Source organism: Enterococcus phoeniculicola ATCC BAA-412 (assembly GCF_000407505.1).
In the GTDB taxonomy this organism is placed as follows: domain Bacteria; phylum Bacillota; class Bacilli; order Lactobacillales; family Enterococcaceae; genus Enterococcus_K; species Enterococcus_K phoeniculicola.
The window spans coordinates 1,325,435-1,440,777 of the sequence record NZ_ASWE01000001.1; the positions used below are offsets into that span (position 1 = coordinate 1,325,435).

Annotated in this window: 97 protein-coding genes, 1 other RNA gene, 4 pseudogenes and 1 other annotated feature (2 of these 103 running past the window's edge); of the genes and pseudogenes, 72 read left to right on the plus strand and 30 right to left on the minus strand. The window is 36.8% G+C overall.

Going from position 1 to position 115,343, the window contains the following annotated elements; translation table 11 throughout:
* Positions 1 to 363 carry the start of an ABC transporter ATP-binding protein gene (locus I589_RS06190; RefSeq protein ID WP_010768967.1) on the minus strand. The gene continues 387 nt to the left of window position 1, outside the view, so only the first 363 of its 750 coding nucleotides appear in the window; the start codon lies at positions 361 to 363; the stop codon falls past the left edge of the window.
* A 10-nt stretch (positions 364 to 373) separates the two neighbouring features.
* Positions 374 to 1,588 (minus strand): PucR family transcriptional regulator, encoded by a 1,215-nt coding sequence (locus tag I589_RS06195; RefSeq protein ID WP_010768966.1) that lies wholly within the window; start codon positions 1,586 to 1,588, stop codon positions 374 to 376.
* Positions 1,589 to 1,906: 318 nt separating this feature from the next.
* Here I589_RS06195 and I589_RS06200 point away from each other — a divergent pair, with 318 nt between their 5' ends.
* The 10 genes from I589_RS06200 to pcp all read left to right on the plus strand — a co-directional run bounded on the left by I589_RS06200 (position 1,907) and on the right by pcp (position 15,383).
* Positions 1,907 to 3,112: an MFS transporter gene (locus I589_RS06200; RefSeq protein WP_010768965.1), complete on the plus strand. Its 1,206-nt coding sequence runs from the start codon at positions 1,907 to 1,909 to the stop codon at positions 3,110 to 3,112.
* A 2-nt stretch (positions 3,113 to 3,114) separates the two neighbouring features.
* Positions 3,115 to 3,861 carry a nucleoside phosphorylase gene (locus I589_RS06205; RefSeq protein WP_010768964.1) on the plus strand — a complete coding sequence of 249 codons (747 nt, stop codon included), beginning with the start codon at positions 3,115 to 3,117 and terminating at the stop codon, positions 3,859 to 3,861.
* Between the two features lie 91 nt (positions 3,862 to 3,952).
* On the plus strand, positions 3,953 to 5,119 hold the full coding sequence (deoB, locus tag I589_RS06210) for a phosphopentomutase (protein ID WP_010768963.1): 1,167 nt from the start codon (positions 3,953 to 3,955) through the stop codon (positions 5,117 to 5,119).
* Between the two features lie 618 nt (positions 5,120 to 5,737).
* Positions 5,738 to 5,942, plus strand: a binding site (T-box leader).
* 117 nt (positions 5,943 to 6,059) lie between these two features.
* Complete coding sequence (gene tyrS, locus I589_RS06215) at positions 6,060 to 7,316, plus strand: tyrosine--tRNA ligase (protein WP_010768962.1); 1,257 nt, start codon at positions 6,060 to 6,062, stop codon at positions 7,314 to 7,316.
* A 289-nt stretch (positions 7,317 to 7,605) separates the two neighbouring features.
* Positions 7,606 to 9,471 carry a tyrosine decarboxylase gene (tdc, locus tag I589_RS06220; RefSeq protein WP_010768961.1) on the plus strand — a complete coding sequence of 622 codons (1,866 nt, stop codon included), beginning with the start codon at positions 7,606 to 7,608 and terminating at the stop codon, positions 9,469 to 9,471.
* A gap of 333 nt (positions 9,472 to 9,804) precedes the next feature.
* Positions 9,805 to 11,223: a tyrosine-tyramine antiporter gene (gene tyrP / locus I589_RS06225; RefSeq protein WP_010768960.1), complete on the plus strand. Its 1,419-nt coding sequence runs from the start codon at positions 9,805 to 9,807 to the stop codon at positions 11,221 to 11,223.
* A gap of 113 nt (positions 11,224 to 11,336) precedes the next feature.
* Entirely contained in the window at positions 11,337 to 12,716 is a 1,380-nt protein-coding gene (nhaC, locus tag I589_RS06230) for a Na+/H+ antiporter NhaC (RefSeq protein WP_010768959.1), read from the plus strand.
* A 380-nt stretch (positions 12,717 to 13,096) separates the two neighbouring features.
* Entirely contained in the window at positions 13,097 to 13,783 is a 687-nt protein-coding gene (locus I589_RS06235; RefSeq protein ID WP_010768958.1) for a DUF969 domain-containing protein, read from the plus strand.
* Positions 13,783 to 14,703, plus strand: a complete 921-nt coding sequence (locus tag I589_RS06240; protein ID WP_010768957.1) for a DUF979 domain-containing protein — start codon at positions 13,783 to 13,785, stop codon at positions 14,701 to 14,703. Before I589_RS06235 ends, I589_RS06240 begins: the two co-directional genes overlap by 1 nt.
* A 32-nt stretch (positions 14,704 to 14,735) precedes the next feature.
* The gene (gene pcp, locus I589_RS06245; RefSeq protein WP_010768956.1) at positions 14,736 to 15,383 is read left to right on the plus strand and encodes a pyroglutamyl-peptidase I; all 648 of its coding nucleotides are present in this window, start codon (positions 14,736 to 14,738) and stop codon (positions 15,381 to 15,383) included.
* A gap of 375 nt (positions 15,384 to 15,758) precedes the next feature.
* Here pcp and I589_RS06250 read toward each other — a convergent pair whose 3' ends face one another.
* Positions 15,759 to 16,175, minus strand: a complete 417-nt coding sequence (locus tag I589_RS06250) for an Hsp20/alpha crystallin family protein (protein WP_010768955.1) — start codon at positions 16,173 to 16,175, stop codon at positions 15,759 to 15,761.
* A gap of 449 nt (positions 16,176 to 16,624) precedes the next feature.
* On the opposite strand from I589_RS06250, the gene I589_RS06255 reads away from it, so the two are divergent.
* From I589_RS06255 to iolG (I589_RS06305), 11 genes are all read left to right on the plus strand, one after another.
* Positions 16,625 to 17,956, plus strand: a complete 1,332-nt coding sequence (locus I589_RS06255) for a PTS sugar transporter subunit IIC (RefSeq protein WP_010768954.1) — start codon at positions 16,625 to 16,627, stop codon at positions 17,954 to 17,956.
* Positions 17,949 to 20,243: a glycoside hydrolase family 3 N-terminal domain-containing protein gene (locus I589_RS06260; protein WP_010768953.1), complete on the plus strand. Its 2,295-nt coding sequence runs from the start codon at positions 17,949 to 17,951 to the stop codon at positions 20,241 to 20,243. The genes I589_RS06255 and I589_RS06260 overlap by 8 nt, the downstream gene beginning before the upstream one ends.
* Positions 20,244 to 20,255: 12 nt before the next feature.
* A complete protein-coding gene (locus I589_RS06265; protein ID WP_010768952.1) occupies positions 20,256 to 21,236 on the plus strand; it encodes a LacI family DNA-binding transcriptional regulator in 981 nt (326 codons plus the stop codon).
* 436 nt (positions 21,237 to 21,672) lie between these two features.
* Positions 21,673 to 22,107, plus strand: a complete 435-nt coding sequence (locus I589_RS06270) for a MarR family transcriptional regulator (protein WP_010768951.1) — start codon at positions 21,673 to 21,675, stop codon at positions 22,105 to 22,107.
* Between the two features lie 17 nt (positions 22,108 to 22,124).
* Complete coding sequence (locus I589_RS06275; RefSeq protein ID WP_034684749.1) at positions 22,125 to 24,605, plus strand: HAD-IC family P-type ATPase; 2,481 nt, start codon at positions 22,125 to 22,127, stop codon at positions 24,603 to 24,605.
* A 598-nt stretch (positions 24,606 to 25,203) separates the two neighbouring features.
* Positions 25,204 to 26,160: a substrate-binding domain-containing protein gene (locus I589_RS06280; RefSeq protein ID WP_010768949.1), complete on the plus strand. Its 957-nt coding sequence runs from the start codon at positions 25,204 to 25,206 to the stop codon at positions 26,158 to 26,160.
* Positions 26,161 to 26,163: 3 nt separating this feature from the next.
* A complete protein-coding gene (locus I589_RS06285) occupies positions 26,164 to 27,696 on the plus strand; it encodes a sugar ABC transporter ATP-binding protein (RefSeq protein WP_211215210.1) in 1,533 nt (510 codons plus the stop codon).
* A 12-nt stretch (positions 27,697 to 27,708) separates the two neighbouring features.
* Entirely contained in the window at positions 27,709 to 28,722 is a 1,014-nt protein-coding gene (locus I589_RS06290; protein ID WP_010768947.1) for an ABC transporter permease, read from the plus strand.
* Between the two features lie 53 nt (positions 28,723 to 28,775).
* Positions 28,776 to 29,795: an inositol 2-dehydrogenase gene (gene iolG, locus I589_RS06295; RefSeq protein WP_010768946.1), complete on the plus strand. Its 1,020-nt coding sequence runs from the start codon at positions 28,776 to 28,778 to the stop codon at positions 29,793 to 29,795.
* Positions 29,796 to 29,814: 19 nt separating this feature from the next.
* Positions 29,815 to 30,702 (plus strand): myo-inosose-2 dehydratase, encoded by an 888-nt coding sequence (iolE, locus tag I589_RS06300; protein WP_010768945.1) that lies wholly within the window; start codon positions 29,815 to 29,817, stop codon positions 30,700 to 30,702.
* A gap of 23 nt (positions 30,703 to 30,725) precedes the next feature.
* Complete coding sequence (iolG, locus tag I589_RS06305; RefSeq protein ID WP_010768944.1) at positions 30,726 to 31,736, plus strand: inositol 2-dehydrogenase; 1,011 nt, start codon at positions 30,726 to 30,728, stop codon at positions 31,734 to 31,736.
* A gap of 204 nt (positions 31,737 to 31,940) precedes the next feature.
* On the opposite strand, the gene I589_RS06310 is transcribed toward iolG (I589_RS06305), so the two are convergent.
* A complete protein-coding gene (locus I589_RS06310; RefSeq protein WP_010768943.1) occupies positions 31,941 to 32,207 on the minus strand; it encodes a metal-sensitive transcriptional regulator in 267 nt (88 codons plus the stop codon).
* Positions 32,208 to 32,488: 281 nt separating this feature from the next.
* Here I589_RS06310 and I589_RS06315 point away from each other — a divergent pair, with 281 nt between their 5' ends.
* From I589_RS06315 to I589_RS06370, 12 genes are all read left to right on the plus strand, one after another.
* Positions 32,489 to 32,803: a rhodanese-like domain-containing protein gene (locus I589_RS06315; protein WP_010768942.1), complete on the plus strand. Its 315-nt coding sequence runs from the start codon at positions 32,489 to 32,491 to the stop codon at positions 32,801 to 32,803.
* Between the two features lies 1 nt (position 32,804).
* The gene (locus tag I589_RS06320) at positions 32,805 to 34,454 is read left to right on the plus strand and encodes an FAD-dependent oxidoreductase (RefSeq protein ID WP_010768941.1); all 1,650 of its coding nucleotides are present in this window, start codon (positions 32,805 to 32,807) and stop codon (positions 34,452 to 34,454) included.
* Positions 34,447 to 34,743, plus strand: coding sequence for a rhodanese-like domain-containing protein (locus I589_RS06325; protein ID WP_010768940.1), 297 nt, complete (start codon positions 34,447 to 34,449; stop codon positions 34,741 to 34,743). Before I589_RS06320 ends, I589_RS06325 begins: the two co-directional genes overlap by 8 nt.
* Before the next feature lie 769 nt (positions 34,744 to 35,512).
* Complete coding sequence (locus I589_RS06330; protein ID WP_010768939.1) at positions 35,513 to 36,424, plus strand: ABC transporter permease; 912 nt, start codon at positions 35,513 to 35,515, stop codon at positions 36,422 to 36,424.
* 12 nt (positions 36,425 to 36,436) lie between these two features.
* Positions 36,437 to 37,318, plus strand: a complete 882-nt coding sequence (locus I589_RS06335; protein ID WP_010768938.1) for a carbohydrate ABC transporter permease — start codon at positions 36,437 to 36,439, stop codon at positions 37,316 to 37,318.
* Positions 37,319 to 37,339: 21 nt separating this feature from the next.
* A complete protein-coding gene (locus tag I589_RS06340; RefSeq protein WP_010768937.1) occupies positions 37,340 to 38,938 on the plus strand; it encodes a type 2 periplasmic-binding domain-containing protein in 1,599 nt (532 codons plus the stop codon).
* A 63-nt stretch (positions 38,939 to 39,001) separates the two neighbouring features.
* The gene (locus tag I589_RS06345) at positions 39,002 to 39,601 is read left to right on the plus strand and encodes a DUF624 domain-containing protein (RefSeq protein WP_034684452.1); all 600 of its coding nucleotides are present in this window, start codon (positions 39,002 to 39,004) and stop codon (positions 39,599 to 39,601) included.
* A 16-nt stretch (positions 39,602 to 39,617) separates the two neighbouring features.
* Entirely contained in the window at positions 39,618 to 40,508 is an 891-nt protein-coding gene (locus I589_RS06350; RefSeq protein WP_051100940.1) for an acetylxylan esterase, read from the plus strand.
* Positions 40,489 to 41,253 (plus strand): endonuclease/exonuclease/phosphatase family protein, encoded by a 765-nt coding sequence (locus I589_RS06355; RefSeq protein WP_010768934.1) that lies wholly within the window; start codon positions 40,489 to 40,491, stop codon positions 41,251 to 41,253. Before I589_RS06350 ends, I589_RS06355 begins: the two co-directional genes overlap by 20 nt.
* Before the next feature lie 10 nt (positions 41,254 to 41,263).
* Positions 41,264 to 43,411 carry a glycoside hydrolase family 3 N-terminal domain-containing protein gene (locus I589_RS06360; RefSeq protein WP_010768933.1) on the plus strand — a complete coding sequence of 716 codons (2,148 nt, stop codon included), beginning with the start codon at positions 41,264 to 41,266 and terminating at the stop codon, positions 43,409 to 43,411.
* A 10-nt stretch (positions 43,412 to 43,421) separates the two neighbouring features.
* Positions 43,422 to 46,688 carry a GH36-type glycosyl hydrolase domain-containing protein gene (locus tag I589_RS06365; protein ID WP_010768932.1) on the plus strand — a complete coding sequence of 1,089 codons (3,267 nt, stop codon included), beginning with the start codon at positions 43,422 to 43,424 and terminating at the stop codon, positions 46,686 to 46,688.
* 13 nt (positions 46,689 to 46,701) lie between these two features.
* On the plus strand, positions 46,702 to 47,664 hold the full coding sequence (locus tag I589_RS06370; RefSeq protein WP_010768931.1) for a LacI family DNA-binding transcriptional regulator: 963 nt from the start codon (positions 46,702 to 46,704) through the stop codon (positions 47,662 to 47,664).
* A 235-nt stretch (positions 47,665 to 47,899) separates the two neighbouring features.
* On the opposite strand, the gene I589_RS06375 is transcribed toward I589_RS06370, so the two are convergent.
* On the minus strand, positions 47,900 to 48,769 hold the full coding sequence (locus tag I589_RS06375) for an aldo/keto reductase (protein ID WP_010768930.1): 870 nt from the start codon (positions 48,767 to 48,769) through the stop codon (positions 47,900 to 47,902).
* Between the two features lie 195 nt (positions 48,770 to 48,964).
* On the opposite strand from I589_RS06375, the gene I589_RS06380 reads away from it, so the two are divergent.
* The 8 genes from I589_RS06380 (at position 48,965) to I589_RS06415 (ending at position 58,103) form a co-directional block, all read left to right on the plus strand.
* Positions 48,965 to 49,831, plus strand: coding sequence for an AraC family transcriptional regulator (locus I589_RS06380; RefSeq protein ID WP_010768929.1), 867 nt, complete (start codon positions 48,965 to 48,967; stop codon positions 49,829 to 49,831).
* Positions 49,828 to 50,298 carry a hypothetical protein gene (locus I589_RS06385; protein ID WP_010768928.1) on the plus strand — a complete coding sequence of 157 codons (471 nt, stop codon included), beginning with the start codon at positions 49,828 to 49,830 and terminating at the stop codon, positions 50,296 to 50,298. Before I589_RS06380 ends, I589_RS06385 begins: the two co-directional genes overlap by 4 nt.
* A gap of 252 nt (positions 50,299 to 50,550) precedes the next feature.
* Positions 50,551 to 51,042, plus strand: coding sequence for a hypothetical protein (locus tag I589_RS06390; protein ID WP_035018125.1), 492 nt, complete (start codon positions 50,551 to 50,553; stop codon positions 51,040 to 51,042).
* A gap of 1,366 nt (positions 51,043 to 52,408) precedes the next feature.
* Complete coding sequence (locus I589_RS06395) at positions 52,409 to 53,908, plus strand: replication initiation protein (RefSeq protein ID WP_010768926.1); 1,500 nt, start codon at positions 52,409 to 52,411, stop codon at positions 53,906 to 53,908.
* 348 nt (positions 53,909 to 54,256) lie between these two features.
* Positions 54,257 to 55,921, plus strand: coding sequence for an acetolactate synthase AlsS (gene alsS / locus I589_RS06400; protein WP_010768925.1), 1,665 nt, complete (start codon positions 54,257 to 54,259; stop codon positions 55,919 to 55,921).
* Between the two features lie 17 nt (positions 55,922 to 55,938).
* A complete protein-coding gene (gene budA / locus I589_RS06405; RefSeq protein ID WP_010768924.1) occupies positions 55,939 to 56,658 on the plus strand; it encodes an acetolactate decarboxylase in 720 nt (239 codons plus the stop codon).
* Between the two features lie 252 nt (positions 56,659 to 56,910).
* Positions 56,911 to 57,576 (plus strand): winged helix-turn-helix domain-containing protein, encoded by a 666-nt coding sequence (locus I589_RS17775; protein WP_010768923.1) that lies wholly within the window; start codon positions 56,911 to 56,913, stop codon positions 57,574 to 57,576.
* Between the two features lie 50 nt (positions 57,577 to 57,626).
* Complete coding sequence (locus tag I589_RS06415) at positions 57,627 to 58,103, plus strand: GAF domain-containing protein (RefSeq protein WP_010768922.1); 477 nt, start codon at positions 57,627 to 57,629, stop codon at positions 58,101 to 58,103.
* A 364-nt stretch (positions 58,104 to 58,467) separates the two neighbouring features.
* Here the strand turns inward: I589_RS06415 and I589_RS06420 are convergent, their stop codons facing one another.
* From I589_RS06420 to I589_RS06435, 4 genes are all read right to left on the minus strand, one after another.
* Complete coding sequence (locus tag I589_RS06420) at positions 58,468 to 58,752, minus strand: hypothetical protein (protein WP_010768921.1); 285 nt, start codon at positions 58,750 to 58,752, stop codon at positions 58,468 to 58,470.
* Positions 58,753 to 58,856: 104 nt separating this feature from the next.
* On the minus strand, positions 58,857 to 59,504 hold the full coding sequence (locus I589_RS06425) for a DUF5105 domain-containing protein (protein ID WP_010768920.1): 648 nt from the start codon (positions 59,502 to 59,504) through the stop codon (positions 58,857 to 58,859).
* A gap of 2 nt (positions 59,505 to 59,506) precedes the next feature.
* Entirely contained in the window at positions 59,507 to 60,052 is a 546-nt protein-coding gene (locus tag I589_RS06430) for a hypothetical protein (protein WP_010768919.1), read from the minus strand.
* A 970-nt stretch (positions 60,053 to 61,022) separates the two neighbouring features.
* On the minus strand, positions 61,023 to 62,828 hold the full coding sequence (locus I589_RS06435; protein WP_010768918.1) for a sensor histidine kinase: 1,806 nt from the start codon (positions 62,826 to 62,828) through the stop codon (positions 61,023 to 61,025).
* Positions 62,829 to 62,876: 48 nt separating this feature from the next.
* Between I589_RS06435 and I589_RS06440 the strand changes: the two genes are divergently transcribed.
* Complete coding sequence (locus tag I589_RS06440; protein ID WP_010768917.1) at positions 62,877 to 63,587, plus strand: response regulator transcription factor; 711 nt, start codon at positions 62,877 to 62,879, stop codon at positions 63,585 to 63,587.
* Here the strand turns inward: I589_RS06440 and citG are convergent.
* The 3 genes from citG to I589_RS06455 form a co-directional block, all read right to left on the minus strand.
* Complete coding sequence (citG, locus tag I589_RS06445) at positions 63,584 to 64,453, minus strand: triphosphoribosyl-dephospho-CoA synthase CitG (RefSeq protein WP_010768916.1); 870 nt, start codon at positions 64,451 to 64,453, stop codon at positions 63,584 to 63,586. The two genes, I589_RS06440 and citG, sit on opposite strands and share 4 nt — an antisense overlap.
* Positions 64,446 to 65,141, minus strand: a complete 696-nt coding sequence (locus I589_RS06450) for a GntR family transcriptional regulator (RefSeq protein ID WP_010768915.1) — start codon at positions 65,139 to 65,141, stop codon at positions 64,446 to 64,448. Before I589_RS06450 ends, citG begins: the two co-directional genes overlap by 8 nt.
* 147 nt (positions 65,142 to 65,288) lie before the next feature.
* Positions 65,289 to 66,635 (minus strand): CitMHS family transporter, encoded by a 1,347-nt coding sequence (locus I589_RS06455; RefSeq protein WP_010768914.1) that lies wholly within the window; start codon positions 66,633 to 66,635, stop codon positions 65,289 to 65,291.
* Positions 66,636 to 67,053: 418 nt separating this feature from the next.
* On the opposite strand from I589_RS06455, the gene I589_RS06460 reads away from it, so the two are divergent.
* From I589_RS06460 to I589_RS06500, 10 genes are read left to right on the plus strand one after another with little or no spacing between them, the layout of a single operon-like run.
* A complete protein-coding gene (locus I589_RS06460; RefSeq protein WP_010768913.1) occupies positions 67,054 to 67,380 on the plus strand; it encodes a hypothetical protein in 327 nt (108 codons plus the stop codon).
* A gap of 18 nt (positions 67,381 to 67,398) precedes the next feature.
* Positions 67,399 to 67,797 (plus strand): acetyl-CoA carboxylase biotin carboxyl carrier protein subunit, encoded by a 399-nt coding sequence (locus I589_RS06465; RefSeq protein WP_010768912.1) that lies wholly within the window; start codon positions 67,399 to 67,401, stop codon positions 67,795 to 67,797.
* A 43-nt stretch (positions 67,798 to 67,840) separates the two neighbouring features.
* The gene (locus I589_RS06470; protein WP_010768911.1) at positions 67,841 to 68,956 is read left to right on the plus strand and encodes a sodium ion-translocating decarboxylase subunit beta; all 1,116 of its coding nucleotides are present in this window, start codon (positions 67,841 to 67,843) and stop codon (positions 68,954 to 68,956) included.
* A gap of 15 nt (positions 68,957 to 68,971) precedes the next feature.
* On the plus strand, positions 68,972 to 69,097 hold the full coding sequence (locus I589_RS18695; RefSeq protein ID WP_010768910.1) for an OadG-related small transporter subunit: 126 nt from the start codon (positions 68,972 to 68,974) through the stop codon (positions 69,095 to 69,097).
* A 17-nt stretch (positions 69,098 to 69,114) separates the two neighbouring features.
* Complete coding sequence (gene citC, locus I589_RS06475; RefSeq protein WP_010768909.1) at positions 69,115 to 70,110, plus strand: [citrate (pro-3S)-lyase] ligase; 996 nt, start codon at positions 69,115 to 69,117, stop codon at positions 70,108 to 70,110.
* A gap of 12 nt (positions 70,111 to 70,122) precedes the next feature.
* On the plus strand, positions 70,123 to 70,431 hold the full coding sequence (citD, locus tag I589_RS06480; RefSeq protein WP_010768908.1) for a citrate lyase acyl carrier protein: 309 nt from the start codon (positions 70,123 to 70,125) through the stop codon (positions 70,429 to 70,431).
* Entirely contained in the window at positions 70,419 to 71,306 is an 888-nt protein-coding gene (gene citE, locus I589_RS06485) for a citrate (pro-3S)-lyase subunit beta (protein ID WP_010768907.1), read from the plus strand. Before citD ends, citE begins: the two co-directional genes overlap by 13 nt.
* Positions 71,307 to 71,308: 2 nt before the next feature.
* Positions 71,309 to 72,841, plus strand: coding sequence for a citrate lyase subunit alpha (gene citF, locus I589_RS06490; protein WP_010768906.1), 1,533 nt, complete (start codon positions 71,309 to 71,311; stop codon positions 72,839 to 72,841).
* Positions 72,834 to 73,385 carry a citrate lyase holo-[acyl-carrier protein] synthase gene (gene citX / locus I589_RS06495; RefSeq protein ID WP_010768905.1) on the plus strand — a complete coding sequence of 184 codons (552 nt, stop codon included), beginning with the start codon at positions 72,834 to 72,836 and terminating at the stop codon, positions 73,383 to 73,385. Before citF ends, citX begins: the two co-directional genes overlap by 8 nt.
* Positions 73,378 to 74,772 carry an oxaloacetate decarboxylase subunit alpha gene (locus I589_RS06500; RefSeq protein WP_010768904.1) on the plus strand — a complete coding sequence of 465 codons (1,395 nt, stop codon included), beginning with the start codon at positions 73,378 to 73,380 and terminating at the stop codon, positions 74,770 to 74,772. Before citX ends, I589_RS06500 begins: the two co-directional genes overlap by 8 nt.
* Before the next feature lie 249 nt (positions 74,773 to 75,021).
* Here I589_RS06500 and I589_RS06505 read toward each other — a convergent pair whose 3' ends face one another.
* From I589_RS06505 to I589_RS06520, 4 genes and pseudogenes are all read right to left on the minus strand, one after another.
* The gene (locus I589_RS06505) at positions 75,022 to 75,309 is read right to left on the minus strand and encodes a hypothetical protein (protein WP_034684465.1); all 288 of its coding nucleotides are present in this window, start codon (positions 75,307 to 75,309) and stop codon (positions 75,022 to 75,024) included.
* 6 nt (positions 75,310 to 75,315) lie between these two features.
* Positions 75,316 to 75,774, minus strand: a complete 459-nt coding sequence (locus tag I589_RS06510) for a hypothetical protein (RefSeq protein WP_010768902.1) — start codon at positions 75,772 to 75,774, stop codon at positions 75,316 to 75,318.
* Complete coding sequence (locus I589_RS06515; RefSeq protein WP_010768901.1) at positions 75,740 to 77,125, minus strand: Y-family DNA polymerase; 1,386 nt, start codon at positions 77,123 to 77,125, stop codon at positions 75,740 to 75,742. Before I589_RS06515 ends, I589_RS06510 begins: the two co-directional genes overlap by 35 nt.
* 582 nt (positions 77,126 to 77,707) lie before the next feature.
* Positions 77,708 to 78,045 (minus strand): annotated as a pseudogene (locus I589_RS06520) (iron chaperone).
* A gap of 130 nt (positions 78,046 to 78,175) precedes the next feature.
* On the opposite strand from I589_RS06520, the pseudogene I589_RS06525 reads away from it, so the two are divergent.
* Positions 78,176 to 79,003, plus strand: a pseudogene (locus I589_RS06525) (iron-containing alcohol dehydrogenase); the annotation flags it as partial.
* Between the two features lie 191 nt (positions 79,004 to 79,194).
* Here I589_RS06525 and I589_RS06530 read toward each other — a convergent pair.
* Positions 79,195 to 79,707 (minus strand): hypothetical protein, encoded by a 513-nt coding sequence (locus I589_RS06530; RefSeq protein ID WP_010768897.1) that lies wholly within the window; start codon positions 79,705 to 79,707, stop codon positions 79,195 to 79,197.
* A 436-nt stretch (positions 79,708 to 80,143) separates the two neighbouring features.
* Here I589_RS06530 and I589_RS18320 point away from each other — a divergent pair, with 436 nt between their 5' ends.
* From I589_RS18320 to ssrA, 3 genes are all read left to right on the plus strand, one after another.
* Positions 80,144 to 80,299, plus strand: coding sequence for a hypothetical protein (locus I589_RS18320; protein ID WP_155854204.1), 156 nt, complete (start codon positions 80,144 to 80,146; stop codon positions 80,297 to 80,299).
* 63 nt (positions 80,300 to 80,362) lie between these two features.
* Positions 80,363 to 81,676 (plus strand): MFS transporter, encoded by a 1,314-nt coding sequence (locus I589_RS06535; protein ID WP_010768896.1) that lies wholly within the window; start codon positions 80,363 to 80,365, stop codon positions 81,674 to 81,676.
* A gap of 1,303 nt (positions 81,677 to 82,979) precedes the next feature.
* Positions 82,980 to 83,345: a transfer-messenger RNA gene (gene ssrA, locus I589_RS18045) on the plus strand.
* Positions 83,346 to 83,841: 496 nt separating this feature from the next.
* Here the strand turns inward: ssrA and I589_RS06540 are convergent.
* Complete coding sequence (locus I589_RS06540; protein ID WP_010768895.1) at positions 83,842 to 84,051, minus strand: DUF4177 domain-containing protein; 210 nt, start codon at positions 84,049 to 84,051, stop codon at positions 83,842 to 83,844.
* 429 nt (positions 84,052 to 84,480) lie between these two features.
* Between I589_RS06540 and I589_RS17780 the strand changes: the two genes are divergently transcribed.
* Complete coding sequence (locus tag I589_RS17780) at positions 84,481 to 85,179, plus strand: hypothetical protein (RefSeq protein ID WP_010768894.1); 699 nt, start codon at positions 84,481 to 84,483, stop codon at positions 85,177 to 85,179.
* Between the two features lie 292 nt (positions 85,180 to 85,471).
* Here the strand turns inward: I589_RS17780 and I589_RS06550 are convergent, their stop codons facing one another.
* Positions 85,472 to 86,245, minus strand: a complete 774-nt coding sequence (locus tag I589_RS06550) for a Cof-type HAD-IIB family hydrolase (RefSeq protein ID WP_010768893.1) — start codon at positions 86,243 to 86,245, stop codon at positions 85,472 to 85,474.
* A 143-nt stretch (positions 86,246 to 86,388) separates the two neighbouring features.
* Here I589_RS06550 and I589_RS06555 point away from each other — a divergent pair, with 143 nt between their 5' ends.
* The 4 genes and pseudogenes from I589_RS06555 to I589_RS06565 all read left to right on the plus strand — a co-directional run.
* Entirely contained in the window at positions 86,389 to 86,745 is a 357-nt protein-coding gene (locus I589_RS06555; RefSeq protein ID WP_010768892.1) for an SdpI family protein, read from the plus strand.
* Positions 86,726 to 87,448, plus strand: a complete 723-nt coding sequence (locus I589_RS06560; protein WP_010768891.1) for a response regulator transcription factor — start codon at positions 86,726 to 86,728, stop codon at positions 87,446 to 87,448. The genes I589_RS06555 and I589_RS06560 overlap by 20 nt, the downstream gene beginning before the upstream one ends.
* Positions 87,445 to 87,597 (plus strand): annotated as a pseudogene (locus I589_RS18755) (two-component sensor histidine kinase); the annotation flags it as partial. The gene I589_RS06560 and the pseudogene I589_RS18755, both read left to right, overlap by 4 nt.
* 192 nt (positions 87,598 to 87,789) lie before the next feature.
* Positions 87,790 to 88,902: pseudogene (locus tag I589_RS06565) on the plus strand (ATP-binding protein); the annotation flags it as partial.
* Positions 88,903 to 89,404: 502 nt separating this feature from the next.
* Here the strand turns inward: I589_RS06565 and I589_RS06570 are convergent.
* From I589_RS06570 to I589_RS06580, 3 genes are all read right to left on the minus strand, one after another.
* Positions 89,405 to 89,956, minus strand: coding sequence for a hypothetical protein (locus tag I589_RS06570; RefSeq protein WP_010768889.1), 552 nt, complete (start codon positions 89,954 to 89,956; stop codon positions 89,405 to 89,407).
* The gene (locus tag I589_RS06575) at positions 89,953 to 90,702 is read right to left on the minus strand and encodes a hypothetical protein (protein WP_010768888.1); all 750 of its coding nucleotides are present in this window, start codon (positions 90,700 to 90,702) and stop codon (positions 89,953 to 89,955) included. The genes I589_RS06570 and I589_RS06575 overlap by 4 nt, the downstream gene beginning before the upstream one ends.
* A gap of 121 nt (positions 90,703 to 90,823) precedes the next feature.
* Complete coding sequence (locus tag I589_RS06580) at positions 90,824 to 92,977, minus strand: LTA synthase family protein (protein WP_034684468.1); 2,154 nt, start codon at positions 92,975 to 92,977, stop codon at positions 90,824 to 90,826.
* 203 nt (positions 92,978 to 93,180) lie between these two features.
* Here I589_RS06580 and I589_RS06585 point away from each other — a divergent pair, with 203 nt between their 5' ends.
* Positions 93,181 to 94,353 carry a class I SAM-dependent rRNA methyltransferase gene (locus tag I589_RS06585; RefSeq protein WP_010768886.1) on the plus strand — a complete coding sequence of 391 codons (1,173 nt, stop codon included), beginning with the start codon at positions 93,181 to 93,183 and terminating at the stop codon, positions 94,351 to 94,353.
* A 68-nt stretch (positions 94,354 to 94,421) separates the two neighbouring features.
* Here the strand turns inward: I589_RS06585 and I589_RS06590 are convergent, their stop codons facing one another.
* The gene (locus I589_RS06590) at positions 94,422 to 95,306 is read right to left on the minus strand and encodes a LysR family transcriptional regulator (protein ID WP_010768885.1); all 885 of its coding nucleotides are present in this window, start codon (positions 95,304 to 95,306) and stop codon (positions 94,422 to 94,424) included.
* A gap of 201 nt (positions 95,307 to 95,507) precedes the next feature.
* On the opposite strand from I589_RS06590, the gene I589_RS06595 reads away from it, so the two are divergent.
* From I589_RS06595 to aroD, 6 genes are all read left to right on the plus strand, one after another.
* The gene (locus I589_RS06595) at positions 95,508 to 96,737 is read left to right on the plus strand and encodes an MFS transporter (protein ID WP_010768884.1); all 1,230 of its coding nucleotides are present in this window, start codon (positions 95,508 to 95,510) and stop codon (positions 96,735 to 96,737) included.
* Positions 96,738 to 96,952: 215 nt separating this feature from the next.
* Positions 96,953 to 98,173 (plus strand): MFS transporter, encoded by a 1,221-nt coding sequence (locus I589_RS06600; protein ID WP_010768883.1) that lies wholly within the window; start codon positions 96,953 to 96,955, stop codon positions 98,171 to 98,173.
* Positions 98,174 to 98,185: 12 nt separating this feature from the next.
* Positions 98,186 to 99,142 (plus strand): aldo/keto reductase, encoded by a 957-nt coding sequence (locus I589_RS06605; RefSeq protein ID WP_010768882.1) that lies wholly within the window; start codon positions 98,186 to 98,188, stop codon positions 99,140 to 99,142.
* A 223-nt stretch (positions 99,143 to 99,365) separates the two neighbouring features.
* Entirely contained in the window at positions 99,366 to 101,411 is a 2,046-nt protein-coding gene (locus tag I589_RS06610) for an oxidoreductase (protein WP_010768881.1), read from the plus strand.
* A gap of 70 nt (positions 101,412 to 101,481) precedes the next feature.
* Positions 101,482 to 102,363, plus strand: coding sequence for a shikimate dehydrogenase (locus I589_RS06615; RefSeq protein WP_010768880.1), 882 nt, complete (start codon positions 101,482 to 101,484; stop codon positions 102,361 to 102,363).
* Positions 102,364 to 102,445: 82 nt separating this feature from the next.
* On the plus strand, positions 102,446 to 103,201 hold the full coding sequence (gene aroD, locus I589_RS06620; protein ID WP_010768879.1) for a type I 3-dehydroquinate dehydratase: 756 nt from the start codon (positions 102,446 to 102,448) through the stop codon (positions 103,199 to 103,201).
* A gap of 62 nt (positions 103,202 to 103,263) precedes the next feature.
* Here the strand turns inward: aroD and I589_RS06625 are convergent, their stop codons facing one another.
* Entirely contained in the window at positions 103,264 to 104,304 is a 1,041-nt protein-coding gene (locus I589_RS06625; RefSeq protein ID WP_010768878.1) for a tagatose 1,6-diphosphate aldolase, read from the minus strand.
* A gap of 130 nt (positions 104,305 to 104,434) precedes the next feature.
* On the opposite strand from I589_RS06625, the gene ybaK reads away from it, so the two are divergent.
* Both ybaK and I589_RS06635 read left to right on the plus strand, forming a co-directional pair.
* Positions 104,435 to 104,923: a Cys-tRNA(Pro) deacylase gene (gene ybaK, locus I589_RS06630; protein WP_010768877.1), complete on the plus strand. Its 489-nt coding sequence runs from the start codon at positions 104,435 to 104,437 to the stop codon at positions 104,921 to 104,923.
* Positions 104,924 to 104,962: 39 nt separating this feature from the next.
* On the plus strand, positions 104,963 to 105,661 hold the full coding sequence (locus I589_RS06635) for a DUF1963 domain-containing protein (protein WP_010768876.1): 699 nt from the start codon (positions 104,963 to 104,965) through the stop codon (positions 105,659 to 105,661).
* 56 nt (positions 105,662 to 105,717) lie between these two features.
* Here I589_RS06635 and I589_RS06640 read toward each other — a convergent pair whose 3' ends face one another.
* A complete protein-coding gene (locus I589_RS06640; RefSeq protein ID WP_010768875.1) occupies positions 105,718 to 106,425 on the minus strand; it encodes a DUF1003 domain-containing protein in 708 nt (235 codons plus the stop codon).
* 566 nt (positions 106,426 to 106,991) lie between these two features.
* A complete protein-coding gene (locus I589_RS06645; RefSeq protein ID WP_010768874.1) occupies positions 106,992 to 108,269 on the minus strand; it encodes a BaiN/RdsA family NAD(P)/FAD-dependent oxidoreductase in 1,278 nt (425 codons plus the stop codon).
* Between the two features lie 127 nt (positions 108,270 to 108,396).
* Between I589_RS06645 and gdhA the strand changes: the two genes are divergently transcribed.
* The gene (gene gdhA, locus I589_RS06650; RefSeq protein WP_034684764.1) at positions 108,397 to 109,746 is read left to right on the plus strand and encodes an NADP-specific glutamate dehydrogenase; all 1,350 of its coding nucleotides are present in this window, start codon (positions 108,397 to 108,399) and stop codon (positions 109,744 to 109,746) included.
* Positions 109,747 to 109,869: 123 nt separating this feature from the next.
* On the plus strand, positions 109,870 to 111,216 hold the full coding sequence (locus tag I589_RS06655; protein WP_010768872.1) for a glucose-6-phosphate isomerase: 1,347 nt from the start codon (positions 109,870 to 109,872) through the stop codon (positions 111,214 to 111,216).
* Between the two features lie 787 nt (positions 111,217 to 112,003).
* On the opposite strand, the gene I589_RS06660 is transcribed toward I589_RS06655, so the two are convergent.
* From I589_RS06660 to I589_RS06670, 4 genes are all read right to left on the minus strand, one after another.
* Entirely contained in the window at positions 112,004 to 112,306 is a 303-nt protein-coding gene (locus tag I589_RS06660; RefSeq protein ID WP_010768870.1) for a DUF898 family protein, read from the minus strand.
* Positions 112,307 to 112,612: 306 nt separating this feature from the next.
* The gene (locus tag I589_RS18475) at positions 112,613 to 112,762 is read right to left on the minus strand and encodes a hypothetical protein (RefSeq protein WP_010768868.1); all 150 of its coding nucleotides are present in this window, start codon (positions 112,760 to 112,762) and stop codon (positions 112,613 to 112,615) included.
* 409 nt (positions 112,763 to 113,171) lie between these two features.
* Positions 113,172 to 114,968, minus strand: coding sequence for a glycerophosphoryl diester phosphodiesterase membrane domain-containing protein (locus tag I589_RS06665; protein WP_010768867.1), 1,797 nt, complete (start codon positions 114,966 to 114,968; stop codon positions 113,172 to 113,174).
* A 128-nt stretch (positions 114,969 to 115,096) separates the two neighbouring features.
* Positions 115,097 to 115,343 carry the final stretch of a TVP38/TMEM64 family protein gene (locus tag I589_RS06670; protein WP_010768866.1) on the minus strand. 350 nt of this gene lie beyond the right edge of the window, so only the last 247 of its 597 coding nucleotides appear in the window; its start codon lies off the right edge, out of view; the stop codon is at positions 115,097 to 115,099.

Sequence of the window (115,343 nt, forward strand, 5' to 3'; positions counted from 1 at the left end):
AACCATTTCAATGAGCTCATCAACTTTAGCTAATGTTTCCTTGGTCTTTTGCTTCTTTATTTCTAAAGGAAAGACAACATTCTGATAGACCGTTTTCCAAGGAAATAAAACGGAGTCCTGAAATACAAATCCATTGTTTTCATCTTCTGATGTAAAGGTCAAACTACCTGTATCATGTGATTCTAAACCACTGATAATTCGTAATAATGTTGATTTTCCGCAACCACTTGGACCAATTAAAGAAATAAAATCCCCTTCATTTACTGTTAAATTAACCTTATCCAAGGCTGTCATCTTTTCTTTTGTGTTAGAGATAAATGTTTTTCCTAAATCTTTAACAGCTACTACCACTTTTTCTTTCATTTTTTTCTCCTTACTTCGTCATTTTATTTAGCTCAAAATGGACAATCCCTAAAAACATTTTGAGTTTATCGCTTGTATTACCATAATTTAGCCCTGTTAGCTTCTCAATTTTTTCTAAACGATATCTCAGGGTATTGATATGAATGAACAGCTCTTCACTTGTTTGCTTTAGTTGTTCATTATTTCTAAAAAAAGTTTGTAGCGTTTCCATTAATTGACGATTATCAATAATCGGCTCTAGATGATTCATCAAATGATTAGCAATCTCTGTGTCAGCTAGTCGATTCATGACATCATAAAATTCGACTGTAGCATAAAGTAGAATAGGGGTTTCTGATCCAATAAATTGATTCATTTTATGAGTAAATGTCGCTTGACGATTTCCTTCGACAATATTATGAATAGGAACCGGATCACTTAATCCAAAATAGAGAATCAATGAATCCTTCTCAACATTTTTTATTAAAAGTGATTGGTCATTTACTTTTTTTAAAGCTGAATATAGATATTCGTCGTCTATTTTGTTTTCAGAAAAGAGAATCACGCTAATTGAATTAATATCATTGACATAAAGATAATCAGTTAATTGGTTGGTTTCAACCATCTGATTTAATTGCTGTATTAACAATAAAAGTAAGTTTTGCATAATCTGCCAATAATTTGAATTTTTAGCAGTCGTTTTTGATGTATGAAACCAGTCAATGTTCGGCCCAGCTTGCAGAACTGTTACTTTTGTATCTTCCGTTACGCCGCTTAGTTGCTTTAAATGTTGTAATGGAGCTGATTGTAGTCGTGTGGTTAATAAGTATTTTGCTAAATTTTCTCGTAAAAAAACAGATTCCCGTTCAACAAACAAAGAATGATTAATTCGATCCATGATAGTCAGATACGTAACATCTACTGGTATGGTAAAAATTGGAAGATTCGCTTCTCTAGCCATTTTCAAAGCGGTTTCAGAAAAACAAAAATTCTCTTCTTGTATTTTTATTGCCAAACCAATCGCATGTAGTTTAATTAAATCTTCTATTAATTGATTATGAACTTGGAAATCATTTGTGACTGTTTCAGAGCTAGTTAATAAAAATTCGCCTCCTTGAAGCCAAAATTTTACTTTTGGAGATTCCATAATTGTAACCGAATCAATAGCACTATTAAAATTGATTGGTCCATTTATCAACTTGATTGGTAATTCTACCCGGTTCATTAATTGCTTTAATGTAATCACGTTTATCACCTCATAAAGAATAATAGAAAAACTTAGGATATTCAAGCATAGATAAATGATGCTCTTTATTGATTACTTCAAAAATATGGATTTATCTCTATAGAAAACTTTTTTATTTCTTCAATATAATACCTATGTTAATAGTAATTTTCATGATGTCAATCAAGATTCTGAAAGAACTTATTTTTTGTATATTCCTACAAAAAAAGAAGATTTTTTTTAGATTCTTCTCCAATAGAAATGAAAAAAACCCTTTGCTATACTGTAAACGTTGATAGCGCTTCAGCAATACCAAGTTTTTATGGAGGAAAAATGACTATGGAATTATCTAATACTTCAAAAACAACAAAAGCTCAGAAAAATATTTTATTTACAGCCATGAGTGGATTAGGGCTTCAAAGTATGAGTACAATGTTGCTTTCTTTTGTCTTGGCTACTATGATTTCAGATTTTGGAATAAATGGAGCAGCAGGCGGATTTATTTCTACAATCACAAATATTGGCATGCTTGTAGGTGGAATCATCTTCGGAACACTGGCTGATCGAAAAGGTCGTGTAAAAATTTTTGTTATCACTGTTGCCATTTTTTCTATAGCTACAGGGGGAATGGCTTTTGCAAATAACATTTACCTTGTTTATCTATTCCGATTTTTAGTTGGAGTCGGTGGCGGTGGTGAATATGGCGTTGTTATGTCTATGGTTGCAGATAGCTTTTCAAGTGAAAAAAGAGGAAGAGTAAACTCATATGTGACTATTTCTGGACAGGTGGGCAGTATTGTAGCCGCACTCGCAGCAGCGCTTATCATCCCAATGTTTGGCTGGCGTGCATTATTTATATTCGGTGCTTTACCAATCTTTTTAGCTATCTATGCGCACTTTAAACTAGAAGAATCTGAAGAATGGCGTAAAGAAGTTTTAGAGACGCAAGTAAAACCTTCTATAAAGGATTTATTCACCGAGGGTAGGGCCTCCGTAACTATTCGATTAACCATTATGGCTATTGCCCAAGTCGCTGGCTACTTTGGATTAATGAACTGGTTACCATCTATTCTACAACAAAAGATTGGTCTGACCGTTTCGGGATCTTCTTACTGGATGATTGCTACAATTGTAGGTATGTCTATTGGAATGCTGTTTTTTGGTCAAATAATGGATAAAGTTGGTGCAAAATTTGCCTATGCTTTATTTTTAATTGCTTCAGCAATCGCTGTTTTTATTTATTCATTTGCTGACTCAGGCATGGCTATTCTACTTGGCGGGGCTGCTGTAGGTTTCTTTTGTAACGGTATGAATGCGGGGTATGGAGCAATTGTAGGAAATCTTTATCCCTCACATATTAGAGCAACTGCGAATAATATCATTTTCAACATTGGTCGTGCTGTTGGCGGATTTTCATCTGTTTTCATTGGTTTCTTTTTAGATAACTACTCGCTAACAATTGCTATGCTATTTTTATCAATTTTATATATTATTTCATTACTTTCTGTATTATCATTAAAAATGAAGAATAACAAAGGAGAATAACGATGAGTATACATTTAAAAGGGCTTAAACCAGGAGATCTTGGAGAAGCAACTATAATTGTTGGCGATCCGGGAAGAGTTGAATTAATTTCCCAAGACTGGACAGATAAAAAGAAATTAGTTGACAGCCGTGAGTTTATTGTCGTATCTGGTTTTTGGAATAATCATTTGGTATCAATTTGTTCTACTGGAATTGGTGTTGGTTCTACAGAAATTGCGGTAATCGAACTAATAGAAAATGGTGCAAAAAAAATTGTCCGCTGTGGCGGATGTGGGGCATGGGTGGATGGTATTGAACCAGGTGATTTAATCATTAATAGTGCTATGGCTAGGACACAAGGTATGCTAGGTGCCTACGTTTCTGATAACTATCCTGCAGTATCCAATCCGCTTTTAACTTCAGCAATTATTAAAAAAGCTGAAAAATCTGGATTTAAAACGCATACTGGCATTGGCTTAACTTCTGAGTCCTACTATTTTGGTCAAGGGAGAGTTCCAGATATTCAAACTTCACTAAATGTGGAAAGGGATTATATGAATTATTGGACAGATAGGAATATTCTGAATTGTGAAATGGAAACAGCTGTATTATTTCTTTTAGGTAGTTTATATAACATACCAGTAGCTAACTGCTTAGTTGTACATGTTAGTAGAAAAAATGAAAAATGGACAAATGATGAAGATTATCGTCGTATCCATAAAGCATCTTCAGAAATTGTTTTGTCTTGTCTTGTAGATGAAACCCTATAAGAAGATTGTTTAATCTATAATCTCTGCGTTTAGAAACCAGGGACAGATTACTTTTGAAGTAATGAGAGCTAATACAGTGGGAGGAATTGACATGTTTAAACGTGTACATTTGATAGTAATGGATTCAGTAGGGATTGGGGAAGCACCTGATGCAGAGAAGTTTGGTGATGTAGGCTCTGATACCCTCGGACATATTGCTGATAAAGCTGGATTGAAAATTCCTCATTTAGAAAATTTAGGTCTAGGAACTATTCGCCCGTTAAAAGGGGTAAAATCAGTCGCAGATCATAAAGGATATGCAACAAAGCTGGAAGAAGTTTCAGTAGGAAAAGATACGATGACGGGGCATTGGGAAATTATGGGCTTAAATATTAAAAAACCATTCCGCGTATTTCCTGACGGCTTCCCAGAAGAATTATTAAAACAAATTTCTGATTTTTCAGGACGTGGAATTGTCTGCAACAAGCCTTATAGTGGAACCGCTGTGATTGATGATTACGGCGAACATCAGATGAAAACAGGGGATTTAATTGTCTACACCTCCGCAGACCCTGTGCTGCAGATTGCGGCACATGAGGACATTATTCCTTTAGATGAGCTCTATCGTATTTGCCAATACGTTCGCGATATCACAAAAGATGAGCCGTATATGATTGGACGCATTATTGCCAGACCGTATGTAGGAGAGCCAGGAAACTTCACTCGTACAAGCAACCGTCATGACTATGCACTTGATCCCTTCGGGCATACCGTTTTAGATTCTTTGAAAGAAGCAGACAAAGACGTGATTGCGGTTGGGAAAATTAATGACATTTTTAATGGTCAAGGGATCACAGAATTTGTCCGCACAAAGAGTAACATGGATGGAGTGGACCAACTATTAGACGTGATGAAAAAAGGGTTTACAGGACTAAGTTTTACCAATTTAGTGGATTTTGATGCTCTCTTTGGTCACCGACGAGATGTTGTGGGCTATGGCAAAGCAATTGAAGAATTTGATGCCCGCATCCCAGAGATAATAGAAGCTATGGGTGAAGAGGATTTATTGATGATTACCGCAGATCATGGAAATGATCCAACGTTCCCGGGAACCGACCATACACGTGAATATGTGCCATTACTTGTTTATAGCAAGAAGATGAAGGGGCAAGGGGCATTAAGCCAAGGATACTATGCAGATATTTCTGCAACAATTGCTGAAAACTTTGAAGTAGCTGCCACTGAAAATGGTACAAGCTTCTTAAAATTATTAAATTAATTAAAAACGACTATCTGGACTGAAAGACACAATCTGCATTTCTCAATGCCTCTTGTATCTTTCAGTCCAAACTTTTTTAATAAGAGAATACTTCCTCAGTCCCAAATAAAATACGGAAACTCTACAATGTAATTACCCAGTTAAATTTCGCATAAACATACATTTCTTGTACAATCCTATTCCTCTCAACAATTCACTAAAGTTTCATAAAAAAAAAAGAAAATTTTTATGGATAAAAGATGCACTTAAAAGAACATCTGCTTCTTTTGTTATAAAAAAAAGAGAAGGCTCTTATTTTTTTCTTTCAAATAAAAAAATCGCAATTAAATGATAATGAAAACGTCACTCATTTTTCAAAAAAAACAAAATAATTTGAAAAATTCGGTTTTTTGACACAATTTCAAAATCATTCAGAATTGTCAGAAGCTTTCGACTGCTATTTTACCGTTATTTTAAATGAGCAATTTTATGTTATTTAATTTTCTTCTGAAAATTAGAAAAATCTCATAATGCTGTAATTTGTGCATTCTTTCGCATGAATAAATAAAAAAAAGAAAAAAAGAGAAATTTACCTGTTGACAAAAAAAACGAAACGTACTATGCTACGGATAAGTTAATAAACAAGCAACGAAAGAAAAGCAGTAAAGAGATAACCTCTATCTTAGAGAGCTAGTGGTGGTGAGAACTAGTATACGTTATTGATTGAATTACATTCTGGAGCTTATGCCTTTAAGGCACGTGTAACGGCGATAATCGTTTGGAGGTATATAGAATTTTTCTATATATAAATTTGGGTGGTACCACGATGAATTTCGTCCCTAAGTCTAACGACTTAGGGACTTTTTTTATTTTCTATCGTGTAAAAATGATCTTGTGTATAAGCCTGATTGATATGTAATCAACAGGTTTTCTATAAAAAAATTATTCGGAGGGTGAGAACATGAACATTATTGATGAGCTAACATGGCGCGATGCAATCAATCAACAAACAAACGAAGAAGGTCTTCGTGAACTAACAGAAAGCACGAGTATTTCTCTCTATTGTGGTGTTGATCCAACAGGAGATAGCATGCACATCGGACACTTAATCCCATTCATGATGATGAAGAGATTTCAATTGGCAGGTCATCACCCATATATCTTAATCGGCGGGGGAACTGGAACAATTGGAGACCCAAGTGGGCGCACAACAGAACGTGTTTTACAAACAATGGAAACTGTTCAGCATAATGTAGACAGTCTTTCAAACCAAATGAAAAAATTATTTGGGAAAGATGCCAACGTAACAATGGTCAACAATTACGAATGGTTATCAAAACTTTCACTTTTAGATTTCTTGAGAGACTTTGGGAAAAACTTTAATGTGAATACAATGCTTGCAAAAGACATCGTTGCAAGTCGTTTAGAAGTGGGTATTTCATTTACAGAGTTTACTTACCAAATTCTGCAATCTATCGACTTTTTACAATTATACAAAGATCACAACGTTCAATTACAAATTGGCGGTGCCGATCAATGGGGAAATATTACTGCTGGACTAGACTTGATTCGTAAGAAAGAAGGACCAGAAGCTAAAGCCTTTGGGTTAACGATTCCATTAATGCTTAAAGCAGATGGAACAAAATTTGGGAAGACTGCGGGCGGTGCCATTTGGTTAGATCCAAATAAAACATCTCCGTTTGAATTCTACCAATTCTGGTTAAATCAAGATGACCGTGATGTTGTAAGATACTTGAAATTCTTTACTTTCTTAGATAAAGAAGAAATTGATGCATTAGCGAAAAAGGTTGAAACTGATCCTGGAAAACGCGAAGCACAACGCCGCTTAGCTGAAGAAGTAACAAAATTTGTTCACAGCGAAGAAGCATTAAAAGAAGCGCAAAAGATTACAGAAGCTCTTTTCTCAGGAAACATCAAAGAACTATCTATTGAGGAAATTGAGCAAGGGTTCGAGCACATGCCTACGGTTGAGGTTTCTAGTGAAACAAAAAACATCGTGGAATGGCTAGTGGATAATAAAATCGAACCATCTAAACGTCAAGCTCGCGAAGATGTGAGCAATGGAGCTATAAGTATTAACGGTGACCGTGTTACCGATTTAGATTTTGCAATCGTGCCGTCACAACATTTCGATGGAAAATTCGTTGTTGTACGCAAAGGGAAGAAAAATTACTTTTTGGCAAAAGTAGTGAATTAAAAGTTACTAATAATCTCATGAAGAGAAGGCGTGTGATTATTTGAACGAAGTTAAAATTCAAATCTCCTTATAGGTGACACGCAAACCGTTAATGCCTAAGAGAAGAGGGAATCTGTCTTTACAGATTTCCTCTTCTTTTTTTCTGACAAGACAGCACCGGTTAAATGAGAAAATGAGAAAAAGATGAGCAAACTTGTTATATATATCACTTTACAGATTGTTTTTTTAGGTGTACCTTTTGGTAGCAAAATCTAAATCAATAAAAAATTTGTAAGGAGGAATTTTTCGTATGAATAACGAAAAAATGTCAAAAGGCGAAATGAACCTTAATGCTCTATTTATTGGGGACAAAGCTGAGAATGGTCAATTATACAAGGATTTGTTAATTGATTTGGTAGATGAACATCTTGGATGGCGCCAAAATTACATGCCACAAGATATGCCAGTCATCTCTTCTCAAGAAAAAACATCTGAAAGCTACAAAAACACTGTGAACCACATGAAGGATGTTTTAAATGAAATTTCTTCTCGTATGCGTACACACTCAGTACCATGGCACACAGCAGGTAGATATTGGGGTCATATGAACTCTGAAACGTTAATGCCTTCTCTATTAGCGTACAATTTTGCCATGTTATGGAACGGAAACAACGTTGCCTATGAATCTTCTCCAGCAACTTCTCAAATGGAAGAAGAAGTAGGTCATGAATTTGCTCACTTAATGAGCTATAAAAATGGATGGGGACATATCGTTGCCGATGGTTCTTTAGCAAACTTAGAAGGACTATGGTATGCCCGCAACATTAAATCACTACCATTTGCAATGAAAGAAGTAAAACCTGAATTAGTAGCTGGTAAATCCGATTGGGAATTACTAAATATGCCAACAAAAGAAATTATGGACTTATTAGAAAGTGCAGAAGATGACATTGATGAAATCAAAGCTCATTCAGCACGTAGTGGAAAACATTTACAAGAAATTGGTAAATGGCTTGTTCCACAAACAAAACATTATTCTTGGTTAAAAGCTGCTGATATCATTGGTATTGGTTTGGATCAAGTAATCCCTGTTCCTGTTGATCACAACTATCGTATGGATATCAACGAATTAGAAAAAATCGTTCGCGGATTAGCTGCTGAAAAAACACCTATTTTAGGCGTTGTCGGCGTAGTTGGTTCAACTGAAGAAGGAGCAATCGATAGTATCGATAAAATTATCGCCCTTAGAGATGTATTGATGAAAGATGGTATTTACTACTATGTACACGTGGATGCAGCTTACGGTGGTTACGGACGTTCAATCTTCTTAGACGAAGACAATAACTTCATCCCTTATGAAAAATTACAAGAAGTACACAATGAATATGGTGTATTTACTGAACAAAAAGAACACATCTCAAGAGATGTTTATAATGCATACAAAGCAATTGAATTAGCAGAATCAGTAACGATTGACCCACATAAAATGGGCTATATTCCTTACTCTGCTGGTGGAATTGTTATTCAAGATATCCGTATGCGCGACGTAATCTCATACTTCGCTACTTACGTGTTTGAAAAAGGAGCAGATATCCCTGCACTACTAGGTGCCTATATTTTAGAAGGTTCAAAAGCTGGTGCAACTGCTGCATCTGTATGGGCTGCTCATCACGTATTACCTTTAAATGTAGCTGGCTACGGAAAATTAATTGGCGCTTCAATTGAAGGCTCTCATAACTTCTATCATTTCTTGAATGACTTATCATTCAAAGTAGGGGACAAAGAAATTGAAGTACACACATTAACTAACCCTGACTTCAACATGGTTGACTACGTATTCAAAGAAAAAGGAAACGATGATTTAGTTGCAATGAACAAATTAAATCACGATGTCTACGATTATGCTTCATATGTGAAAGGCAATATTTACAACAATGAATTCATTACTTCACATACTGACTTTGCCATTCCAGATTATGGCAACAGCCCACTACAATTTGTAAATAACTTAGGATTTAGTGACGCAGAATGGGAACGTGCAGGTAAAGTAACTGTCTTACGTGCCGCTGTAATGACTCCATACATGAATAAAAAAGAAGAATTCGACGTATACGCTCCGAAAATTAAAGCTGCGTTACAAGAAAAATTAGAACAAATTTACAACGTAAGCAAATAATTTTGTCGAAAATGGTAAGGTCGGGACAGTAGTGTTACGCTCCGAAAAGTAAGAAGGAATTCACAAAAATTGCTCCTCAAATTTTGTGAATTTCAGCTTATTTGCAAAGCCTTCAACTCTAGCAAGTTCCATGCGTAGAAGTTGTTGAGAGCGAAACGCAGTGGAGATGAGTTGCTACTGTTTCCAACCTTTAGTAAGAGTTTACGAGGGCGAGATATAACTTAAATAGTTGTCCCACTCTCATATTGGGTAAACGGCATGGTCTTGCCTTTGCTCACAAGTGAACAGCAGGTCCATGCCTCTTTATCTTACATTTGATAAGGAGTGTAAAAATTGGATAAAAAACAAGTAAAAAAAATTGAATTAGGTACTTTTATCGGTTTAACAATGGCGCTGTGTGCCACTGTTCGTAGTATTCCAACCTTGGCTTCTGTTGGCTGGACGTTGATTTCATACACTGTTTTTGCTGTTATTTTTTTCGCTGGTCCAATCGCCCTAATTTCTGGTGAACTATCAACAATGCTACCTCAAGAAGGCGGCCCACAGCTTTGGGTAAAAACAGCCTTGGGAAATAAATGGGGGTTTGTTGTTGCATGGTTGCTATGGGTTCAAATGTTCCCTGGAATGGTTATGGTTGCTTCAACTTTAGGCCCATTGCTAGGAAACACATTTGGAAATGTTGAGCTAGGAAATAACCACTGGTTTGTTTTAGGCTGTATCCTTGTTATTTATTGGATCATCACTATCTTGAACTTAAAATTTGATATGGCAAAAGTTGGTGGGAACATCGGCGTTTGGTTAGGTGTTTATATTCCTGTATTAGTTATGGTTGTCTTGGGAGTTATTTCATTTTTCAAAGTTGGACTTGTTTCTAATGGCTATCTAGGCGCTTTTTCTTGGTCAAAAGTGATTCCTAATTTAGAAAATATGGAATCATTTAAATACTTGGCTGGAATCTCATTTATCTTTGTTGGGATTGAAATGTCTTCTGTTTACATCCCTCGTTTGAAGGATGCAACAAAGAACTATACAAAAGGTGTCTTTATTTCTCTAATCGGTTTAGTGTTATTAAATGTCATTAATGCACTATTTGTAGCCGACGTGATTCCAAACGGAAAAATGGAACTTTCTAACATTACACAGCCAATCTTGATTTACTGCGACATTTTAGGACTACCTTCAATTATCGGAAATATCTTTAGTTTCATGGTATTTTTAGGGGTGCTTCTACAACTTTCCGCATGGGTAACTGGACCATCAAAAACAATCATCCAAGTTGCACGTGACGGATTATTACCTCCAAAATTTGGATTCCATCGCGAAAACCAATACGGAGTTTCTCGTAATGTTGTTCTTACACAAACAATTGTTATCTCTTTATTTGCTTTACTTTATGGTGTGATGGATGACGTGAATGCCGTTTTCTTAACACTTACAAATGCAACAACCATCATTTACAGTATTGTCTACGTCTTAATCGCTGTAGCAATTGTTAAACTACGTAAAGACCAACCAGATACTCTTCGTCCTTATCGAATTGGTAAATCTGGTAATGGGTTAGCTTACTTAGTTTCTGCAATGTTAATTTTTAGTATTATCATTGTCGCATTTGCTACTTTAGGGACAACCTCTGTAATGGATGCTGTACTCGTTGCTTTGATTGCCGTTGCAATGTTTGTTATTCCATTGATTATTTATCATTTTAAAAATGATGAATGGTTAATTGACGTAAAAAAAGACATTGATGAATAGTGTCAGTCAATTTGATAAGTAACTGATTTTGAACTGTTTCTTTTGAAGTTTTAGAAACTGAAGCGAATCACTAATTGCTTCAGTTTCTGTTTTGTGTAAAGGAGGTTTTTATCGTGAAGCCAGTAAAGCCAAAAGTTTCCTTTGCTGAAAGCCTAGGCATTCTGCTCATTCTTTTAGCAATTTTGGGTTTTTTGATTATTGGTCAAAAATTATCCCCACATATTCCAATATTGTTTGTCTTCATGCTGTTGTTGTTTTATGGAAAATGGAAAGGATTTTCTTGGGATGAGATACATGCAGGTATAACAGCCGGCATTACACCAGGAATAGTGCCTATCATTATTTTCTTATTGATAGGGGTTTTGGTAGCTACATGGATTTTGTCTGGAACGATTCCGACAATCATGGTCTATGGGTTTAAAATTATCTCTGTAAAATTCTTTTTGCCAACCGTTTTTGTTGTCTGCAGCTTAGTAGGTGTCACTGTTGGAAGCTCGTTTACTACCATTTCTACAATGGGCATCGCCTTTTTAGGTATTGGACATATTCTAGGCTTTAATAATGCCATGACTGCTGGGGCAGTTGTTTCAGGAGCCTTCTTGGGAAATAACATTTCTCCTCTCTCAGATACAACTAACTTGGCAGCAGGAATTGGTGAAGTCAATTTATTTGAGCATATCATGAATATGATGTGGACTGTCATACCTGCATTTGTTCTATCCATTATTGGCTATATATTCCTTGGACACCAATCAGTTTCAGCTGACTTAAACACGGTAGATGCCATGGTAAACACCCTCCAAAATGGATTTTGGATCTCTCCAGTAACGTTGATTCCAGTGGGTATTTTATTTCTATTCGCCTGGAAAAAAGTCCCTGCGATTCCAACCTTACTCGTTGGCTCTACCGCAGCAACTCTGCTAGCTTTTGTTCATAACCCATCATTAAATTTACAAAAAGTTTCTAGTACTTTAATGAGCGGCTATATCGCCACTACAGGGGATAAAAGTATTGATACACTCTTATCACGTGGCGGAATTGAAAGTATGCTCAGCTCTGCTTCCCTAATTATCTTAGCTTTAGCATTGGGTGGCTTATTGATTAAATTTGAAATCATTGCTACTTTAATTGATAAAATAAGAGATTATGTTGATAATCCAGCGAAACTGGTGGGCTTGACTGCTCTTAGTTCTATTATGGTGAACGTATTAGTTGGGGAGCAATACCTATCAATCATTCTCCCTGGTGAAACCTTTAAATCTTCCTTTGATCGATTAAAGATTGATAAAAAATATCTCACACGAACGATTGCTGATGCAGGTGCCGCAGTGAATTCCATCATTCCATGGGGTGTCAGCGGAACCTTCATCATGGGAACCCTAAAAGTGAGTGCACTTGCTTACTTGCCTTATGCATTTTTCCCATTACTATGTCCTATTATTACGATTATTTTAGGCTTACAATTAAAGCACAAACAAGTGCACCAAAAGTAACTAAATAACCCCCTTAGTTATAAATGATTGGTTGTGTGCCTACAGCTTAAACTGAAGGCTTCGTTAAAGATACGCGACTTTTCTTGATTTATTTTTTCTTTTAAATTAATTGAACGAAACACACTTTCCTATAAATAAAGAATCCCTGCACGAAGTAAGAAAAGTTGAGACTTTCCTTTCAGTGCAGGGATATTTTTATTAGTCTATTTAATAAATAACCATATGTAACATTTACATTATCAGGTAATCAACAGAAAATATCATCCATATTTCTTTATAATAAACGTTTTAAGAGAAACTTCAGAACCTGTGTGAGATTTCTTTACATAACGATATTTATTGTTTTATAATTGAACCATTACTTTAAGGAGATGAATAAGATGGAATGGATAAAATTAATCGGAATTCTGATTATTTTAGTTGGATTTATTTTTAAATTTGACACAATTGCAGTAGTTATTATTGCTGCTTTAGCAACAGCACTCGTTTCGGGAATTTCGATTGCAGACTTCTTCACTATGCTAGGAGAGGCCTTCGTAAATAATCGATTGGTTACTATTTTCTTGCTAACTTTACCAATGATTGGATTGTCCGAACGATTTGGTTTAAGACAACAAGCAGTCATTCTGATTCAAAAAATAAAAGGACTTACACCAGGGAAATTCTTAACACTTTATACAGCAATACGAGAAATCGCTGGATTATTTGGGATTCGAATTTCTGGACATCCTCAATTTGTTCGACCAATCGTAAATCCAATGGCTCAAGCGGCTGCAAAAACAAAATATGGAGAAATTTCTGAAGAGGATGAAGATAAAATCAAGGCGCGAGCAGCTGCAAATGAAAACTACGGAAACTTCTTCGCTCAAAATACCTTTGTAGCAGCTTCAGGTGTACTCTTAATTGCAGGTACTTTAAAAGATCTAAACTATGATGTTTCAACAGGAAGCATTGCACGGATGGCATTGCTGGTAGCTCTCATTGCTTTAGTACTTACAGCCATTTCAAATATGCTGTTTGATCGAAGATTAGCAAAAAAATATGGAAAGAAAGAGGGGGATAAGTAATGGAAAAATTGATTCCCAATATTCTAGAATTCTTTTACATTTTAATTGGTCTGTTTTCCATTATGACCTCTGTTCGTGCATTTAGAGATACAACAAACAAAGCAAGAATCGGAACGGGACTTTTCTGGCTGATTCTTGGCGTCATTTTTGCAGCAGGGAATTTCATGCCTTACATGGTTTCAGGAATTCTTTTAGCCGTTATTGGGGTATTGACACTCTTTAAGCAAGTAAAAATTGGAAAGCTTGCTGAATTAAGTGAGAAAGAAGGAGAGGAGTCAGCAAAACGAATCGGCAGCTGGGTCTTTTTCCCTTCAGTCTTACTTGCAGCCGTTGCGGTTGGAATGTCTTACACGCCACTTGGTGGACAGGTAGGAATTGGGATTGCATCCATCGTTGCATTGATCGTCGCAATGATTATTACACGTGCTACACCAAAAACAGCGTTAGATGATACGGATAGAATGTTTCAATCGGTTGGAACTACAGGAATTTTACCTCAGCTTTTAGCTGCACTGGGTGTGATTTTCAATGCTGCTGGCGTAGGTGATGTAATTTCTGGCGCTATTTCAGGGTTTGTTCCTGAAGGAAATCGTTTAGTGGGTGTCATTGCTTATTGTCTAGGCATGATGATTTTCACAATGGTGATGGGAAATGGGTTTGCTGCGTTCACAGTCATCACAGCTGGAATCGGCGTTCCTTTTGTTATGGCACAAGGAGGCGACCCAGTAGTTGCCGGAACACTGGCTATGACTGCTGGATTTTGTGGTACACTATTAACACCTATGGCGGCGAATTTTAATGCACTTCCTGCTGCATTATTGGAAATGAAAGATACAAATGGTGTGATAAAGGCACAAGCACCTATGGCATTTGTGATGATTGCCATTCATATCGTATTAATGTATTTTTTAGCTTTTTAGATTTACAATAGGTACGGAAAGGATGAGGATAAATGAAAATTTTAGTTACAGGCTTTGATCCATTTGGAGGAGAATCAACCAATCCTGCATTAGAAGCAGTGAAAGGTCTACCTGATGTTATTCACGGCGCAGAAATTATTAAATTAGAAATTCCTACCGTTTTTAACAAATCCGCTGAGGTAACAAAACAAGCGATTTTAGAACATCAACCAGATGTTGTATTGAACATCGGACAAGCAGGTGGACGTTTTACAGTCACACCTGAGCGAGTAGCAATTAACGTAGATGATGCGCGGATTGCAGATAATGAAGAAAACCAACCCATTGATTTACCAATCCATGAGGATGGTGCGCCTGCATACTTTACGCAGTTGCCTGTTAAAGCAATGGTAAAAGCAATCAAAGAGGCTGGATTGCCAGCAGCTTTATCCAACACTGCCGGAACGTTTGTCTGCAATCACATCATGTATCAAGTACAATATATGATTGATAAAGAATTTCCGAAAATGAAAGGCGGCTTCATTCATGTACCATTTATCGCCTCACAAGTAGTCGAAAAACCAGGAAGTCCTTTCATGAGTTTAACAGACATCATCACGTCTCTTGAAAAAGCCATCGAAGCAATTGTTGATTTTGATGGAAAAGAAGATATTAAAACAATTGAAGGAACCACTCATTAATTGACTCTTTTTTAACTCTTCTTGATACTCATGTTGCAAAAGAGTCATCTGTTCGAGATTGAGACAGAAGTGACCAGCTTATTTCTCAGAGCTGAACACTTCTGTCTTGATCTCCTCTTTTTTTGAACCTGTAATGCCTTGATACCAACGAATGCATTTGATTTTGACATCAAACAGAAAGCTCAAAAAAAAACATCCTCTAAGAGAATGTTTTCGCATGAATCGTAAATAGCCCTTTTGACAACAATAAGAAGGAACATCGAAGGCTTTGACTCTAGGTACAACTTCATACAAGTAATCTCGGGATGTTTTTCTTTGCGTGAATTAGTCAAACTCATCCCTCACGCAGGGGGGGGTCTTAACTCAAGATGCTTCCTAATTTAATTCAATTCGTTTGGCTTCTTTTTTATGGTTTTCAGATTTTGGCAAAGTTAATTTTAATACCCCGTTCTTGAATTCACCGGTAATTTTTTCTTCGTCTACATTAGGCAAATAAAATGAACGGTTATAAGACACTAGACTTCTTTCTTTACGAAGATAATTTTTGTCTTCATCTTTTTCTTCTGTGTGCGTTTCATGCTTTGCAGAAATGGTTAACGTATTATCTGCATACTCCACAACCGTATCTTCCTTATCACACCCTGGCATATCCGCTGTTAACTCATACTCATTTTCCAACTCTTTTAAATCAACCTTAGGAGAGGTAGAAACACCTAGGAAGTCATTAAACGTTGGACTAAACACATCACTAAAATCTGGAAACATATCACGAATACTTGGAACATTAGCCATAATAAATCATCCTTTCAAATTAGTTATCGTGTTTCTATAATTCTGTAATAATACTAATCGTAAAAAAATGCAAGCAAAAAGATTTGGGCTAAAAAAATACTATTCACTGGAGACACATTTCCCCTGTTACAGAGAATTAATTCATTTTTTTAATGGAAGAAGGGAAGTATTTTTCATTTATAAGAAAAATTTCTTCTTATTTCATCTCAATTTTCTTCAATTTATCTACTGAAAAATGAATTTTTCATCGCTGCTTCTCTATGAGAAACTAGAAGATGCTGATTGCACCGAGAACAGGCACAGAAGGGAGAAAACAGTCTATGAACAAGTCAGGAATACAGCAATTATTTTTTGTATCCGTATTCAAAAAAATAGTTGCAAAACAAAAAAGATGTGCTATAGTTAGAAAATGAACCGGTTCAATTTTAGTTAATTAGGAGATGAACACTATGAAATTTGTAGACAAACTGTCAGAAAAATTATTACCTGTTGTTTCAAAAATGAATAGCCAGCGCCATTTATTAGCCATCAGAGATAGCTTTATTTTCACAATGCCTCTAGTTATGGCTGCATCCGTAATGGTCTTATTAAATGCACTTATTTTTTCAAATGCGACCGTCCAAAAAGTGATTGATCTTAGTTTCTTATCTGATTTAGCAATGATTGTAAATAATGGAACGATGAGCATCTTAGCAATCGTTGTCTGTTACAATATCGGCTGGAATCTTGCGAATCATTATGTCCGCTCAGGTCAAATTAACGATCCCGCTTTTAATGCTGTCCATGCCGGAATTTTAAGTATTGCAGTCATGTTTATTCTTATGCCACTGAAAAGTGTCGTGACACTTGCTGATGGAAGTACGGCTGAAACGACAGGGGTCTTTTTACAAAGCTTAACTTCCTCCTCTGGACTTGCTACTGCAATGTTTGCTTCCTTACTTGGAACAGAATTATTTATTCGATTAGCAAAATTTAAAAAATTGAAAATTAAAATGCCTGACGGTGTACCACCAGCAGTTGCCACTTCTTTTAATTCACTAGTACCTGAAACGCTAGTCATTCTTACTTTTGCAATTTTTGTCTTTGTTTTAGACAAAACAACGGGTTTGAATTTCCCAGGCCTGATCGATTTAGTCATTCAAACACCTTTAAAATCATTTGTTTTATCTGTACCAGGAATTTTATTTCTTCAATTTTTCTCAGATTTTCTTTGGGTATTTGGGATGCACGGATCAAGTATCCTTGCGCCAATTCGTCAAGCGCCTTTATTACAATCAATTCAAGAAAACATGGACGCTTTTTCAGCTGGAAAAGAAATTCCAAATATCATCACAGAGCCTTTCACAAATGCGTTTGGTTTAATTGGTGGTGGAGGATGTATCTTGCCGTTAGTCATTGCCATTTTATGGGCATCAAAACGAAAAGAACAACGTCAAATTGCAAAATTTGGCTTAACCACTTCTTTATTTAATATCACAGAACCAATCATGTTTGGTCTTCCTGTAGTGATGAACCCAATTTTCATGATTCCATGTGCGATTATTCCATCGATTAACTTGATCATCGCTTATTTTGCAACAAGTACGGGATTAATTGGAAAAACGGTAGCCGCAGCTCCTTGGATTACACCTCCAGTTATCCAATCTTTTATCGCAACAGGTGGAGATATTATGGCGACAATTTTAACCGTCCTATTAATTATTTTGGATGTTTTCTTATTCTTACCATTCGTTCTAGCATCAAATAAAGCAACAGATGAAGGAGTGAGCGATTTTGCCTAAGTATCCTTATCAAAATCCTGAACTGCCTATTAGAAAACGGGTAGATGACTTACTAAGCAGAATGAATTTAACGGAAAAAGTTGGACAAGTAAATCAGCATTTATACGGCTGGGAATGTTATAAAAAAGAGGACGGTGAGCTATTATTAACCGATACCTTTAAAGAACATGTAGCATGGGGGGGCGGAATTGGTGCTTTATATGGGCTGTTTCGCTCAGATCCATGGTCCAAAGTCGATTATTCAAATGGAACGACGGCAAAAGAGAGCTGGAAAGTAACCAACAAGATACAAGAATATGTTATTAGTCATTCTCGTTGGGGTATTCCAGCCCTAATCGCAGAAGAATGTCCCCATGGTCATCAAGGATTAGATAGCATTTCTTACCCAACAAATATAGGTCGCGGGAATACCTTTAATACCGAACTGATTCAAAAAACAAGTGAATTAATGGCACAAGAGCTTGCTGCAAAGGGTGTTCACTTAGCCTTGGTTTCTACCTTAGATTTAATGAAGGACCCTCGTTGGGGACGAGCAGAAGAATGCTTTGGTGAAGATCCGATTGTCAGCGCCAAAATGACTGAAGCAATCGTTGCTGGCTTTCAAGGGGCGTTAATTGATGATGAATCTAACTTCCTTGATAAATCCGTTTTAGAGCTCAATAAATCCTCGAAACAAATTGGTGTTATCTTAAAACATTGTATTGCTCAAGGAGAAGCGCAAGGAGGGCATAATTCTGGCACTGTTCCTATTGGTCAGCGAGAATTTGCGGATGTCTATACGCCTTTATTAAACAGCGCACGAAATGCTGTGGGGGTCATGGCTGCCTATAATGATATTGATGGAGTTCCTTGCCATTCCAATCGGACACTTTTTGAAGAACAATTGCGAAATGAACAAGGTTTTCAAGGGATTGTTATGGCGGACGGTATTGCTTTAGACCGTCTACAGGATGTGTATGAACAACAAACCGAAGCTGCAGCTAACGCACTTGCAGCCGGCGTAGACTTAAGTTTATGGGACGAAACCTATACGAAGATTGAAGAGGGAATAAACGCAGGTATTATTGATGAAAAAGACTTAGACCGCTCTGTTAGAAGGGTTCTAGCCATCAAATTTTTATTAGGATTGTTTGAACAGCCCTATGTAGAAGATCCTAGCAAACAATGGGAAGCTCTATTCGCTGAGTCAGAGACGTTAAATGAAGAAACGGCAAAAGAAAGTCTAACCCTTCTTAAAAATAATGGTGTGCTTCCCCTTCAAACACAAAGCAAAAAAATAGCCGTCATTGGACCTAATGCAAATAATATTTATCATTTGCTAGGGGATTATTCTGCACCACAATCTGAAGAACAACAGAAAAAAACAATTTACCGAGAAATTCGTAAACAGTTTTCAACAGCAACTGTTTCTTATGCAGAGGGCTGTGAAGTTCGTAATGAAGAAGGCCAAGAAGAAAAAATAAACGAAGCTATTGCACTTGCAAAAGATTCTGATGTGCTCGTTGTGGTTTTAGGTGGCTCTAGTGCAAGAAATTTCGATATGGAATTTTTACGAAACGGTGCTGTTACTTCAAAAGGAATCAATATGGATTCAGGAGAAAATGTTGATGTCGCTTCATTAACATTAGGTGGAAAGCAAGAAGAATTGTTAGCCAAGCTTGCTCAATTAGGAAAGCCACTTGTCACAGTTCTCGTTCAAGGTCGTCCCCATGACTTAACAACGGTTGAAACCTTATCTGACGCAGTGTTACTTGCATGGTTCCCGGGTCAAGAAGGTGGCAGTGCGCTCGCCAAAACACTTGCAGGAGAAAATAATCCAAGTGGACGATTAAGTATAAGCTACCCTAGAAATAGTCAACAGCTTCCTGTCTACTACTATCAAAGAGATGCATCAAAACAAGAGGACTACTATGATTTAAGTGGTCGTCCACTACACGAATTTGGAGAAGGATTAAGCTACACAACCTTTAGTTATGACAACCTTCGAGTAAAAATGAATATTGACAATCTCGAAGTATCCGTTAAAGTTAAGAATACAGGAAGTGCTGCTGGAAAAGTAAGCTCACTTGTGTTTGTTAAACTTTACGGAGGCGCCGTCATTCAACGGAAAAAATTCTTAAAGGATTTTCGTAAAGATTTCCTTGAACCAAATGAAGAAGTAGAGCTTACATTCACATTAAAGCCAAACGATTTCCGTTACATGGACGTGGATAATCAATGGCACTTCGCGAAAAAAGCGAAAATCATGATTGGAGATTTATCTTGCGATATCCAATGTGATTGGTAGGAGTGTAGAACTATGGCATCGATAAGAGATGTTGCAAAGCTTGCAGGTGTTTCTTTAGGAAGTGTTTCAAGATACTTAAATGGACAGCAACTAAAACAGGCAAATATGGAAAAAATTGCTCAGGCTATTCAAGAGCTGGATTATAAAGAAAATATCATCGCAAAAGGCTTAAAAAATAATCGAAGCTTTTCTATTGGATTATTGATGAACAGTATCTCCAGCCGATTTGGTTCTGAAGTTGTTTCTGGAATTGAAAAAGTCGCTGAAGAAAATGGGTATAGCCTTTTACTGAGCGGATTTTCCTCAGGAACCCAAAAAGTAGATGAAAAAATTGATTATTTAATGAAACACTCAGTTGATGGGCTGATTGTCTTTTTATCCGGAGAAGAGTGGATTGACTTAACAAAGCTTGAAAAAATTCAAGTTCCGATTGTCTCGTTGAACTATCCGGGAACACAGCAGCATGCTGACGCCATCTTGATTAATGATCGTCAAAGTGTTCGAGAAGTGATTAGTCACTATATTCAAATAGGTCATAAAAAAATCGGCTACATTTCTGCACCTCAAGAAGACTACACAGCAAAGGAACGATTACTCGGTGCAAAAGAAGCCATAGAATCAACGACTCAGTCGGTCATTTTGGAAACTTATGAAGGAGACTATACGAGAAAAAGCGGCTACTTAGGAACCAAGCAACTCGTAGAGCAAGGGGTCACTGCTCTATTTGTAAGCAACTATAATATGGCAATTGGTGCACTGGAATGCTTTAATCAAAAAGGTCTCATCATTGGACAAGATATTGCCTTTGGTCATTATGACTACTTGGCACAAGGAGAACAAAGTATTCTTCCACAAATTACCATCAATCCGCCAACGGAAAAAATAGGAGAGACCGCTGCAGCTATTATGCTGGAACGTATTAAACAACCCAGTATGCATGAAAAAAAGGTTATCCTAATGAACAATGAAGTACTGGGAATGGTGCACGAATAACCCAAATAAGGAAGAAGCGCAAGATTTGGTTTTAAGAACCAAGTAGAAGACTGTATATCATCAGAAAGCATCGTGATTTCTACTCGATACTTGTTAAATTTTGGGAATACACTTCTAGTTCCATGTGTAGAAGTTGTCGAGCGACAAATGAAGGAGTGTTGTGTCACGTTTGTTTCCAACCTTTCTTAAAATTTTAGGAGATCTGAACTTAACGATAATCGTTAAGTTCAGGCTCTTTTTTTCGCTGTAAACCAAAATTGTCTCTGACCAACAGAGTGATTCATCGTTTTGTCTCCTTTTTACATATTTATAAAATCTTAACTTCTATTAAGTTACGTTAAAACTTCTGGTTATCAGTCGAAGATAGTACGAATTCGTACTAAACTGAAGAGGAAATGAATTCTTTCCTGTTATTTATCAAAGGAGTGGAGAGCAGATGAAAGAGTATCAAAATTCCGTTAGGCGAATTGCACTTGCTGTAAATAAAATTGATGGAATCTACTATCAAGCTGCCAAAAAAAGCGGCATAAAGGAAAATGTTTTGACCTTACTTTATGCGCTTTCTGATCATGTTCCGCGTTCTCAAAAACAAGTAAGCAAGGAATGGCTGATTCCTAAAACAACGATAAATACGATTGTTAAAGAATGTATCGAAGCCGGCTATGTCTTATTTTTAGAACAAACAACCAACAAGGAAAAAATGCTGATTATCACCGAAAAAGGAGTGGCGCAGTTTAAGCAGAGCATGCATGCTCTCACACAGGCAGAAGCATATGCGTTATCACAAACAGAAAAAAGAAATGCTACCGATTTTATTTCTGGTATCGAGACCTATGCAAATTATTTGGAAATTGGCTTAATGAAGGAGTGAAGACATTGGAAAAATTTATGAGGAGAGTCAAACAGACAAATGAAGAGTCGAAACAACGAATTTCTATGAATGAGGTGCCCCGTTTTCTTCCAGATTACAAAACAGGCTTAACTAAAAAACAAGTAGAGCAACGTCAAGAGGAAGGGCTCACAAACTTAGCAGTTGATACCTCCTTTAAGTCCGTAAAACAAATCATTTTTGAGAATACGTTTACCTACTTTAACTTAATTTTTCTCATCTTAGGTTTACTCCTTTGTCTTGTCCAATCGTATAAAAATCTAACCTTTCTTCCTATTGTCATTGCAAATACCGTTATTGGTATTGTACAGGAAATTCGTTCAAAAAAAGTCTTAGATGAGCTAAATGTCCTAAATGTCACTCATGCAGCGGTTGTTCGAGACGGGCAGGAGGAGTTAGTCAACACAGAAGATTTGGTATTAGATGACATTGTCATTTTTAAATCAGGCGATCAAATTAGCGCTGATGCAGTTGTCGTTGAAGGAGAAGTCCAGGTAAATGAATCTCTTTTAACGGGAGAATCTAATGAGATTGCAAAAACTTCAGATAGTCCATTGATGTCTGGCAGCTTCGTCGTTTCTGGTCAATGTCATGCCCGTTTAGAAAAAGTAGGCGCTGATTCTTACATTTCCAAATTAACACTTGAAGCCAAATCTATGGGAAAAGAAGAACAATCAGAAATGGTTCAATCCTTAAACAAATTAGTCAAATGGATAGGGATTCTTATCATCCCGATAGGACTTGCGTTGTTCTCTCAAAGTTTTTTCTTGAATGGCAATTCATTTGCAGAAAGTGTGGTTTCAATGGAAGCCGCCCTTATTGGGATGATTCCTGAAGGGCTTTATCTTTTAACCACTGTGGCGCTTGCGTTAAGTGCCGTTCGTTTGGCAAAGCAAAAAGTTCTTTTACACAATATGAAAAGTATCGAAACCCTTGCACGAGTGAACGTCCTTTGTGTTGATAAAACAGGTACTATTACCGAAAACACGATGGCCGTTCAAAAACTGATAGATGTCACGCAGAACCAGCCACTTTCTCCACAATCAGAAAGTGCAAAATTAATTAGTGATTTTTGCCAAAACATGTCCTCTGACAACGCAACAATGAATGCTCTGCAAGCATATTTTACAAAAGGAGAACAACGAAAAGCCATTAGCTTCACACCATTTTCTTCTGTAGAAAAATTTAGTAGTGTAACTTTTGAAGAAGGTACGTATATCTTAGGGGCACCTGAGATGGTTTTACGAGAAGATTTTGGCCAATTTTCAGAAGGAATTCAAGCCTATGCAGAAAAAGGCTATCGTGTACTTGTATTTGGACAATACGAGGGAGTTCTTACAGATAAAGTATTGATTGAAAAAGTGCGCCCTATTAGTTATATTCTGCTTTCAAATCCGATTCGAAAAGAAGCCTATGATACCTTCCGCTACTTTGCAGAGCAAGAGGTAGAAATAAAAGTTATCTCCGGTGACAATCCGTTAACTGTTTCAACAGTTGCACAAGAAGCTGGTGTAGCAGGCAGTGAAAACTACGTCGATGCAGCTACACTTATTGACAGAGAAATGGCACTTGAAGCATTGAAGACAAAAACAGTTTTTGGCCGAGTTACACCTGAACAAAAGAAATTATTTGTTGAGCTGCTGAAAGAGGCTGGAAATACCGTAGCCATGACAGGAGATGGAGTGAATGACATTTTAGCGATGAAGGAAGCTGATTGTAGCATTGCTATGGCCTCAGGAAATGAAGCCACAGTTCACGCTTCCCAAGTAGTCTTGCTGGAATCTGATTTTTCAAAAATGCCTTCCGTAGTTCTTGAAGGAAGACAAGTAGTCAATAATATTGAACGTTCCTCCAGCTTGTTCTTAGTGAAAAATATTTTCTCGTTTCTCATGTCACTCTTTGCCGTCATTTTTTCAATTACGTATCCATTACAGCCGTCTCAAATTACACTTATTAGCTTATTTACCATTGGGATTCCTTCATTTTTCTTAGCCCTAGAACCAAACAAGAAGCGAATTGAAGGAAGATTCCTACCAAATGTACTAAGTAAAGCCTTCCCTGGTGGATTTACAGATATGCTGGTTGTTGCAGCCTTGGTAGTCTGCGGAACGATTTTACAGCTGTCAAAAACAGATATTTCGACTACCGCTACTTTACTTTTAATTGTTGTCGGATTTATGGTTCTCTATAAAATTAGTCAACCTTTGAATCAATTTCGAAGAAAACTAATCGCTGGCTGTATGTTCGGGATGGTCTTTGCCAGTCTTTCCTTTAGTGGGCTATTCTCATTAAGTGGAATTTCACCAACCTCCTTGCTACTACTTGCTATGCTTTTCTTTACAGCAGAATCTATTTTCCGCTTACTAACTGAGCTAACTGAGAAGACTGGACTATTTATCCAAGAAAAAACGTATAAAACGTTAAGTTGGGAAAAAGTGAAAGCCCACTATTCAAGACTATTCTTTGATGAAAAAGAATAGCTGGTAACATCAATAAAGGGGATTACTCCAAAAATTTAATTAGGTGCTGTTCATCATCAAAAGCCACGCTTTGGGATGAACAGCACCTGTTTTATTTTCAGAGCTAGACTATGTTTTACTCTCAGCAACTGCTACACATGGGACTAGTGTTGAAGGAGGTACTTCTGCTATCAACCTTTATTATGATTTTACGGAGGTAGGTGACACCTTAGATAGTTCTGTCTCGCCCTCTATTTACAGCTACATTCATCAAAAAACAAAAAAATTAAAAAAAGATAATAATTAGATGAGAAAACAAGACAAAATTGTCACTATTTTGAGTAAGTCACAAAAAGATTATACTATTTAAAAATTGAATTGTGGAATAATTTCTTTTTTTAAAACTAGGTTATTTAGCACCTAGAAAAAAAAGGCTATACATTTTCACAATGATTGTGTAAAAAGACACAAACTAACTTATTTTCTACTTTTCAAACAATTCTAATAATAATGAAAGCGCTACAAAAACATAGTTGCCTTCATTCTCAAAAAACTATAGAATGTAACCAACAAATAATCAAAAGTTATTTGAAACTTCACAATTAAAGGAGGATGAATGATGCAACACATGAAAAAATTTTTCGTAACTGGTAGTCTTTTATTGATTTTATTATTGGTTTTTACAGGATGCTCACAAGGTAACAATGCGGAGAACAAGAAGGTTGGGTATGCAATTAACAATTTAAATGATACCTTCCAAACCTACATTTTAGATGCAGCAAAAAAAGAAGCGAAGGACAAGGGGTACGAATTGCGTGTTGAAAATGCAAAAGAAGACTTGATTTCTCAACAAGATCAGGTAAATACACTGATTCAAAATGGCGTCAGTGCACTAGTCGTTGTACCAGTGGATACAAGTGCCATGAATCCTATCACAAAGGCAGCTCAAGAGGCTGATATTCCTCTTGTATATGTAAATAGGAATCCTTATGCGGGAAAAGAGGACAGTATGCCAGATGGGGTGTATTACGTTGGTTCAGAAGAAATTACTGCCGGAATTATGCAAATGGACTTCTTGGGTGAAAAGATGAAAGGAAAAGGGGGCATTGCCATTGCCATGGGAATTCTTGGAAATGAGGGAACGGTAAAAAGGACAGAAGGAGTCATAAATACAGCAGAAGAAAAATATCCGGATATTAAAGTTTTAGCAAAAGAAACCGGTGAATGGCAAAGGGATAAAGCATTAAGTATTGCTGAAAATTGGATTTCCACTTACGGTGATGATTTGAACGCTATTCTAGCAAATAACGATGAGATGGCACTGGGAGCCGTTCAAGCAGCAAAAAATACAGGGAGAAGTGACCTGCTGATTGCTGGTGTGGACGCTATTCCAGATGCTATTGAAGCAATTGAAAACGATGAGTTAGCTGCCACTGTCTTTCAAGATGGTGTGGGCCAAGGAAAAGGAGCCATTGAAATTATTACAGCACTAAAGGATGAAAAATCTCCTGGTGAATCTGTAAAATATGTTCCATTCCAACTAGTAACAAAAGAAAATGTAAGCGATTTTAAATAAGGAGTGAACCTCTTGGAGAGTAATACACTGCTAGAAATTAAAGGACTCACAAAAGAATTTCCAGGTGTAAAAGCATTGGACAACATCCATTTAAAAATAGGTAGGGGAGAAATCCATTGTTTACTGGGAGAAAATGGCGCGGGAAAATCAACGCTAATGAAATGTATTATCGGAATGTATACACCTACAAGTGGAGAAATCTGGTTTGATCACCAGCTGTTAAAGAATAATTCCGTTACAAAGGCACTAGAAGCTGGCATTTCAATGATTCATCAGGAATTAAGTCCTGTTAGAGAAAAATCTGTTATGGAAAATATTTGGCTTGGCAGAGAGCCTAAGAATAAATTTGGGATTATTGACCATAAAAAAATGTATCAAATGACACAAAAAGTATTAAAACAAATTAATACGGATGTAAACCCTAAAATATTAATTAAACATTTAACTGTAGCAAAGATGCAAATGATTGAAATTGCTAAGGCGATTTCTTATAATGCCAAGCTAATTATCATGGATGAACCCACTTCTTCGTTAACTGATAAAGAAGTAGAACAGCTCTATTCCATTGTTCGCCAACTAAAACAAGAGGGGGTAAGTGTTATTTTCATTTCCCACAAGCTTGATGAAATCAAACAGATTTGCGACCGAATTACCATTTTTAGAGATGGGCAGTACGTAACTGACCGAGAAGTCGCTACAACCACGACACAACAAATGATTAATTTAATGGTGGGGCGGGATATTAAACAATTATTCCCTAAAAAAGAAGTCGAAATTGGCGACGTTCGTTTGAAAGTAGAGAACTTATCTGATGGAAAAACATTTCAGAATATCTCCTTTGACGTACGAGAAGGGGAAATACTGGGCTTTGCCGGATTAGTAGGAGCAGGACGGTCAGAAGTGATGGAGACGCTCTTTGGTTATCGCCATAAATCAGCTGGACATATCTCTATCGATGGACGAGAAGTTTCTATTTCTAAGCCTACAGATGCTATAAAAAATAAACTGGCATTCTTAACAGAGGACCGACGAAAAACAGGAATTTTTCCAATGCTATCGGTTAACTACAATATTCTTTCATCCAGTATGAAGCAATATGAGAATAAGTTTAAATTACTCAATCCAAAAAAAATGCGTGAAGATGCAGAAGCATTTGTCGATACGTTAAAAATAAAAACTGCTTCAGGTGAAACAGCCATTATGAATCTGAGCGGAGGGAATCAGCAAAAGGTGTTGATTGCAAAATGGTTGTCTACCAAGCCTGAGATTCTTATTTTAGATGAACCCACTCGTGGAATTGACGTGGGGGCAAAAGCTGAAATTCATCGAAACATTTCCACGATGGCCTATACGGGAAAAAGTATCATTATGGTTTCTTCAGAACTGCCAGAAGTTCTAGGAATGAGTGATCGAATTGTCGTGATGCATGAAGGAAAAATCACTGGAATATTAGAAAATAATGGGCTCACTCAAGAAGAGATTTTAACCTATGCATCTGGAGAAAAAGACGATTTCCCAATTAGGAATATAAATTAGGAGGACGAAGTAATGGAGGCTTCACAAACAAAAGAACCAACCGATAATAAAGTGAAAAAACTAAAGCAATTTCTATCAGAGTATCTAATTGTACTGGTTTTAGCACTTATGATTGCTGTCTTAACTGGACTAAACCCCAATTTTCTATCTATGAACAACATTTTAAATTTACTAACACAGACAGCTATTTACGGGATTTTAGCTCTAGGAATTTTTATCGTTTTAATTTCTCGCGGAATTGACCTGTCTGTTGGCTCTACACTTGCATTTGCAGGGATTGTCGCAGGAACAATCAGCCAGACACAAAATGCCATCGATAAAATTTTCCCTGGACTTGGGATGGCGCCTTTATATGTAACTATTCTTGTTACACTTTTAATCGGTGCAGGAATTGGTGCTGTGAATGGGGGATTAATTGCTTATACGAACATTCCGCCATTTATTGCTACATTAGGAACTCAAATTTCAGTACGCGGAGCTGCTTTAATGGTTTCTAGAGGGAAGCCTGTCAGCAATATAAATCCGGAAATCAACTGGTTTGGTTCACGAATATTTGGCGTAATTCCTGTCCCGGTACTCATCTATATTGTTCTGATATTTATTATATGGGGAATCATGAACTATACGAGTTTTGGCAAAAGTATCTATGCCATTGGAGGAAATACAGAAGCTGCAGAAATTTCTGGAATCAACGTCCGAAAAAATCTGGTTTGGGTATACGCAATTTCTGGTATCCTTGCTTCTATTGCAGCTTTAATCTATATCGGACGAACAGGAGGCTCTATTCAGCCTGCAGCCGGAACAATGTTTGAAACAACGGCTATCGCTGCTGCAACCATTGGTGGAACAAGTCATGGCGGAGGTGTCGGGAAAGTTTGGGGCGCGGTGGTTGGAGCTCTAATTTTAGGAACGCTTACGAATGGATTTACATTACTAGGTGTAGACGCCTATATTCAACAAATTATTCAGGGAGCTATTATAGTCGGGGCTGTAGTGATTGATATGCGGAAAAATAAAAAAGGCTGATGTATGTACTCTTGGTTACACCACAAAAAAATTGATAAGAATAGGGTGAAAAAATGACGGTGATAAACTTTGGAATTGTAGGGCTTGGACGTCTGGGAAAAATTCATGCGGAAAACTTAGCGAAAAATGTTCCCGGCAGCTGTCTGATTGCTGCATGTAGTTTAGTAGAAGAGGAACTAGCCTTTGCTAGAAATCAACTTGGTGTAGCAAAAACCTATACAACCTATGAAGAGATGCTTGACAATCCTTCTCTTGATGCAGTAGTAATTGCCTCGCCCTCGAGTTTTCATGTAACCCAAATTAGACAAGGGCTTGAAAAAGGACTCCACGTATTTTGTGAGAAACCTATTGGCCTAACTGTTAATGAAATTGAACAAATCATCCCCATAATTAATCTACATTCTAATCAGAAATTCATGCTTGGCTTTATGCGTCGCTATGATACTTCTTATCGCTATGCTAAAAAGATGGTTGAAGATGGAGAGATTGGTGAAATTACGCTTATTCGATGTTATGGAATTGATCCTAGCAGTGGAATGGACAGCTTCTTAAAGTTTGCAAAAAATGGGACAAGCGGAGGACTGTTTTCAGATATGTCAATTCACGATATTGACTTGGTACGCTGGTTCACAAATTCAGAAATAAAAAAAGTCTGGGCGTTGGGGAATAACAAGGCCTATCCGCAGCTAGATGCACTAGGCGAGTTAGAAACAGGTGCCGCCATGATGGCGCTTGACAATCAGGCTATTGCCTTTTTAGTGGCTGGTCGAAATGCAGTTCATGGTTATCATGTTGAAACTGAATTAATTGGAACTAAAGGAATGATTCGGGTTGCGACAATCCCGGAAAAAAATCTGGTGACTGTTTACAATGAACATGGAGCAAACCGCCCTGTCTCCAAAGATTTTCCCGAACGATTTAAAGAAGCATTTATAGATGAACTGACCGAATTCGTCTCTTGTATTTCTTCAAACCGTCAGCCCGAGATTACTGCCTTAGATGGACTTTATGCAACAGAGGTCGCAATCGCTTGTAAAAACTCTTGGCTGCAAAATGAATGTATAGATGTGTAAATAGAAAGGAATGAATGCAATGGGAACTATCCGTTTAGCAATGGCACCTATCGCTTGGACAAATGATGATTTGCCTGAACTAGGTGCAGAAAATACATTTGAGCAAACAATCAGTGAAATGGCACTTGCGGGATTTGTCGGAACAGAAATTGGAAATAAATATCCGAAAAATCCCTCAATTCTTGAAAATTATTTGTCTATTCGAGGTCTATCTGTTGCCAGTGCTTGGTTTAGCACTTTTTTGACAACAAAACCTTATGAGGTAACTGCCAAAGCGTTTATTCAACACCGAGACTTTTTACATGCCATGGGGGCAAAAGTAATTGTGGTCTCTGAACAAGGTCAGAGTATTCAGGGACAGATAGCTACTTCTGTCTTTGATAAAAAACCGAAATTCACAGTTGCTGACTGGGAAAAATTAACTACAGGTTTAGAAAAATTGGGAACATTAGCTGCAGAAAAAGAAATGGCTATCGTCTATCATCACCATATGGGTACCGGTGTACAAACCACAGAAGAAATTACTTATCTGATGGAGCACACGAATCCTGAAATGGTTTCTCTTTTATTTGACACCGGTCATCTTGTCTTTTCAGGTGAAGACCCTCTCGAAATTTTTCACTTATATAAAGAACGGATTAAACATATTCATTTTAAAGATGTTCGTAAAGAAGTGGCACAAAACGTAAAACAACAAAAAGAAAGCTTCTTAACAGGGGTTAAAAAGGGCGTATTTACGGTTCCCGGTGATGGAATGATTGATTTTGTTCCAATTATGAATAAAATTATCGAATCAAACTACAGCGGTTGGATTGTGGTTGAAGCGGAACAAGATCCGTCTCAGGCGAACCCTTTTGAATATGCTGTGAAAGCTAGAAAATATATTAAAGAAATTAGCGGACTATGACTATGATAAGAGGAGAAGGAAAAATGAAAAAAATAACTGTAGGTGTGATTGGCGCCGGTCGTATAGGAAAGCTTCATGTAGAAAACATGCTTCAGCTCCCAAATATTCTAGTAAAAACCATCTCTGATCCAATGCTGGAAAGTGCACAGGCGTGGGGACATGAGCGGGGAATTCAGCAAATTGTTCCAGATCCACAACTACTACTAGATGACCCGGAGATTGACGCTATTTTTATTTGTTCACCAACCGATACCCATGTAGATTTAATTAAGGCAGCTGCTAAACAAGGGAAACACATTTTCTGCGAAAAACCCATTAGTTTCTCCGACACAGAAACACTTGAAGCCTACGAAGCGATAAAAGAAGCCAACGTAAAAGTACAAATTGGGTTTAATCGTCGGTTTGATAAAAATTATGCACGCGTACAGCAATGTGTGACGAATCACTCGATTGGTCAGTTGCATATTTTAAAAATTACTTCTCGAGATCCAGAGCCGCCTTCATTAGATTACGTAAAACGCTCAGGTGGACTCTTTATGGATATGACTATCCACGATTTTGATATGGCTCGATTTGCTTCTGGCTCAGAAGTAACAGAGGTGTTCGTAACAGGGGGAGCTTTGGTAAATCCGAAAATCGCAGAGGTAAACGACATTGATACAGCTGTCATCTCATTAAAATTTGCAAATGGTGCGGTGGGCGTTATTGATAATTCACGAGAAGCTGTGTATGGATACGATCAGCGAATTGAAGCATTTGGCTCAAAAGGAGCTGCAGAAAGTAGAAATGAACAAGAGACAACCGTGAAATTATCAACCGCTGAATCAGTTAGTGAAGATCAACCCTTACATTTCTTTTTAGAACGTTACAACGACGCATATATCTGTGAAATTCGCGCATTTTTTGAAGCCATTCTTACTGATACAAAACCCCCTTGTACCTTTGAAGATGGAATTATGGCACAACGAATTGCTCAAGCTACAAAAGAGTCCTACGAAACAAAGAAACCTGTCTCAGTAAAATTCCTCTCTTAAAAAGCTACTTAGTGATTATTAGAAAGAGAGAGGATTGAGTTGATTCACTATTTATCCAAATTTCAGCAAAATAAGTAACAGTGAATGTCCGTCTATTTTTATCTACTCTTATGAATTAGCAGTAAAACCCTAGGATTATCTATATAGACCTTCAAAAGTAAAAACAAATAAACTTTTGAAGGTCTGCATACTAGAATCCCAAGGTTATTTTTTTATAATCATTTGAATAGCTTGTTCTAATTTTTTTGATTGTTCTTGAGGATCTTTTTCAGGAGATTCAAAACAATCTTTTAAATTTTCTGCCACAATCATTCCCATTACACGGTCAATACTTGAGCGAATAGCACTTAGCTGAGTAATGACATCCATACATTCTTTTTCTTCCTCAATCATCTTTTGTACTCCACGAATTTGACCTTCAGTTCGCTTTAGACGATTAATTACTTGTTTCTTTTGAGATGTTTTCTCCATGAGAATACCCACTTTCTATAAAAAATTGACTAGTTTGTACTAATAAATGATTATTAATTCATCTGAGTTACAGAAATTTTAGCAATAGAAATACTTTTCAGACTGCTCTGTTAAATAACTAGCTACTCATACTTACAAACACATAATACCTATACAGGGTATAATTGTCAAATATTTCCATCACAAGTCAAAAATCGAAAAACAAAGTGATTGACAAAGTTAGAAAGGAAGGGTTTAATATACCGTGTAGGGTATATCGAGAAACAGAAAGGAATGATTATTTGTTTTCATTTTTACAACCGGTTAAATCAATCTCAACAAAAGAATTAGCTGACTTATCCGAAAAAAACAGCCGCATCATAGATGTTCGTACACCACAGGAATACCGTGCTGGTCATATCAAGCAAGCACTAAATGTTCCCTTAGCAAAAATAGATACCTATAGGGGTAAAAAAGAAGAAGTAGTTTATGTTATTTGTCAATCAGGGATGCGCAGCAAACAAGCTGCAAAACAATTAAAGAAGAATGGTTATGAAGTCATCAACGTTCGTGGTGGAATGAACCAGTGGTCTGGAAAAAAAGTAGGAGGAAGATAACGTGAAAATAATAATTGTAGGAGGCGTTGCAGGTGGAATGTCTGCTGCCACACGCCTGCGTCGTTTAATGGAGGAAGCTGAAATCACTGTCTTTGAAAAAGGCCCGTATGTTTCGTTTGCAAATTGTGGACTGCCTTATTTTGTCTCAGGAGAAATTGACTCGCGCGAAAAATTAGTTGTACAGACCCCAGAAGACTTGGCAAATCGCTTTCGGTTAGATGTTCGTCCTCATCATGAAGTGCTTGACATTGACCCTGTACAACATCAAATCACTGTGCAATCAAACGGTCAGTCGTTTACAGAAACCTACGACAAACTGATTCTCTCACCTGGTGCAAAACCCTTCACGCCACCCATTAAGGGAATTGAGGAGGCAAAAAATGCGTTCAGTTTGAGGAGTATTCCTGATTTAGACAATATTATGCACACGCTAAACGAGCAAGCCAATCATGCTGTTGTCATCGGAGCCGGATTCATTGGATTAGAAATGGCAGAGAACTTAAAGAAGAGGGGACTTACCGTCACTCTAGTTGAAAAAGCCCCCCACGTTTTGCCGCCTCTTGATGAAGAAATGGCAGCGTTCGTAAAAAATGAACTAATAAATAATGGGATAGATGTGATTACAGGTCAGTCTGCAACAGAATTTAGAAAAGAAGGAAGAGAACTGGTTCTCGAAGACGGAACGATTCTTTCATCCGATGTAACGATTCTTTCTGTAGGGGTACAGCCTGAAAACAGTCTAGCGTTAAAAGCGGACATTAAAACAGGTCTTCGCGGAGGAATTTTAGTAGATGAACATTATCAAACCAGTCAACCAGATATCTATGCAGTAGGTGACGCTATCGTAGTAAGACAACAAATTACAGAAGAGGATGCGTTGATTTCTCTAGCCTCTCCTGCAAACCGTCAAGGAAGACAGGTAGCAGATGTAATCGCGGGGCTTCCCCGAAAAAATAAAGGAAGTATTGGTACTGCAATCGTCCGTACATTCAATCTTTCAGCTGCCTCAACAGGGATAAGCGAACGCACAGCACGTCTTGCAGAGCTTCCAATAGAAGTCGTTCATGTAACTGGAAAAGACCATGCAGGGTATTACCCGCAGGCGACAGAGATTGTATTAAAGCTTATCTTTGACAAATATTCAGGAAAAATTTACGGTGCACAGGGCATTGGTGAAAAAGGCGTCGATAAACGAATCGATATTCTAGCGACCGCAATCAAAGGGGACTTAACAGTATTTGATTTACCTGAATTAGAATTTACCTATGCACCACCGTTTGGTTCAGCAAAAGACCCCGTAAATATGCTTGGCTATGCAGCTATTAATTTGCTGGAGGGGATTAGTCATCACATTCAATGGCATGAATTAAAAGAGGCATTGACGAAAGGAAAAATCCTTTTAGATGTCCGAACACCCGATGAGCTTAAACAAGGAACGTTCCCTAATGCAATAAATATTCCTGTAAACGAACTTCGACAACGTTTAAATGAACTGGATAGGAGTCAAGAATATATTGTCAGCTGTCACAGTGGCTTACGTAGCTATATTGCTGAACGAATCTTGAAACAGTCAGGATTTTCTGCAACCAATTTAGATGGTGCCTTTATGCTTTATCATACAGTTAGACCGGAGGAGTTAAACTATGTATAGTTCAATTTTAATGCCTGAGTTTTATCAATTAACCAAACAAACTGAGTTGAATATTCTTGACGTTCGTGAAGTGGATGAATATGAAAATGGCCATGTTCCAGACTCAAAAAATTATCCGTTAAGCCAATTAAATCAACAGTTTATAGAGTTGGATTCTTCTCAATCCTATCACGTAATCTGTCAATCAGGAGGACGTTCAGCGATGGCTTGCGAATTTTTAGCAGAGCAGGGGTTTAACGTAACCAACGTAATGGGCGGTACTGCTGCTTGGATGGGCGAATTGGTATAAATAAATGTATCTGAACCCGTCTCACAACCTTTTCTAAATGAACCCCTTTAATTTGTCTTTTTGGTTGAGCAACTAATTATTGGGGGAGAACTGAGATCAGTAGTTTTATAACTACGTCTCAGTTTTTTTATCTAACAAGAGTAATCAGAAAATCTTTTTGCTGATAAATAGTGCTCATCATCGCTAGTAAACCTGATGAAAGTGGACTCCATCATCCTTTCCGTATTAGTCTGACTCTAGTCCGTCTTCTAATCGCCTACTTTTTGTGGTTCAATTACTTAAAGAAACAAAGCATGATTCAAGATTCCCTCTTTTTTTCTTCGTGTAATTTCACACAATTCATACCTATACAACTTTTTAAAATTATCGGAAAGAGTCACTGCTTATTTTTAAAAACTAACCCTCTATTTTAAAAGCTGATTTTTCACCGATTACCAATAAAAATGTTGGATATTTTAAACTAAAAACAATCCACTAAAAAAGAAAATCCTTTAATGCGTGTATAAAATAGGGGCGTCCGATAGTGAAACGTTTCACTCTTTTCTGGTATTTTATACAAAAAAAAGGAAAAATAGTGGGTGTTTTTATAACAAATCAATAATAAAAATATAAAACCCAATAAAACAGGCGTTTTTAGCATTCTTTCTTTTTTTAATTGAAAGGGCTTGCAATTTAAAAAAGAGGAGTTTATAATTCATTTTGTAGAAACGTTTCACCAAAATAAGAAAGGCGGAGAATTGTTGACGATAAAAGAAAGGAAAATCAATGTATGAATAAGCTGAAGAAACTTTACAGACAACGACAGCTACATTGGATGGTTTTGCCTGGTGTAGCATTTATGATTGTATTCAATTACATTCCCATTTACGGTATTATTATTGCATTTAAGAACTATACCATTATTGATACTATTTCGACAGCACAATGGGTAGGCTTGGAAAATTTCAAAATAATCCTAGAGGATACGTTCTTCTGGGAAGCCGTGAGAAACACGCTTGCAATCAGCTTAATGAAACTTTTTCTAGGGTTTGCCATTCCAATTATCCTAGCAATCATGATTTTTGAAATGCAGGATGGCAAATTAAAGAAATTTATTCAAACCGTTTCCTATATTCCTCATTTTTTCTCATGGATTGTTTTAGGCGGTATGCTGATTTCTTGGCTTTCCACTAGCGGATTTATCAACCAGCTAATGATGTCTGTTGGCTTAATGGATAAAGGAGTCAATCATTTACTTGATCCAGATAAATACTGGTGGATTGCGGTTTTATCTGATTTATGGAAAGAAGTTGGGTGGGGGACCATTCTATACTTGGCAGGAATGTCTCGAATTGATCCAACATTTTATGAAGCTGCCAGAATTGATGGGGCTTCAAAGCTAACTCAAATTCGAGCAATCACCTTACCACTTTTAACACCGATTATCTCGTTGAATTTAATTCTTAATGTCAGTGGGATTCTTGGATCAAATTTAGATCAAACATTAGTATTAATGAATGCCCAAAACCAAAATAAATCAGAGGTTATCAACTCGTTTGTTTATCGAATGGGGCTCACGCAAGGAGATTTCTCTTATGCGACTGCAGTCGGTTTAGGAATTTCCATCATCTCAGTAATCTTATTAATTATTACCGACCGGGTAACAAGAAAAATGAATAATGGCCGTTCAGTCATTTTATAAGGAGGTAGAGAAATGATCAAACGAGCATCAAAAGAAAATGGAAAATTTTACTTTTTTAATACATTAATCCTTATCCTGTTTTCACTTTTAATTATCGTCCCTGTATGGAATATTCTCGTTTCATCTGTTTCATCTAGCTCTGGATTAGCTGAAAACGGATTGGTTCTTTGGCCTAGAGGATTTACACTGGAAAACTATCGTCGCGTTTTATCAGATGCAAGTATTCCACGTGCGTTTGGTATCTCTGTTTTAAAAACAGTCATTGGTGCCGCCACACATACACTATTTTGTGCGGTTGTAGCCTATGGATTGAGTAAATCACGTCTGATGGGCAGAAGTATTTACACAACATTAGGTGTTATCACCATGTATTTTGGTGGTGGGATGATTCCTACGTATTTACTAATTAAGTCATTAGGACTACTGGATACTTTTTGGGTATACATTATCCCTGCTTTGTTCAGCTACTATGATGTCGTTATTTTGATGAACTTTTTCCGAGAAATACCGGCCTCCTTAGAAGAATCTGCAAAGATTGATGGGGCAAGCGAATTTCAAATTTTTTACAAAATCTTCCTGCCGCTGACAAAACCAGCATTAGCCACAATTGTTTTGTTCAACGGTGTGGGTCAATGGAATGATTTTATGACCACAAAATTATATATTACAAAAGAATATCTCTATCCCTTACAAATGAAGATTTATGAAATTATCGTCCAGTCAAACTTAAGTACAATGACTGAAAGTGGTAGTACAGACGTCATCTTTCAGGCAACCACTAGAGGCGTTCAATTAGCAACGATTGTCATTACCACCGTTCCAATTTTGATTATTTATCCACTACTTCAAAAACATTTCATCGGCGGTATGATGGCCGGTGCTGTGAAAGAATAAAATTAGAAAGAAGGAAAAGACATGAAAAAATTGTTTGGTAGCTTGTTGGCAGTAACAGTAATGTTTGGTTTAGCAGCGTGTGGAGGAAAAGAAGAAAAAGCAGCTGATGATTTTTCGATAAAAGATCGCTACACATTGGATAAAACGACTCCTGCGTGGAAACTTGATAAAAAAGAAGAGACCACAAAAATTAAGTGGTATATCAACTCTGATTGGACTTCTCTTCCATTTGGCGAGGACGTGACCACCGCTCAAATTAAAAAAGACTTGAATATTGATATTGAATTTATTTCTGGAGACGATACAAAATTAAATGCCATGATTTCAGGTGGAGATATGCCGGATATCGTTACCTTAACAAATATGACTGGACAAGCAGCTAAGAAAGCAGATGCGTGGGCAGTTTCTTTAAATGATTTAGCAGAAAAATATGACCCTTATTTAATGAGTGTCGTAAACAAAGATACGTTTAAATGGTATGAACTTGATAATGGAAAAACTTATGGATACCCTAACTATTCAAATACAAAAGCAGACTATGAAAGTGGCAATATTCCTGTGAACGACAATTTTGTAATTCGAGAAGATGTTTATAATGCGCTAGGAAAGCCTGACGTTTCAACACCTGAAAACTTCGTCAAAGTGATGAAAGAAATTCAAGAAAAATATCCTGAATATACACCAATGGGGTTCACAACTATTGGAGAAACATCTGGACCTTTCTTAGATAAACTGCAGGATTTCTTGGGTGTACCTCTTGAAAATGAAGATGGAAGCTACTACGATCGAAACCTAGATGAAGAGTACCTAGGCTGGTTAAAAACAATTAATCAAGTCTATCGTGATGGAAATATAAGCGATGATAGCTTCACTGATGACGGAGCAACATTTGATGAAAAAGTAAAACAAGGAAATTATGCAACCATGCTAGTTGCTGGAACTAGTGGACAAGGTGGGAATTTCACTGAATTCACAAAAAATTCAGGAACAAAATATATTGCAATTGATGGACCGACAAGTACTTCTGGAAGAAAACCAACATTAAATCAAACAGGAATTTCAGGTTGGTTAAGTAATTACATTACCAAAGATGCGAAAGATCCTGCAAAAGTTACACAGCTTTTCACTTATTTAATTGATGAACCTGGACAAATTTTAACCAAATATGGGGTTGAAGGCGTTACGTATGATTACAATAATGAAGGAAAAATTGACTATCTTGATGAAGTGAAAGAATTAGAAAAAACAGACAATGATGCATATAACAAAAAATATGGTATTAGCCGTTTCTTGTATTTTAATAACGACCGCGTAAATGCGTTAAAAGTGAAACAAGAAAGTGCTCTTACTCAAATTCAAGAATGGGGTAAAGGAAAGCTAGTTCCTCACTTTGTCATTGAAAATATTAATCCAGATGCAGGAACAGCAGAAGCACGTTCAAATGAAGCCATTGAAACAAAACTAAATACAACAATTATCTCACTGATTCGTTCAAAAGATGAAAAAACCTTTGATGCAACTGTTGATGAATTCAAAGACTTTTTGAAACAGAATAAATGGGAAGATATTAAAGAAGTAAAATCTGAAAAAATGAAAGAAAACAGAGAAAAACTAAACTAATATACAGAAGGGATGCAGGAGAGGAAGGGATGAATCGGATAAAATCCTTCCTCTCTGCTACTTATGAATAAACTTTTTTCCTATGAAGGACTCTATTATCGCGTCTTTTCATTCATCGCCAATCTACTATTAATTAATCTTTTATTCTGGTTGACAAGCATAACGATTTTTTTGATTGGACCTGCAGTGATGGCATTATACCAAACAATTTATCAAATGATAAAAGAACAGGAGTCGGCTGTCGTACAAGCCTATCTAAAGAATCTCAAACACTCATTTAAAAGAGGGCTTATTCTTACACTATTTATCGCGTTATTTATTGTTGGATTGGGAATAAGCACACTGGTTCTTTTTCAACTTTCAACGTATCTTGGTTTTTTTGTCATCATTTTATTTGGACTTTCCTTATTATTTTTGTGTACGTTCATGATTATTTACAGTATCTATCCTTGGCCTTTAAAAAAGAGTATTCACGAAACCGTTTATGTTGTCTTAAGTAGCAGTGCAAACAGTATTATTCTATTGGTGCTACCGATTCTCACCTGCTGGTTCATGACGCAATGGGTATTCTTCTTGTTTGTTGCCTTGGGCGTTGCAGTCAGTGCTTGTTTACAACTGTTTTTCTTCATAAAAGTTTTGGAGGTTGACGAGAGTGGACAGTAATCTATTTTGGCAAGAAATGAAATTAGAACTGGCAGATATACCGAGTCAGTTTAAGAAAAAGAAACACCCGTCAACAATAGCAGGAGCAGATTGCTTTGAACTTTCCTTTCAAAGTCTCCTCTATGAAACAATTTACGGGATGCTGCTCATTCCTAAAACGACGTTGCCTTGTCCGATAGTAATTGATTTTCTCGGCTATATGAATCATATAGAAACACCTAACCAATTCTCTCATTGGTTGAAAGCAGGATACGCCTGTCTAGTGATTGATAATCGTGGTCAAGGAGGGAAAACACAGGATACAGCTTCTTATAAAACGATCGATTTGGATGTTCCAATGGGAAAAGGATTTTTATCAAATGAAGATTTTTATATGAGAAGGCTTGTAGCAGATAATTTACGAGCGGTGACTCTTGCTGCACAACTTCCTGAAATTGATCAAAAGGCTATTTTTCTGCGTGGCGGTTCTCAAGGAGGCGGTGTTGCTCTTCTTGTCAATGCGTTAACAGAACAGCCAATAAAAGCGACCTTTGCTGATGTCCCTAGTCATTCAAATCTCTCTCGACGAATCGATGAAGGGACTGGTTCCTATGGGGTTATTCACGACTATATACAAAAGCATCCAGAGACAAAAACGCATATTAAACAACAGTTAGCTGTTTTTGATACCCAATACTTGGTATCCACTATTCAAAATCCAGTCTATGCGTCTGTAGGGAGTGCAGATCCGATTTGTCCGATGACTGATTTTTTCCCAACCTACCGTAAACTTCGTTCGTATAAACAGTTACTTATCTACTGGAAAAAAGGACATGGAGGTGGAGAACAGCGACAGTTACTGAAGGAAGTACAAAAAATAGCAGAAGAAATAAAGGGGGAACCTACCCGTGAAAATTGCAACCTATAATATTCGAGTTGATACTGATTACGATCAAAAATGGCAATGGTCCTATAGAGAAGACCATGTATTAGCATTGATTAATTATCATGATTGGGATATTTTTTGCCTTCAAGAATTACGTCCGAATCAACTACAATCATTCAATCGTTTAAACAATTATCATTCTTTTTCAGCAGAACGTGACGGAGATGGCACGGGAGAAGGATTGGCTATTTATTATAGAAAAGAAAGATATGAATTGATTGATTCCGGTTTCTTCTGGTTATCAAGCACACCTGAAATACCGAGTATTCATGAAGGTTCTGCCTATAAACGAATTTGCGTTTGGTGTACGTTGCAAGACAAAGTGACAAAAAAAGAGAGTCTCATCTTAAATACACATTTAGATAATATTTCTGAATCCGCTAGATATGAAGGTATGAAGATTATCCTTACCCGAATGAAAGAAAAAATCGAAAACTATCCAACCTTTTTGCTTGGAGATTTTAATGCTGAAAAAACAGAATCCGTTCATCAACTGATTCTTTCTCATAATTTTAGAAGTACAAAAACAGAATCTGAACAGCCTCACTACGGGCCTAACGGTTCTTTTCAAAATTTTGTTTATACGACCCCTTGGAGGGATTTGGAGGAAATAGATTACATCTATACCAATCATGGAATGATTAAAACAAGTGGAACCCTCACAGATTCCTGTGACTGCCGGTATCCTTCTGATCACTTTCCATTAGAAGCAACCATTGAATTTTAGGAGTGAGTTTATGACAAATGATAAAGTAATAGCATTGCTAGAGCAAATGACACTAGAAGAAAAAGTAGATCAGCTACTTCAACTGGCAGCAGCTTTCTACTCCGATAAAGCGGAAGAAAAGACAGGACCGATGTCTGATTTAGGGCTAACTCAAGAAACCATTAATCTAGCAGGTACAACACTTGGGGTTTCTGGTGCAAAAGAAGCCATTCGCGTACAAAAGGAATACATGGCAAATAATCGATTACACATTCCAACCATTTTAATGGCGGATATTATTCACGGATTTCGAACAATTTTCCCTATTCCGCTAGCTTTGGGCTGTACATGGGACGAAAAAGTAGTAGAAGAGATGGCTGCTATTTCTGCACACGAAGCCGCAGTTTCTGGACTTCATGTGACTTTCTCACCTATGGTTGATTTAGTGAGAGATCCTCGGTGGGGACGTGTGATGGAGTCTACAGGAGAAGATGCTTATTTAAATAGTCAATTGGCTCGTGCATTAGTCAAGGGCTACCAAGGTGATGATTTAAAAAATGACGTTTCCCGCGTAGCCGCATGTGTAAAACATTTTGCAGCTTATGGCGCAGCTATTGGAGGGCGAGATTACAATAGTGTAGATCTATCTGAGCAACAGTTAAGAGAACAGTATTTACCTGGCTACAAGGCGGCACTTGATGCCGGGGCAAAGCTTGTTATGACCTCTTTTAATGCTTTAAATGGTGTTCCTGCAACAGGAAATAAATGGCTGTTTCGTGACATTTTGAGAAGAGAATTCAACTTTGATGGTGTGGTCATCTCTGACTGGGGAGCTATTCAAGAGCTAATCGCTCATGGTGTAGCCAAGGATAAAAAACAAGCCGCAAAACTTGCAATTGAAGCAGGTGTGGATATTGAAATGATGACTACTTGTTATACGGATTCCTTAGAGGAGCTAATTAATGAAGGGGCAGTTGATGTCCGTCTTTTAGATGAGGCAGTTATGAGAATCCTTCAATTAAAAGACGACTTAGGTCTCTTCGAAAATCCGTATAGAGGAGCAGATGAAGAAAAAGAAGTAGCGATTGTTTTTTCACAAGAACATCAAGATGCCGCAAAGGACATCGCTAAAAAGGCCATCGTTTTATTGAAAAATGAAGAAATTCTTCCTATAAAAAAAGGAGAAACAGTTGCTATTGTCGGCCCGGGTGCAAACTCTCGTGATATTTTAGGGGCTTGGTCTTGGCAAGGAAAACAAAGTGAAACAGTCTCGCTAGCAGAAGGAGCGTCCGCACTTTCCTCCTCTGTTTTATTTGGCACAGAACCATTTGACTACTTTACTCCGTCTGATACAGCAATAGATGAAGCAATCTCATTGGCAAAAAAAGCAGACAAAGTCATCTTGTCTTTGGGGGAAACCTCTGAAATGAGTGGGGAGGCAGCTAGTCGTAGCTCGATTCGTCTTCCCAAAGAACAAATCAAGTTATTTCATACACTTCAAAAGTACAATTCAGAAATTATTGTGACTGTTTACAATGGACGTCCGTTAGACCTTTCTGATTTTGATGATGCAAAAGCGATTGTTGAAGCATGGTTCCCAGGTTCTCAGGGGGGCAATGCACTTGCAGAAATTCTTTGGGGGATTAGTAATCCAAGCGGTCGCTTGAGCATGTCCTTCCCAGAATCTGTTGGACAGGTGCCTGTTTACTATAATGTTGAAAACACAGGGCGTCCGTACGAAGTTGCTCCTGATGAAAAATATGTTTCTAAATATTTAGACTGTTCAAATTATGCAAAATATCCATTTGGTTTTGGTCTAAGCTACAGCCATGTCACTTATTCTGGATTAGTAACAAGCAGCAAGCTATCTATGGAAAAACCATTGGAAGCTTCTGTAACAATCAAAAATACCTCTTCACTACCTGTTGAAGAAACGGTTCAAGTTTATGTACGTGATCTCGTGGGTGAACGTGTCCGACCATTAAAAGAGTTGAAATCTTTTGAAAAAATTACCTTAGAACCTGGAGAAGAGAAGAAAATTCTTATCCATATCACTGAATCACAATTACGCTATGTCCACATAGATAATCAATGGAGAAGTGATGAAGGAGAGTTCCAGCTAATGGTGGGACCAAATAGTAGAGATTTGCTGACTTCAACATTTCAGCTTATTAGATAGGAAGGTCAATATGAAATTACAGATTAAAAAAGCAGACACACAGTTTTCTTTTCTGGAAACAGGAGATTTATATGAAATTGAAAGCTGTAACATGATGATTAATCAGCTTCAAGGAAACTCTTTAGATGGTAGCTTAAATCAGCTCTACTTACGAATCCATCATCAATCAGGAAAACAAATGATTCCTTTAATCGGTTCAAATGCAGAGAGTCATTTTTCTATCCATGACAATCAGCTAACTTGGAAAGGCTCTTTAGAATCCGTTCACTATCAAGTAGACTTTCTTTTATCAGAACATAATTGCTGGTTTTGGCGAGTAACTGTCTCGGGTGAAGGAACAATCGACATCATTTATGGACAAGATTTAGGTCTTGCAAAAAAAGGAGCCGTCCAATCAAACGAAGCCTACGTCTCCCAATATATTGATCATCATGTAACACAAGAAGGTGGACATACCGTTGTTTCCTCTAGACAAAATCAGCCACAGGATGGAAAATTCCCTGTAATTGAACAAGGAAGTCTACAAAAGATTCGATCCTTTTCTACAGATGGATACCAGTTCTTTAAACGGGCCTATAAGAAAACCAATCAACCGCAAGCACTTTTACGAGAAACATTGGACAATGAAGTCTATCAGTATGAATTTGCTTATATTGGTCTGCAATCTGAGCCAATCGTTTTATCAGATCAGCCAAAAGAAATTGTTTTCTATGGTGTCGTGAAGGATTCACAAGATGAAGCAATCACAAACCCACTAGTTTCACTAGAGACGATTACTGGTTGGTATGAAAAAGAAGAGATTTCAGTTTCTCATGAACAAGGAACAACTTTCCAAAAGCTCTTGGGTGAGCCACTTGTAGGTGAGCCATTTACGCAAGAGGAATTAGTTAACATCTATCCTGTTCAATTAGAAAAAGAGGAAGGAGCTTCTCTTTATTCCTTTTTTACAGAGGAATATCATCATGTTGTTCTACAAAACAAAGAAGAAGAGATGGAGCGAGCACACGGACATATCCTTTTAAGCGGGATGGATTTAGACGTTGAACAGCCACTTTTAAGTACTACGGTTTACATGACGGGAATCTTTAATTCGCAGATTGTTTTAGGCAACACATCTATGAATAAGCTCTTGGGAAATAGTCGGAATGCCCTGAATTTATTTAAACTTACTGGACAGAGAATTTATGTTTTAGAAGATGATGTCTGGCGTATTCTAACTATGCCAACTGCCTTTGAAATGGGCTTAAATTCGGCCACTTGGTATTATAAAACAGAGAATGACTTACTTATTATTCGTACATTTACCATAGCAGATACGAGAGAAATCCGTTTGGAGGTAGACAGTCAGTCTGGAAAATCCTATACTTGGGCTATATCGAATCAAGTAGTGATGGGCCCCGAAGATACGCCTCATCACCAAATAAAACAGGAACAAAATCTGTTGACTGTTAAAAGTACACATCCAAGTGTTACCGCCAAGTATCCAGATCTTACTTACTATTTGAATAGTAATCAACCTTTTAGGCTAACTGACGGATCACTCTTTACTCAACTGCCAGATGAACAGCTCGTTGTTCTACAGTTAGAGTCTGTTTCTAAATTTACGTTACGTATTCAAGGGACTTTGGAAAATCGTCCATTCCAAGAGGTAAAAACTAATTTTGCTGCAGAGGAAAAAACATATGTTGCGTTTATTGACCAATTGCTTCATCAGTTTTCATTAACGCATGAAGAAGTCAATGTTCAACGAATGAATCTCCTTACACGATGGTATACACATAATATGCTCGTTCATTATCTATCTCCCCACGGATTAGAACAGTATGGTGGTGCGGCATGGGGGACAAGAGATGTCTCACAAGGTCCAACTGAATTCTTTTTAGCTGTCAATCGACCGGAAATTGTTCGCTCTATCATAAAACAGGTATTTTCAAACCAATTTGAAGATGATGGAAACTGGCCGCAATGGTTTATGTTTGATCGCTATGAAGAACAAAAAGCAGATGAAAGTCATGGTGATATTATAGTCTGGCCAATGAAAATCGTGGCAGACTATTTGGAAAAAACAAAGGATTATTCAATTTTAGCGGAAGAAATCCCTTATACGTCTCGAGGGACGTTCCAAAAAACAAGTGAAACAGCTACTTTATATCAACACATTCAAAAAGAAGTTGCTTATATTGAAACTAATTTTTTAAAAGGAACTTACCTTTCTTGCTACGGCGATGGGGACTGGGATGACACACTCCAGCCTTATGACAGCCGATTGAAAAAACGCATGGCTAGCAGCTGGACGGTCGCATTGACTTATCAGGTTATAAAAAAACTAGGAGAACTCCTCTTATCAGTCGATTCTTCTTATAGTAAAAAACTATTGGAATTGAGCAACGGAATCCAACGTGATTTCGAAACGTATATTTTATCAAATGAAACAATTCCAGGATTTCTTTATCAAACCTCTGAAAAAACGTTTGAACAGATGGTCTATCCTAAAGATAATAAAACAAATATTCATTATCGACTATTGCCTATGACCAGAAGTATGATTGCTGAATTATTAACCCCTCAGCAAGTCAGTCATCATCTTAAGTTGATTCGAGAGCATCTTCAATTTCCAGATGGTGTACGCTTGATGAATCGCCCAGCATCTTACAACGGAGGCGTCAGTACTCATTTTAAGCGAGCTGAGCAAGCAGCGAATTTTGGTCGTGAAATTGGACTACAGTATGTTCATGCACATATCCGCTTTGCTGAAGCAATGGCAAAAATAGGGGAATCAGAAGAAGCTTGGCATGCATTGGAGATTATCAACCCAATCAGTATTTCAACTTATGTACCAAACGCAGAGCTTCGTCAGTCAAATGCTTATTTCAGCAGCTCTGATGGCGATTTCAAAACAAGGTATGAAGCACAGAAAAATTTTGGTAAACTGAAACAAGGAACAGTTGGTGTTAAAGGTGGCTGGCGTATCTATTCCAGCGGACCGGGAATTTATTTGAACCAACTGCTTACCTCTGTCTTAGGAATTCGCGAACAAACAGATCAGGTCATTTTTGATCCCGTGTTGCCAAACGAATTAGATGGATTATCCTTACACTATGAATTATTTAAAAATCCAGTAACGGTTAATTTCCATTTAACTGGAACAAATGATGTACAGATTGACGGAAAGAGCGTTGCGTTTGAACTCGAGCATAATCCTTACAGAACAGGGGGCTTGATTGTCCCTAAAGATACCTTCACCAAAAAAAATCAAATTATCGATATTTATCGATAGGAAAGGAGCACCCATGGTAGGAATAAAAGACATCGCAAAAAAGGCTGGCGTTTCAATTTCAACTGTTTCCTACGCTTTAAATGGCAGCCCAAAGATTACGGAAGAAACAAGGGCGCGCATACAAGCAATTGCCGATGAGCTGAACTATGTTCCGAACATGGCGGCTCGCACATTAAAACGTCGGCAAACAAATATCATCGGCGTCTATTTAGCAGACTATGGAGGGAGTTTTTATGGAGAGCTCTTAGATGGAATTAAGAAAGGGCTTGCCTATTTTGGCTACGAAATGATTGTCTGCAGCGGTGTAAAATCTCATCTCTTTATTCCTGAACGAATGATTGATGGCGCCGTTATCTTAGACTGGACGTTTGATACCGAAGAAATTGAACAATTTGCTGACCGCGGACATTCAATTGTTGTTCTTGATCGACTCATTACTCATGAAAACATTCGACAAGTCCTCTTAGATAATAAGGGGGGAGCCACTCTAGCTATTGAACAGTTCCTCTCCTCTGGTACACAAAAAATGTATTTAATTTCTGGTCCTAAACAAGGATATGATAGTATTGAACGGCTGAAAACAAGCACTCGAGAACTAGAGCGTTTTGGTATCCCTTATGAGATTATAGAAGGGGACTTCACCGAACCTTCAGGCTATCAAGCAGCAGAAAAAATCCTTATGAACACCCCTGAAAAACCCATTGATATCTTTGCTTTGAATGATGAGATGGCTATTGGTGTGTATAAATACATCAAGGAAACGAATTACCAAATCGGAAAAGATATCCGAATGATAGGATTTGATAACTCTGAATTAGGGGCATTTGTACAGCCTCGACTAGCAACCATTTCCTACTCCAAACATCGCTGGGGAATTGTAGCAGCAGAAACGATTATCCATCTTATTCAAGGAGAAACAGCCGAAAACGAGCATATTTATACAAGCTTTGTATCCGGTGGCTCATTTGAAGAATAGTAGGAAAGAGGGTGAGGGATAACTTAATTAGTTATCCCTCACCCTCTTAAACTATTAACAAAGGTTGTGAAGGAACTCATCTCCACGTTAAACAACACTCAGCGGTTATCCCTATTCCTAGAGTAGCTTATAGTCAATAGCCCAACGCTATAGTAACTATCTTTGCACTCATTTTTTGGTAACTACAGGTTGAATTCACCTTCCTCATTCAGCCGTTCTCACGATTTCATTCATTTTATCGCTTTTTTGCTACTTTTTTAAATACAGGTATTTCACTATTTACTCCATAATCCAGTGTACCGACTTTATTTAGCTGCGCCATATCCTCATCTGTAATCGTGAAGTTAACCTCTGCATTATTTTTCATATGGCTGGCCTTGGATGATTTAGGCAATGGAAGCAAGTCAAGTTGAAGCAAATAGCGAATCGCCAATTGCGGAATAGAAACCTGATATTTTTTTGCCATTTCAGTAATTTCTGGACTTTTCATCATTTCGCCATGTGCAATAGGAGAGTAGGCTTCTACAAGAATCTCATGCGCTTGAGAAAATTCGATTACTTTTGTTGGTATATGACCAATGTGGGCCAAAATCTGGTTAACCATAGGGGGCGTTTTGGCATGAGCTAAAAGATTTTCTAAATCAACCTGCTCAAAATTAGAAACACCAATTGCTCGAATCTTTCCTGCTTCATAAGCTTCTTCCAGTGCTTTCCAAGCCGCCAAATTCCCTTCAAAATAATGATCCTCATCACTTTGAAACTCTATCCATGGTTTTGGACTGTGAATAATCATCAAATCGATAAATTCTACGCCCAATTTTTCTAATGAGATGTCAATCGCACTTACTGCCTCTTCGTAATTTTTGATTTCTGCGGCTAATTTAGTTGTAAGAAACAGTTCTTCGCGAGCAACCCCTGAAGTACGAATCCCTTCACCCACGCCTCGTTCGTTTTCATAAGCTTGTGCTGTGTCAATGTGGCGATAACCTAGCTGAATTGCTTCTTTAACAGAATCAGCAGCCTGTGTATCAGGAATCATCCACGTGCCAAACCCAATTTTGGGAATAGTCACCCCATTTGAAAGTGTAAAGACTTCTGTTAACATGCGTATTCCTTCTTTCTTTTGTTCAATAAAAATAGTTCATTCTACTTCAGAATTATTTTCTAAATGTATCATACGTGTTAAAGTCCACTTTAAGTCAAGCGGTTTGTTTAGGCTATCCATCCAGTACGGAAAATAAGAGGAAGCGCTATACATTCCATGATAAAATAAACATAAATGAAGAAAGAGAGGGTATTTATGGAGTGGAATGAAAAAATGGATTTAATTATTGAGTACGTAGAAACACATTTACAGCGTACAGAGGAACCTCTCAATCCAGAAGAAGTTGCGGCTATTGCTGAATGCTCATTTGATTTTTTTCAAAAAGTGTTTGCTTATATGAATAAAATCAGTTTCTCCGACTATGTTCGTGCTAGAAAACTTACCCTCGCAGGGTACGATGTGAAAAGTACAAAGATGCGTGTAATTGACATTAGTTATAAGTATAACTATCATTCACCCACCTCATTTTCTAAAGCGTTTCATCAATTTCATGGTGTTTCACCAACAAAAGCTAGAGAGAAACAAGCGACTTTACGTATTGTTCCTAAAATGACATTTACTAAATCCATAACACCTACTTGGCGACTAAAAAAGCAACAAAGCTTTCGACTAATTGGCGTCAAAACAAAAATTTCTTGTGTGGACCACGCTCACTATAAAAAAATCCCCGAGTTTTGGAATGAATGCCAGAAAAATGGACTGTATTCTACCTTAATTTCTTTGGATGAAGGAACACCTAAAGGAGTTTTTGGCTTGTTTGGTTATTTCGATGAACAATCAATGGATATTGACTATTTCATTATGGTTGAGTCACAAGCAGCGTTATCGGAACAATTTTGTGAAATAATCATTCCTGAAGTAACCTGGGCGGTTTTTGATTGTATAGGCAGAGTCCCTGAATCGATACATAAGGGATGGAACTTCTTAAATGAAGAATGGTTGCTTGCCTATCCATTCAAACATGCTCCTTGTCCAGAACTTGAGTGGTACAGTGACGGAAATTCTTATTCTGAGAATTATCTAAGCCAAATATGGATTCCAATAGAGGAGGAAAAACAATGATTCATTTAGTATATTGTGATAACACAGGAAAAAAGGGGGAGAGGGTACTAGATAAAATTGTCAATGGTAAAAAAACAATGGTTGTAAGAGGAGCTGCTGGAAGAAAAATTCCCCATAGTCGTGTATTTAAAAATGAACGTCTTTACTTCATGGAAAAAGGATCTTCTAGAATTGCTGCCACAGCACTTGTCAAACAAGTAGAGAACTATGTAAAGCTGACTGAAGAAGAGATTACGAGTACATTAGAGAGTAACCAATCAAAACTAGCCCTTTCTGAAAAACAAAAAAAACGTTGGCACAAAAAATGTTTATGTTTGGTTGAGTTTGAACAAGTAGAAGAGATCACACCATTGGCATTTGATCATCAAGGCAATATGGATGATTGGCTAATCTTAGAGAAGATTGAAGACGTAGTTGTAGGAACAAGTATCCCTTATAACTATGATAAATCAAAATTCCCTAAATAGGAATCTCAGGAAAACTATCAGTATTCCCTCAAAAAAATGAAACTTATTTTGAGGGAAATACCTAATTATGGTTTTCGTGAGTTTTTTTAGGTATAGAAAAAAAGGTTCTTTCAACTGAATTAGTTAGATTATTCAAAATTAACCTTGTTTTTTATAGGTATGTAGGTGTTTTTTCTTTATCTTTGCTCAAAAATTCATTCAAAACTAAATATCGTATTTCTTTTCCTGCACTCTTTTTTTGTAGGATAATTGATGTATAGAAAAGAGGAGATGCCTGTGGAATTGAGTTTTGTTGAACTTATCCAATTAACAAACACCTCTCTAAAAACAATAGAAAACTATAAAAAGCGGGGATTCATTTCCGAAGAACCCTATTCTATGGAAGACATTCTACTAGTGAATAAGCTTTACCTTTTAGAGAGGCTTGTTTTACCTGTTGATGATGTACCGTCTGGTTTTTTACAAGAGCAAGAACAATTGCTGAAAGTATCAGCTTTTAAACGTACGCTAGAAAAAATGTATTTATACAAATTAAAGAAAAATACTACTATGACTTTCAAACAAAAAGAGAGACTCAAGCAATCAATAAATCATCTCTTGAATCAATTCACTTTAGAGCAGGTAAACGCTCTAGAAAAAAAGGATTCTGGGATTCTTTCTTATTTCGAAACGCTTTATGTTGAATCATTTACAAAATCAAAACGATGGCAGAAGCTGAGAAAGCAGAGCTATTTCATAGACTAACCATTGATTTATTCAACATTTTTTGCTTTTTGAAAAGCTGAAAGTAGAGTGAACAATTCTATAATATGACGAAGCTGCCAGAAGTAATGGTCAGGTAAATACAACTGATAGAGGGGAAATGTCCCAATAGGAGTAACGAAATCAAAAAAGAGAGCTTATTTAAGACCACTACTGGTTTTGAGTGAGTTCTTTTTTGATTCATAATTTTGAAGAGAGAATGTAAGAAAAAACAGGGAGTATGTTTCACAACCAGTGTAACATACCGAAAAATAGTTTTAGTAAAATTTTACTTAGTGGCTAGATTAAAGAAAATAAAAGAAGCAAAAGTGTAATAAAAGAACATGCCTTAAAAACTATTTAAAGACTTCAAAAAAACTATTCTATCAATTCTAATGGATAAGTCGAGAATATATATGTTTTCATTTTGTTTTCAGATAGTTATTTAAATTCGATGTTTTATAGAATAAATGAATTAAATAACGAATTTATAATCATTTATAGTTAAATACAAACAAATCATTTTTACAAAAAAATAGAGAAAAAACTTTTATTCCCCTGTTTAAAAATTTTTTCCTAATTTTTCTGTGGATAACTTATTTTTTCATTTTTTTGTGCGAATTGTTTAAAAAAAGAAAGGTACAAAAATTCCCATAATTTAATTTAGTTTATTTACTTTATCAATTCAGATAGTTCTTACTTACTACTTCACTCTATAGAAGGAAAAAGTGATAATTTTTTATCGAAAACGCGTGAAACACTTGATTTCATAAGGTTTATAATTGTCTTTGAGAATATGCTTTGTTTTTCCTAAAGTACAAAAAATTCCCTGTAAAGAACAAAAAAGTTCAACAAAGATACAAAAAATCCCAGCAAAAAATCAAAAATATCCATTTAAAATACAAAAATTCCCTGAAAGGTACAGAAATTCCCTAGGGTACAAAAATTCCCATAAGTGTGAGTGGGTGGCGCTTTTATAAGGTACAAGAATTCCCATCAATGATAAGGAGTTTGTTTTTATCAGAAATACAGAAATATCCCACGATTTTTCAACGAGTATTGCAAAAAAAGCTAATAAAATAGGATTTTTCCGCTATCTGTAATTTTAAAAGTACAAAAATTCCCCTAGATGAAACCCTAGAGCTGCTTGTTTTTCTATGAAAAGTACAAGAATTCCCATTGAAAAATACACTTATTCCCAGTAAAGGTACAAAAATTCCCATAAATCGTTTGGGATTTTTTGTACCTTTACTTAAATAATCAATAAGTACAGAAATTCCCATCAAAAGTACAAAAATATCCACCAAGTGAATCTATAGAAATTTTGAATGTAGTTAGGTACAATTGTATTTGTGTTTGGAGGGGCAATATGAATAAGTTAAGTTTTCCACATAAACAACATAATTTCCACATTGCTAAGTCGAATAAGCTTTTACGAGAAGGTCGAAACGATCTGAGTAAGAAAGCATTTATTATTAGCGAGTTCCTAATTTCAAATATTAAGCCTGAGGATACTGGTTTTAGTACGGTCGAGGTCAGCGTAAATGAGTTAAATGAAATTTTGGGCTTCCCTAATGAAGGCGGAAAAGCAATTCAAAACACCAAAGAGGCAATTTTAGAGCTAGGATCAAAAGCTTGGTGGTGGGTGGAATATGACGAAAAAAAGAATACAAAAGGAATCAAGCCTAAAAAGAAAGAATCTTTGATGAGATGGTTGGATAAAGCGGAATTAATTGACAACAACACTTATCACTTGAAGTTGTCAGAGGTCTTAACCCCTTATTTAATTCAGCTAAAAAATCAAGGGAATTACACGCAATATCAACTTTATGACGTGGTAAATTTAGGAACTGAAAGTAAAGCCGCCTTACAATTATATGGGTATTTACGCTCCTATGCATTCCAGGGTGAAGTTGAAATCACGGTGGAAATTTTGCGTGAGCTATTAGATAAACATGTAGATGCAGCGGGAAATGAAATTCGTTGGGCTACCGTCAACCGGGACATAAAAAAAGCGATTGAGGTTATTAACAAAAAAACTTTGTTGAAGGTCGATTATATCGCAAAGAAATCAGGTAGAAAAACTACAGCTTTAGTTTTCTTTTTAGAACTGAAAGAAACAAAAGTCATCAATGAAGATGTGCCAAATACGATTGAAAATAATAAAGGGATGGTCAAGGCTGAATTTGAAAAAATCTGGCGAAATTATCCGAAAAAGACAAATAAAGTTTCTGGAGAAAAATATTTTCTTCAAGCAATTGAAGAAGGAACAGATATTGAGGAGATCAAGACAGGAATTTTGAATTATTCTCAATATGTAGAAGAAAATGAAATTGATTTTAAATATGTGCTCTCTGGAGGGAATTTTTTCAAAAATAAGCGTTGGGAAGATGAGTGGCCAACAAATCATGCAGAGGTCGAAGAGACTGCTGTGTTTACTCCTGATTTTGAGGAGTTATGGACAATTTATCCAAAAAAAACGGATAAAGAAAAAGCTTTTTTTGCTTTTGATAAGTTGATGATTGAACACTTGGATGAATATAGCTTAATACGAAATGGTGTATTTCGTTATCGCCGTTTTGTTAATCAAGAAAAAAATAGACCAGGAACATTGTTGGATTTTAAATTATTTTTAGAGAAGAGAGAATATCTTAGTAAGTGGAAAGTTAAAGGACAAAAGGAGAATCTTCCTTCGTGGTTTTATGATGACTTACCTAGTCGTCCGCATGATTTGACTGAAGAAGAATGGAAAAATGAACAAATTCAACGGTTAAATCAAAAGCTTGCAACTGTGACATTTGAAGAAGCTTCTACTAAAAGAAAAGAAGAACAACAAGATTGGGAAGAAAAAATTCTTCGTAAACTCTAAATTATAAATAGTAATTGGTGACGGTTATTGTCTTATAATGATAAAAAAACTGTATTACCTAATGGGAAATAAAAACTCTAGCAGGATCGTTGCTGGAGTTTTTATTTCTTTTTTTGAAAAAAATTCTATTTTGAAAATAAATTGTAATTTCATAAATAAGTAATCTTACAAACGGAAATGATAATTATGCGGATACTAATTTTTTGAAAACATATCAGTAAACAAATAATAGAAAGTATGATACACTTTTTTTGTTACAGGTTTAAAAACTGTACTAATTAAAATGGGTTTATTTGTACTTTTATAAAAAAAGGCTGATATTTAGCCGTAAAGAAAGAAGTAATACAGATGGGTGAAAAGATAAAACACGGATCAGATCAAGTCGTTGAAAGCTTAAAAAATCATCAGGTTCCTTATATATTTGGTATTCCAGGTGCAAAAATTGATGGTGTATTTAATGCGTTAAAAGAGGATGGCCCTGAATTAATAGTTACGCGTCATGAACAAAATGCTGCTTTTATGGCACAAGCAGTTGGTCGAATTACAGGAGAGCCTGGTTTAGTCATTGCGACAAGCGGCCCAGGAGCAAGTAATTTAGCAACGGGATTAGTGACAGCGACTGCTGAAGGAGATCCTGTCGTGGCACTTGGTGGTCAGGTAAAACGTGGAGATTTGTCAAAACAAACACATCAAAGTATGAATAATGCAGCGTTGTTTGAACCTATCACTAAATATAGTGTAGAGGTCCAAGACCCTGAAACGATTTCTGAAATTATTGCTAATGCATACCGTATAGCAAAATCATCAAAAAAAGGAGCAAGCTTTATTAGTATTCCTCAAGATGTTGTGGATGCTCCTGTGAAAAGCCAGGCAATAAAACCGTTGAGTGATCCTGAGCTGGGCTCTGCTTCTCCAAAAGCAATTCAATCACTTGCTCAAAAAATAAAAGGAGCAAAACTACCCGTACTTTTGGTCGGAATGCGTGCTTCTAGCTTGAAAGAATCAGAAGCAATTCGTCAATTAGTTAGCAAAACGCACCTTCCTGTGGTAGAAACATTTCAAGCAGCAGGAGTGATATCAAGAAAATTAGAAGATCACTTTTTTGGTCGTGTAGGTTTATTTAGAAATCAACCCGGAGATATGCTGTTAAAGAGAAGTGATTTAGTGATTGCTGTGGGATATGATCCAATTGAATACGAAGCGCGTAACTGGAACGCAGAAAAAGATGCACGAATGATTGTGATTGATGAAACACCAGCTGAAATCGATCAATACTTACAGCCGGAATCAGAGCTGATTGGTAGTATTGCAGGAACCCTTCATGCATTAACTGAGGAAATTGGTTCGTATCAGCTAACGGAAGATTCACAAGCCTATTTAGCAACATTACAAGAAAGACTGACTGCAAGAGATAGTGTGAGTCCGCGAGAAGAGACTGGAGAGCTTCATCCATTAGAAGTGATTCGTATCTTACAAGAACACGTGACAGATGAAATGACAGTGACTGTTGATGTCGGAAGCCACTATATTTGGATGGCTCGTCATTTTAGAAGCTATGAACCTCGTCATCTGTTATTTAGTAACGGGATGCAGACGTTAGGGGTCGCGTTACCTTGGGCAATAGCTGCAGCACTTGTTCGTCCAAAGACGCAAATCGTTTCAGTATCAGGTGATGGTGGATTTTTATTTTCTGCACAGGATTTAGAGACAGCCGTTAGGAAAAATTTAAATATTGTTCATTTAATTTGGAATGATGGTCACTACAATATGGTAGAATTTCAAGAACAAATGAAATATAATCAAACGTCAGGTGTAGACTTTGGACCAGTAGATTTTGTGAAATATGCAGAGGCATTCGGGGCAAAAGGGCTTCGTGCAACGACAGCAGAGGAACTATCACAGGCTATTCAAGAAGGTTTTGATACACAAGGCCCTGTAATTATTGATATCCCTATTGATTATCGGGATAATGAAAAATTAGGAGAAACCATTTTGCCAGACCAATTTTATTAAGAATAGAGGAAAAAGAAATGGAGAAAACGATAGTACATCAGCATGGTACACTCGGTGCGCTTATGGCGGGACTAATGGATGGAACGGAACGTTTATCGAATTTATTGAAGCTTGGAAATCTTGGAATTGGGACATTGCATGGATTAGATGGTGAATTGATTATTCTAGGAAATCAAGGGTTTCAAGGAAAATCAGACGGTACACTTGTTCCACTGACGGGAGAAGAGCTAGTACCGTATGCAGCGGTTACGCAGTTTCATGCAGAAAAAGTTATTTCTATTGAAGAAACATGTACAAGCGAAGAAATAAAAAAAGAAATGATTCATCAAATGAAGAGTCAAAATTTGTTTAGCGGGATAAAAATTTCCGGAGAATTTTCCTTCATGCATATTCGGATTATGCCTAAACAAAACAAACCATATAAGCGACTGGTTGAAGTTTCAGAAAACCAGCCCGAGTTTACAAAACGGAAAATTAAAGGAACGATTGTGGGCTTTTATACCCCAGAACTTTTTCAAGGAGTGGCGGCTTCAGGATTTCATCTGCATTTTTTAGATGATGCGCATACGTTTGGCGGGCATATTTTAGATTTCACTTTGGAAAAGGGACAGCTAGAAATTTCTAGCATGGATGCATTGACCCAGTATTTTCCCACATCCGATGAGACATTTTTGACATCAGAAATTGATTACGCTAATTTAGCACAAGAAATAGAAACCGCAGAAGGTTCAAACTAAACATACTGGCTTCTTTTACTATTAATTGGTAAAGGAAGCCAGTATTTATTTTCTGATGAGAAACAGGGGAGAGAGTGGTCAACAATACGTGTATTTGCAAAAGAAAATATGGTGAATCTCTCTGTTGGATTGAGGACTCTGTATAGAGGAAAGGACTTGTGGTAGAATAGGCTATATTTATTTAAATGAAAGAAGAGATAACTAATTTTTAATGATAGATAGAGCATGCTGCTTTTTGAAATGGAGGGCACAATGAAAATTGCGATTAAAACAAATCAAGAGCATATGTATCAAGAACTAAAACAAAAAATTAATGAATCGATGTTAGGTGCTGACTGTTTTTTTTCTAATGAGCAACAGACCGCTCGTTGTGAAATATTACTTGTCATGCAGGATCTTCTTACGGAAAACTGGCTGCTACATTCTTGGATAGACCAAAGAAGCTATTTACAAATAGCCGTCATTGAGAAGGATGATTCAGCAAGCATTATTGACTATCTGGAGCAAGGCGCTGATTTGGTTTGGGTTCTACCTGCAAATTTAGATGAGCTAACGGCACGTTTAGTGGCTTTACAGAGGTGGAAAAATAAAGAGTCTTTTGATAAAAAACTTGTATTTCACGAAGAAGAACTAGTTATTTTAAGTGAGTCAAAACAAGTATTGTTTCAAGGGGAAGAATTATTACTCACGTCTTCAGAGTTTCAAATTCTTTTATTGTTGGCGGAACATCCTTTTCGAATTTATTCAAGAGAGGATTTACTCCTACTTATTGGTAATGATTCTGGAATGAGTCGTGTGGTGGATACACATATTAAGAATTTACGGAAGAAAATGGAAATTGATCCAAAGAATCCAAAATATATTCAAACAGTTCATGGACGAGGATATCGATTCGGAATAAAACGAGCGGAAGGATAATCGTCAGTTGACCATGAAAATTGAAAGTAAAGAAAGAGACGTGAATAGAGATGAGTTGGAAAAATAAAGAAGAAAAAAAGAAAGCATACGAGCTATTGTTAAAGCAACAAGAGGGACTTCTTGAAATTGAATCAAATTGGTTAGCTAATTTGAGTAATTCTTCTGCTTTACTAAATGAAACTTTACCAGACACAGTTTTTGCAGGATACTATCTTTTTGACGAGGGGGAGCTAATCTTAGGTCCGTTTCAAGGAAGAGTTTCCTGTACTCGAATTGCATTAGGCAAAGGTGTGTGTGGAGAAGCAGCAAGTACAAAAGAAACCTTAATCGTCCAAAATGTAAAGGAACATGAAAATTATATCTCTTGTGATTCTGCCGCGATGTCAGAAATTGTTGTACCTATGATACTGGATGACAAGTTAGTGGGCGTTCTAGATATTGATAGTGGCTTGATTGGAAGCTACGATGAGGTGGATAAAGAGTTTTTAGAGACCTATGTTGAATTATTACTAAAAACTAAAAAGTAAGTGATAAATTGAAGTCCGGACAGAAGTGTTCAGCTTATTTTCGAAGCCTTCAACTCTAGCATGTTTCATGCGTAGAAGTTGTTGAGAGACAAACGCAGTGGAGACCTTCAACTCTAGCATGTCTCATGCGTAGAAGTTGATGAGAGCGAAACGCAGTGGAGACCTTCAACTCAAGCATGTTCCATGCGTAGAAGTTGTTGAGAGCGAAACGAAGTGGAGACCTTCAACTCAAGCATGTTCCATGCATAGAAGTTGATGAGAGCGAAACGAAGTGGAGATGAGTTTCTTCTGTTTCCACCGTTTATTAAGATTTTACAAAGGTGTGGAATAACTTAATTAGTTATTCCACACCTTCTTTTTTTGTTTATAGAATTAATTTATTTTCCAGCTGATGAAAGCCATAGACTGGAGTAAGTACATCTTCATATAGATAAACGAGCTGAAAGGTTTTGTGGATCATGAGCTTCGTGTAAATTTCTTTCATAGGTAGTTGCTTGGCGTTTTTCTTGAATTGAAAAATCAGCTTGTGATCGCGTATATCAATTCTTGCTAAAGGAATATATGTTTCTTTTTCTTGTAGAAAAATCCCTTCGTATTCAGATGTGACGGTAGGAATAACAATTGCTGTTAAAAAATCATTTGCCCGCATAGGAACTTACTCCTCTCTGTACTATTGATATGAAAAATCCCCCTCAATGAAGTATATCAGAGAAGGGGAAAAACAACTATATTTGATGTTCGTCTGTAAAGATTTTAAAGACTGCCAAATGCTTCAATCAACTCCTGAACAAATTGATCTTGGTTCATAATCGTCCATTTTGAAGTATCCTCAGAATCAAGCATTAATTCTAAGTTGATGGTTTGTTTTTCTTTTGTCGTGAGTTTTGTGTTAATCAACTCAGAGAGGGTATCTATTGTAGCATCTGTAACTAACTGATTAATTTGTTCATCTGTTAGCTCTGCGGTGATTTTATCAGCCATACTATCAATCGATTTATCCAAACTTTCTTCTAGCTCTTTATCGTCTAAACTCTTAATCCCAGTAATCGTTAACGCAATAACGGCTTTTCCTTTTTTATTCTTTATTTCTTTTACGGAATAAGAAGTCAGTTCATTAAACTTTTTTATGTAAGTTTGATCGAGTGCGGAAAGTTTCTCTTGGCTCTCTTTAGAAAGCGTAACATCTGAAAATAGTTCAGTCAGTGTAGAGGTCTTTTCCTTTTTAAAAAGCGTATCTTTATCAATAGAAAAAGAGTCAGATAGTATGTCACTCTTTTTGTCATAGACTATCGCGTCTACAAGTTGTTTAGAGGCTTCACTAGGATCGGCGGCTTTTTTACAACCGGCTAGTAAAAAAAGAGAGAAAATACTGAATGCGATGGTCACTATTTTTTTCTTCATGTTTACCATCCACCGTGATTATTTTGGTTATAGTTTTTCTTTTCTTGAATAATTTGTTGACGTTCTTCCCAACTTAAATCTGGATTGCTTAACTGTTCACCATATTCACGATTTTTTTCACCAATTTCGCGACCGGATTGACTCGCACTAGTCGTTACATCAGGTTGTGAATTATCTGCAGCATAGGTTTCTTGAGCGGCTTCTTGTTGAGCAGCTTGTTCAACTGCTTGCTGTTCAGCTTTCGCTGTTTCTTGTGCCGCCAATTCAGCTGCCTGTTTATCCGCCTCTTCTTGTTTCTTTTTCGCTGCTGCTTGTTCGTCTGCTTTTTTCTTCGCAATAGCGGCTTCTTTTTCTTCGATTTTTACCTGTACGCGATTTTTTACTTCAACACCTGCTTTTTCCTGTAAAAAAGCCAGTTTTTTTGCGATTTTTTCTTGTCGTAGCTCCATGATCGAGCTTGGTGCTGCTGCATCTGCTGATAGAGCTGTTAGACTAAAAATCCCCATAGTTAAAAGAAAAGAAAACCCCAATACTATTCTTTTTTTCATAATATCCCTCCAAAAAATTTATATGAATATAGATTATAATCTATAATGTAAATTTATACTATCTTTTTGAATGATTTGTTAAATAGATTTCAGTCGCGGTATTATTTTTATAGGATGACAGGAGAGATTTAGGGACTGGAATGGTGGGAAAGTTAATGGATATTTTTGTATTTTTGATAAATAAACTGAATGAGCTTTTGAAAAGATAGTCAGTCTGATAAAAAGAAGAGGATGATTAGTGAATCATTTTAGAATCTATTAAAGAGGAATCAAATATGGAGTAGTCTCTGTTACGATTTTTTCTTCTATTATATTTGGACTCAGCCAAAGAAAATATACTCTTTGAAGATGACGGTTATCTACCACAAAAAAGGAGATCAGGACAGAAGTGAGAAGAGACAAAAGAAGAGGAGACCGTCAATTTTAGCCTGTCCCACGCGTAGAAGATGAGTTTCTTCTCTTCCCGACCTTTATTAAGAGTTTACGAGGTGGGGTATAACTTAATTAGTTATATCTCACCCTCGTTTCAATACTAAACAGATCCTTTTATAAGGAATGAATTTTTCTTTAATTTTTTTACCGATAATATCTGGTTTACCGTCAAGAATCAGCTGGTAAACAGTGGAATAGAATTAACTCACGAACCAATTTATATACCTTATCTTGTTACTAGATACATTTTCTAAGCGCTATTCATTAGACCGTTTCTCATTTCCTCTCTTTTTTTTATATTCTCAGTGAATCCAAAGTGATGATAGATGAAACCCCTTACGTTTTCTCTTGAAAGACTCACTGGTTTTTTATTGTGTTTTTAGTCAAACCTTTGTTTTTTTTGGTTATAATAAGAGAATAGTGAATAAACCAACAAAAGCGTTTTGTAAACAATGCAAGCGATTACTTTTTTATAAGAAGAGAACTCGTCTATTTTAATTAAGAGAATCAAAATAGACGAGTATACGTAGGTGGTGAATTATTTTTTTGTATCTACTGGGATACCAAGTATGAAGGTTGTTCCAGAGGTTGTGCTTTTTACATCAAGTATCCAGTCATTTTTTTTAATGATAGAAGAAACGATAAATAGCCCAAGTCCTGTCCCATCAGTATCTGTTTTTGTTGTAAAGAAGGGTGTGAACATTTTTTCTTCGATTTCTTTTGGTATACCAGGTCCATTATCTGTCACTGTAATTTGAGCAAATGCTTTGTTTTTATAGGCAAGTGAGTGACTTTGGAAATTTGCCAAATATTCACCAGCTGCTAATGAGAGGTTGACCTGTATCACAGGGGTTTCTGCCTGAGCCTGATAGGCGTTTGTAATCAAGTTATATAAAATTACCTGTAAATCATTTGGTTCAAACAATGCACTGCCAGAAGGAGAGGACTGATAAGTAAGAGAGACCTTTTTTGGAACCAGTATATTCATGGTTTCAATTGCTTCTGAGGTGATTTCTTCAATAGAGCAGTATTCTTTGTTTTTCGTTCCAGTTTTTGTAAAACGTAAGACGTTTGTTGATAGCTTTTGGCCTTTTTCAGCCGCCTTGTAGACTTCTTTTAAATCGGCAGTGAGCGCTTCATTCGACTGGTATTCTTCAAGGAGCAGCTGCAGGTTTCCTATCATGGGTGTCAAAAAGTTGTTCATATCATGAACGATAGTAGTTGTTAACAGGCCCACTGTTTCTAACTGTGATTTTTGCATCATTGTTTTTTCTAATGCGTGTTTTTCTTTTAGAAATTTTTGACGTTCGACAAGCCGGAGATTTTCCAAATAAGTTCGATTTCGACGATTGTAGTTACTAAAGCTGACACCTAAAAGAATAATAATAGCTAGTAAGATGGTTAGTAGACCTAAGATAACAAGATTTTCTTGGAGTGCTAATCCATTCCGTTCATAAAAATCAGAGGAGCTAGCAACAATCCATCGTGCGTCGCCGATTGTAATCCATTCATAGGCAGACATTTTTAAGACCTTTTTTGGTTGTTCTTCTGTCCACCAGTAAGAGCTATAATTTAATGTTCCTTTTGCATTTGCTTTTTGCACTTTTTCTAAATGGGCGAGGTCTGTGTAATCTAAATCAGGATATTTTTTCTGACGACCTTTTATGATGTCCAGTCCAACTTGTTCGTTAGAAGGATGCATGAGTACTTTCATTTCTTTGTTTTTGACCATTGTATATCCATTTTGATTTTCAGTGGTATCAATCTCTTGTTGGTACAGCTCTTCAAGATTGATGGGCAAAACAAGTATGGATTGCAGTATATTGCTTTTATCGTAGACAGGTCGGTATAAGTTGACGTACGAAATATTTCCAATAAAATAGGCTTCTCCATTTTGAAGAATCTCACCTTGTAAAGCTTCCTTGTAAAGAGGGTCTTGGTCAAAGTGAACCGCTGTTATTGGTTCTTCGGTAAATTGATCAGCGTGAATATCTTTGCCAGAAAGAAGAGTCCCTTGTGGAGATACAAGATATAATCCGGCGGCTGCCGACGTTTTAAACAGGAGACTTTTTTGCACTTGTTTATCTTCAACCAGCTCATGATAATTGTTTCCATTAAAGATATTTGAAGCATAATCTTCCAATGCCAACGTATAGGATTTAATTTCTAGACGTAGGATTTTAATCGCGGAGTCATTAATTTTGGCTAGTTGATTTTCCCCCATCTCTAGTGCATGTTTTTGTGTTTGCCGGTAACTGCTTGCCGTAATAATAATCCCTAATACAGTTAGGCAAATGACGGTGATGATTCCGAGACTGAGTAATTTGTTTGAAGGTTTTTTCATAAGCCATCTCCCTTAAAAAATTAGATAGAAAATTAGGAGGAAAAAAAAGTGAGAAACGAGAAAATTCTTGTCATTGATGATGATCCAGCGATTCGACGTTTAATATGGAAGTCATTACAATCAACAGGAATATTAATCTATCAAAGTGATTCTGTCGAAAAAACAATTGACATTATGACACGGGTAAAATTTGATTTGTACTTATTAGATATTAGTTTGGAACATGAAAATGATGGCTACCATCTTGCTCAAATTATACGCGAAGAAGACCCTATTGTGCCAATTATTTTTCTAAGTGGAAAGAAAAATGAGGAGGACATCATCGCTGGCTTGGAGATGGGTGCGGATTACTACATGACAAAACCTTTTTTACCCAACTTGTTAAAAGCGCAAGTCATTGCGACACTTGATCGAGGTCAAGTGTTAAAAGAACATCGGACACTTTCAAAAGAGAGTAAAATTATTGTAGGTGACTTTTGTTTTGACCGTTCCCGCTATCAGCTCTATAAAAAAGAAGAACAGATTAAGCTTTCTTCAAAGGAGATAAAGCTGATGCAATTTTTTATGGAAAATCCAGATCAGGTCTTTTCAAAAGAGCAAATCTATCAGAGTGTCTGGAATGAAAGTGAACTAGACGCAAATACAATTATGGTATTCATTAATCATTTGAGAAATAAAATTGAAGATGATCCTAAAAATGCTCGCTATATAAAAACCGTGTGGGGCTTGGGCTATACATTTTTACCACAGGGAGATTAAAGAATACCTTCAAGCTGAGCAAAGTAGATACCTAAGGCTAAAAGATCAGCAGACCCGCCAGGACTTAGATGTCTTTTGGTTAAAATAAGATCATATCTTTGCAGTTCATCAAGCAGTTCTTCTTTTGTAAGAGCGGCTTGATGAATTTTTTTACTTTCCAGTTTGACTTCTTCCCAAGCGTTGAATCCTCCGCGATGAAGTAAATTTCCATCTTCAATTTCACTCATTAAAAAAAGTAGTGCACGCAATAGTCGTTCCTGAACAGGTAGATTTTGAAGATTTCGCAAGAAGGGGAGAAGCTTGTGTGAAAGGCTAGGATACCCAGCAGCAGCTTCGCCTCGTATTCCTGCTACTCCATAGTCAAGATAGAGTTTCTCACCATAAGAAAGCGTCTGTTTTGTTTCTAAGTTTGCAAAATCTTTTAAAATTAAGTGTTCAGTCAATTGACTCGTACGTTCGAAAACTTGTTGACTGTCTTCTTTTGTCCATGGAGTGCTGAGCGTTCGCTTTTGAAGATGCCAGCCCGTAGCACCTAAAATGACTGCAAATGAAAAGTTTGCTCCTTTGTGCGTATTAACCCCATCGGTTGCCTGCAGCATTGCTTTTTCTGCCTGTACACCAATATTTCTTAATTTATCAAACAAGTCAATGGGTGTGCCCGTATGTGTAAGTCCAGCCTCTACATATTGGTGGAAAAAGGGACGCAGACTAACGGTGCTGTTTATAAAAGTAAAGACGTCCATATCATTATGGGCTCCTGCAGATAAGGGGTCTACAAGACCGGGTTTTGGACTAAGGGTTACCTCATAAAGTAAGGCTTTTTCAGCATAATCTGTCAGTAAGTGACAACAAGAAGAATTAATCAATTTGTCTGCGCTCCATTTCTGCCAAAATAAATTGTAGAGAACGATCTAAATGTTCATGAGTAATCAGTGTAATTTGCTCTACATTTTTTGTTTTCATTCCCCGATAAATCAACCAGTGTTCTTCTAATGCCTTATCTCTTCTTTTAGAGGAGCGAATCGCGATGTCCCGAAAATAGACAAGATAAGCCTGCAGTTCAAGGACAATAGATTTTAATCGAAGCATTTGGCTTTTTTCATAGATGAAGGCATTGAAATCTGAAAAGTTTTTCAAAACTAGTTCCGTTTCATCTGCTTTATTATAGGCTTCTCCACGTTCCAAAAGCTCTTTTAACTCCTGAAAATCTTGTTCGGTCATTTGATTCATTGCTTTTATCGTTGCTAAGGTGTCTAACGATTTACGAATATCATAGATTTCATAAGCGTCCTTCATCCGGATTCCTTTAACAACAATGCCGACTTTGGGCACGTGTTCAACTAACTTTTCATTGACCAGCTGCTTCATTGCCAGACGAATAGGGGTTCTGCTGATATTTAGTTCTTCTGCAAACACTTTTTCATTAATTCGTGTGTCTGCTGGAATATCTCCTAGAATGATGGTTTTCCGAAACGCTTCGTAGATAAGAACGTTTAAGGTTTTATTTTGTGTTAAATCTAAATTTTTTCTTACAGCTTCAACAATATTGCTCATTTTTTCTTCCTCATTTCTCCTGATGCATCTGAAAATATATCTCGATAGCAGAAGTTTTTCAATGGTTTTTTGATTATCCTCATCGGTTATTAATAAAAAGAGGGACGAGACCGTAATAACGACCCGTCCCAAAATGCACTTATTTTTTTATTGTGGAATATAAAGTGGCATATGACCAAGTAATACGATAGTTACGATAAAGATAACAAAGATACCTAGTGCATATTTTGCTGCTTCTTTTTGCCATTGACCCATATCTAACCCAGTTAGACGTAAAAGCAGGTAGATGAAGGCAACAAGTGGACTCAATAAGTGGAATGCTTGTCCCATAAGTGAAGCAAGAGCCATTTGCATATTTGTAAAGCCGTATGCACGTCCCGCTTCAGCTAGTACAGGAAGAACACCGAAGTAGAAGCCATCATTTGAGATAAAGAATGTTCCTGGTGCAGAAATAATCGCAATGACTAATCCCCAGAATCCAGCTAATTGTTTTGGAATAATGTGAGTGAAGCTGTTTGCTAAAGCTTCAGCCATTCCTGAGCCTTGGAATAAGCCCATAAATACGCCGGCTGCAAATACTAAAATAACAACTTGAACAGCGTCTCCGCCGTTTGCACCAATACGTGAAGATTGATCCTTTAATACTGGATAGTTCACCATTAAAGCAATACAAGTTCCTACTAAGAATAGTAGAAGTGGAGGAAGAGCAATTGAATCAACAAATGAGCTAGCAACTAGCCATGCAATTAATCCAATGGTCAACAATCCATTAAAGATAAAGTTTTTTGGACGACGAATTTGTAATGTTTCAGGATCTGTTACTGTGGTCATTTCTTCAATTTCTTCAATTGACAACTCAGTAATTCCTAAACGCGCACGCTCTTGTTTCCCCATACGGCGAGCAACGAAGAAAATAACATATAAAACAGAAAGAATCATTCCAGGAGCTAAGTACGTAAGAATATCTGCATCAACTTCTAACACAGCCATTGCACGTGCGGTTGGTCCGCCCCAAGGTAATAAGTTCATGATGGTGTTTTGTAAAATAATCAATACACCTAGATTCATCATTTTCATATTTAACTTCTTATAAATTGGAATAAAAGCTGAACAACAAATTAATGTAGTTGTCGTTCCATCACCATTTAAAGAAACAGTTGCAGCAACGACTGCCGTTGCCATCAAGACCTTCATCGGATCTCCTTTGGCAAAGTAAATCATTTTCTTTGTAATTGGATCAAATAACCCAGCATCCAACATAATAGAGAAGTATAAGATGGCAAAAAGCAACATAATCCCTGTATTAGAGGTTGTTTTGATTCCTTCTAATACAAAATCTCCAATATTTCCTTTATTTGATACTCCAGCTACCATTGCAACTAAGGTGAACACTAAAGGAATAACAACCAGAGAAGTGAATGGAGACATTTTCTTTTTCATGATTACAAACATGAAGACAATAATCATGGCATAAGATAAAACGGTCAGTAACATATTTTTCTTCCTTTCTACAAATCAATTAATAAGTTCTGTTTTTGTAAACGGTATCAATCCTATCCAATAAAAAAGCGGTGTGCTGTACGTACGAGATGGGGAGTACGCTTATTGGATTTATTTTTTCCCGTTTGACGAGTATAGAATAAGCAATATTTCATTGATAAGATAGGTCAATTCAGAAAAAAGAACAGGAAAAAAACAATTTGGTATAGTTAATCTTAGCGAATGCTTAACAAGATATTAATAAAATCTTAACGACCTGAAAAGCCTTATTTGTAGGGGTTTGTTTGCGTTTTATCATTTTTTTTGAAAATTAGGAACAGAAAAAAAACAATAATAGAAGATTTTGAACTACCGAATTGGTCTATTCTAACTATAATGTGAATGAGAGCAAAAAAAGGAAAGGAGCCACAGCATGGGCATATTTGCACGACTGTTCAAAAAAGAAGAAACACATCTGGAAATACCGCAGCCATCTTCTGAAACAATCGAGAAAATGAAAACAGAAGAAGAATGGAAAGCGGTCCCCGCATATATCGATGCAAATGCGGAGGATTATGAGTTGGTCAGTCTGATTGCGACAGCGATTGCCACAGGAAATCAGCCAGAAAGTCAGTTTGTCGTGAAAAAGATTTTGCAGCGTAATCCAGAAGCGGCACTTGTTTCTATTATAGCGACAAGTCTTGCAGCGGGTGTAAATGAAGAAAGTCAGTTTGTTGTTCAAAAGATTGTGAAAAAATAATATTTCGGAGGGAAAAGAATGTTACGAAAATTTAAAATTTCAATTGATGGAAAAGAATACTTAGTCGAGATGGAAGAAATTGGGGGCGCACCACAGCCGGTAGCTCCTGTCCAACCGGTTGTGCAAGAAGCAGCACCTCAACCAACCGCACCAGCTGTATCTGAGACACCAGCAACACCAGCAGCACCAGTAACACAAGCAGGCGCTGAGGCAATGCCTTCACCTATGCCAGGAACAATTTTGAAACTATTGGTTGCTGTAGGAGATACGGTTGAAGAAAATCAGCCGTTGATGATTTTAGAAGCAATGAAAATGGAAAATGAAATTGTTGCCGGAAAATCTGGAACAGTAACGGGTATCCATGTAACGCAAGGTGAGATGGTGAATCCGGGAGATCCATTAATTACGATTCAGTAATTTATAGAAAAAGAAATTTAATTGAAAAGAGGAAGTGACGTTAGTGGAGACACTTATTGAAGGGTTTTTAGGAATGGGACAAGAGCCAGGACGAATAGTCATGATGATAATTGGCGGCGTTTTGATGTATTTAGGAATTAAGAAAGAGTATGAACCAACACTGTTAGTTCCAATGGGATTAGGAACGATTTTAGTGAACTTCCCAAATTCTGGTGTGTTAAGTGCTGGAGGCGAAGCAGGACCTTTTCAAGTCTTGTTTGATATGGGGATTTCAACTGAATTATTCCCACTTCTATTATTTATCGGAATAGGAGCAATGATTGACTTTGGGCCATTATTACAAAATCCGTTCTTGCTTTTATTTGGAGCAGCAGCGCAGTTCGGGATTTTCTTTACAATTATTGTAGCGGTTTTATTAGGATTTGATTTAAATGATGCCGCATCAATTGGGATTATCGGAGCTGCAGATGGTCCAACGTCTATCTTTGTTGCGAACACCTTAAACTCCAAATATATGGGTGCAATTATGGTGGCGGCTTATTCTTACATGGCACTCGTTCCAATTATTCAGCCAGTCGCAATAAAAGCTGTGACAACGAAAAAAGAACGTCGTATTCGCATGACTTACCGTGCAGGTGAAGTTTCACAAACAGCAAAAATTTTATTCCCAATTGTTATTTCTGTGGTAGCGGGATTGATTGCACCAGTATCTCTTCCATTAGTAGGATTCTTAATGTTTGGAAATCTATTAAGAGAATGTGGTGTGTTGGATCGTTTATCAATTACAGCACAAAATGAACTAGTAAATATTATTAGTATTTTGTTGGGCTTATCTATTTCAGTAAAAATGCAATATGAAGAGTTCTTACAAGTGGATACACTTATGGTCATTGCTTTAGGACTTGTTGCTTTCATTATGGATTCTGTAGGTGGCGTATTATTTGCGAAGCTGCTAAATCTGTTTAGAAAAGAAAAAATCAATCCGATGATTGGTGCGGCAGGTATTTCTGCTTTCCCTATGTCTAGTCGAGTGATTCAGAAAATGGCAACAGATGAAGATCCGCAAAACTTTATTTTAATGCATGCTGCAGGTGCAAATGTTTCAGGACAGATTGCTTCAGTTATCGCAGGTGGATTACTGCTTGCTCTGATTGCGTAAGAAAGGAGAACGTGTATGTCAGCAGATTTAACAAAATCATTAGAGTTATTGGTACTAGGATGGGGTGGCGTTTTCGTAGTTATCTTGATCATCTACTTTGCGTCTGTACTATTAAGTAAGCTTTTTCCCGTTAAAAAATAAATGAAGAAGAGGATTCTATGCATTCAGTAAAAAGATTGTGGCTAACAAAAGATAAACACGCGTATGAACAATGGTCTTTCCTGATGGATAAGGCAAATTTGAATAAGAACGAGGAGCTTGACTATACAATAGGAATTTATCGTAATGAAACGCTTGTGGCAACAGGCTCCTATTATCGAAATATTCTAAAATGCTTAGTTGTCTGTAAAGACGTTCAATCAGAAAACCTGTTAACGGAGATTGTTCAGCATCTTATCAATCGTTTGAGAGAAGAAGGGATAGACCATTACTTTTTATATACGAAACCCCAAAATGCGGGGATCTTTCGTTCGCTTGGTTTTCAAACAATTATTGAAACGATAGACATTCTTTTTATGGAACAGGGTGTGCCTAACTTTCAGAGCTATCTTTCTCAGTTAAAAGAGGCAAAAAAAGAAGGTTCAGGTTGCGGGCTGGTCATGAATGCGAATCCTTTTACTAAAGGACATCAATACCTTGTTGAGGCAGCTTCAAAACAAAGTACACAAGTGTATGTGTTTGTCTTGTCAGAAGACCGCTCAGAATTTTCATCAGAGGATCGCTTAGAGATGGTGAGACAAGGGGTTGCACATTTATCTAATGTAACAGTGCTCAAAACAAATGATTATCTTATCTCTTCTGCTACGTTTCCTTCCTATTTTTTAAAAGATGATGCAGTGGAAAATGTAGCGAAAATACAAGCTAAATTGGATGCCCAGCTATTCAAAGAGAAAATTGCGCCTGTTTTAGATATAAAAACACGCTATGTTGGAGAAGAGCCTTACTCAAGAGTTACAAATCTTTACAATCAGTCCATGAAAGAAGTATTTGGTACAGATTTAGAGCTGGTTATCTTGCCTAGAGTAAGTGTTCATGGGGAAATCATTAGCGCAACAAAGGTTAGAGAAGCTTTGAGAATGCATGACGACAAGCGATTAATCGACTATTTGCCGTTAACAACCTATAACTATTTAAAGAAAAAAAAAAAACTATAGAGGTGAAACAACGTGGAAATTACACAAAGTGCGGTTGCGGGGACTGTTGAGTCTAGCGATATTATGGTAACTGTTGAGCCAATTCAAGAGAAAGAAATCCAAATTTCTTTAGAAAGTAGTGTAGAAAAACAGTTTGGAAAACAAATCAGACAAGTGATTGAAGATACGATGAAACATTTAGGTGTTCAAGCCGTTCGCGTAACAGCGGTTGATAAAGGAGCTTTAGATTGCACGATTCAAGCGCGTACCATTACAGCGGTTCATCGTGCAGCAAAAAAAGATACCTACGACTGGAAGGAGATTGGCTCATGGAACGCTTAAGAAGAACAATGATGTTTGTACCAGGTGCAAATGCTGCAATGTTGAGAGATGCTCCACTCTATGGTGCAGACTCTATTATGTTTGATTTAGAAGATGCTGTGTCTTTAAAAGAAAAAGATTCTGCGCGTTTATTGGTTCATTTTGCATTGAAAACGTTTGATTACAGTCAGGTGGAAACCGTAGTACGTATAAACAGCTTAGATGCAGGTGGTGCACAAGACGTAGAAGCGATGGTTTTAGCGGGTGTAAATGTGATTCGCTTACCTAAAACAGAAACGGCCCAAGATATTGTGGATGTAGATGCTGTGATTACATCTGTTGAAGAAGAGAACCAAATCCCAGTGGGAACAACAAAAATGATGGCTGCCATTGAGTCAGCAGAAGGGGTTTTAAATGCGCGAGAAATCGCAAAAGCTTCTACTCGCTTAATCGGGATTGCTCTAGGTGCAGAAGATTATGTAACCAATATGAAAACCAGACGCTATCCTGATGGCCAAGAGTTATCATTTGCACGTAATATGATTCTTCACTCAGCAAGAGCGGCAGGTATTGCGGCAATTGATACGGTCTATTCTGATGTTGACAACGTGGAAGGATTCCAAAATGAAGTGCAACGAATTAAGCAATTAGGGTTTGATGGAAAATCAGTGATTAATCCACGTCAAATTCCTTTAGTGAATGCTATCTACACACCAACAGAAAAAGAGATTCAAAATGCAAAAGAAGTGATTTGGGGTATTCGAGAAGCAGAGGCGAAGGGTTCAGGCGTTATTTCAGTTAATGGAAAAATGGTTGATAAACCAATTGTTGAGCGTGCACAAAGAGTTATTGCGTTAGCAAAAGCTGCTAAGTTGATTACTGAGGAGGATATTTAGTCATGGTCATGAACAAAGTAGGAAAAGAAATCCCTCAAGAATATGCAGAACAATATGGTGTATTTGAAGGAGAACTCGCACACATTGATACGTATAAAGAAGCAAGTCGAAAAATTAAACCTGTTTGTCCAAGAGACACAAAACTTTTAGGAAGTATTCGTGAAGCGATTGAAAAGACTGGCTTAAAAGATGGAATGACTATTTCATTTCACCACCATTTTCGTGAAGGCGATTTTGTTATGAACATGGTTCTGGAAGAAATTGCGAATATGGGTATTAAGAATCTTTCTATTGCACCGAGTTCTATTGCAAATGTTCACGAACCATTAATTGAGCATATCAAACAAGGTGTTGTAACGAATATCACCTCAAGTGGACTCAGAGATAAAGTGGGTGCAGCAATTTCTGAAGGAATTATGGATAATCCTGTCGTGATTCGTTCTCATGGGGGGCGTGCACGTGCGATTGCAACTGGAGATGTGCATATTGATGTGGCTTTCTTAGGTGCACCAAGCTCAGATGCTTATGGAAATGCCAATGGGACTGTTGGAAAAGCAACTTGCGGTTCTCTAGGCTATGCGATGATTGATGCAAAATATGCAGATCAGGTAGTCATTATTACAGATACACTTGTACCGTTTCCAAATACACCGATTAGTATTCCGCAAACAGATGTTGACTACGTGGTAGAAGTAGAAGCTATTGGAGATCCAAATGGAATTGCAAAAGGAGCAACTCGCTTCACAAAAAATCCTAAAGAATTATTGATTGCAGAATATGCAGCAAAAGTAATTACCAATTCCCCTTATTATAAGCAAGGATTTTCATTCCAAACTGGGACAGGTGGTGCAGCCTTAGCTGTTTCAAGATTCTTACGAGATGCAATGATTCAAGATGGCATTACTGCAAGTTTTGCACTAGGTGGAATCACAAATGCAATGGTTGAGCTGTTGGAAGAAGGTCTTGTTGAAAAAATTATTGATGTACAGGATTTTGATCATCCATCTGCTGTTTCTTTAGGGAAAAATGCCAATCATTATGAAATTGATGCAAATATGTATGCCTCTCCTCTAAGTAAAGGTGCTGTTATTAACCAGCTAGACACAGCTATTTTGTCAGCATTGGAAATCGACACAAATTATAATGTAAATGTAATGACGGGTTCAGATGGTGTTATACGTGGTGCTTCAGGTGGTCACTCTGACACAAGTATGGCATGTAAGATGAGTTTAGTTATTTCACCTCTTGTGAGAGGGCGTATCCCTACAATCGTAGACACTGTGAATACAGTTGTGACACCTGGAACAAGTATTGATGTAATTGTGACAGAGGTTGGAATTGCGATTAATCCAAATCGTCAAGACTTAATCGCTCATTTTAAAAAGCTTGATGTCCCACAGTATACAATTGAAGAATTGAAAGAAAAAGCGTACAGCATCGTAGGTACACCAGAAGCCATTCAATATGGTGAAAAAGTGGTAGCACTTGTTGAATATCGCGACGGCACATTGATTGATGTTGTGAAAAATGTCTAATTCGTTATTTGATGGACCGGCTATTTCTTTAACAGAAGCGTTGGATGCAAGAGAAAACCGTGTAAGTATGCAAAAAGAATTATTAGCAGCTGATCCTCGGTACACGTTGTTGTCTGCCACAATGAATATTCCTGGTTCTGTGAAAACATCAGAGGCGCTAGAAGTTATTTTTAAATGTGTGACAGATGAAGTTGAAGCAAATGTGTCAGAAGTTACTCCTTTGGTGAATGTCTATCGCAATGAAAAAACTGGATACGAATATTTTTTGTTACTACCTTTACAAAAAGAAGTGCTGAAACAGCGAATGGTAGAAATTGAAGAATCACATAGATACGGTCGATTAGTTGACCTAGATGTTCTTTGGATTGAAGAAGGAGAACTGAAAAGTATGAGCCGAGAAGTATTAGGTTACCCTAGACGAACCTGTTTTGTTTGTGAGAAGCAAGCAAAGGTTTGTGGACGTTCGAGAGCACATTCAATCGAAGAGATGCAAAAGAAAATTAGTACGCTGGTGGAAAAAGGAAGGATGCAAGCAAATGACTAAAAAAATTCATTTTATGGAAACCGTCTTGCGTGATGGGCAACAAAGCTTAATCGCTACACGAATGCCTACAGCAGATATGTTACCGATTATTAAAACAATGGATGAGGCGGGCTACCATTCATTAGAAATGTGGGGAGGCGCAACCTTTGATTCTTGCATTCGTTTCTTGAATGAAGACCCATGGGAAAGACTTCGCCAAATTCGCAAAGAAGTAAAACAGACGAAATTACAAATGCTTCTTCGCGGACAAAATCTACTGGGCTATAAAAATTATGCAGATGATGTTGTGCGAGAATTTGTTGAAAAATCAATCAAAAATGGGATTGATATCATTCGTGTTTTCGATGCACTAAATGATACGCGAAATTTAAAAACGTCTATAGTTACTGCAAAAGAAGCAGGCGGACACTGTCAGACAGCGATTTCTTACACCACCAGTGAAATCCACACAGTTGATTATTTTGTGAAGCTAGCAAAAGAAATGGCAGATACTGGAGCGGATTCTATCTGTATTAAAGATATGGCAGGGGTTCTTACTCCTCAAACTGGATTTGAATTGGTTAGCCGCATAAAAGAAGCCGTTGACTTGCCATTAGAAGTACACACACATGCAACAAGCGGGATTTCAGAAATGACGTACCTAAAAGTGGCAGAAGCAGGAGCAGATATTATTGATACAGCGATTTCCTCTTTTGCAGGGGGAACAAGTCAGCCCGCAACGGAATCTGTTGCGATTGCTTTAGAAGAAATGGGCTACGATACGGGATTAAATATGTCGAAAGTTGCTGAGATTGCAGAGTATTTCAATCCTATTCGAGATCGTTTCCGCGAAGAAGGAATTCTAAATCCTAAAGTCAAAGACGTTGAACCAAAAACATTGATTTATCAAGTGCCTGGGGGCATGTTATCCAACCTATTGAGTCAATTAACCGAACAAGGTCTACAAGATAAATATGACGAAGTCTTGGCAGAAGTGCCAAAAGTTCGTGCAGACCTCGGATTTCCTCCTTTAGTTACCCCTTTATCTCAAATGGTGGGAACTCAGGCCTTGATGAATGTGATTTCTGGCGAACGCTATAAGCTGGTACCTACGGAGATTAAAGATTATGTACGTGGACTGTATGGTCGCCCTCCTGCCCCGATTGCAGAAGAAATTCAAAAAATGATTATTGGGGAAGAAGAGGTAATTACAGAACGCCCTGCAGATTTAATTGCACCTCAATTACCGGAATTTGAAGCGGAGATAAGTGAGTACGCAAAATCAGAGGAAGATGTACTGATGTACGCACTATTCCCACAACAAGCAAAAGATTTTTTAGGTCGTCGGGAAGATCCGTTTTATGATGTGCCTGTTCAAACGGTAGATGTGACTATAAATATTCAATAAATTGAAAAACTGATTGAAAAGCAACTCAGTGCAAAGGAGTCCTTAGCACAACAGAGAGTACTGTTCAATCAGTTTTTTTGTACTAAATGGGGGGAAAGTACAGGTTCTACAAAAAAGTGCTGGTCAGAAAATCAACAGCAGAAAAGCAAACCTGATTTTCTAGATAAAAGATTCTAAAGGTTCATTGTATTCAAGAAGAGAGAATTCTATCTTCTTTTCTTATTTGGCAATACGGGCTTGATGAACTTGTTAAATGGTGCCTGCTTTTTTTGGATAGCGACTGTGCTCAAATTCATACATAATTTTTGTTTTTCCAAGTACAGTATAAGCGCGTACGACAAATTGGTTTCTCGCGTTGTATAGACCTGTAATGGACAGGCGCATCGTTTCCTCAACATCGGCTAAAAAGGTAAGTGAATGTAGGGAGATTAAACAGTTTACGATACTTTCATTTGTTTGTAAGGTAAAACGAACAAGTGGCTGTTGAGAATAATTAAGAATTTTAATTTTACTGACGGTGCCTGTTAAATGAATCATCATGAATCACTCCTCTAACCAATTTTGTGGAAATATCAGCTCTGAATCGTCTTTTGTTCCGTCCCCTTTAAAGATATCAAGGGAGGACCATTTTATTGTTTCAATCAACTGAACATGACGAATATCTTCCCAAAGAATAGCGTTATCATCAATCAGTAGTTCCTCCTCATGAAAATTGCCGGAAAAAAAACCATCAATTGATTCCATAGGACGTCCCAATGAATCTTTTTTATTTAACTGAACGCTTACTGCTTTGGTTTTTAAAAATGCATGTTTGAGCACATCACTAATTTCTTGCTGGCTCATTTGAGGAAGTAAGGAAATATTTTTTGTTGCTTCTGCATGATTTTTATCAATACCTGAAGTGAGCTCCTCCATAGCAAAAGCGGTTACCCATTTTAAAAATCCGCGATCATGATAGTCGTTATAATCAGAAAACTCTTTTTTTGTACGATTTGTTGTCATTTTTCTCACCTTCTATACCTGCCATGCCTCCAGCATGTCCACCAACAAGGCTACTTCGAGCAATTGCACGTCCGCCATCTAACAAGCTGTTTGCGTGGACAAGACTCTTAAATCCGTATCGACTTCTTATAATATCTACTGCTCGATCAGCGGTGATTTCTTTTACCTGTTGGTTAGGATCTGAAAATAAATCAAGCTGGATGCTATCTGTAAATAAGAGCTTGGAACAGCCGACAGAAATTGTTCGTACATCTTGATTTTTATAGTAGCGTCTAAAAATGAGAAGGAGTGTCTCCGCAATTTTTTTACTGCTGGCTGTAGCGGAGACCTTCATTTGATGGTGAAATCCTTTTTTTCCAGATAGATCTACATACCCCAAAGAAAAGCCAATCCAAAGAGATATTACTTGAGTTTGTGCATGGATTCTTCTCAGTCGAGTGCCGACTTGATCGGCCATTTCTTTGATAACTAATTCAATTTCATTTTTTCGCGTATAGTCTTTGGTCAGCACCTGCGAATTACCAATCGATTTTTCTTTTGGCTGTATTTTTTTTCCTAAAAAACTACGGTCAATTCCCCATGCATGTGCGTATAGCTGCGCGCCTAAGATACCTAATTTCGATTTTAAATCGTAATAATTTGCGTGGGCTAAATCGTTAATTGTTTGAATACCCATGCGATTTAGTGTTTTTGCAGTACGACGGCCAATTCCCCAAAAATCTGTGAGCTCTTGAATCTGCCAAAGTTTTTCAGGGACATCTTCATACCGCCATTCAGCTTTCATCTTTTTTGTATGCTTTGCCTCTGTGTCCAGTGCTAATTTTGCAAGCAGAGGATTGTCTCCTATGCCGATAGATGTGTAGAGTCCTGTTTTTCTGTACACATCGATTTGAATTTTTTTTGCTAATTCATAGGCAGAAGCACAATTAAATAGTCGAAGAGAATTGGTGACATCCAAAAAGGATTCATCCACCGAGTAAACATGATGGTTTTCTTCATCTGTGTAACTTTTGTAGATGGCATTAATCTCCATATTTTTTTGCATATAGAGTTTCATTCTGGGAGCGGCAATCACTAAATCGTTGGGATAAGGGAAAGGTAAATCGCGTGCACGGCTGACATTTGTAATATGATAGGCTTTTTTTGCCATCGGAGAAGAGGCCAAGATAAGCCCGCTTCCTCGTTCACTTGGACTGTCACTTGGATAAGACATGACCACTAGCTTTGTTTTAAGTGGATCTAAGTCACGTGCAGCACACTCTACAGATGCATAAAAACTTCTACAATCAATGCATAAAATATCTCTGCGGGGTTCTTTTGAATAATCAAAGAGCAGGTTGGTTTCATACATCTTTCAATCACCTCACCAAAATTATACGAACGTTTGTTCGTTTTGTAAAGCGAACAAACTTTTAAAAAAACATTTTTTTAAAATAATAGAAAAAGTGTTGGAAGGAAAGCTGAAGAAGAAACGATTTTTCTAGTTTAATAAAAAGAATTACAAAAAGAACCCTGTCTGAAAATCTAAACTTATCCCTTAAATGGAAAGGAATAAACGAACCAGTTGGCACTCGAAAACGATTTCTAACACCTTGCTACAAAGGCACCGGATGCCTGTATAATATATGAACTGGATTCATTGAATTGATAGAAAGCTACTAAAAAAAGGAATAAAAAATACGTTCTTTTTTAATCAATTCATAACAACAGGAACAAAGGAAAAGTTAAACAAAAAAGGATGAAGATCTGGAAATTTCATGAAGAGAGGAAAATGAAAAACACTAGCAAGTGAAATGTATAGAGGGTTTGGTACTTTTTAATCGTAAAAAGAAACAGATAAGTCTGCAATGGAACGAAACGACTAGACTTATCTGTTACCTAATTTCAATAAACGATTTCTTTCGACGCATCGATAGTTTAATGCAAGGTTATTTTACGAGAGGACACTTTTCTTTCTATAGTTAATCATCTCTTTAATTAATGTCTGGGGTAGAGGGGGGTGTAAGGGAATTGAACAGCACCTTTACTTGTTTTATAAGAAGAAAGCTGCGCTGAAAAAGCCTCTATTGCAGAAGGGGTAGGATAAAAGCCTAAATGTTTTTTCATCCCTGCAAAGTGCACAAGATTTTCCTTTTGAAAGAATGTAGGCATGCCGTAGCTGATTTTTTCCGTAGCATCAGGTAAGAGTTCCTTGGCTATCTGATAAATGGTTTGCAGATGCGCTTGTTGTTCAAGAGGTGCTGAGTGGATATAGTCTGTAATGGCTGTCAAAGAAATCCCTCCAATAAGAGTAGTTAAAAGTATAAAAAGCTGTCTTCGTAGAAAGCCAATGATTTCCTTTTTTTGAGTGTAACAAATGAATCATTAAAAATCGAATAATCAATCTACAATTATTCTATATATTTGTAGGAACCCTGAATTTTCTGATGTATTGAGCTTGGAGGGGGCTGCGGACACTAAAAATCCTTCGATACCTATATTCTATTCGCCATACCGACCACCTCTGGAACTGCAGCGGAAGTAACGATTAATTATGTAATCACAGATGAGAATACACATAGAAAATTTGTCTGTGCAGATCCTCATGATATTCCCCTTGTAGCATTTGTAGATAGTGATATGATGATGGGCATGCCTAAAACTTTAGCAGCAGCTACAGGAATGGACGCAATGACCCATGCAATTGAAGGGTTCATCACAAAAGGTGCTTGGGAATTAACAGATATGCTGCATATCAAAGCCATGGAGATTATTGGTCGCTCACTTAGAGATTCTGTCAATGGGGAAGGCAAGAGAAGAGATGGCGCTGGGGCAGTACATTGCGGGGATGGGATTTTTTAATGTTGGCTTGGGACTTGTTCACGGAATGGTACATCCGCTAAGTGCGTGGTATAACATTCCTCATGGCGTGGCATATGCGCCCTTACTGCCAACAATTATGAAATACAATAAAGAATTTACAAGAGAAAAATATCGAGAAATTGCAAAAACATGAGGCGTTGAACAGGTAGAAACTCTGTCTATAGAAGATGCTCAAGAGACAGCTTGTGGTGCGATTGATTGTTTGAGTAAGGATATAGGCATTCTTGAAACAATTTCTGAGCTTGGAGTGAAAGAAGAAGATTTACAATAAATTGCAGAAGATGCCTTTAGAGATGTGTGTACGCCGGGCAATACACGAGACACAACAGTTGATGAACTAATTGGACTATATAAGAGTTTAATATAAAATACGGTACTTATAATAAAAAGACTCCAGTGAGGTGTAAGCACAGGGACGTTAAAAAGCGAGTATTAGGCGAACGTCAAGGGTTACGAATCATCAGAGTCTTTTTTATGAGTAAAAAATGAAGGCACATTTTGGTTACTTACGAAAATAAATTAGGTCGGAATATGTAGATAACAGGCAATAAAAATATTTTATTTCAAAAATCCTTCATTAGCGATGGCTTTTTCTAATAGAGAATTCAGCTTTTTGTATTCTTCAGCATTGTTGTCTGTTTTTTTTATCTTCTTAAACTCTTCTTGAATAGTTTTTGCTTGAGCAACATTAGCCTCCACTTCTGCATATTCTGTATCTATTTCGTCTTCTGTCGCATCAGCATTATTCAAATAGTTTATGGTTGCTGGTGTAAAATTTTGTAAATTAGTGATAATAAACTGGAAGTCACTGTATTCTTTCGGATTTGCTTTAATAATTGCTTGGCTCTTCGCCGCATAGTAATCCCAGTCATAGCCAATTGTTCCTTTTTCATAATTAGTTTCAAAATCAAAGGTCAATTTTCCAGAAGTCACTTCTTCAGATGAATTGGTTGTCTTTTTTGTAGAAGCTTCTGTCTCTTTTTTTGTTTGATCGTTTTTTTTATCATTAGAAGTACATCCCCCAAATACAAATACAGAGAGGACAAGGGTACCCAAAATCATTTTTTTCATCTATAATCCCCATTTCAATCAGTTTATTTCTCTATTATATCAAAATATGGAAAGCATACAACGATTATAATAACTTATGTGATTTTTTATTGAGGTTATTTTTTAAGATGAGACTATTCGGAGAATGAATCTATATGAACAAAAATGAAAGAATTTATTGCATTTATGGAACGAATCAGTAACACTCAAATATGAGCGAACCTAAAGAAGCAACATTCGCTAATTCGTTTCCTGCGTCAAATTATAATCTGTTTTTATTAATATATTTTTTTCTAAGTTCCATGTGTTTCTTAGGTTTGAAGCTAAACAATTAAGCAACGAAAACCAATTAGCTTTTGTTACTTAGAGGCACCCGATTTTACTCATCCATCTCATTTGACATAGGGGCCATATAGGATTATTTAAAAAGAGAAAAGATGATTCTATAAAAATAAAAGTGAGCTGTACATTATGCATCTGTAATGATAATCTTGAACTAACGAATGCAGACAAGAAAAGAGGGGTTAACGTGTTGATTCGAATGAGACACGAGGTAACAATCAATGTAAAAGCACCGATAGAAGTGGCAAGGGCTATTGGTGCAATTACTTAAGAATATTGTCAAACGCTGTTGCTACTTCTTTTATTAGTAAACAATAAAAGGAGAGTTATCAACGTGAAAAAAATAGGATTATCAAGAAACTTTATGATTTTTTGGATGGGGCAATTTGTCTCGTCTTTTGGTAGTACAATGACTAGTTTTGCCATCTCAATTTGGATGTATCAGGAACAGGGACGTGTGCTGTTTTTATCATTAGCTAGTGTGGCTATTGTATTGCCTAAAATGTTGGGTGGGATTTTTGCAAGCCCTTTTGTAGAACGTTTTAATAAGAAATGGACAATGATTTTAACAGATATTGGAGCAGGAATTTGTACATTTCTATTGTTGCTTTTATTTATAAGTAATCAATTAGAAATTTGGCATATTTATGTGTTAAATATCGTAAGTAGTTTATTGAGTAGTATACAGCAGCCAACAGCGGATGTTATGATTAGTCGTCTTGTTGAACCAAGACTTTATACTAAAGCTAGTGGGCTACAGTTAGTTTCATCTGGTATGAGCAATGTCCTTTCACCTGCTTTGGCAGCAGTGATGTTGTCGTTAACAGGAATGATAGGTATCATCATCATTGATTTAGGAACCCTTATTTTTGCGTGCTTCACTTTATTATTCTGGGTACAGTTACCAGTTGATGCGAAAGTATTAAAAGTGAAGTATAGTGTAAGAGGTTATTTTAAAGATATTAAAGAAGGGTTTCAAATTTTTGTCACTTCAAAAATATTAAGGTCGTTACTGATGTTAATGGCAGCTATCAATATTTTTGCAGGGATGACTTATTATCATTTGTTAACACCGATGATTTTGGCTCGCACTAATTTTGATGAAGGGGCATTGGCAATTGTCAATAGCGCTATGGGGATTGGTGGAATTCTTGGTGGTATTGCCGTTTCATTGATACCAGATTTTAAATCTAAATTAACAGTGATATTTAGTTGCTCCTTGTTGTCTTTTCTTTGTGGAGATATTTTATTGGCTTTAGGAAATACAATCGTAATTTGGGCGGTTGGTATATTTTTTTCAAGTTTCTTCCTACCTTTTTTAAATGCGAATGAAAGTTATTTGTGGCGTGTTTCAGTGCCAATCGACTTTCAAGGACGTGTTTTTGCATTTAAGTACGGGATACAATCAGGGATGATTCCAATTGGGATTATTTGTGGTGGAGTATTGGCTGATTTTGTATTTGAACCCTATATGTTAAAAGGAGAGAATTTTTTCAATTCTTTTCTGGGGAGTAATAATGGTTCTGGAATGGCATTGATGTTTTTTGGGACAGGAATATTAGGGAGTATTGTGAGTCTGATAGGCTTGCTGAATCGAAGATTAAGGAAGCTTGAGCTTGAGTTAAATGATTGTGTTGAAAAATTTTAAATAGGACAGACACATTTGATTTTGAAACATTTGCTTAAGCTGGCATAAGTAATTGTTCATTTTTTCCCATGGGGAAAAGTCGAAGAGGAGAATTTCTCTGGATTTTGCCACATTTTTAGTGTGTACCATACAGAATCTAGGCTCTTTGTCGATTAGTGCTGTTTTTTTTTGAATTAAGTCAAAAAGTTGAGAACATTTCGGTGTTCTCTTTTTTGGTTTTTAAATGAGTTCACAAAAACCTTGTTGGACAAGAATCCGCAGATAAAGGTGGTGGAACGAACTAAATATTTTTAAGTTTGTGTGTGCAAACACTTGAAAATAATATTTAGAAGCTGTGTGGAATCACTTTCTTTGAATTGAGAATAGGTGGAAAATATATGTACTTAAGACCTTCATTTAAAATATAGATAAATTATTGGAATTAGAGAAATAATAGAAACCTCTCTACTGTGAGGCTTTGGTTTTTACTGAATACCACCTAAACTTATACAGAAATCTGCATACCGATAACCACCTTTTCTTAGAAGAAGTAATTTATTAATTTTGGAAGTAAAGAAATGGTCAAGCTGTTACAGGTTAATTGTCAGAAAGTGACGTAGAAAAGAGGGGGAAAAAGAAGCGAAGAGAGGTAGAAATTTTAGATAAACTTAGAAAAATAATCAAAAAAAGAAAATAACTCTAGCATATACTACTTAGCATGGAGGGATTCTCATGAAAAAAACAGAATTAAAATCCTATCAAATTTGGCGACTGCTCTTTGTGTTTCTTATTGTGTTTTGGGGAACAATTTTATATATTTTGTTTTAATAATAGATGGTTGAAACACGTCACCAAAACACGTTTTTTCATATAAAAAAACACCTTGCGTGGTCACAAGGTGCGGGTATGTAATTGTTGCACATAGGAGTATCTTCATACCGTTAAACACAGTTTAGCATATGCATCCTTTGCTAGAAACTAGAACGCACTTTTTTTTAATTGAAAATTTAGGTGGGACTACTTGTTATTTTTTTATGTTAATTACTCTGTAAATGTTTATGAAACAAGAGAACCAGCTTGTTTTTTCAGAGAATGTCTAAAAAAAGCTACTTGATAAAATTTCAAAGCCGTTCAATCTAGTTATGTTTTAATAGAAGGCGGTAGCCAAAAAATTATTTAAAGTAATAGTTTTTGGAAACTACGAGGTGAGATTATTCCCATTTATATTTTTCCTAATCAAAGTATACGCAAGTTCTTATCTTTAGTTTTTCATTTAGATATGTTATAATAATCTAGCAACAATTGAAGTAACCCCTTATATCTTGGGGATGTTACGGATTCGACAGGCATAGTTGAGCTTGAATTGCGCTTCGTAGGTTACGTCTACGCTAAAACGTTACAGTTAAATATAACTGCTAAAAACAATAATAACACTTACGCTTTAGCTGCCTAAAAACAGTTAGCGTAGATCCTCTCGGTATCGCCCATGTGCTCGAGTAAGGGTCTCAAACTTAGTGGGATACGCTAAATTTTTCCGTCTGTAAAATTTAGAAGAGCTCATCAGACTAGCAATGTTTGACGCCAGTCATGCGGCAGACAACAAAGCGAATCTTTAATTGTATGACTATGAGCGTAGAAATTGAAGTGGCAATATGTTTGGACGCGGGTTCGACTCCCGCCATCTCCATACGTGATTTTCACAGGCTTTCACTAAGAGTCAAAACCTCTGTTTTAAAGGGTTTTGGCTCTTTTTTATTAATGACTTTAGTCGGTTTCAATCGCTAAAGTGATTGGAACAAAAAAAACACGCGTACTGCGCGTGGATATTTACTTTCAGTAGTTTCCACATTATTAAACTTTCTCAAGGTCAAAAAACGATAAAGTGGAACTTTTCCTCTTTTTAGGATATTTGAGAAATTTATATATAGATAGTGAGTGTGGATTGAAAACTTATCCTAACTTAGAGAATTTGTTTATCGTACCTTAGAGTTATCTATTTTCGACTAATTGCAGGAAAGTATCTGGGATATAACCATGTTACCTCCAGATATCCTAAACTCTTAATCAAGGCAGAGCACAGAAGAAATTGTAAATCATCGGAAGTTTGACTTCCGATGATTTACAGCACCTGTTCTCGGAGATGACTACTTCTGTCTCAACCTCAAATAGTATAACTTATTTTTTAGTTATCTAAGACTTTCAAAAACCAAGGTTGCTTGTATCCTGTCTCCTCCGCCAAATCCTTTACTTCCTCCATTTGTAGTGGAGATAGTATGCAATCGGAAGCCCTTAGCGCATTGCTTATTTATAGTATTTTCGAGTTCCGAAAGATTTTGTGACCCTTTTCCAATAAAACTTTCTTTTAAGACAACTTGTAACACCACGTAGTTAGGCATACTCAATTCCTTCTTTCTTTGATAGAATATAGTTGAAATCAACTATCCCCAAAAGAGAATGCTCTTCTAGAAGTTTAAGTTGCGACAGGGGGATTTCACAGATGTTGCAGTGTCACCACTCATTGGCTATTCAGAGTTTTCCTAGAGATTGGGTGGTTTTATATAAGTATAACCAACAAATCATAAGGATAACTCTAACATTTGAGAACCACTCTTAAAAAAAAATCCTCTTTCAGATAGTTATAATTTAAATTATAACAGATACATAATAAAAAAACGCTTTTTTTAGAATCAGAGAAATATTTAAATTTTTAGATTCTATTTACTACTACTGGCTAAATAGAACCGGTAAGTAAAGTTTATAGTTATCTAGAAGATTTTTGACTATCTTTAGCTTGAATGACTATCTTACGAAAAGGAGAAATACAAATGTTTAAAAGAAATCATCTTTGGCTGTTTCCCATGATATTTATTTTGGCTCTTTTTATTTTAGGGGGATGTTCGGAGTCCGATAAAGTGTCTGAACAAAAAAAAGAACCTGACAACCTATTTTTATACTCAGAAAGTACTGTGGAACAAAAGGAATTATCAGAAACCAAAACGAGTACGGAAAAGTTGGATACAGAGGAAAATTATCCTTATGCAGTAAGTTTTGATGAGTTGATAAAAATTGAAGATTTAGGAGGAGCGCATCCAATTGTTACCGAGGGGGCTACTTTTGACGGGAGTGGTGTGAATAGTCCAGCAAAATTTGAATTTAGAGTGAGCTCGATGGTGAGCACGAATACACCTGCTGTATATATTTATCCTGCTGAAATGGGAGGAGTATCAGAGCCAGTTGAGTATTTAATTGGTTTGTCTAATAAACCAACAAAAATAATCCAAGTCTTTACGGCAGGTGGAACCTACGATGACAGAAGAGAAGTGAAGGTAAACACTGAAATCCAATTAGTGCGTGCTAAAGCTTTTGATGAGGCACAAAAAGGGTATACAAATTTAGATGGACATGTATTTTATGCGTTTTACAATAATCAGGGCACTCTTTCATTAGCAACTGAAAATTTTGCAGGGAATATGCTGACCACAGAAGATACGCAGGTTCTGATGGAATATATAAAGAAGGAATAGTCCTGCGAAACAAGTGTATAATCATCTATTTTCATCCGACCTCTTTCTTTGGTACGTAATTGATTCATCACATACAATCTGGGAGCGCATAGATAACATAGAGCGTGTGAGGAATGCGAGAAGTAAAATGTCGCGAGATTAGAAGGGAGCTGCTTTTGTTCCAGCCTTTAGTGGGGTCTTACAAGGCGCAGGAAGTAGCTATTACAGTTGATATAAAATCACCAGCCCAAGTGTCACTCCCCTAAAGGTCTGACACTTGGGCTGGTGATTGTTTTTCAGAAGGAGAAACGAATTAAATTAAATCAAAGTGTTTTAGCGCGTGAACAATACCGCCCTCTGTATTTTTCTTTGAAACAAAATCAGATAATTCTTTTAACTCAGAAACAGCATTTCCCATAGCAATCTTATAGTCACAAGCTTCAAGTAAGGCATAGTCATTAGGACCGTCACCAAATCCATAAGTTGGAACGTCCGTCAGATTCATTTCATCCATGAGAGTGGCAACACCGGTTCCTTTAGAGATTCCTTTTTTTACAATATCTATAGAATGAGGACCATTTCGATAAAATGTTAATTCAGGAAAGGCTTTATGATAAACTTCATCTCCTGAATGACTCAATACGAGCAGCATTTTTACCGGATGTTGCTTAAACCCATGCGGTTCAACAGGAGGAATATCAGAATGGATAAAATTGTATGCGTCAATTAGTGTCTGATTATGTCCAGTACACCAGATACGTTCTTCATTATAGTAAGATAGAAGATGTCCGTTCTCCGTTGTTAAATCATACATTTTTTGACATTCTTCTTCAGTAAAATAGCTGGAATACACCGGATTGCCATCTACACGAATAAATGAGCCGTTCATCACGATGTTTGAAGTAATTCCTGCTTGTTCTCTGATGTCTAGTATTTCTATTTCTGTCCGGCCCGTAGCGATAACTGGGAGTACATGATTCTTCTTTAGCTGGCTCATTGCTTGAGTGATTTCAGGGGTGATTTTTGATTGCCCATCAAGAAGTGTGCCATCTAAATCAAAAAAAGCAACTGCGCGATAGTTTGACATAGTAAAAGCTCCTTTTTCGTTCATTCACCGTCCATCATATCAAAAATTGAATAAAACCAAAAGCTTTCATGAAGAAATGTTGAAGATAATTGGTGTTGACGCCCTTTTAGAGTATACTAATAACAGAAGGTAGGGGAAATAAAATGATTTTTTTGTATGTAGGAAGTTTTTTAGTAGCTATTGGAATTTTATTTAAGCTGATACCAGCAAAACAGCATTATCCTTTATATGGCTACCGTTCGACATTGGCAGGCAAAAGCGATGCACATTTTCGCTATGCACAAAAGATAAGCAGCTGGAACTTTCTTCTTTTTGGAGGAGTAATGGCACTCATTGGCTGGTGGCTCAAAACTTCAGGACACACGAATTTTTTTCTTGTTGAAATGCTTGTCCTAGTGTTTCCAATCATGCCTATTTTTATTATAACTGAAAAAAAATTAGAAAATTTTGATAAAGAATTGACACAGGAGAGTGAATCTAATGAATATCTTAATGATTGAAGATAATGAATCTGTTTCAGAAATGATGCAAATGTTTTTCTTAAATGAAGGTTGGGAGGCAACGTTCAAATACGATGGAAAAGAGGGCTTAGATGCTTTTTTAGAAGAGCCTGATAAATGGGATATGGTAACCTTGGATTTAAATTTACCAAGTATGGATGGGATGATGGTCGGAAGAGAGATCCGTAAACTATCCAGTACCGTTCCAATCATCATGCTTACAGCAAGGGACTCAGAAAGCGATCAAGTGATTGGGTTAGAAATGGGGGCAGATGATTATGTAACTAAACCATTTAGTCCGCTTACGTTGATTGCACGTATGAAAGCTTTACACCGTCGCAGTGAGCTTGCTGAACAAGGAACAGCAACTACACAAGAAAATGATGATGTCTTTGATGTGCAAACAGCTCATTTTAAAATGAATACAAAAACACGTGAAGCCTATCTCGCTGGAAAACCAATTGATGGTCTAACACCGAAAGAATTTGATTTACTGTTTACATTAGCTAAAAAACCTCGCCAAGTTTTTTCTCGTGAACAGCTGCTGGAGCTTGTTTGGGATTATCAGTATTTTGGTGATGAACGAACTGTGGATGCCCACATTAAAAAATTACGACAAAAAATTGAAAAAGTAGGTCCGCAAATTATTCAAACAGTGTGGGGTGTGGGGTATAAATTTGACGATTCAGGTGTTGCCGAATGAGATACCTCTATCAACAATTGCTAGCGTTTTGGGGGGTAATTGCGCTTATTTTACTAATCGTGGGTGTGTCCTTTACACAGTTGACCAAGCAAACAATTGAAGATAATAACTACAAGCAGCTTTCTGACTATGCAGAGTCTGTTCAAAAGTTAGCTCAAAACAATCCATTTGAAGAATCTTTAAACTATACAGAGACCGTACTTAGTCAACAGTCGGTAAACTTTTTATTTATCGCAAAAAATAATCAAATTATTTATCCATTAAATGCAGAAAAAGAGCCTGTAATTAAAATTTCTAAGGAGCAGTGGGCATCGTTTTCCCGAGGAGAGCGAAAGAAGCTCACCGATAAAAAGAATATCTACGGAGAAAACCAGCCAACTTCTTATATGATGGTGCCTGTAAATTTACAGGGAGAATTTTATGGTGTGCTTATCTTAAGTCAACCAGCTAAAAACATTGAAGATAGCGTCCATTCATTTACGTTGAACTTATTTAAAGGGTTCATCATTTCTAGTATTATTGCGCTGATTGTCAGTTATGTATTTGCGTCATTTCAGGTGAAGCGAATTACGCGAATGCGTGCGGCGACAAAAGAAATTACGAACGGCAACTTTGATATTGTTTTGCCTGTTCATGACAAGGATGAGTTTGATGATTTAGCGGAGGATTTCAATAAGATGGCAAGCTCCTTGAAATCATCGCAAGAGGAAATCGAACAACAGGAAGAAAGACGGAGGCAGTTTATGGCGGATGCATCCCATGAGATGCGGACACCACTAACGACAATCAATGGCTTGTTAGAAGGATTAGAGTACAATGCCATTCCAGAAAGCCAGAAGGAAAATGCGGTTCGATTAATGAAAAATGAGACCGAACGCTTAATTCGATTAGTGAATGAAAATCTGGATTATGAAAAAATCCGTACAAATCAGATTAGTATGGTGATTAAAAAGTTCAACGGAACCGAAACTTTAGCGAACTTGTTGACACAATTAGAGAAAAAAGCAACGGCAGCAAATGACCAATTGATTTTAGAAACGCAAGAGGATATTGAAGTTTATGCTGATTATGACCGATTTGTTCAAATCATGGTCAATATTTTACAAAATGCTATTCAGTTTACGCAAGATGGCGAGATTCGAGTTCGCATTGAAAAAGGGTACTTGGAAACCATTGTCAAAATCTCTGATACTGGGATTGGGATGAGTGAAGAGCAGCAAAGAAGCATTTGGGATCGTTACTATAAAGTAGATCCTTCGAGGAAAAATACAAAGTATGGTGAATCAGGATTGGGTCTGCCGATTGTTCAACAATTAGTTCGTCTGCATAAAGGAAAACTAGAGGTAGAAAGTGAACTAGGGAAGGGAACGACATTTATTGTTAGTTTCCCTGATGTAGAGCTGGTAGAAGACAAGCCAGCTGCTGATTCAGTTAATGAACCAAACAAAAAATAAGTAAAGACAGCAGAGTACTCTGATAGATTCTCTGTATAGGACATTGAAGTAGAAAAGTCCTATACAGAGGATTTTTTTTATAAATAAATTTCAAGTTCTAACAAGGGGCGCTCTAGCTGCTAAATTGGAAGTTTATGTATAAACCTATATCTAGTTTACCGTTAAAATAGGTGTTGATTTGTGTGCATAAAGAGATACTAGAAGAGTCTTCCTTTCTAAATTAAAATGATTTCCTTTAAAAAGGTGTGAATGTTGTCTGCGAATCACTTTGAAATTCATTCACAAATTTACTAACAGAAATAGTTATTTTAAATAAAAGTAGGCGCACGGAAAGATTCATAGAGAATGGAAAAAGAGGTAGAAAAAGTTGAAAAATGAGTTGGAAAGGATTATTTACAGGGCGAATTTGTTGAGCAAAAAAGCCTCTTTAGGAAGAAGCTGGGTAACTCTGAAATAGCCTGCCTTTCAAAGCCACCGGGGCCTTCTTTCTGAAAGAAACTTTTTATGCGTGTTTTCGTTTGGATGAATCGTCTGTGGAATGAATAAAGTGATCCATGTAAGGACTGTTGGCGATGGACATATCTGGAGTTAAAATAACAATCGCCAAACGTGTTCTTTTTGCTAATTGCCGCAAGAGGGGAAGAAGCTCCTGAATTTGTTGGACAGAAAGAGTAGAAAACACATTTTCTACTAAAATTCCCCTTTTTTGAAGAATCAGATGGTGTGCAAGCTGAAGTTTGACTTCCTCAAACGCGGTTAGCTCCCCAATATCTTTGCCTAAAATCTGTTCGTCCAAATTTACGAGGGCTAGGGTATCTAAAATAAGGGACTTCGCTTCTTTACGTTTAATGGAGGAGCCTAATAATAAATTATCTGCAATTGATAAATAAGGAACAGGCAACCATTGCCGATAAAGCAAACCAAAGGGCGAACCTACCGTTTGAAATGTATATTCGATAAAGTGTGCGACATCCGCATCTAAACGCTCTGAAGGCTCTAATATAGCCGTTACCTGCGTTTCTTCAAAAAAGTCTACTAGCTGTTGAAAAGTCACATTGACCACCGTCCTTTTTTTGTCCAATGCTTAATGAATCCTGTACTGAGTAAGCTGATAATGATGCTTGTGAGAAGTGCCATAGCACTAAAAACTTTTAGAATGGCTAGGAATACATCTGAAAACCAGAAACGGTCATTAAAATCTACTTGAAAGAGTGTCACTTGATCAAAAGGGAGTCCAATCATAAAAGAATGACTCTCAGTTGTTTGGGTGAGCACAGTATAGTCGTTTACATTTAACCAGTGTAGGACACGTAAATTGATTGTTTGCAGGAGAGACTCATAGGTGTTTTGGCAAACAAATAAAAAGGCTGCGACAACAAATGTAACAGTTATTGCGGGAAGCAAGGATTCAACGACAAGCAATCGAAGAATCTCTCTAAATTTCAATCCTACTAACCGCCACTGTAGAATTTCTTTCTTTTTGTATCGAAAGAAAAAGGAAAGAGCAAGAATGGTAATGAATAAAAATATACCTAGAAAGCAGTATAGTAAGGATTGATAGACTTGTGAAACCTGTGTCACTTGATGATTATCTAATGGCACGGAGGCAGAATTTTCATTTAACTGTGCGTCTATTAGCGCAATCCGACTAGATACTTGGGTATGTAAAAGAAGAACCATCTTCTTTAGATTTAGTAAAAGAGTAAATAAAAACAAGAAGAGACCGAAGAATAAACCATATGCGATAGAAAATTTTTTGTGATAACGACTACTAGCTAGAGCATAATAAAGTGTCTTCATAGTTTCACCTCATAATAAGTATAGGCAATGATTATGAATAAAGTATGAAGAACTGCAATAAAAAAAATGAAGGATTTTGTATAGAAAAAAGACGAACAGCCTCAGGCCATTCGTCTTTTGTTTATTTAGCAGTATCATCTTTTCCTTCGTCAGTTTTTGGTTCCTCTGCAGTTGCTTCACCGTTGTACTGTTTGTACGTTTCGGTTTTATACAAATCAACTGTCGATTTATTATTGTTTTTACTATAAACGCTTGTCGACTTGTCACCTAATTTTGTCTCTTCAGTTATCAGACGATCAAGTGAGCCTTTATAGTTATAATCATCAGGGTTAACAGCGGTTAGTCCGCTGTTAGTATAGAAGCGAAGTAAGTCACCATTATTAATTTGATCAGAAATATCTAACTGATTTGTAACATCTTGTTTCCACGTTTCGACTTGTTGTGCAAGTGATTCAGAAAGAGTAGGGATAGCTTCACCTGTTTGGTTGTCATAGACAGTACCACCACGATAAGTGTAGTTTGGTGTAACAAAGTCACCATTTCTAAATGCGACAAGCTGTTGATGATCTTTTGAGAATAAATCTTGTCCTAGTTGGATATAGTTGCTTGTATCAACACCTAATAGGTGAAGTAAAGTAGGAAGCGCATCAACTTGGCCACCGTACGTATGATTAATGCCTCCGTTTTCTTGACCAGGGACATGAATCATGTAAGGAACACGTTGCATTTGTGCGTTATCAAAGTCTGTCCATGTTTCTTTGTTTTTTCCGACAAGTTCAGCCAAATTCTTATTACGAGAGTCAGAAACACCGTAATGATCCCCATAAAGGACAACAACTGAATTTTCATATAAGCCAGATTTTTTTAAGTAGTTAAAGAATTCTTCTACTGATTTATCTAAATAGTTTGCTGTTGCAAAGTATCCGTTGATTGTTTCATCAGATGTATTTGCTAGAGGGAAGCCACCTTCATCATTTGTAAATTGTGAATAAGGGTAGTGGTTCGATACAGCAATAAATTTTGAATAAAACGGTTGTTGCAAATGTTCTAAATATTGAACAGATTGTTGGAAGAATGGTTTATCGTGTAATCCATACTGGAATGAATTTTCATCCGTTACATCATAATAAGATGCATCGAAGAAGTTTTCATACCCTAAATGTTTATAGGTTTCATTTCGATTCCAGAAGTTTCCAGCATTTCCGTGGAAAACAGCACTTGAATATCCTTGTGTTTGATCAAGAATCGCAGGAGCCGCTTCAAAGGTATTCTTGTCACCTAGTTGTGTAAACAATGATCCTTGATTTAGTCCGAATAGTGAATTTTCCATTAGTGTTTCAGCATCACTTGTTTTACCAGCAGATACTTGATGGAAGAAGTTGTCAAAAGCAAAAGTGCTGTTGTTGTGATAAAGACTATTCAAGAAAGGTGTTACTTCATGTTCTACACCATTTTCATCTTTTAACTTATAATCCAGTAGAAATTGTTGGAAACTTTCTAAATGGATGTAAATCACATTTTTTCCTTTTGCGATTCCAAACATCTCATCATTTGGTGCAGCGTAGTGATTTTTAACATAATCTTCTGCTGTTTTCATATCATTGGCACTTGCTTGCGCTCGAACCTGTGTCGTCTTATAGGTTGTTACGCCGTCATAAACAGTAAATGCATTAATTCCAAGATATTTTACGATGTAATCACGTGAGAATGTACGTGTTAGTAATTCTGGACGAGAAGCTTCAGCCAGCGTCAAGTTTCCTGAAAAAATCATCAAGGCAAAGGCAGAAACTGCTACAGCCATTGGAATGCGCACAGGACGTTCATCCATTTTAATTTTCTTAAAGATAAGTAAAGCCGCCATTACAATGATATCTAAAAAGTAAACAATATCATATGGACGTAACAGACGTAAGGCACTTTCACCCAAACCACTTGCTACTTTTCCAGCACCTAACATGGTGTTTACAGTGATAAAGTCTGTAAATTCACGATAGTAGGTAACGTTGGAGAAAAGTAGAACGCTCATTAAGAAGTAAATTACCATCATAGTTATATAGGAAGGTTTGGTTCTTCGTATATACAATGCAATCCCTAATAAGAAGAGGGTAGTTGCGATTGGATTAATTAGTAAAATAAAATACTGAAATGAGTTTTCTATACCCAAATTAAAGTCAAAGTGATAAGCAAATAAATTTTTTAACCAAAATAATAAGGCTGCTAATGAAAAAAAGCCAAGCCGCGTATTTAGAAATGCGGGAGTTTTTAATTTTTTCAATTTTAACCTTCCTTTCCGTTCTAGGCAAAATGAAAACACGTCAATGATTGCCATAACTTCCTTACATTCTACTCGCATCGGGCTTTTGTGTCAATTGAAATCAAAATGTAACAATCACTTTAAACATTTCTTTAAAGATTCCATCAGACAGCCCACTTATTTTTTGCTATACTAATAGGTACATTATAAGAGCAGGTGAACACATGGAAATCAAAGTGACAACTATAGCAGAAAAAAAAATCCGTCGAGGCTATCCACTTTTGCAAAAAGAAGATTTAGTGAAGGCTGTGAAGCCAACCGACCAATGGGTTACCTTTGTAAATGAAGCAGGAAGGTTTCTGGCGAAGGGCTACTTAGGGGAGCAAAATAAAGGGATTGGCTGGATTTTGAGTAAAAAGGATGAACCAATCCAGGTTTCTTTTTTTGAGAAACTATTCAAAAAAGCGAAACAAGATCGAGAGGTATATTTTTTAGATGAGACGACGACAGCTTTCCGTATTTTTAATGGCGAGGGTGATGGCTTAGGCGGACTGATTATCGACCTTTATGAATCGTTTGCCGTTTTTTCTTGGTATAACAAGACCTTATTTCAAAATAAGCAACAAATTGTTGAAGCGTTTAAACAAGTGTTTCCCGAGATAACAGGTGCGTATGAAAAAATTCGATTCTCTGAGGCAAGCTTGCCTGAAAGTCAATTTATGTATGGGAATGAGGCACCTGAGCCATTACTTGTAAAAGAAAATGGCATTCATTATGCAACATACTTAAATGAAGGGCTGATGACTGGAATTTTCTTAGATCAAAAAGAAGTTCGTGGTGTCTTAGCTGAAGGATTAGCTGCGGGAAAAAGCGTTTTAAATATGTTTAGTTATACTGGCGCATTTTCTGTTGCGGCGAAAATAGGTGGGGCAAGTCAGACAACGAGTGTAGATCTTGCCAAACGTAGCTTACCAAAAACGCAGGAACAATTTCAGGTGAATGGATTAGGACTCGAAGAGAACAAGATTGTTGTTATGGATGTATTTGAGTACTTTAAATATGCCGCTAGAAAGAGCCTAACATTTGATGTCATTGTGCTAGATCCGCCAAGTTTTGCCAGAAATAAGAAAAAAGTATTCAGTGTAGCAAAAAATTATGGCGAGTTAGTGGAGGACAGTGTTGATATTTTGAGCAAAGAGGGAATGCTTATTGCCTCAACAAATGCGGCAAATGTATCGAGAGAGAAATTTCAAAAAATGATTGAAGAGAGCTTGAAGAAAAAACAGGTTCGATTTAAAAAAATGAACGAGTTCCATTTACCTTCTGATTTCAAAACGATTTCATCATTTGAGGAAGGAAACTATCTGAAAGTCTTCTTCTATCAAATTTCAAAATAGAAAGACCTATTCTATAGAAGAAAAGCATCTTTAGACCTAGTGAAGAGGGGCTAAAGATGCTTGTTTTATCAAGACTTGATATGATGAAGACAAAATTCATAAAATCGTTTGACTGCAGGAGACATAAATCCGTTCTTTCTGGTTGCCAGATAGATATAGCGAGGAGGACGGCTATCTGAGATGGCTATTTTTTTAACTGGGTAGGCACTGATAGAAGGAATGTCAGGCATGATGGCAATCCCAAAATTACACCCCACAAAACCAAGCATCGTGTGGTCTTCTTCCACTTCGCAAGCAATCTTCGGTGTTAGACCAGAATTAGCTGTCAGACTGTCGATATAAGTACGTAGGCCACTGTTCTTAGAAAAGTAGACATATGGAAATTCAGTGGTTTCCTTTAACGAAATGGAGTCATGAATTGCTAGCGGATGTGATTGCGGGACAACTAAGACCATTTCCTGTTGAACGAAGGGAAGATAATGAATGTCCTCCTCTTGATCAATTCTAGAGGACAGAGCAATATCAATTTTTTCTTCTTTAAGTAGCTGAATTATAGACTGTGAGTTTCCTTGGAAAAAGTTGAAAGTGACTTGCTGATTTCCTTCTGCAGCTAAAAATTGCTGTGTAATTGAAGGAGCAATTGTTGATCCCATCGTATAAATGAAACCAAAATCAATTTGACCTTGTTCAGGACTAATGATTTCTGTCAGTGCTCTTTGACCGTTACTAAGCTCATTTAGCGCATGATTCACGTAAGAATAGAAGAGCTTCCCATATTTGGTTAAGCGAATATTTCTTCCAGATTTTTCAAATAGCGGAGCGCCAAGCTCTTTTTCTAGTTCAGACATAGAATGACTAAGATTTGGTTGTGTAGTATTTAATAAGGTGGCAGCTTGTGTCATATGTTCCGTATCAGCGAGTTTTTTGAAAAATTCAAGTTGTCGTAAATTCATCGTGTACTCCTTTTATTATTGATAAATATAGTTTATCAATAATAATGGAAAAAATCATTAGATTTTATCAAAGAAACTAGGTATGATGAACATAGTGAAATAGTGAACAAGTCAAATGGTTAAAAAGTGTAAAAGAAGACTTTGCGAGAGCTGCAGAGTCGTGTATGATAAGCATACTATTCAAAGAAGGAGGCAACGAGCATGCGAAAAAATTACAATGGACTGATTGGTTCCTTGTATACAAATTATATTTTTCAAGGGATTGCTGCAATTATTATTTCTCAAAATTTAAAGCAGCTAACGGCGTACTGGGGCGCAAGTGTACAAGAGGTTATGCTGGTCATGAGTGCAATCGGATTAGGAAGATTGTTAATTTTGTATTTTGCAGGAACAATTTCTGATAAGGTAGGAAGAAAAAAAACGATTCTATTGGGCATGCTCTGTTATCTGATATTTTTTGGTGGTATTTTAATCAGCAAAAATTATATACAAGGGTTTATCTTTGCGTTGTTTGCAGGGTTTAGCAATGCTTTTTTAGACACAGGCACCTATCCAACTTTGGTAGAAGCCTACCCGGAATCAAAAGACAGCAGCTCGCTTAGTGTGTTAAATAAGGCATTTATCTCATTAGGACAGTTTTTACTCCCATTTGGGATGAGAATCATTTTGACGCAGCAGTTATTCTTTGGGTATATCTTTTTCCTTTGTTTTGTCATTCTATTGATAAATTTATTTGTTATGCTTCGCCAAAGTTATCCAGAGGTAATAGTTGAGCAAACAATCGTTGAAGAGATAAAAGAGACAACATTTAAACCTAGGATGAAGCTGGAGGGTTTAGCACTCATTATTTTTGGCTTCACTTCTGTTTCAACCTTTAATATTTTCATTACATGGGTACCTACCTTAGCAGAGAAATTGCAGTTAATGAGTGAGAAGGACAGCTTGATATTAATAAGTATTTATAGTGTAGGATCATTTATTTCGGTTTTTTTCACTTCCTATTTAGTGAAAAAAAACATATCCTCTACTTTTTTGTTAGTTGCTTGCGGTGGACTTTCAACGATTGTTCTACTTTTATTGACACTGTTTCCTTCCGCTTTCATGTTGATGGTTGCAGCAATTGGGGTGGGCGTGTTTTCTGCAGGAGGAGTTTGGCAACTTGCGTTAGCATTGCTACTTGAATTTTTCCCAACACGAAAAGGCAGAATTACCAGTTATTATTCCCTTGCGTCAGCACTGTCTGTAATGATTATTCCGTATGCTACAGGTTATTTAAGCGAACTTCATTTTATTTCAATTTTTTGGCTAGATATTTTCTTAACATTTGTAGGCTTCGTGTGTACAGTGGTTATTTATATTCGATATAAACAGCTACAGGAACAAACTAGCTTACTAAACCAAGAGCCAGTAAAACAAAAACAGCTTATTTAGATAAAATAAAAGAGAAAAAACTGTGTGATTTTAGAGGAAAGAGTCTAAAATTGTACAGTTTTTTTGTAATTGATTGACAAAATATATGAATTTTATTTATGGAAGTGATAAAAATAATACATTAGATTAAATGAATGACAGCGATTATAATGAGGATATAAATAAATTGTGAATTATTGAACTTGAATAATTTATAAAAGGAGCGTAAAAAGACCATGCATAAAAACAAATTTTTTTTAACAGCACTGGCGTTGTATGTGAACTATTTTGTCCAGGGAATTCAAGCAATCATTCTTTCTCAAAATATTAACAGTTTTGCGGACAAATGGGGAACCACAACGAATACGGTTATGGGGGTTATTGCTATTACAGGAATTGGTAAGGTCATTGTCTTACTTTTTTCTGGGATGTTGTCTGACCGATTTGGTCGAAAACCGATTGCACTTATTGGAATGGTTGGATATATCCTATTTTTCGGTGGCTTAATGATTTGTACCAACGTAACGTTTGCCTATGTGCTAGCTTTCACAGCGGGTGCGGCAACTTCATTTCTTGATGGGGCGACGTATCCTGCACTTATGGAAATTTATCCAGATCAATCAAGTGTCGCTTCCGTTATTGTAAAAGGATTTATTGCGGCAGCTGGATTGTCTCCGATGTTTATTGCTTTCTTAAGTACAAATGGCTACTGGTTTGGTTGGTCATTAGTTGTTCCTTTTGTGTTAGTTGCTTTGAATTTTGTATTTATGCTTACACGTAAGTTTCCAGATGAGGTAGCAAAAGAGGTAACAGAATCACCAGTTGAGGAAGAAACAGAGTTTAAGGAAAAACCTAGCTATGCAATTGAAGGCGCGTTACTAATGGCATTTGCTTTCTTTATCTTTGCTACATTTTATTTATGGCAACAGACCTCTACGCTTTATGCAATGGATGTTGTTGGCATGTCCGAGGTTTCTGCGCGTGGCATTATGTCTTTATATAGTATTGGCAGTATACTTGCCGTTTTATTTACATCATTTATTATGGCGAAGGGCTTTAAAGACGTAACAGTGATGGTTGCTTATACATTTCTGTCTTCAGTTATTTTAGGAATCGTGTATATTTACCCGACTCAGCTTACATTAACGATTGGATCATTTGCGGTAGGATTCTTTGCAGCAGGTGGTGTACTGCAAATTGGGAATGCGATGTTAAGTCAGTTCTTCCCTAAAGGAAAAGGAAAAAATACAAGTATTTATAATGTCTTTATGGCAAGCGGTGCCTATATTGTGCCTGCTGTAACAAAAGCATTGATGGAAATTGATTTTACAAAGGTACTCTTGTTAAATGTTGGCGTATCAACGGTTTGCTTTATTTTATCAGCTGCATTAGCTGTTCGCTATCGAAAAGTATTTGGTGAAAAATTACTTAGTGGATGGAAAAAAGTTACTCAATAGGAGGAAAAGATAATGGAATATTGTACAGTCAAAGGATTAGATAAAAAGGTGGCACGTATTGCGTTAGGTACAGGCTGGTTTTCACCCGAGGACAAAGAAGTCATTTTTGAATTGATGGATGAATATGTGGCGCAAGGCGGAAATGTGATTGATACAGGTCGTTTTTATAATGGCGGTAAAGCAGAGACCGTCATTACAGAATGGCTAAAAGAAAGGGGAAATCGTGAATCACTCGTTTTAGTCAACAAAGCCTGTCATCATTATGTGGATGAAAATAATGTTCATCATCCTGAAAAAAATCGTGTTGGCGAAGAATTTATTACAGAGGATTTAGAATATAGTTTATCAAATATGGGGGTAGACTCATTTGATATTTATGTTCTTCATCGTGACAACGTAGACGTTCCTGTCTCAGAGCTGATGGATCGATTGGAACTTCATCATAAAGAAGGCAAAATTGCCGCCTACGGAGTTTCTAACTGGACTATTGAACGTATTGAAGAAGCGAATGCTTATTGTAAAGAAAAAGGGTATCAAGGAATCACTGTAAATAGTCCTTCATATACCTTGGCAACCATCCAAAAACCTCGCTGGGTAGGAACTGTTTACGTAGATTCCGACTATGTGAAGAAAAACAATGAAGAAGGAATTACAGTCATGAGCTGGGGCGCACAAGGAGCAGGGTTCTTTGTGCCATTGTGGAAATCAATTGATGCAGAGGCACCACAAGATATTAAAGATGCATTCTTTACAGAAGAAAACTTTGAGAAACTTGCTCGTGTAGAAGCTATGGCAAAAACAAAAGAAGCAGAACCCATTAATATTGCGTTAGCATATGTATTAAATGAACGCTTTGATGTTTTAGCAAGTATTGGACCAAGAAATAAAAAGGAATTGTTATCAAGTTTACACGCAAGTCGCGTTCATTTATCAGAAGAGGAACTGGCTTATTTGGAATTAAAAAAATAAACAGCCTATGATAAGAGCAGGTAAAAAGATTTGACGCTCTAAATCAGATTGAGTGTAAGAGAAAGAGACTAGAGTGACTATCTCAGTCTCTTCTTTTTAATAGATAGATAAATATAATTTATGGATATTAAGTATAAAAAGCATTGGAATTTATCGTTCGAGCCGATTACACTTTAGATAGAAGATAATGTGAAAAGAGTAACGAATGAAAAGAGGAGTAAAAATGGAAAAATATACGGCTTTATTTGAACCACTGACAATTAAACGAATGACCTTAAAAAATCGTGTGATTATGCCTCCTATGGGGACGAACTTTGCAAATGTAGATGGTTCATTCAATGAAGAACATATGGCGTATTACGAACAACGTGCAAAGGGCGGCACAGCATTGATTACATTGGAAAATGTCTGCTTTGATTATCCTATGGGGACAAATGGAACAACGCAGCTTCGAATGGACAACGATCAATACATTCCGGGTCTTTGGAAGTTTAACGAAAAAATGCATGCTTACGGAGCAAAAACCTCTGTACAAATTAATCATGCAGGAGCTTCAGCATACGGCTTACGTTTAGAAGGAAAACAGGCGGTCTCAGCATCTGACGTCCCAAGTAAAAAAGGAAATCCAATTCCACGTCCGTTAGAAGTAGCCGAAATATATGAGATTATTGATAAATATGCGCAAGGAGCCTTGAGAGCGCAACGTGCAGGGTTTGACTGTGTTGAAATCCATGCAGGACACTCTTACTTGATTAGTCAATTTTTGTCGCCGCTTTATAACAAGCGAACAGATGAATTTGGCGGTTCAAAGGAAAATAGAAGCCGCTTTGCAAAGCTTGTTGTTCAAGCTGTCAGAAAAGCAGTGGGTCCTTTCTTCCCAATTTCAGTGAGGTTCAGTGCCGATGAGCTGTTGGAGGGGGGAAACACGCTAGAAGACACGCTAGATGTGTTACATGAATTTGCGGAAGAAGCAGATATCTTAAATGTTTCTGCTGCATTGAATGACAGTCTGCAATATCAAATTGATAAAATGAATCTTGAAGATGGCTGGCGCAGTTATATGGCAAAAGCAGTAAAAGAACGATTTCCAGAAAAGATAGTTATCACGTCAGGAAACATCAGAAGCCCTAAGCGTGCGGCTGAAATACTTGAAGATGGCGATGCAGATTTATTAGCAATGGGCCGCGGATTAATTGCAGAACCCAACTGGGTTAATAAAGTTCAAAATGGGCAAGAGCATCTTCTTAGAAAATGTATTTCTTGTAATATTGGCTGTGCCGATCATCGAATTGCCAAATCACGTCCAATTCGTTGTACGGTGAATCCAGATTTATACTATGAAGATGACTATAAACAAACAATGCTGTCACAACCAATGAAGATGGTGGTTATCGGTGGTGGAACAGCTGGATTAGAAGCAGCTGCTTCTGCTGCAGAAATTGGAGTAGAGGTTGAGCTGTATGAACAAAAATCATATCTTGGAGGATTAGGACACGAGATTGCTCGATTCCCAGACAAAAAACGGATTGATGACTTTATCACCTACCAAATCAATCGTTGCGAAGAACTGAGTAATCTATCGATTCATTTAAATCAGCCATTTCATATAAATGAGCTCTCAGAAAAGAAACCAGATATTATCGTGAATGCAACAGGTGCCACCCCATTGTTGCCACCAATTAAGGGATTATCAGAACAGCTAGCGAAAACAAGCCGACACGTCTTTTCAATTTTTGATATTCTAAATCATATGGAAGATTTCCAAGAATTTGAAGGAAAAGAAATTGTAGTGATTGGTGGAGGTGCAGTAGGACTGGACGTAGTAGAATACTATGCTGAACGTGGAGCTAAAAAAGTGAGTATTGTAGAAATGCAGGGAGAATTAGGCAAAGACTTAGACTTAATTACTAAGCTTTCTATGATGGAGATTGTGAATGATTATGGTGTGAATGTTTACACGTCTACGCGGTTATTAGAAGTAAAAGAGGACCGATTCATTGTTGAAAAGTCAGATGGAAAACTAGAAGAGCTTTCCTTTGATTTGGGCTTTGTTTGCTTGGGTATGCGCGCCCACGCGCCACTGTTACCTGAATTAGAAGGGTATGCAAAAAAAACAAATACCGTCTTGCTAAATATTGGTGATAGTAAAGTTGCAAGACGAATCATGGAAGGAACTAGAGAAGCACGTGACGTTATTGAAGAAGTGAAACTTCTTGATAAGCACTTGAGTGAATCAAAGAAAACAACTGCATTGCAATCCATTTATTAAAAACAAGTTTATAAAAAGAGGCCGGGACAGAAGCATTTCTATCCTGACCTCAAGTATCGGAGGGAACATAATGGGAGAAAGAATCACCGGTCATACGTTACTAATTGGGTTACTTGCCACACCTATTCGTCATAGCTTATCTCCAAAAATGCATAATGAGTCATTTGCAAAGCTAGGATTGGATTATGCTTATCTTGCATTTGAAGTAGGAAATGAAGAATTGGAAGGTGCTGTGCAGGGAATTCGTTCATTAGGACTCCGCGGCGCTAATATCTCCATGCCAAATAAACAAGCTATCATTCCTTATCTAGACGAGTTGACCCCGGCGGCCAAGCTTATTGGTGCGGTAAACACCGTCATAAATAAAGATGGCCTGGGCTATTTAGTAGGGGACGTAACTGATGGAACAGGAGCTATGCAAGCGTTACGAGATGAAGAAGTGGATGTGAGAGACCAAACGATTACAATCACAGGAGCAGGCGGAGCGGCTACAGCGATTGCCATACAAGCTGCATTAGACGGTGCAAAAGAGTTTCATTTATTTAACAGAAAAGATGCACTCTTTGCTAATGTCGTTGAAACAGCTGAAAAAATTAATCAACATACGAAAGCCACTGCAATTGTGTATGACTTAGCTGATCAGGAGTCTTTTAAAGAGGCAGTTCAAAAGAGCAGTATTTATGTCGATGCAACAGGTGTTGGAATGAAACCTTTAGAAAACTTAAGCTTGATTAATGATGCAGAACTGATTCATGAAGATTTAGTTGTTTTTGATGTGGTCTATAGTCCACGGGAAACTAAACTTCTTACCTTTGCAAAAGAGCATGGAGCAAAGAAGACCATCAATGGATTAGGAATGATGCTGCATCAAGGTGCAGAGTCATTTAAACAATTTACAGGAGAAGACATGCCTGTAGATTATATCAGAGAGTTATTATTTGAAGAAGAGTAGCTTTTTTATAGTTTTTTAAAAGATGGCAGATTTGCTTTTTTTCCTGTAAAATGTTAACTAGTAAAGAGGAGGAGTCGGATAAATGAGAACGGTCACTGTAGAAGATGTAACTATCGGAGAAGGACTACCCAAACTAATTGTTCCGTTGGTTGGACAAACCAGCGAAGAGTTAATAAAAGAGTCAGAATTCATTTCTCAATTACCCTGTGATATTGTGGAATGGCGAGTTGATTTTTATGAGAAGGTTCTCGATTTTTCAATCGTTTCGTCATTTTCAAAAACGATTAAGAAAGCGATAAAAAAACCGTTGTTAATCACTTTCCGGAGTAAAAAAGAGGGTGGAGAAAAGGAACTTCCTACAGAACAGTATTTTCAGCTTTATCAAGAAATTATCCAAAATGGGCAATGCGACTTGTTAGATATTGAACTATTTATGCCTGAAAAAGAAGTGTCTGAGACGATTGCTCTGGCACATCAAAAAGGAATAAAAGTCATTATGTGTAATCATGAGTTTCATCATACGCCGTCTATGGAAGAAATCCTCTCTCGTCTGCAAAAAATGCAGGATAAAAACGCAGATATTTGTAAACTAGCTGTCATGCCGAATACACCAGAAGATGTATTGACGTTACTAACAGCAACAGAGACTATGTATAGGGAGTATGCTGACCGTCCGATAATCACTATGTCCATGGGCGCATTAGGAATGGTTAGCCGAATTACTGGAGAGCTTACAGGCTCCAGTGCAACGTTTGGGTCAGCGGTGAAAGCCTCTGCACCAGGTCAGATACCGATTGGCGAGTTAAAGGAAATGATTGAGACGCTGAAATTATCTTAAAAATCTTTATAAAGACGATAAAAAAACTTCGCATAAGAATATTTTCTTATGCGAAGGTTTCTTTAGTTCATAACATCAATATCAAACACTTCAATATTCTCTAATCCGCCATAAGCGTCATACCAAGGTTTTGCATAGTCTGAAAGGATTTGGTTTAATTCTTCCACATTTTCTTTTCCCTGTGTATCTAGCCAATGAATGAGGGCTTCTTTTCCTTGTTTTCCATAAATTTCCACACCATCACGCCAAGTTGCTCGCCCACCTAAAATACCAGAGTAGTTTGCTCCGTGTTTTCCGGCAAAGATGAGTTCGTCTCGGAAAATTTCTGCAGGGACACCAGCACTTAAGTATATGAATGGGCGTGTGGCTGCGTCACTTGCTTCTTTAAAATAAGCTGCGGCTTCTTCCTGTGTATAAACAGGGGAAACTCCTTTTGCGGTGTAGCCTTCAACCAGGTTAAATAAGACAGGCACTTCTATTTTTAGAATATCAATGTGATATTTGTCTTTTGTAAATTCTTTGATGGTATCAATCACTTTTTTGGGTTTTATTTTTGCAAATTCTGCCGAATGCTCGTCAAGAATGTCATTGTCATAAACAATTGGTTCAACAAAAACAGGAATGTCTGCTGCCAGCGCTTCTGTGCCTAAACGTTCGAGAAATGCGTGTTTACTGTCCAGAATTTCTTTAGGATCATCTGGATTATAATAAACTAAAACTTTAGCTGCATCGGCTCCTTTTGCTAGCAAACGAATTAATGATTCATTTGGCAACAATTCAGGTAAACGTCCAGGGGTAGAAACATCGTAGCCAGTTTTTTCATACGACATAATTAATCCAGCCGCTGGATTTTTTGCTGAAATTCCTTTGAACCCATATTCTTCATCCAATAAAATAGCACTGACATACTTAGTTAATTCTTGAGACACTAGCTCTTTAAATTCATAGACATGATCCATTGTAAAGTGTTCAGGTCCGACAGCAGCTTCCATCATTTTTTTCATAGAGCCTCGTTGGTCAATAGCTAAGGCGGCGATGACTCCTTGATTATTTGAAAGTTGTTGCATTTTTTCAAATTTTCCTCTAGAAATTCTTGTTTTCATCTCTATGTCCTCCTTCATCATTCTATCTTCAGTGTACCTCTAGTTCTATGAGGAACCAAATAAAACGGTCTTTTCTCTTTTTGTTGCGTTGTCTCATAATTTTGGTAGACTAGATTTGAGGTGAAAGAGGATGGCAAAGAAAAAAACTTTGGCGAAAACCAATGCAATTCGATTAGTTGAACAAAAAAAAATTCCTTATATAGAACATGAATATGAATGGTCAGAAGATCACGTAGGTGCGTTGGAAGTTGCAGAGCAGTTAAACCAAAATAAGAGTCAAATCTTTAAAACACTTGTGACTACTGGAAATAAAACGGGACCCGTAGTGGCAGTTATCCCGGGTAATCAAGAACTGGATTTGAAGAAGTTGGCAAAAGCGAGTGGCAATAAAAAGATTGAGATGCTTCATTTAAAGGATTTGGAGGCGACTACAGGCTACATACGTGGCGGGTGCTCACCTATCGGAATGAAGAAGCTGTTTCCAACGTACATTGATGCGACGGCCAATGAGTTTGATGCGATTATTATTTCAGCTGGACGAAGAGGGCTACAGATGGAGCTTGCACCAAAAGGGATTCAGGCATTAACGAACGCGCAGTTTAAAGATTTATTATTGTAAGCTGTTGAATGTGAACGCAAAAAAGAGAAGGGAGCCCTTATGACGATAGAAGAAATTAAGCAGGTGCTTGGAAAAAAAGCAACAACGTTTGTTGCTGGAGGCTTTCGTCCAACCTTTCAAGTAGAAGAAAGCTGGATTGGAAAAGTCGAGTGGTTTTTAAAGGAGGAGGAGATTCCGACTGATGATGACGGCTTGCTTATGCTTCCATTAATGCAACTGTACCTGGAAAATTTGCCTTTTGTACCAGAAGCGTTAGAGGGAATAAAACTTTTAACCGTTTTTGTTTCTCAAAATATACCGAGTGATATTTTACCATCTGGTTCTTACTGGACTGTACGAGAGTATCATACGTTAGACTGCCTTGAGCGAAAAAAACTAACTCATTCTTCTAGTTTTTTAACTCCGTTTCCATTAAAACCGAGTTTTATTGAAGAAGATTTCCCGATTTGGGATGATGAGTATAGCTTCTCCAAAACTGTGGAAAATGAAATTTTGCGGTTGGAGAAAGAGGGGAGTATTGAAAGTTATTACGCGACATTTGATCAGAACTATGAGCATAAATTAGGAGGGTATCCAACCTATTGTCAATCAGGCATTTCTTTTGGTGAAGGATTTGAATTTGTTTTACAGATTACTTCTGATTCAAAGGTAGGTTTTTCTATTGGTGATTCAGGAATCCTTTTTTTAGCAAAAAATAAAGAAACAAGAGAGTGGCTACTCTACTGGGATTGCTACTAGAAAGACTCACTTTTCAGCAAAGTCTATTAAAGAGACTTGTTAAAAAGTGAGTCTTTTTATTTTGCTTCGGGATGGTTGAGCTGTTCCTGCAGCTCTCCTAAGAGTTCAATTTGTATGTGTTGCATTTCTACAAGATGCTGCCATTGTGTGTTAAGTAAGTAGTCCATCTTTTCATGAAGTAGATTGATTTCTATTTCTGCTTTTAAGTTTACTTTATAATCGTTTGTTGCTTGTTTACGATCTCGCTCTTCTTGACGATTTTGACTCATCATAATAATGGGCGCTTGAATTGCAGCAAGACAGGACAAAGCAAGATTTAGAAGGATGAAAGGGTAGGTGTCAAAGGGGTGAAAAAAAAGACCAGTGACATTCAACAAAATCCAGCCAAACAAGATACCCATGAATAGAAAAATAAACGGCCAACTTCCGCCAAACTTAGCAATGGAGTCGGCTGCTCTTTGTCCAAGGGTAAGATTTTTTTCGACGGTTTGATTTAGATTATTGGAGATAGTTTCATTGTTTTTTATGGTTTGAACAATACTGGTATTAAGCGACTCCATTTTTTCAGAGTCTGTTGAAATCATGCTCTTCATATAGTCTAAACGATAATCAAGTAGTTCAGAAAATGTCAGAAGGGTGTCTTTTGTATACTCTGGATGTTTTTGTTTAATAAATGATTGAATTTCTGCTTCAACTGATCCAAGTAGTAAGGAGTTTACATGTGCGTGACCTGTTTGTTTATGTAGCGATTTCTTTTCATTCATTGTTTTTCCCCCTAATTAAAGTCTATAAGGCTATCATACAGTGAATTAGAAAATTCAGAAATTAAAACGGACTAAAAAAAAGAGAGGAGGGCATAGAGAAGGGTAGCTTCTTAGGATAAGGAAAATCCTGTGTATTCACAGAAGTAAATTATAGAGGGCACACCTCAGAAGTGGTTCAGCTCCAAGAACCAAGTAGGTACTGTGTGTCATTAGAAGTGGAGTTATGCAAGTTCAGCTTATTTTCGGAGCCTTTAACTCTAGTCCTATATCTAGAAGTTGTTGAGAGCGAAACGAAATGGAGATGAGTTCTCCCTAAACATGTAGTGGGGATGATTTCCTTCTTTATTAAGAGTTTACGAGGGCTGGATATAACTAATTAAGTTGTTCCCACCTTTGTAAAACCTTAATAAACGGCGGGAACAGAAGTAACTCCTTCGAAAATAAGCTGAACACTTCTGTCCCGACCTCTCGTCGTTAAGATGTTAAAAATACAAAATAGCATTGTTTAAGTTAGGTCTTGTTTCTTGTAAAATCTTAAAAAAGACTGACAATCAAAGCAATTCTAATCAATAACTAGCTGAGGTGTAAGAGGCTGCTTCTGCTGCATGCTGTCCTGCAACGTGTCCGGTGACAAATGCTGCAGTAATGTTGAAACCGCCAGTATACCCATTGACATCTAACAACTCTCCAGCAAAAAACAATCCTTGAATAAGCTTACTTTCCATTGTTTTTGGATTCACTTCTTTTAATGAGATACCTCCGCCAGTTACAAAAGATTTTTCAATTGGAAAGGTCTTGGAAACAGTAAACTCAAACTGTTTACATAAATGAATAAAATCAGCAATCTGTACTTCTGTCACTTGTGGTGCAGAAAGATCAAGTATCCCTGCTTTTTCTAAATAAAAATCTAGTAGACGTTCAGGGAGAAGTCCACGTAATGCGTTTGCGACAGATTTTTTAGAGTCTTTTAACAGGGCGTGTACTTTACTAGATAGCTCTTGAGAAGAAACCTCTGGAAAGCAGTCCAAGCGAAGGGTTACAGGTTGTCCTTCAGATGCTTCCAGCTCCTGATTTACAAAGCTGGAACAGCGGAGTGCAGCAGGTCCGGAAACACCAAAATGTGTAAATAAAAGATCCATGATGTGTTCCGTTAAGATTTTGCCGTTTTTTGTTAAAACTTGTAGGGAAATATCATCTAGAGATAGTCCTTGTAAGGTTCGTTTTTGGATAAAAGATTCTTCTGAAATCATTGGTGATTCTGTCGCATAGAGACGAGTCACCGTATGACCTACTTTTTTTGCGATACGATAGCCATCTCCTGTTGCTCCTGTAGAAGGATAAGTCCGTCCGCCAGTTGTTAAAATGACACAAGGTGCTCGAAACTCTTCAAGCTCTGTTCGTATTCCGTATATTTGACCTTCTTTATGAACTAACTTTTCTACTTTGGAACCAAAATGTAGGGTTACATTTAAATCAGTTAAACGCTGAATCAACGTTTCTATGATTGTTTTTGATTTATTTGTGATAGGAAACATACGTCCATGGTCTTCTTCTTTTAAATGAACGCCATTACTTTCAAAAAAATTCATAATATCAAAATTTGTCCACTGAGAAAATGCACTGTACAAAAATTTTCCATTTCCAGGAATGTGTGCGATTAAATCATCTACGGGGCGATTATTTGTGACATTACAGCGCCCACCACCTGTCATTAACAGTTTTTTTCCAGCTTTTTTATTTTTTTCTACTAATAAAACCTTGGCTCCATTTTCAGCAGCAGAAATAGCTGCCATCATGCCGCTTGTTCCAGCGCCAACAACGATTACATCAAATGTGGTTGTCATTTCTTCACCTCATGCATGAGTTTATCATAAATTATGGAAAAATTCAGAAAAAATTCATCTAAGCAGATGCCAAGAGAGGAAAAGTGCGATACAATAGGAGCTACAAAGAATGAAGGAGAGTGAAACTATGACAGAAGCAAAACAATATGTAGCGTCAATTCAACAAATGATTCGAGAAAAAGATGCAGGACAAACAGAATTTATTCAAGCAGTGGATGAACTTTTACCAACGGTGACCGCATTTTTAGAAGAGCACCCTGAATATGTTGAACAAAACATTTTAGGTGTGCTAGTTGAGCCAGAACGTATTATTCAATTTCGTGTTCCTTGGCAAGATGATAAAGGCAATTGGCAAGTGAATCGTGGCTATCGAATTCAATATAACTCTGCATTAGGCCCATACAAAGGCGGTTTACGTTTTCATCCAAGTGTAAATTTAAGCATTTTGAAGTTCTTAGCATTTGAACAAATCTTCAAAAATAGTTTGACTGGGTTACCGATTGGCGGAGGAAAAGGTGGAAGTGACTTTGATCCAAAAGGAAAGTCAGATGCTGAAATTATGCGTTTTTGCCAAAGTTTCATGACAGAGCTATCAAAACATATTGGTCCAAATATTGATGTTCCAGCGGGTGATATTGGTGTAGGCGGACGGGAAATCGGCTACTTATTTGGTGCATACAAACGTTTGAAACAATATGATGCAGGTGTATTAACAGGGAAGCCATTGGACTTTTGGGGTAGCAAAGGTCGGACAGAAGCAACAGGTTATGGCTTAGTTTATTTTGTGAAACATTTGCTTGCAAATGATCAAGATTCCTTTGAAGGAAAAGAAGTATTTGTTTCAGGTAGCGGAAACGTAGCAATTTATGCTATCGAAAAAGCGCAGGAATTGGGAGCTAAAGTGACGACTTGTTCTGATTCTAGTGGGTTTATTTATGATCCAGCAGGTATTGATTTAGAATTATTGAAAGAAATTAAAGAAGTGAAGCGTGAACGGTTAACAGAGTACGCAAACCAACGTTCATCAGCGGAATACTTTGCAGGTGAATCTGTTTGGAATTTAGATAAGCCAGTAGATATCGCTTTACCATGTGCGACTCAAAATGAAATTCATAAAGAGCAAGCCAGTCTTTTGGTTAAAAATGGTGTGAAAATCGTCGGCGAAGGAGCAAACATGCCTTGTACAATCGACGCAGTAGAGGTATTGCTTGAAAAAGGGGTTTATTATTGTCCAGGGAAAGCAGCAAATGCTGGTGGAGTAGCTGTTTCAGCACTAGAAATGAGTCAAAACTCTCAACGTTTATCATGGACAAAAGAAGACGTTGATCAAAAGTTGGATGACATCATGTTAGCTATTTATGAAACCTGTCGCGATACAGCAAAAAACTATGGCGAGGAAAAGAATTTAATGATGGGTGCAAACGTAGCTGGATTTGGAAAAGTAGCCAAAGCAATGCTTGCACAAGGATTGGTATAGATAGCTTTTTATATAAGCAAAAAGGCGAGACCTTTTTGCTTATTTACTTGAAATAAGTGAGAAAAAAACGTAAAGTAATAGATGTATGAATATGAAGTTTACTTTCAAGGAGGACAAAAAAACATGTCACACATTCAATTTGATTATTCAAAAGTAGCACCATTTGTAAATGACCATGAATTGGGCTACATGCAAAGTGCAGTAACAGCTGCGCACAATACTTTGCGTGAAGGAACAGGCGCGGGAAGCGATTTTCGTGGGTGGATAGACTTACCAAAAAATTATGATAAAGATGAATTTGCTCGAATTAAAAAAGCAGCAGAAAAAATTCAATCAGATTCTGAAGTTTTAGTAGTAATCGGAATTGGGGGATCTTATCTTGGTGCTCGTGCAGCAATTGATTTCTTGAATCATAGCTTCTTTAACTTATTAGATAAAAAAGACCGTAAAGCACCACAAATCTTTTTTGCTGGAAACTCAATCAGCTCAACTTATTTAGCTGATTTAATCGAAGTGATTGGTGACCGTGATTTCTCTGTAAATGTTATCTCAAAATCTGGGACAACTACTGAACCAGCTATTGCTTTTCGTGTATTTAAAGAATTACTTGTAAAAAAATATGGTCAAGAAGAAGCAAATAAACGCATTTACGCAACAACAGATAAAGCAAAAGGTGCAGTAAAGGTTGAAGCGGATGCTGAAAACTGGGAAACATTTGTTATTCCTGATGATGTTGGCGGACGTTTTTCTGTCTTAACAGCCGTAGGTTTATTACCAATTGCAGCAAGTGGTGCAGACATTGAAGCATTGATGCAAGGTGCCGCAGATGCAAGTGATGCATATTCAAGTGATAAGTTAGAAGAAAACGAAGCCTATCAATATGCGGCAATGCGTAATATTTTATACCGTAAGGGTAAAGTTACTGAATTGTTAATTAACTATGAACCAGGAATGCAATATTTCTCTGAATGGTGGAAACAATTATTCGGTGAATCTGAAGGGAAAGACCAAAAAGGAATCTATCCTTCAAGCGCGAATTTTTCAACAGATCTACATTCTCTTGGTCAATATATTCAAGAAGGACGCCGCAATATTTTTGAAACAGTAGTGAAGGTTGAAAAACCTCGTAAATCTGTAGCGATTCCAACACAAGAAGCGGACTTAGATGGTTTAGGCTATCTACAAGGAAAAGAAGTTGATTTCGTCAATACAAAAGCATTTGAAGGAACGTTATTAGCACACACAGATGGTGATGTTCCTAACCTGCTAGTGAAAATTCCAGCAATGGATGCATACACTCTAGGTTATACGATGTACTTCTTTGAAATTGCAGTAGGCATCTCAGGCTACTTAAATGGCGTAAATCCATTTGACCAGCCAGGTGTGGAAGCATACAAAAAAAATATGTTCGCACTTCTTGGCAAACCAGGATTTGAAGAGTTAGCAAAAGAGTTAAACGAACGTTTATAATGAAGTCGATTCATAAGTGTTCAGCTTATTTGGGGAATTTTCAACTCTAGCATGTTCCATGCATAGAAGTTGTTGAGAACCAAATGAAGTGGTGATCTTTATTAAAATTATACGAGGGTAGAATTTAACTTAGATAGTTATATTCTACCTTCGTAATCGTCAGAAAAAGCACTCTAGGAGTGAGTCCAAAAGATATCTAGAACATAACTATAAAAGTTATGTTCTAGATATCTTGGAATTACTTCACAGGAGTGCTTTTTGTATTATCTTTTGAATAATTTGCTTAATCTATTGATTGTTGGACATATCTACGCCTAAAAACAGACATTCTTTTTTTCCCACATAGAATACGAATTGGTTTATTGTTCTCATGATAAAGATAAATGGGGTACATATTTGGAAGCCGACGAATAGGGATACTCTGACCAAATGAAAGAGTGTATTCTTTTAAGGAATATGATTTATGACGCAAACCAGCAAATGAGTAAATATGAACGAATTGATTAGAAATTTTTATGCAGGATAGCTGATATAAACAGAAAAAGCAAAGAGACAAGAGCGAGATTGAAAAGAATAGCCAGTAGATTAGCTCTGCAGCATATTCTGTAAAGGAAAAGATACTCCAGGAAATCAAAAGAATTAAGTAGAATAGTGAAAGAAAAAGTGCTGGATAATAGCACAAGAATGTTTTTCTCAAAAAGTTACCTCCATTTGATTGTTGCTGTAAAAAAAGAACGACAGCATTCGGATAGTAGTTTAATAAATAGTTGTGAAAAATAATCTATATTTATAGTACATGAGTGTGTTTTGTAATCCATTGCTGTAGTTTAATATTTAACCAAAAACTATAGATGCCCAAAGTAATAACAGTGAGGAAAAACCATTTTATCCAATGAGCAAAAAGCTGAGTAGCTGTACCGTCAAAATAAAGTCTTCTTCCGTCAATTACTGTATGTTTTATCTTCCAATTGTATAACATACACAATCCCCAAGGTGCACAAATCCCTAAAGTTAATACTGTTATAAGTGCTGCAAGTATGGACGTACCAATATAGGTAGCGAGCCCGCCATCAAAGTAAGATTGCTTCATTTATTTTCCTCAATTCTTCTTTTTTTTATTAAAAACAATTATACCAAAAAAGAAAACAAAGATTACTAGAAATGTGTAAAAAATTGGCGGGAGGGGTGAACTAGTTTTAGAGAGGATTATTCTATGTAGAAGGAGGATGATTTCAGTCATATAGTAAAGTAGATAGAGGAAGAATAGGGTTTGATAGAGGGGAAGAGAAATGAAAAAATTAGTCAAGAAACAAAAAAGACGTCTTGTAGTGGGTTTCTACAGACGTCTTTCACTGATTATCCGAACTGGAATCATTCATTTTGATGGGCACGCTCCTTAAATGTTTTTTTTCAATTCTTTAATTGCATCTTCGATAGTGATACCATAAGCAAAATTTGCTTCATCGTGCGCATCAATTGCCATAAATTTGTTTTGAACCGTGTCAAAAGCAATTCGGTATTCAATATTTGTTTGTGTAAATGTCATGAGTCACTCCTCCTTTATTCTTTAATTGAAGAAGTTCATTCTTCGGTATTTACTATAGCATGTGGAAAAAGATGAAGCAAAGAATAAGACTTGTTAAAAAGTGTTTTCTTAATATTTTCATAACAATTTTCATTGATTATTTTGTTTCTTTTAAACCAATTAGTAAGCCAATGGTTAATGTGAAAAAAACAACTGTTTGAACGATAACCATGAGATTCACCTCCTATAGTTATCTTATCGCTAATAAGGGAAATACGCACGAACGTTGGGCTTACGTCATCAGAACAAATTTGTCACTTAAATAAAAAAAATGAAAGAATCTCAATGAACATAAGAAAGGAACAAAAGATATTCTTAAGATTCGTAAATAAAGATTCTTTCAATAAAAAACAATAACTTATGAAAAAGCTTATCCTACACCTAAAACAAAATTCAATAGCTTATCAGAATACGTCATTTCCTCAGAAGAGTGAATGGTTTCATTAAGGAGTTCCATCTGATCGGTAATAATGCCATCTACGCCATAAAAAATCATTCGACTCATAGCATCCTCATCGTTGACCGTCCAAACAAATACCTTCTTTCCATCCGCATGGGCTGAATCAATAAAATTACGATTTACCGTGCTATATTCCATCGTCAAAAAGTCTGCTGGTGTAACTGGAGGACCGACAATATTAAAAGGGAGAATGTATCCTACGTTGAACGCTGGTACCTCTGTCTTTAAGTCAGTCACTGTTTGATAGGTTAGACTTTGAATGAGATGATGATGAGTGAGAATATCCTCTTTGTATCTTTTAATAAAGTTATTTACCAAATCAGGACTGTCATATTTTGTTGTTTTAATTTCAATGATTAACTTCTGATTTAATCGATTTGCTTCATCAAGATACTCATCAAAGGAAACGATGTGTCCTTTTTTTCCATTTTCTGTAATTTCAATCGCCTGAAGCTCTTTTAGTGTTAAATCTTGTGGCTTTTTCTTTATACCAGCAAGAGAATTTAATTTGAAATCATGATAAACAACAAACTGATGATCTTTTGTTTCCTGAACATCCATTTCAACATAGTTAGGGGAGAGCTTTGCGGTTTCTCTCAAGGAAGCTAACGTATTTTGTACGCCGTTTTTATTGCTTACACCACGATGAGAAGCAGTTAGCGGGCGAATAGTGGAGGCATCTGTAAGATAGGTCGTATTGTAAAGACCTACACCAATGCCAAATAAAATGGTGACAGACAAAAGAAGTCCTATTTTTAATGTGGTGTACTTCTTTTCTTGTAAAGGTTCTTGATAGAACCAACTTGGAATATCAGGTAAAAATCCTTCGTCCTCCATAAAGTCCACAATGATATAAAAAATCCCAACCGTTGACAGAACAATGTTCAAAAGAAGTGCTACTTGTAGTAAAGTCATGGCAAAAACAGCACTGGCTAAAGCATATTCTGGTAAATAGAGTTCAAAAAGGCTTTGAGCAAAGATGACAAGGAAAAATACAAGCGATGTCATAAGAGCAATGGCTCCACCGATAACAATAAATTGTCCTAGAATGGCAAAAAATCGTCGTTTTGTAATTCGCCAGCTTTCTTTAATAGATTCTCTGAATCCTCGATCCCGTAAGATCATTTCCGGCAAAGCAAAAATGACTCGAATACCTAAGTAAATTAAAAATAAATACCCTAATACGAATCCTGCGACAACAATGACACGATTTTCAAAAATAAAATCCATAATGAACGCAGGAATCTTAATTTTGGACAATAAATCAGAGTTAAAGCTCAGTCCGCCAATAGGTAATACGAGTAAAAAATAGAATAAGAAAAAGAGGACTGTTATTGGACGAATTTTCTTTATCTGTAAAAGAGTCATTTGCAGTAGCTGGCGTAATCGAACAGCTTGTTTTTTCTTAATAAAATAAACACTCAACAACAGAAACGTAAATTCAAAATAGACGAGTACCAAAACAGAAAGCAAAACCAAAAGGAGGGCAACAAGGACTCCTGGATGTTGTGTAAGAATGGTAGGTAGATTATCGTAAGAAAGATAATCTATCGCTCCTCGTTTTAAGATAAAGCGCGTTGAGCTCCCCAATAGGGGTAAAACAATAAATAAAATGAGTCCATGCATCAACAGGACATCACGAAAATAAGATTGTGTACTTTTCAAAAAGTCACGTGTATTGATTAAACTGTTTTTCAAATAATTCATTTTCATCACCTATTTGTTAGTTTACCGTATTTTGGTTAAAAAGAATCATTTCAACCATTTTTTTTACAAAAAAAGAGGATGAGCCATAACTATCTTAGTTATGTCCCACCCTCGTAGTATTTTAACAATTAACCTAGTAAGCCTGATAAGAATGTTCCTCCATAGATTAAAGCTAAACTGTACAGGAAGATAGAAGCAGGTTTTGCTAGAAGAATAATTAACGTAAATCTTTTGGTTGACATATTCGTCAGTCCGGCCATTAAACACAGTGCATCGTCTGGAGCTACTGGCAAGAAGATGGCTAAAGCAAAGAGCTTTTCAAATCGGCTCTGGTTATCTAACCAGCCAATATACTTGTTATAAGTTTTGTCACTA

Coding starts and splice junctions, on each gene's coding strand:
- I589_RS06200 (WP_010768965.1), top strand. CDS start 1,907: ATGGAATTATCTAATACTTCAAAAACAACAAAAGCTCAGAAAAATATT.
- I589_RS06205 (WP_010768964.1), top strand. CDS start 3,115: ATGAGTATACATTTAAAAGGGCTTAAACCAGGAGATCTTGGAGAAGCA.
- deoB (WP_010768963.1), top strand. CDS start 3,953: ATGTTTAAACGTGTACATTTGATAGTAATGGATTCAGTAGGGATTGGG.
- tyrS (WP_010768962.1), top strand. CDS start 6,060: ATGAACATTATTGATGAGCTAACATGGCGCGATGCAATCAATCAACAA.
- tdc (WP_010768961.1), top strand. CDS start 7,606: ATGAATAACGAAAAAATGTCAAAAGGCGAAATGAACCTTAATGCTCTA.
- I589_RS06235 (WP_010768958.1), top strand. CDS start 13,097: ATGGAATGGATAAAATTAATCGGAATTCTGATTATTTTAGTTGGATTT.
- I589_RS06240 (WP_010768957.1), top strand. CDS start 13,783: ATGGAAAAATTGATTCCCAATATTCTAGAATTCTTTTACATTTTAATT.
- pcp (WP_010768956.1), top strand. CDS start 14,736: ATGAAAATTTTAGTTACAGGCTTTGATCCATTTGGAGGAGAATCAACC.
- I589_RS06250 (WP_010768955.1), bottom strand. CDS start 16,175: ATGGCTAATGTTCCAAGTATTCGTGATATGTTTCCAGATTTTAGTGAT.
- I589_RS06255 (WP_010768954.1), top strand. CDS start 16,625: ATGAAATTTGTAGACAAACTGTCAGAAAAATTATTACCTGTTGTTTCA.
- I589_RS06265 (WP_010768952.1), top strand. CDS start 20,256: ATGGCATCGATAAGAGATGTTGCAAAGCTTGCAGGTGTTTCTTTAGGA.
- I589_RS06270 (WP_010768951.1), top strand. CDS start 21,673: ATGAAAGAGTATCAAAATTCCGTTAGGCGAATTGCACTTGCTGTAAAT.
- I589_RS06275 (WP_034684749.1), top strand. CDS start 22,125: ATGAGGAGAGTCAAACAGACAAATGAAGAGTCGAAACAACGAATTTCT.
- I589_RS06280 (WP_010768949.1), top strand. CDS start 25,204: ATGCAACACATGAAAAAATTTTTCGTAACTGGTAGTCTTTTATTGATT.
- I589_RS06290 (WP_010768947.1), top strand. CDS start 27,709: ATGGAGGCTTCACAAACAAAAGAACCAACCGATAATAAAGTGAAAAAA.
- iolG (WP_010768946.1), top strand. CDS start 28,776: ATGACGGTGATAAACTTTGGAATTGTAGGGCTTGGACGTCTGGGAAAA.
- iolE (WP_010768945.1), top strand. CDS start 29,815: ATGGGAACTATCCGTTTAGCAATGGCACCTATCGCTTGGACAAATGAT.
- iolG (WP_010768944.1), top strand. CDS start 30,726: ATGAAAAAAATAACTGTAGGTGTGATTGGCGCCGGTCGTATAGGAAAG.
- I589_RS06310 (WP_010768943.1), bottom strand. CDS start 32,207: ATGGAGAAAACATCTCAAAAGAAACAAGTAATTAATCGTCTAAAGCGA.
- I589_RS06325 (WP_010768940.1), top strand. CDS start 34,447: ATGTATAGTTCAATTTTAATGCCTGAGTTTTATCAATTAACCAAACAA.
- I589_RS06330 (WP_010768939.1), top strand. CDS start 35,513: ATGAATAAGCTGAAGAAACTTTACAGACAACGACAGCTACATTGGATG.
- I589_RS06335 (WP_010768938.1), top strand. CDS start 36,437: ATGATCAAACGAGCATCAAAAGAAAATGGAAAATTTTACTTTTTTAAT.
- I589_RS06340 (WP_010768937.1), top strand. CDS start 37,340: ATGAAAAAATTGTTTGGTAGCTTGTTGGCAGTAACAGTAATGTTTGGT.
- I589_RS06345 (WP_034684452.1), top strand. CDS start 39,002: ATGAATAAACTTTTTTCCTATGAAGGACTCTATTATCGCGTCTTTTCA.
- I589_RS06350 (WP_051100940.1), top strand. CDS start 39,618: ATGAAATTAGAACTGGCAGATATACCGAGTCAGTTTAAGAAAAAGAAA.
- I589_RS06360 (WP_010768933.1), top strand. CDS start 41,264: ATGACAAATGATAAAGTAATAGCATTGCTAGAGCAAATGACACTAGAA.
- I589_RS06365 (WP_010768932.1), top strand. CDS start 43,422: ATGAAATTACAGATTAAAAAAGCAGACACACAGTTTTCTTTTCTGGAA.
- I589_RS06370 (WP_010768931.1), top strand. CDS start 46,702: ATGGTAGGAATAAAAGACATCGCAAAAAAGGCTGGCGTTTCAATTTCA.
- I589_RS06375 (WP_010768930.1), bottom strand. CDS start 48,769: ATGTTAACAGAAGTCTTTACACTTTCAAATGGGGTGACTATTCCCAAA.
- I589_RS06380 (WP_010768929.1), top strand. CDS start 48,965: ATGGAGTGGAATGAAAAAATGGATTTAATTATTGAGTACGTAGAAACA.
- I589_RS06385 (WP_010768928.1), top strand. CDS start 49,828: ATGATTCATTTAGTATATTGTGATAACACAGGAAAAAAGGGGGAGAGG.
- I589_RS06390 (WP_035018125.1), top strand. CDS start 50,551: ATGTATAGAAAAGAGGAGATGCCTGTGGAATTGAGTTTTGTTGAACTT.
- I589_RS06395 (WP_010768926.1), top strand. CDS start 52,409: ATGAATAAGTTAAGTTTTCCACATAAACAACATAATTTCCACATTGCT.
- alsS (WP_010768925.1), top strand. CDS start 54,257: ATGGGTGAAAAGATAAAACACGGATCAGATCAAGTCGTTGAAAGCTTA.
- budA (WP_010768924.1), top strand. CDS start 55,939: ATGGAGAAAACGATAGTACATCAGCATGGTACACTCGGTGCGCTTATG.
- I589_RS17775 (WP_010768923.1), top strand. CDS start 56,911: ATGAAAATTGCGATTAAAACAAATCAAGAGCATATGTATCAAGAACTA.
- I589_RS06415 (WP_010768922.1), top strand. CDS start 57,627: ATGAGTTGGAAAAATAAAGAAGAAAAAAAGAAAGCATACGAGCTATTG.
- I589_RS06420 (WP_010768921.1), bottom strand. CDS start 58,752: ATGCGGGCAAATGATTTTTTAACAGCAATTGTTATTCCTACCGTCACA.
- I589_RS06425 (WP_010768920.1), bottom strand. CDS start 59,504: ATGAAGAAAAAAATAGTGACCATCGCATTCAGTATTTTCTCTCTTTTT.
- I589_RS06430 (WP_010768919.1), bottom strand. CDS start 60,052: ATGAAAAAAAGAATAGTATTGGGGTTTTCTTTTCTTTTAACTATGGGG.
- I589_RS06435 (WP_010768918.1), bottom strand. CDS start 62,828: ATGAAAAAACCTTCAAACAAATTACTCAGTCTCGGAATCATCACCGTC.
- I589_RS06450 (WP_010768915.1), bottom strand. CDS start 65,141: ATGAGCAATATTGTTGAAGCTGTAAGAAAAAATTTAGATTTAACACAA.
- I589_RS06455 (WP_010768914.1), bottom strand. CDS start 66,635: ATGTTACTGACCGTTTTATCTTATGCCATGATTATTGTCTTCATGTTT.
- I589_RS06460 (WP_010768913.1), top strand. CDS start 67,054: ATGGGCATATTTGCACGACTGTTCAAAAAAGAAGAAACACATCTGGAA.
- I589_RS06465 (WP_010768912.1), top strand. CDS start 67,399: ATGTTACGAAAATTTAAAATTTCAATTGATGGAAAAGAATACTTAGTC.
- I589_RS18695 (WP_010768910.1), top strand. CDS start 68,972: ATGTCAGCAGATTTAACAAAATCATTAGAGTTATTGGTACTAGGATGG.
- citC (WP_010768909.1), top strand. CDS start 69,115: ATGCATTCAGTAAAAAGATTGTGGCTAACAAAAGATAAACACGCGTAT.
- citE (WP_010768907.1), top strand. CDS start 70,419: ATGGAACGCTTAAGAAGAACAATGATGTTTGTACCAGGTGCAAATGCT.
- citF (WP_010768906.1), top strand. CDS start 71,309: ATGGTCATGAACAAAGTAGGAAAAGAAATCCCTCAAGAATATGCAGAA.
- citX (WP_010768905.1), top strand. CDS start 72,834: ATGTCTAATTCGTTATTTGATGGACCGGCTATTTCTTTAACAGAAGCG.
- I589_RS06500 (WP_010768904.1), top strand. CDS start 73,378: ATGACTAAAAAAATTCATTTTATGGAAACCGTCTTGCGTGATGGGCAA.
- I589_RS06505 (WP_034684465.1), bottom strand. CDS start 75,309: ATGATTCATTTAACAGGCACCGTCAGTAAAATTAAAATTCTTAATTAT.
- I589_RS06510 (WP_010768902.1), bottom strand. CDS start 75,774: ATGACAACAAATCGTACAAAAAAAGAGTTTTCTGATTATAACGACTAT.
- I589_RS06515 (WP_010768901.1), bottom strand. CDS start 77,125: ATGTATGAAACCAACCTGCTCTTTGATTATTCAAAAGAACCCCGCAGA.
- I589_RS06530 (WP_010768897.1), bottom strand. CDS start 79,707: ATGAAAAAAATGATTTTGGGTACCCTTGTCCTCTCTGTATTTGTATTT.
- I589_RS06540 (WP_010768895.1), bottom strand. CDS start 84,051: ATGCCTAACTACGTGGTGTTACAAGTTGTCTTAAAAGAAAGTTTTATT.
- I589_RS17780 (WP_010768894.1), top strand. CDS start 84,481: ATGTTTAAAAGAAATCATCTTTGGCTGTTTCCCATGATATTTATTTTG.
- I589_RS06550 (WP_010768893.1), bottom strand. CDS start 86,245: ATGTCAAACTATCGCGCAGTTGCTTTTTTTGATTTAGATGGCACACTT.
- I589_RS06555 (WP_010768892.1), top strand. CDS start 86,389: ATGATTTTTTTGTATGTAGGAAGTTTTTTAGTAGCTATTGGAATTTTA.
- I589_RS06560 (WP_010768891.1), top strand. CDS start 86,726: ATGAATATCTTAATGATTGAAGATAATGAATCTGTTTCAGAAATGATG.
- I589_RS06575 (WP_010768888.1), bottom strand. CDS start 90,702: ATGAAGACACTTTATTATGCTCTAGCTAGTAGTCGTTATCACAAAAAA.
- I589_RS06585 (WP_010768886.1), top strand. CDS start 93,181: ATGGAAATCAAAGTGACAACTATAGCAGAAAAAAAAATCCGTCGAGGC.
- I589_RS06590 (WP_010768885.1), bottom strand. CDS start 95,306: ATGAATTTACGACAACTTGAATTTTTCAAAAAACTCGCTGATACGGAA.
- I589_RS06595 (WP_010768884.1), top strand. CDS start 95,508: ATGCGAAAAAATTACAATGGACTGATTGGTTCCTTGTATACAAATTAT.
- I589_RS06600 (WP_010768883.1), top strand. CDS start 96,953: ATGCATAAAAACAAATTTTTTTTAACAGCACTGGCGTTGTATGTGAAC.
- I589_RS06605 (WP_010768882.1), top strand. CDS start 98,186: ATGGAATATTGTACAGTCAAAGGATTAGATAAAAAGGTGGCACGTATT.
- I589_RS06610 (WP_010768881.1), top strand. CDS start 99,366: ATGGAAAAATATACGGCTTTATTTGAACCACTGACAATTAAACGAATG.
- I589_RS06615 (WP_010768880.1), top strand. CDS start 101,482: ATGGGAGAAAGAATCACCGGTCATACGTTACTAATTGGGTTACTTGCC.
- aroD (WP_010768879.1), top strand. CDS start 102,446: ATGAGAACGGTCACTGTAGAAGATGTAACTATCGGAGAAGGACTACCC.
- I589_RS06625 (WP_010768878.1), bottom strand. CDS start 104,304: ATGAAAACAAGAATTTCTAGAGGAAAATTTGAAAAAATGCAACAACTT.
- ybaK (WP_010768877.1), top strand. CDS start 104,435: ATGGCAAAGAAAAAAACTTTGGCGAAAACCAATGCAATTCGATTAGTT.
- I589_RS06635 (WP_010768876.1), top strand. CDS start 104,963: ATGACGATAGAAGAAATTAAGCAGGTGCTTGGAAAAAAAGCAACAACG.
- I589_RS06640 (WP_010768875.1), bottom strand. CDS start 106,425: ATGAATGAAAAGAAATCGCTACATAAACAAACAGGTCACGCACATGTA.
- I589_RS06645 (WP_010768874.1), bottom strand. CDS start 108,269: ATGACAACCACATTTGATGTAATCGTTGTTGGCGCTGGAACAAGCGGC.
- gdhA (WP_034684764.1), top strand. CDS start 108,397: ATGACAGAAGCAAAACAATATGTAGCGTCAATTCAACAAATGATTCGA.
- I589_RS06655 (WP_010768872.1), top strand. CDS start 109,870: ATGTCACACATTCAATTTGATTATTCAAAAGTAGCACCATTTGTAAAT.
- I589_RS06660 (WP_010768870.1), bottom strand. CDS start 112,306: ATGAAGCAATCTTACTTTGATGGCGGGCTCGCTACCTATATTGGTACG.
- I589_RS18475 (WP_010768868.1), bottom strand. CDS start 112,762: ATGACATTTACACAAACAAATATTGAATACCGAATTGCTTTTGACACG.
- I589_RS06665 (WP_010768867.1), bottom strand. CDS start 114,968: ATGAATTATTTGAAAAACAGTTTAATCAATACACGTGACTTTTTGAAA.